This is a genomic window from Streptomyces sp. NPDC052496 (genome assembly GCF_040679095.1).
GTDB lineage: Bacteria > Actinomycetota > Actinomycetes > Streptomycetales > Streptomycetaceae > Streptomyces.
In genome coordinates, this window is record NZ_JBFAUH010000010.1 from 57,672 (window position 1) to 173,014 (window position 115,343).

Sequence of the window (115,343 nt, forward strand, 5' to 3'; positions counted from 1 at the left end):
CGACCTCGGCGGCGACAGCATCATCGCCCTCCAGCTCGTCAGCCGGGCCCGGCGGGCCGGACTCGCCCTGACCCCGCGCGACGTCTTCCGCCACCGCACCGTCGAAGCTCTCGCCGCGCGGGCAGGCTCGCTCGCGGTGGAAGCGGCACCTGCCGCGTCCACCGGACATGACAGCGGGCCGCTGCCCCTCACCCCCGTCATGCACGCCCTGCGGGAGGCCGGAGGGCCGGTGGCCGGTTGCCACCAGGCCGTCCTCCTCCAGGTGCCGCCCCGGCTCGGCATCCGGCATCTGACCACCGCGCTCCGTGCGGTGACCGCTCACCATGACGCGCTGCGGCTGCGCCTGACCCGGGTGGGCGGGTCGGCCTGGGCACTGGATGTCGCCCCGCCAGGGACGGGCGACGACACGGCCCCGGGCCCGGACTGCGTGCACCGGGTGGACGTGGCAGGCCGTGACGACACCGCGCTCGACGACGCCGTACGCCGCCACAAGGACGCCGCCCGGGACCGGCTCGACCCGGAATCGGGCCGGACCGCGGGCCTGGTCCAGGCCGTCTGGTTCGACGCCGGTCCCGACAGGCCAGGACGGCTGCTGCTGACGATCCACCACCTCGCCGTGGACGGCGTCTCCTGGCGCGTACTGCTGCCCGACCTGCGAGCGGCCTGGGAAGCCGCCGCGGCAGGCCGTACGCCCGGCCTCGAACCGGTCGGCACCTCCCTGCGTGCCTGGTCCCAGCGGCTCGCCGACCTCGCCCAGCAGCGCGACCGCATCGCCGAACTCCCCCTGTGGACCGGCATCACCGGCACCGCCGAACCGCCCCTGTCCCGCCTCCCGTACGACCCGTCCCGCGACCTGACGAGCACGGTACGGCGGCTGACCCTGACCCTGCCGCCGGAGCGCACGGCCCCGCTGCTCGGCCCGGCGCCCGCCGCCCTGCACGGCAGGACCGACGACCTCCTGCTCACCGCCCTCGGCCTGGCCGTCGCCGACTGGCGCCGCCGCCGGACCGGCTGCCCGGACACCGCCGTACTGGTCGATGTCGAACGGCACGGCCGCGAGGACGGGCACGACGGCCCGGAGACGGACAGCAGTACGGCGCAGGGCACGGCCGCAGACGCCGGTCTGGCGCGGACCGTCGGCTGGCTCACCAGCGTCCACCCCGTACGCCTCGACCCGGGCAGCGCCGACGCCGCCCGGCTCCGGTCCGGCGGTCCCGCACTGGACCGGGCCTTCCGGCGCGTCAAGGGACAGCTGCGGGCCGTCCCCGGCAACGGCCTCGGCTACGGCCTGCTCCGCCACCTCAACCCGCAGACGGCCCCCGTCCTCGCCGCCGGTGCCCGCCCACTGGTCAGCTACAACAACCTCGGCCGCCTCACCCGGACCACCGGGGACGGCGACTGGGCGCCGGTCCCCGGCTCGGGCGGCATCACCGGCGGAGCCGACCCCGCCCAGCCCGTCACCCACCTCGTCACGCTGGACACGCTGGTCGAGGACCGGACCGGCGGCCCGGTCCTGACGGCGGCCTGGTCCTGGCCGGGCGCCCTGTTCACCGAGGACGAGGTACGCGACCTCGCGCACACCTGGTCGGCGCTGCTCACCGCCCTCACGGACCGGGCCGGGACACCGGACGCGGACGGCCGCACGCCCGCCGACTTCCCCCTCGTCGCCCTCACCGAGGAGGAGACCGCACGGCTGACGCGCGACTGCCCCGGCCTGGCCGACGTCTGGCCCCTCACCCCGCTCCAGGAAGGGCTGCTCTTCCACGCCCTGTACGACGAACAGGCCCCGGACGTCTACACCAGCCAGCTCGCCGTCGACCTGCACGGCCCTCTCGACACGGGCGCGCTGCGCGCGGCAGGACAGGCCGTACTGGCACGGCACCCCGCCCTGCGCGCCGCCTTCCGGCACGACGGTCTGCGCACACCCGTCCAGGTGGTGCAGCACCCACGGTCCGTCACCCTGCCGTGGGCCGAGCACGACCTCGCGGACCTGACCGACGGGGCCGGACAGGCCGCCCGCGCGGACCGCATGGCGTCCGCCGCCCGCGCCACCCGCTTCGACCTGGCCCACGGCCCGCTGCTGCGGTTCACCCTGCTGCGCCTCGGACCCACCCGGCACCGCCTGCTGCTGACGGTCCAGCACCTGATCCTGGACGGCTGGTCCGGGCCGCTGGTGCTGCGGGACCTGCTCGCCGTGTACGCGGCGGGGGGCGACGCCACGGCCCTGCCCGCCCCGGCGCCGTACCGGGAACACCTGCGCCGGCTCACGGCACAGGACCGTACGGCAGCCGAAGCGGCCTGGCAGGAGGCCCTGTCCGGCCTGGACGGACCGACCCTCGTGGCGCCCGGACGCACCGCCGGCGCGAGCGCGGAGCAGGGCCGGGAGAGGGCGGAGGGCAGGAGGGGGGAGCAGCAGGGCAGCGCCGGAGAACGCGGCGGCGTGGCGGAGCACGGCAGCGTCGGTGCCACGCTGTCCGCCGGGCTGACCACGGCCCTCCGCGCGCTGGCCCGCCGCCACGGCCTGACCCTGAACACCGTGTTCCAGGGCGCCTGGGCCGTGGTCCTGCGCGGCCTGACCGGACAGGACGACATCTGCTTCGGCGCCACGGTCTCCGGCCGCCCCGCGGACGTACCGGGCGCCGAGGACATGGTCGGGATGTTCAACAACACCCTTCCGGTACGGGTACGGCTCGACGCCGGCCGGCCTTTCGCCCGCACCCTGGCCCGGCTCCAGGACGAACAGGCCGGACTGCTGCCCCACCAGCACATCGGCCTCTCCCGGCTGCACCGCCTCTGCGGGCACGATCAGCTCTTCGACACGCTCCTGGTCTTCGAGAATCTTCCCGCGAACGGCGCCGGCCCGACGGCGGGCACCGGCCCGCTGCGTGCGACGGCACCCCGGATCACCTCGGGCACGCACTACCCGCTGAGCCTCGCCGTCCTCCCCGGCGAACGGCTCGCCCTCAAACTGGGCCACCGCCGCGACCTGTTCGCCCCCCGCGCCGCGGCCGGCACCCTCCACCGCCTGATCCGCGTCCTGAAAGCGGTGGCGGACGACCCGGACCGGCCGGTCTGCGGCCTTCCCGTCCTCTCACCCGGGGAGCGCACCCGCGTCCTGCACACCTGGAGCACCGCCCCGGGCCCCGCTCCCGCACCGCGCACCTGGCCCGCCCTCTTCGAGGCACAGGCAGCACGGACGCCCCGGGCCACGGCGGTACGGGCCGCCGACGCCACGCTCACCTACGCCGAACTCGACGCGGCGGCCGGCCGGCTGGCGCGGCTGATCGTGCCGTACGGCGCGGGCCCCGAGCGGTCGGTGGCGCTCGCCCTGCCACGCTCCGCCCGTCTGATCGTCGCGGTCCTCGCCGTCCTGAAGGCCGGCGCCGCCTACGTACCCCTGGACCCGGCCCACCCGGCCGAGCGCGTCACGTCCCTGCTGCACGACACCCGGCCCGTACTGCTGCTCACCGACAGCGCCACCGCCGGCTCCCTGCCGCCGGGCCCCGAACCCCGCCTCACCCTGGACGCCCCCGCCACCGGAGCCCTGCTCGACACCCTCCCGGCCACCCCGGTCCAGGACGCCGAACGCACCACGCCGCTGCTGCCCCGGCACCCCGCCTACGTCATCCACACCTCCGGCTCGACCGGCGGACCCCAGGGCGTACAGGTCACGCACGAGGGCATCGCCGCACTCGCCGCGGCACAGACCGCGCACTTCGGCACCGGCCCCGGCAGCGTCGTCCTGCTCTTCGCCTCCCTGAGCTTCGACGCCTCCGTGTCCGACCTGTGCACCGCGCTCCTCTCCGGAGCCACCCTGGCCGTCGCCCCCGCCGGCACCCTCCTCGCCGGCCGGGAACTGGCCGACACCGTCACACGGTTCGGCGTGACCCACCTGAAGCTGCCGCCGAGCGTGCTGGCCGGCGTGCCGTCCGGCGCGCTGCCGCCGGGCATCGTGCTCGCGGTGGCCGGTGAGCCGTGCCCGGCGGAGCTGGCGGAGCGGTGGGGCTCCACGCATCGCCTGGTGAACGTGTACGGGCCGACCGAGACGACGGTCTGCGCGACGATGTCCCGGGCGTTGCCGGACGGCTGCCCGCCGCCGATCGGGCAGCCGGTCACCGGCACCCGGGCGTACGTGCTGGACGCGGCGCTGCGGCCGGTGGCGCCCGGTGTGGTGGGGGAGCTGTACCTGGCGGGGGCCGGGCTGGCGCGGGGGTATGTGAACCGGCCGGGGCGGACGGCGGGGCGGTTCGTGGCGTGTCCGTTCGGGGTGGCGGGGGAGCGGATGTACCGGACGGGTGATGTGGTGCGGTGGCGGGCCGACGGCCAGTTGGAGTTCGTCGGCCGGGTCGATGACCAGGTGAAGGTGCGGGGCTTTCGTATCGAGCCGGGGGAGGTCGAGGCGGCGCTCACCGCCCACCCCGCCGTCGCCCGCGCGGCAGTCGTCGTGCGCGAGGACCGCCCTGGCGACCGGAGGCTGGTCGCGTACGCGGTCCCGGCGGAGCCTCAGGTGCCGGTCCCCGGCGAGCTGCGGCGGTACCTGGGGAAGCGACTGCCCGCGTACCTGGTGCCCTCGGCGGTCGTCCTGCTGGACGCGCTGCCGCTCACCCCCAACGGCAAGCTGGACCAGCGGGCTCTCCCGGCACCTGGCGCGACCGCCACGGGCCGTGGCGGGACCGCTTCCGGGCGCTTCCCGCGCGACGCCCGCGAAGAGATCCTGTGCGGGCTGTTCGCGGACGTGCTCGGGCTGCCGGAGGTGGGAGCCGAGGACGACTTCTTCGACCTGGGCGGCCACTCCCTCCTCGCGACCCGGCTCGTCGGCCTGGCCCGCGCCGCGCTCGGCCGCGAGCTGAACGTCCGTGCCCTGTTCGAGGCGCGCACCCCGGCCGGGCTGGCGCGGCGCCTGGACGGAGCGGCGGCGGCCCGGCCCGCCGTCGTACGTACCGAGCGGCCCGCCCGGGTGCCGCTGTCGTCCGGGCAGCGGCGCCTGTGGTTCCTTCACCGGCTGGCGGGGCCGGACGCGACGTACAACGTGCCGCTGGTGCTGCGGTTGCGGGGCGGGGTGGACGTAGGGGCGCTGGATGCGGCGTTGGGGGATGTGGTGGGGCGGCACGAGGTGTTGCGTACGGTGTTCGCGGAGGGGGCGGACGGCGAGCCGTACCAGGTGGTGCGTGATCATGATGCGCACCGGTCGTACCTGACGGTGACGCCGGGCGGGCAGGCGGCCGAGGTGGCGCGGGCGGCGCGGTACGTCTTCGACCTGACGCGCGAACTGCCCTTCCGCGCAGAGCTGTTCCAGGGATCCGGCGACGAGTCGACGCTGGTGCTCCTCGTCCATCACATCGCGGCGGACGGCTGGTCGCTGGCGCCGTTGTGGCGGGACGTGGCGACGGCGTACGAGGCGCGGACCGGTGGCAGGGCGCCGGAGTGGGACGCACTGCCCGTGCAGTACGCGGATTTCGCGCTGTGGCAGCGGGACGTGCTGGCGCCCGGCAGTGACCTGGTGAAGCGGCAGATCGCGTTCTGGCAGCAGGAACTGGCCGGGCTCCCGGGCGAGGTGGCGTTGCCGTACGACCGTCCGCGTCCGGCTGCCGGTGGTCACCGGGGCGCGGTCGTTCCGTTCCGGTGGGACGCGGAGGTGCACGGGCGGGTGGTGGAGCTGGCCCGGGCGCGCGGGGCGAGCGTGTTCATGGTGGTGCAGGCCGCGTTGGCGGCGCTGCTGACCCGGCTGGGTGCGGGGACGGACATTCCGCTCGGGACGCCGGTCGCGGGCCGTGGTGATGCCGTGCTGGACGATGTGGTCGGGTTCTTCGTCAATACGCTGGTGCTGCGTACGGACACCTCCGGTGATCCGTCGTTCCGTGTGCTGCTGGACCGGGTGCGGGAGACGGACCTGCGGGCCTACGCCCACCAGGACGTGCCGTTCGAGCGGCTGGTCGAGGCGCTGAATCCGGACCGTACGGCCGGCCGCAACCCGCTCTTCCACGTCGCCCTCGCGATGAACAGCACGGACCGTGCCGGACACGGCCTCCCGGGGGTCGAGGCCGAGGAGGTCCACCTCTCCACCGGCGCCGCGAAGATGGACCTCACCATCGCCGTACGGGAGCGCCGGGACGCCGGGCGGGCTCCGGCCGGGATCGAGGGGGAGGCGGAGTTCCGTACGGACCTGTTCGACCCGGCCACCGTCGAAGGACTGCTCGCGCGCCTGCGCAGGCTGCTGGAGGCGGCCCTCGCGGACCCGGACCGGACCATCGGCAGCCTGGACATCCTGACCGCCGCCGAGCGGCACACGCTGCTGGAGACCGCGAACGCCACCGCCCGGGCCCTGCCCGCCGCCACGCTGCCCGAGCTGTTCGAGGCCCAGGCGGCCCGCACCCCCGACGCGCCGGCGGTCATCGCACCCGGCACCCGGCTCACCTACGCGGAACTGGACGCCCGCGCCAACCGCCTGGCCCGGCTGCTGGCCACTCGGGGAGCGGGCCCGGAAGGCGTGGTGGCGCTGGCGCTGCCGCGCTCCGCCGGCCAGGTCACGGTCGTGCTCGCCATCCTGAAGACCGGCGCCGCCCACCTCCCCGTCGACCCCGCCCACCCGCACGCCCGCATCGCCTTCCTGCTCCGGGACACGACGCCCGCCCTCCTCGTCACCGACCGCGCGACCGGCGCCGCGCTCCCCGGCACGGACGTACCCCGCCTCCTCCTCGACGCGGACGACACGGCACACGCCCTCGCGGCCCTGCCGGACACCGGCCTCACCGATGCCGACCGGGCGGCCCCCGCCCTCCCCGCCGGCGTCGCCTACGTGATCCACACCTCCGGCTCGTCCGGAACACCGAAGGGTGTCCTGGTCTCCCACCGCGGCATCGCCTCCCTCGTCGCGACGCAACGGGAGCGTCTCGACGCGGGACCGGGCAGCCGGGTGCTGGCGTTCGCCTCGACCGGTTTCGACGCGTCGTTCTGGGAACTGTGCATGGCCCTCCTGACCGGCGGCTGCCTCGTCACCGCCCCTGCGGACCACCTGCTGCCGGGCGCGCCCCTGGCCGGGACCGTGACCGCGTACGGCGTGACCCACCTGACGCTGCCGCCCTCGTCCCTGGCGGCGCTCGACCCCGGCGAGCTGCCCGCGGGACTCACGCTCGTGGTGGCGGGCGAGGCGTGCCCCGCCGGACTGGCGGCACGCTGGGCGCCGGGCCGCACGATGGCCGACGCGTACGGGCCGACCGAGACGACGGTCTGCGCCACCTTGTCCGCTCCGCTCACGGGCGACGGGCCGCCGCCGATCGGGACACCGGTGGTCAACACCCGGGTGTACGTGCTGGACGCGGGGCTGCGGCCGGTGGTGCCCGGTGTGGTGGGGGAGTTGTACGTGGCGGGGGCCGGGCTGGCGCGGGGGTATGTGAATCGGCCGGGGCTGACCGCGGAGCGGTTCGTGGCGTGTCCGTTCGGGGTGGCGGGGGAGCGGATGTACCGGACGGGTGACTTGGTGCGGTGGCGGGCCGACGGGCAGCTGGAGTTCGTCGGACGGGCCGATGACCAGGTGAAGGTGCGGGGCTTCCGTATCGAGCCGGGGGAGGTCGAGGCGGCCCTCACCGCCCACCCCGCCGTCGCCCGTGCCGCGGTCGTCGTGCGCGAGGACCGCCCGGGCGACCGGAGGCTGGTGGCGTACGTGGTGCCCGCCGGAGCGTCCCCGAGGCGGCCGCACGGTGACGGGCCGGACCATCCAGGCCTTCCGGAGCCCTCGATCGTCCCGGACGGCCCGGAGCACCCCGGCCTCCCGGACCTCCCCGCCTTCCTCAGCACCCGGCTGCCCGCCCACCTGCTCCCGGCCGCCACCGTGTTCCTGGACGCCCTTCCCCTGACGCCCGGCGGCAAGCTGGACCGCCGCGCCCTGCCCGCGCCGCACGCCGGCGGCCACCGTGCCGGCCGCGCTTCCCGCGCCCCCCGCACGTCCGAAGAGGTGGTGCTGTGCGGGCTGTTCGCGGAGGTGCTGGGCGTGTCCGAGGCCGGCGCGGACGACGGGTTCTTCGCACTCGGCGGCCACTCCCTGCTCGCCACCCGGCTGGTCAACCGGGTCCGCGCCGTCCTGGGTGCGGAACTCGGGCTCCGCGCCGTCTTCGAGACGCCCACCCCCGCCGCCCTGGCCACCCGCCTCGGCACCCCGGCCCGCCCGCGCCCGGCGCTCCGCCCGCGGCCCCGGCCCGCCCGGGTGCCGCTGTCGTCCGGGCAGCGGCGCCTCTGGACGCTGCACCGCATGGCGGGGCCGAGCGCCACGTACAACGTGCCGCTGGTGCTGCGGCTGCGGGGCGGGGTGGACGCGGCGGCGCTGGATGCGGCGTTGGGGGATGTGGTGGGGCGGCACGAGGTGCTGCGTACGGTGTTCGCGGAGGGGGCGGACGGCGAGCCGTACCAGGTGGTGCGTGATCATGATGCGCACCGGTCGTACCTGACGGTGCGGCGCGCCGGGCAGACGGCGGCCGACCGTTCCGAGGTGGTGCGGGCCACACGGTACGCCTTCGACCTGGCGGCCGAACCCCCTTTCCGCGCCGAGCTGTTCCCGTCCGACCACGACGAGTCGACGCTGGTGCTCCTCGTCCATCACATCGCGGCGGACGGCTGGTCCTTGGCGCCGTTGTGGCGGGACGTGGCGACGGCGTACGAGGCGCGGACCGGTGGCAGGGCGCCGGAGTGGGACGCGCTGCCGGTGCAGTACGCGGATTTCGCGCTCTGGCAGCGGGAGGTGCTGGACGACGAGGCGGAGACGGAGCGGCACCTCGCTTTCTGGCGCGAGGAACTCGCCGATGTGCCGAGTGGGTTGACGCTCCCATGCGACCGCGGGCGGTCGACGGCAACCGGTCACCGGGGCGCGGTCGTTCCGTTCCGGTGGGATGCGGAGGTGCACGGGCGGGTGGTGGAGCTGGCCCGGCAGCATGGGGCGAGCGTGTTCATGGTGGTGCAGGCCGCGTTGGCGGCGTTGCTGACCCGGCTGGGTGCGGGGACGGACATCCCGCTGGGAGCGCCGGTCGCGGGCCGTGGTGATGCCGTGCTGGACGATGTGGTCGGGTTCTTCGTCAATACGCTGGTGCTGCGTACGGACACCTCCGGCGACCCGTCGTTCCACGAGCTGGTACGACGGGTCCGGGAGCGCGACCTGCGGGCCTACGCCCACCAGGACGTGCCGTTCGAGCGGCTGGTCGAGGCGCTGAATCCGGACCGTACGGCCGGCCGCAACCCGCTCTTCCAGGTCGCCCTGACCGTGGACACCGCGCCCGGCGCCCCGCTGACCCTCCCCGGGGTGACGGTCGAGCAGGAGGAGACACACACCGGTACCGCCAAGTTCGACCTCTCCTTCCGCCTCACTGAACGGCGGACCCCCGGCGGGCAGCCTGCCGGTATCGACGGTTCGGTGGAGTACGCCACCGCCCTGTTCGACCGCGGTACCGCCGAGACTCTGGCCGTACGGCTGCGACGCCTCGTGACGGCGGTCGTCGCCCGGCCCGGCCGGCCCGTCGGCGAAGCGGACATCCTCTCCGCGGGGGAACGCCGGCTGTTGCTGCACCGGTGGAGCGGTCCGGCGCGCGTCCTGCCGGTGGGGCTCCTGCCCGCACTGTTCGAGGAACAGGCCGCCAGGGAACCCGACGCGCCCGCCGTCATCGAGGGGGACCGGACGGCGACGTACGCCGGGACGAACGCCGCGGCCAACCGCCTCGCCCACCTCCTGACCAGCCGCGGCGCGGGCCCGGAGCGCATCGTCGCCCTCTGCCTGCCACGGTCCGCCACCGCCGTGCGGGCCGCTCTCGCCGTGGCCAAGACGGGCGCCGCCCACCTCCCCGTGGACCCCGCGCTGCCGCACGAGCGGATCGCGTACCTGCTGCGGGACGCCGCCCCCGTCCTCGTCGTGACCACCGCCGACGCCGCCCGCGGGCTGCCGGCGGACGGCCCGCCGCGCCTCGTCCTGGACGCCGGCGACACGCCGCACACCCTCGCCGGGCAGCCGGACCACGACCTGACCGACGCCGACCGGCTCGCGCCGCTGCTGCCCGCGCACCCCGCCTACGTCATCCACACGTCCGGCTCCACCGGCGCGCCCAAGGGCGTCGCGGTGCCCCACACGGGCCTGCACGCCCTCGCCGCCGCCCAGGTGGCCCGGTTCGGCCTGCGCCCCGGCAGCCGGGTGCTCCAGCTCGCCTCGCCCAGCTTCGACGCGTCGGTGATGGAGACGCTGATGGCGTTCGCGTCGGGCGCCGCCCTGGTCGTGCCGCCGGCCGGACCGCTCGGCGGCGACGCGCTCGCGGACTTCCTGGCCCGGCAGCGCGTCACCCACTGCCTCGTCCCCCCGACGGTGCTGGCCGGCGTCCCGTACGCCCCGCTGCCCGGCCTGGAGACCCTGGTCATCGGCGGGGAGGCGGGCAGCGCCGAACTGGTGGCCCGCTGGTCGCCCGGCCGCCGCATGATCAACGCGTACGGGCCGACCGAGGCGACGGTCTGCGCCACCCTCAGCGAACCCCTGCACGGCACCGGCACCCCGCCGATCGGCGCACCCGTCACCCACAGCCGGGCCTACGTGCTGGACGCGGCACTCAGGCTCCTACCGCCGGGCGTGGTGGGGGAGCTGTACCTGGCGGGGGCCGGGCTGGCGCGGGGGTATGTGAACCGGCCTGGGCTGACCGCCGAGCGGTTCGTGGCGTGTCCGTTCGGGGAGGCGGGGGCGCGGATGTACCGGACGGGTGACTTGGTGCGGTGGCGGGCCGACGGGCAGTTGGAGTTCGTCGGCCGGGCCGACGCCCAGGTGAAGGTGCGGGGCTTCCGTATCGAGCCGGGGGAAGTCGAGGCGGCGCTCACCGCCCACCCCGCCGTCGCCCGCGCCGCCGTCACCGTCCGTACGGACGCTGCGGGCACCGCGCGGCTGATCGGCTACGTGGTCGCCGCACCCGCAGGCCCGGCCCCCGAACCGGGCGCCGTACGGGAATTCCTGCGCGCCCGGCTGCCCGACTACCTGGTCCCGGCCGCCGTCGTCCCGCTGGACGCGCTTCCGCTGACGGCCGGCGGCAAGCTCGACCGCAACGCCCTTCCCGACCCCGGCTTCGCCCCGGCACCGCACGGGCGCACGCCGCGCACGCCCGAGGAAGAGGTGCTGTGCGGCCTGTTCGCCGAGGTGCTGCGGCTGCCCGCGGTCGGCGTGGACGACAACTTCTTCGACCTCGGCGGCGACTCACTGCTGGCCACCCGGCTGGCCGGACGCATCCGTGCCGTGCTCGGCACCGAACTCGACCTCCGGATCCTCTTCTCCGCACCGACCGTCGCCGGTACGGCCGGGCGGCTGCGCACCGCCCGGCGGCCCCGGCCCGCGCTGCGCCCCGCCGCCCGCCCGCACGCCGTACCGCTGTCCCACGCCCAGCGCCGCCTGTGGTTCCTGCACCGCATGGAGGGCCCGAGCGCCACGTACAACATCCCGCTCGCCATGCGGCTCACCGGCACGCTGGACGCCGCCGCGCTGCGCACGGCGCTGGTGGACGTGATGGAACGGCACGAGGTGCTGCGCACGGTACTGCCCGAGACCGACGGCGTCCCCCGGCAGACGGTGCTCGGCCGGGACGCCGCGCTCGCCGCCGTGACCGTCACGGACGCGACGGGCCGGGACGAGACCGAACTGACGGAGCGGATCCGCGCGGCCGCCCGCCGCCCCGTCGACCTGACCCGCGAACTCCCGCTCCGCGCCGACCTGCTCGTCCTCGGCCCCGCGGACCACGTGCTGGTCCTCGTCGTGCACCACATCGCCGCCGACGGCTGGTCCCTCGGCCCCCTGTGGCGCGACCTGGCCCGCGCCTACGCCGCCCGCCGCGCGGGCCGCCGGCCGGACCTGCCGCCCCTGCCCGTCCAGTACGCCGATTACACGCTCTGGCAGCACGAACTGCTCGGCGACGCCGACGACCCGGACAGCCTCCTCGCCGAACAGCTCGCCTACTGGACCGGGCACCTGCGCGGCCTGCCGGACCAGCTGGCCCTGCCCACCGACCGGCCGCGCCCGGCCGTCCCGGGGGGACACGGCGACGTCCTGTCCTTCTCCTGGGACGCCGCCGCACACCAGCGGCTCGCCGCGCTGGCCCGGGACTGCGGGGCGAGCGTCTTCATGGTCGTGCAGGCCGCGGTGGCGGCGCTGCTGACCCGGCTGGGGGCCGGTACCGACATCCCCCTCGGCACCCCGGCCGCCGGACGGACCGACGAGGCACTCGACGACGTCGTGGGCTTCTTCGTCAACACCCTCGTACTGCGGACCGACACCTCCGGCGATCCCACCTTCCGCGCGCTGATCGGCCGCGTACGGGACGTGAACCTCGCCGCGTACGCCCACCAGGACCTCCCCTTCGAACTCCTCGTGGAAGCCCTCAACCCGCCCCGCGACGCCGCCCGCCACCCGCTCTTCCAGACCCTGCTGACCTGGCAGTCCGCCGCCGGCCGTGACCTGGAACTGCCCGGCGTCACCAGTACGCCGCTGCCCGCCGGAACCGGGACCGCCCGGCTCGACATGGAGCTCAACGCCACCGAGCACCGCACACCGGACGGCACCCCCGCCGGTGTCGAGGCGATGGTCGAATACAGCACCGACCTCTTCGACCGGCCCACCGTCGAAGCCTTCGTGGCGCGGCTGCGCCGCATCACCGACGCCGCGACGGCCGACCCCGGCCGGCGGATCAGCCAGGCGGACCTCCTCACCGCCCGCGAACGGCGCACCCTGCGCGCCCTGAACGACACCGCGCACGGCGTCCCCGACCTGGTCCTGCCGCGCCTCTTCGAGGACCAGGCAGCCGCCACACCCGACGCGCCCGCCCTGATCTCCGACGGCCGCACCCTCACCTACGCGCAACTGAACGCCTCGGCGAACCGCCTGGCCCGCCTCCTCGTCACCCGCGGAGCCGGGCCGGAGGACGTCGTCGCGGTGGCGCTGCCCCGCACCCCTGCCATGGTCACCGCCGTCCTCGCCGTCCTCAAGGCAGGAGCCGCGTACCTCTTCCTGGACCCCGAATACCCCGCCGAACGGCTCGCCTTCATGCTCGGCGACACCCGGCCCGTCCTGCTGGTCACGGACCGCGCCGGCGCGGTGGCGCTGCCCGCCGCCGACGTTCCGCGCCTCCTCCTGGACGGGGCGGGGCACGGCCGGGGCGGTGGGGTGGCGGGGGAGGGTGGGTTCACCGGGGCCGCTGGTGCTGGTGTCGGTGCTGGTGCTGCTGCCGGTTCGAGAGCCGGTTCCGGTGCCGGTTCCGGTTCCGGTGACGCCGATCTCACCGACGCCGACCGGCGGGCCCCGCTCACCCCGCTCCACCCCGCCTACGTCATCTACACCTCCGGCTCCACCGGCACCCCCAAGGGCGTCGTCGGCGTGCACCGGAACTGTGTCAACCGCCTGCTGTGGTGCGGCCGTACCTACCCCTGGCACGCCGGACAGCCGGTGCTCGCCAAGACCACCCTCAGCTTCATCGACGGCACCACCGAACTGCTCGGCGCCCTGCTGCACGGCGCGCCGGTCGTCCTCGCGGACTCCCTGACCGCCCGCAGCCCGGCGGACCTGGCCGCCCTCGTCGCCCGGCACGGTGCCACCCGCATCACCGTCGTGCCCAGTCTGCTGGCCGCCCTCCTGGACGGCGACACCGGGCTGCTGGCGACCTGCCGCCTGTGGGTGACCAGTGGCGAGGCCCTGCCGCCCGCCCTCTCGCAGCGGTTCGCCGATGCCCTCCCGGGTGCCCGGCTGGTCAACTTCTACGGCGCGTCCGAAGCCGGCGGCGACAGCCTGCACGCCGTCGCGCACGGCCCCGACGTCGCCGCCGGACGGCCCGTCTGGAACACCCATGTGCACATCCTGGACGCCACCCTGCGCCCGGTGCCCCCGGGCGTGCCGGGCGAGATCCACCTGACCGGCACCGGCCTGGCCCGCGGCTATCTGCACCGCCCCGCGCTCACCGCCGAACGCTTCGTCGCCGACCCGTACGGCGCGCCCGGCGAACGCATGTACCGCACCGGTGACCTGGGGCGGCACCGCCCGGACGGCGTGGTGGAGTACCTCGGCCGGCTGGACGACCAGGTGCAGGTCAACGGCGTACGGATCGAGCTGGGCGAGGTGCAGGCCGCGGTGCTCGCCCACCCGGACGTGGACCGCGCCGCCGTGGCCGTCCGCGAGGACGTCCCGGGCCGCAGACAACTCGTCGCGTACGCCGTGCCCGTTCCCGGTACGGAGCCGGACGCCGTGCGCGTACGGCGGTTCCTGCGGGAACGGCTGCCCCGCTTCATGGTCCCGGCCGCCGTCGTCCTCCTGGACGTACTGCCGCTGACCGCCAACGGCAAGATCGACCGGGGCGCCCTGCCCGCACCCGTCTTCACCGCGACGGAAGGCGGCCGGGCGCCCGGCACCCCGCCCGAGGAGATGATGAGCGCGCTCTTCGCCGAAGTGCTCGGCCTGCCCGCCGTGGGCCCCGAGGACGGATTCTTCGACCTGGGCGGCGATTCACTGCTGGCCGCCCGCCTCACCAGCCGCGTCCGCGCGGTCTTCGGCGCCGACCCGGGCATCCGCGCCCTGTTCGAGGCCCAGACGCCCGCCGGGCTCGTACGGGCCCTGGAGACCGTGGCCGACGAAGCCACCGCGACCGTGGACGCCCTGCGCGTCCTGCTGCCGCTGCGCCCGCGCGGCAGCCGCCCGCCGCTGTTCTGCGTCCACCCCGCCTCGGGCATCAGCTGGCCGTACGCCGGGCTCATGCGCCACCTCGACGACCGCCCCGTGTACGGGCTCCAGGCACGCGGCCTGACCGAGCCCGGCGCGCGCCCGGCGACCGTCGCGGACATGGCCGCCGATTACCTGGAGCAGCTGCGCACCGTCCAGCCCACCGGCCCGTACCACCTGCTCGGCTGGTCCTTCGGCGGCGCCGTCGCGCACGCGATGGCCACGCGCCTCCAGGAGCAGGGCGAAACCGTCGCCTTCCTGGCCCTGCTGGACTCGCCGCCCCTCCAGATCGGCCCCGAACGCGTACTTCCGCGCCACACCGCGCAGGACGTGGCCGCACTGTTCGTCGACTCGGTCGGCCACGCCGTCCCTGACACCGGCACCGGTACCGGCACCGGCCTCGATCCCACCCGAGCGGCGGACATCCTGCGCGAGGAGGGCAGCGCGCTGGCCGCCCTCCTGGAAGAACCCCTCGTGACAGCCCTGGCGGAGACCCTGACCGACAACACCCGCCTGCGCTGGTACACCTTCCGGCCCGCCGTCTTCGAGGGCGACCTGCTGCTGTTCAAGGCGGAGCCCGAACGCGGCGAACCGCACTGGCCGGCGGAGGCGTGGCAGCCGTACGTCTCCGGCGCCGTCCACACCCACGACGCGTGCTGCGAGCACGGGCACATGATGCGGCCGCACGTCCTCGACCGGATCGGGCCCGTGATCGCCGCCGCGCTGGAGTCAGGCGGTCCGACGCCCGACGCGTCCCGCGCCCCGAAGAGCGGACGGCCAGCGAAGAGCGAACGGCCATCGAAGAAGGACCGGCCCCCGAAGAACGACTAGCCCCTCACCCCCGACCACCCCCACAAGGAGCCGCACGCCATGACCAATCCGTTCGAGAACCCGGACGCCGCCTACCTCGTCCTCGTCAACGACGAGAACCAGTTCTCCCTGTGGCCCGCCGCGGCCGAGCTGCCCGGCGGCTGGACCGTCGTGCACGGCGAGGACACGCGGCAGGGCTGTCTGGACCACGTCACGGAACACTGGACGGACATGCGCCCGAAATCCCTCGCCGAGAAGATGGACGCGCCTCCGGCCGCGGACTGAGTGCCTTCCGGCTGCGGGACGGGACGGCCCCGCTCCCGTCACGGGACGGCCTCACCCCCGTCACCGGACGGACCGGACGGCCTCACTCCCGCCGCTCCGACGGATCGTGGTCCTCCCGGGGGTCGAGCCCCAGGGCGTCGATCAGCATCGCCAGATCCGCCGCGCTCTCGGCGCGCCCCGCCAGCACCAGGCGTGCCTGCCGGCGCTCCCGGTCGTGCGTACGGTCGTACGTACGGCGGGCCGCGTCCGATGCCGGGCCGGTGGTGTGGGTGTGGGTGTCCTCGTCCATGCGGGCCATGATCGGCGATCGGGCCCCGGCGGCGCGCGTCGGACGGGCCACTTTGGCCAGGTCTCTTCTGCGGTCCATGTCCGTCGTCACCTCTCCTTCCGCGGCCCCCCGGCCGCATTCCCCCGGCCACTGTGAGACACGACTCGGCGCGGACGCTGGCCAGGACCCGCACCCGGTTGTTAGGCAGGGAACATGAGTACGGAGAACGAGAACACGACGGGAACCGGCATACCGACGACGACCACCGACGTACCGCCCACCCTGACCGTGACGGCCGTGAGCACCATCGAGCCGACCACCCCCGACGACCGCGGCTCCGACGCGTGGATGGTCATCGAGACCGCCGAACAGGGCCAGCTCCTGCTGAACCTGCCCGGTCCGCTGTCCCAGGCCGTCAAGCAGGCCACGTACCTCCCGTCGCACCTCGCGGGCGACGGCCGGCTGCCGCTCAGCCAGGAGGACAGCGCCGCCTACCGTGCGCGCATCGCCGCCCTGGTGTCGTCGGACTGAGCGGGACGCCCGCTCCCGGCGCCGCTACGGCAGATAGCGTTCGATCGCCGCCGCCCCCTTCTCCTCGATGAGCTTGCGGGCCTCCTCGACCCGCTCCGGCGTCGGATCCAGGCCCCTGGCCATGACCAGGTCCTCCGGGTCGAACGGGCGCTCACCGCCCGTGTAGAACTCCCGCTGCCGCGCGGCGCGGGCCCCGTCGGAACCCGCACTGCTGTCCTTGCCCATGGCGCCTCCCGAAAGATCGCTCGGGTCCGGAGAGTCCCGCCGGGCCGGCAGTGCCTCCGCTGGTTCCATCATGGGGCCGGTGCGGCACCGCCGCACGACGTGCGGGTACCACCGGCCCGGGACCGCGGACGCGGAGGGGCGCCCGGCGGGCAGGGCACGCCGTACCGCCGTACCCGCGCTCGCCGGTGGGCCGCCGGCCCGCACTGTCCGCACCCCCGTGAACGGGCGCCCCGCTGCGCTCCGCGTTCCCGGGTTCCCTGACGACACTGCCGACCCGGTGCCCGCGCCGTCCACCGATGGGCTGTCCGGGCTTGTCCAGGACAGGTCCCGGGCTGTTCCGGACGCCGGCCCCACTGCTGCCGCTCGCACCGGCCGCCGCTTTCGGCAGGCGGCGGTCTTTTCCCGTGGCGCGTGGTGTGCTTGGCTGGCCTGCCCGGGCCGGCATGAAGTGCACCTGACATGAGCTGCCGGCCGTACGCGACCAGGGGCGGCCCGATGACCCAGCGCTGGGTGGTACCGCTGCTCGGCGTGGTGGCCCTGGCCCTGGTCGGCGCCCTCGGCTGGAGCGTCGTCTTCGCCTCCGACCCGACGGACACGCCCACGGGCCCACGCCCGGCCGCGACCGCCCCGGCAGCCGGCGGCAGAACCTCCGCACCGCCACCGGACGCCTCCGCCGGGAGCGCGACGCCCAGGCCGCCTGCCCGTGCCGTGCCCGCCCTCTACCTCGGTGACTCGCTGGCCATGGAGAGCCAGCAGGTGCTCACCGAACGGCTCGGCGCGACCGGACGCGTGAAGCTGCACAGCGCGCCGCACTCCGGCACCACGCTGTGCGACTACCTGACGGCCTGGCGCGGGAAGTCGCTGGTTCCGGCCCAGGACAAGGCGGCCGCACTGGTACGGACGGTGCGCCCGCGCGTCGTGATCCTCTAGTTCTGGGGCAACGCCTGGGGCTACACGCCCTGCATGGCGGGCGACACGTACGGCACGGCGGGCTACTACGCCCGGTACGCCGCGGACGCGCGGGCGCTGACCGAGGAGATCGCCGCGGCGGCCCGGGCCGCCGGTCTGGCCCGCCCGAAGATCGTATGGGCCTCGCAGGCCCCCGACGCCTTCCACCCGGACCGGATCCGCCGGGTGAACGCCGTCTACGCGGCCCAGGCCGCCGCGTCCGGCGACCTGTACGCGGACGCGGGCCGCACGCTCAGCCCCGCAGCGGAACGCTACCGGTGGACCCGCCGGCTGCCCTGCGACGCCTACGAGCGCGCGCACCCCGCGTACTGCACCCACCCGGCCCCCGGCGGCGGCACCACCGACCTGCACCGCACCGACGACGCCCTGCACTTCTGCCTGGCCCCGACGACCACCACGCCCCGCCCGTGTCCCGTACGGTCACCGGGCATCGACCGCTTCGCCCGCGCCGTGACGGCGACGGTCGACGAGTGGCTGCGGAGCGCGGCCGGCTGACGGGGCCGGGGCGTCGCACCGGTGGTCCTTGGGGGCAGCGGCCGACGGGCCTCCCGTAACCGGCACAATCCAGGGGTGTCCACATTCCACGCGCGCCGGCGAACGGCGATCGACCCCTCCGCCCCCTGCCCCTGTGGCTCGCAGGCCTCCTACGCGGAGTGCTGCGCCCCCTTCCACCAAGGACGGACGGCGGCACCCACGGCCGAGCGGCTGATGCGCTCGCGCTACAGCGCCTTCCCGGCCGGCGACGCGGCGTACCTGCTGCGCACCTGGCACCCCGCGACCCGCCCGGCGGTCCTGGACTTCGAGCCGAAGCAGCGGTGGACGCGCCTGGAGATCGTCACCACGACGGGCGGCAGCGCCTTCCACAGCGAGGGCACCGTCCAGTTCCGGGCGCACTACACGCTCGACGGCGAGCCCGGCGTCCAGGAGGAGAACAGCCGCTTCGTGCGGGACGAAGGCGTCTGGGTGTACCTGAGCGAACTGTGAGCGCGCGGGGCGTTTCCGTACGGCGGCACATACCGTTCGTAGGCCCGTACGCCCGCCCGTACGGGAACGCCCCGCGTCGCCTCAGCGGCCGCCGCGCAGCTGCTCCAGTTCGCGCCGGTCGCGCTTGGTGGGGCGCCCGGCGCCGCGGTCGCGGTGGCCGACCGCGGCGATCTCCTCGCGGGGCGGCGGCGGGGGACTGTTGTCGACGAAGCACTCCGCGGCGACCGCGGCGCCGACCCGCTTGCGGACCAGGCGCGAGACCACCACGATCCGCTCCCGCCCGCCCTGCCGCAGCCGGACCTCGTCGCCCTCGCGCACCGCGTGGGCGGCCTTCACCCGCTCACCGTTGACCCGTACGTGCCCACCGCGGCAGGCCGTCGCGGCCATCGAACGCGTCTTGGTCAGCCGGACGGACCAGATCCAGCTGTCGACGCGCACCGTTCCCTCGTCTGAAGCCATGCACCGACTCTAAGGCCGCCGGGCACCGCCGCGGGCCCCGCCCGGGCGCGTACGGCTTCCGTGTCAGGCCGACGCCCGCTTGCCGCTCTTCTTCGCCGTGGACTTGGCCGCGGACTTCGCGGCCGTCTTCTTCGCCGTGGCCTTCTTGCCGCCCGAGCCGGTGCCGGCCGCCGTCTTCTTCGTACCGGAACTTCCCGACGCCTTGCCCGAGGCGGGCTTCTTGGCCGCGGACCCGGACGTCTTACGGGCCGCCGTCTTCTTGGTGCCGCTGCCGGACGCGGTCTTCGCCGCGGCCTTCTTCGCCGTCGCCTTGCGGCCCCTGATCGGCGTGACCGACGCCGACTCCTCGTCCTGCCCCTCGTCCTGCTCGGCCTCCGCGGCGCCGCCCTCGCCGGTGCCCCCGCCGCCCTCCCCGCGCGACTCGCGCGCCGCGCGGACGCTGTTCTCCAGCGCGGCCATGAGGTCGATGACCTTGCCGCCGGTGCCGGACGCGGCGCGGGGCGCGGCCGGCTCGCCGCCCTCCAGCTTCGCGGCGACCAGCTCCTCGACGGCCTCGCGGTAATCGTCGTGCAGCTCGGCCTCGTCCAGGTCGCCGAGCGAGTCCATCAGCGTCTCGGCGAGGGTCAGCTCGTTCTGCCGGATCTCCACATCGTCGCGCGGGGCGACGGTGCGCGCCGAACGGACCTGGTCCGGCCAGAGCAGGGTGTGCATGGCGATCGCCCCGTCGTGCGACCGGAGCATGGCCAGCGTCTCCCGCCCGTGCATGGCCACCTTGCCGATCGCGACCTTCTCCTGGTGCTCCAGCGCGTCCCGCAGCAGGGCGTACGGCTTGGCGGCGGCGACGCCGTTGGGCCCCAGGAAGTAGGACTTGTCCAGCTGGAGCGGGTCGATCTCGTCCGCGCCGACGAAGGCCAGGATGGTCAGGGTCTTGGTCGTCGGCAGCGGCAGCTTGGCCAGGTCCTCGTCGGTGATCGGCACGATCGTGTCGTCCGCGGCCTGATAGCCCTTGCCGACCTCCTCGTTGGGGACCTCCTCGCCGTCCAGCTCACAGACCTTGCGGTAGTGGATGCGGCCGCCGTCCTTCTCGTGGATGCGGACGAACGAGACCGAGGAGGTGCGCTCGGTCGCGCTGTAGGTCTTCACGGGGATGCTGACCAGCCCGAAGGAGATAGACCCGTTCCAAACAGATCGCATGTCTCATCCCTGCTGTGGCTTTTTTATGGGATTGTCATGGTATGTCGCCAATCACCGTCGTGGAGGGGCGGCGGCTGTCGCTCACCAACCTGGACAAGGTCCTGTATCCGCGGACCGGCACCACCAAGGGCGAGCTGCTGCACTACTACGCCACCACCGCCGGCGCCCTCCTCGCGCACGTCCACGACCGGCCCGTCTCCTTCCTGCGGTATCCCGACGGGCCCGACGGCCAGCAGTTCTTCACCAAGAACGTGCCGCCGGGGACGCCCGCATGGGTGAAGACCACCGACGTGCCCGGCAGCACGGCGAAATCCCGCCGGCAGGTGCTGGTCCGCGACGTGCCGACCCTGATGTGGGCCGCGAACCTCGTCGTGGAGCTGCACACCCCGCAGTGGACCGCCGCCGCGCCGCGCATCGCCGACCGCCTCGTCCTCGACCTCGACCCGGGGGCGCCGGCCACGATCGTGGAGTGCTGCGGGGTGGCCCGGTGGCTGCGCGAGCGCCTGATGGCCGACGGCCTCAACGTGTACGCCAAGACCAGCGGCTCCAAGGGCCTGCACATCCTCGTACCGATCGAGCCGACTCCCTCGGACGACGTCACCGCGTACGCCAAGGCCGTCGCCGTCGAGGCGGAGCGGACGCTGCCCGGCCATGTCGTGCACCGGATGACCAAGGCCCTGCGGCCCGGGAAGGTCTTCATCGACTTCTCGCAGAACTCCGCCTCGAAGACCACCGCCGCCCCCTACACGGTGCGCGCCCGCGAGCTGCCGACCGTCTCCGCCCCGGTGACCTGGGACGAGATCGAGGCCTGTACGGACCCGGAGCAGCTCACCTTCCTCTTCGACGCGGTCGCCGAGCGCCGTGAGCGCCACGGTGACCTGCTCGCGCCCCTGCTCAACCTCAACCGGGCGCACCCGCTGCCCGGCTGACGCCCTGGCCGGTTCCCGGCCCGCCCGTACCGCATCGGCCGCGTCCGTACCGCACCGGACGCGCCCGTTCCCCTGTGCGTCGGCGTCCGCGCCGACGTCCGCACCTGCGTCGACCGCATGCGGAATACGTCATTCGACGGATGCGGTGATGACACGGGCACGTGCCACATTCCCTTGCCGACGGTGTGAACGGTGCCCTGACCACCTCATGAACCGCGTGTGACAAGGGGGTCGCGGCTGCCTGGACGGGCGGACGGGTGGGGCGATGTCACCGCACTATCACCAAAAGCTGTCATCCGCAGCGGACCTTGATTCCTTCACAATCCCGGTACCAAATCCCTCCCACGGATGACGAGGTTCCCCCATGAGACCCACCCGTACGGTTCTCACCGCCGTGCTCGGCCTCGGTCTGGCCGCCTCCCTCGGTACCGTCCCCGCGACCGCCGCCTCCGCCCCGGCCGCCCCCGCGAATGTCTCTTCCCCGGCCTCCATGGCCAAGTACGCCGGCTCCGCCGAGGAAGCCGCGGCCAACAAGGCGTTCTTCCAGGCCGTCATGAAGTCGGCCGCCGCCAAGCGCGCGGCCACGCCCGGCGTCCAGGCGGTCACCGTCACGTACAACGCGAGCAGCGCCCCCACCTTCCGCAGCCAGATAGCCCGCAGCACGCAGATCTGGAACAGCTCCGTGCGCAACGTGAAGCTCCAGGAAGGCTCCAACGCCGACTTCCGGTACTACGAGGGCAACGACTCCCGCGGCTCCTACGCGAGCACCGACGGCCACGGGCGGGGCTACATCTTCCTCGACTACCGGCAGAACCAGCAGTACAACTCCACCCGGGTGACGGCCCACGAGACCGGCCACGTCCTCGGCCTGCCCGACCACTACTCGGGCCCCTGCAGCGAGCTGATGTCGGGCGGCGGCCCCGGCCCCTCCTGCCAGAACACCAACCCGAACGCGCAGGAGCGCGCCCGGGTGGACGCCCTGTGGCGCAACGGCCTGGCGGCCCAGCTCGCCCCGGCGTCCTGATCTCCTGATCCGGTGACCGCCTGACCTTCCGACGACTGCCGCGCAGCGGGGGCCGGTGCCCTCACTGCGCGGCTTTCGTGCGTCCGGCGGACGGTTCCGCCGCGGGCGGGCGGCCTTCCTGCCCCGGCGGGGAGGGTGCGGTCGTCGGGAGCGATATGCATCACATCGATCCGGTTTGGCGGATGCGCCCGCAGTGGTTTATCGTTCAATTGATCACGGGTTGAGTGGACCCTCATCGGCGGATGAGCGACGTCCCGGCCCGTACCCGGACCGCCCCGGCCAGCTCCCCCCGTCTGGCCGGGGCATTCTCCGTTCCGGGGCGGACGCGCCCGGCCCGATGCGCCGCCTCTCCCGCTGCCGCGGCGCGTGTCACCCGTGGAAGGCCGGGTGTCCGGCGTTGTAATGACCGTGGCCGGTGGAACCCGGCCGGGCGGGCACACGGAGACGTGGCGCGCCCGTCGGCGCGGTGCCCGGCGCTACGGGAGGGAGGCGGCGTGTACGACACGGAGGTGGCCGTCGTGGGCGGCGGCGCCGCGGGACTCTCCCTCGCCCACCGGCTCTGCGGCCCGCCGGCCGGCGCCCGCTGCCCCGAGGTGACCGTCCTGGACGCACCTCCGGGTCCGCTGCGGCCCCCGGAACGCACCTGGTGCTACTGGGAGGGGCCGGACGGCGAGTACGACGACGTGCTGGCGGCCTCCTGGGACCGGCTGCGCGTCCACGGGGCCGACGGGGCCGCACTGACCGGGCGCCCGGCACCGCTGCGCTACAAGATGATGCGCTCCGCCGCTTTCGAGAAGCTGGTCGGCGAACGGCTCGCGGCCACCCCGACCGCGCACCGGCTGGCGGCCGTCGTCGACGACGTGCGGACGCTGCCGGGCGGCGGGGCCGAGGTCCGCGGTACGACGGCGGCGGGCGCCCCCGTACGGATCCGCGCCCGCTGGGTCTTCGACTCCCGGCCACTGCCCGCCCTGCCGCCCGCGCGCACCACCCTGCTCCAGCACTTCCACGGCTGGTTCGTCCGCACCGAGCGGCCCGAGTTCGACCCCGCGACCGCCGACCTGATGGACTTCCGCACCCCGCAGCCGGACCACGGGCTCTCCTTCGGCTACGTGCTTCCGCTCGGCCCCCGCGAAGCGCTGGTCGAGTACACCGAGTTCTCCGCCGCCCCGCTCGACGAGGCCGCCTACCACCGCGCGCTGCGCCACTACCTCACCGAGGTCCGTCCGCTGGGCCCGTACCGGATCACCGCCTCCGAGCAGGGCGTCATTCCGATGACCGACGCGCGCTTCCCCCGCCGCGCCGGGCCCGGCGTCTTCCGGATCGGCGCGGCGGGCGGCGCCACCCGCCCGTCGACCGGCTACACCTTCGCCGCCGTCCAGCGCCAGACCCGCGCCGTCGCCGCCGCCCTCCACCAGGGCCGCACCCCGGCCCCGCCGCCCCCGCACTCCGCGCGCTCGCGGCTGATGGACGCCGTCCTGCTGCGCGCTCTGGACACCGGACGCGTCGACGGCGCCGGCTTCTTCACCGGGCTGTTCCGCGGCGTACCGATGGAACGGCTGCTGCGCTTCCTGGACGGCGGCACCCGGCTGCGCGAAGACCTGTCGATCGGCCTGCGCACGCCCGTACTGCCCATGCTGCGCACCGTGGCCGAACTGCCGGGCCTGCGCCGCCGTCCGCCCGTACGACCGGCCCGTACGGCAGCCACCGCGCGAGAGCCCGTACCGCCCACCGCCCCGGCCCCGCACAGGAACGGACCGTCCGATGACGACCCTCCCGAGTGACGCCGAACCCCCGGCCACCGCCCGGCGCACCGCCACCGCGCCACGCCGGGGCCGTGACCGGCGCGCCCGCATCGTGCCGCCGGCGCCGGGCCGGGCGAGGATCACCGGGGAGGCACCGCACGTCGCGGTGGTCGGCGGCGGCATCGCCGGGCTGGCGGCGGCCACCGGACTCGCCGAACGGGGCGTCCGGGTCACGCTCTACGAACGCGAGCCGGGGCTCGGCGGCCGGCTCGCCGGGCAGCGGATCCGGCTCGCCGACGGCTCCCGGGCGACCATGACCCGCGGCTTCCACGCCTTCTTCCGCCAGTACTACAACCTGCGGGGGCTCCTGCGGCGGGCCGACCCGGCGCTGACCGCGCTCACCGGACTGCCCGACTACCCGCTGCGCCACAGCAGCGGCCTCCAGGACAGCTTCGCCCGCGTCCCGCGCACCCCGCCGTGGAGCGCCCTCGGATTCGCCGCGCTCAGTCCGACCTTCACCCTGCGCGAGATGGCCCGGATGAACCCGCGAGCCGCCCTGCCGCTGCTCGACGTACGGACACCGGACGTGTACGACCGCCTGGACGGCGTCAGCGCGCGCCGGCTGCTGGAGCGCATCCGCTTCCCCGAGGCCGCGCACCACCTGGCGTTCGAGGTGTTCTCCCGCAGTTTCTTCGCCGACCCGGAGGAACTGTCGGCCGCCGAGATGGCGTTGATGTTCCACATCTACTTCCTCGGCTCCAGTGAGGGGCTGCTGTTCGACGTCCCCGGCGAACCGTTCCCGCAGGCACTGTGGGAACCGCTCGGCCGCTACCTGACCGGCCACGGCGTCACCCTGCGGACCGGCTGCGCGGTGGAGACCGTGGAGTCCGGGACGTCCGCACCGGATGGCGGCGCGGGCGTGACCGTACGGGGCGGCCACGGCGCGGCACGCCACGACGCGGTGGTGCTCGCCCTCGACGTGGCCGGGCTGCGCCACCTGGTCGCCGCCTCACCCGGGCTGGGCACGCCCGGCTGGCGCGCGCGGATGCTGCGGCTGCGGACCGCGCCGCCGTTCCTCGTCTCCCGGCTCTGGCTCGACCGGCCGGTGGCCCCGGACCGGCCGGGCTTCCTCGGCACCAGCGGCTTCGGCCCGCTCGACAACGTCAGCGTGCTGGACCGCTGGGAGGGGGAGGCCGCGCGGTGGGCCGCCCGCAGCGGCGGCTCGGTGGTCGAACTGCACGCCTACGCGCTCGGTACGGACACCGCCCGGCAGGCGCAGCAGGACCGGCTGATCGGCCAGCTGCCGCGCGTCTATCCCGAGACGCGCCGGGCGAAGGTCGTCGACGCCCGGCACGAGTGGCGCGCGGACTGCCCCCTGTTCCCGGTGGGCGGCCACCACGACCGCCCCACCGTACGCACCCCCGACCCGGCCGTCACGGTCGCCGGCGACCTCGTCCGCACCGGCCTGCCGGTGGCCCTGATGGAACGCGCGGCCACCACCGGCTTCCTCGCCGCGAACGCCCTGCTGGAACGGTGGGGCGTACGCGGCCAGACCCTGTGGACGGTCCCGGACCGCGGCCGCTCGGCGGTGCTGCGGGGACTGGCGCGGGTGCTGGGCACCTGAGGCGCGGCGCCCGCGGGCCGGCTGGGGTGGTGCGCCCACAGGCCCCTGGCCCGCGCGGGCGTTCAGGAGTCGGTCTTGATCTTCTCCATGGTCAGGTGCGACTCCACCCGCAGAATGCCGGGCAGACCGGTGAGCTTGGAGGTGAGGAAGGCGCTGTAGGCGTCGTGATCGGCGACGGCGACGCGCAGGAAGTAGTCCGGGCGGCCGAACATCCGGCGGAACTCGACGACCTCCTCGTAGGAGGACAGCGTCTTCTCCAGTATCTCGATGGTCGCCAGGTCGTTGGCGGAGACCTCGACGTCGACCATCACCTCCAGCCCGCGGCCGACGGCCTCGGGATCGATGACGGCGCGGTAGCCGGTGATCACGCCGGCCTCCTCCAGCCGCTTGAGGCGGCGCAGGCACGGCGGCGGGGTCAGGCCGACCCGTTTGGCCAGCTCGACATTGGTCAGCCGCCCGTCCTGGCTCAGGTGAAACAAGATTTCCCGGTCTACGGCATCCAGGGGAGTTTCATTGCCCATACAGCCATCGTAAAGGAACTATCTGTAACCAAATAAGGCGGAAATCTTCCTAAGATTTCTCCATGTACGTACCTCCGGTCGCTACGAGCGACCCGCCGCGCCCTGCGCCCGCACCGCCCTCGACCCCGCCCTCGCCCCGACGGCGAGCCGATCTTCTCGCGGCCCTGAAGGACTCCACCTCCGTCGGGCTGGGCCTGCTGCCGCTCGGTCTCGCCCTCGGTGTGGTCATCGCCCAGGCCGGCCTGCCCCGGTGGTGCGCGCCGCTGTTCGCCGCCGTCGTGTACGCCGGCTCGTTCGAGTTCCTGCTCGTGGGCCTGACCGTCGCGGCCGCGCCGCTGGCGACGATCGCGCTGACCGGCTTCATGGTCAACGCCCGGCACGTCTTCTACGCGCTCTCCTTCCCCCTGGACCGCGTGCGCGGGCGCCTCGGCAAGGCCTACAGCACCTTCGCCCTGACCGACGAGGCTTACGCCATGACCACTGGCGGGCAGGCCCGGTCATGGTCCGGCGCGCGCGTCCTGTCCCTCCAGGCGATCTTCCAGGTCTACTGGGTCGGCGGTGCCACCGCCGGCGCGCTGCTCGGCTCACTGATACCCGACCGTGTCAGCGGCCTGGACTTCGCCATGACCGCCCTGTTCGCCGTGCTGGCCCTGGACGCCGTCACCGAACGCCGCGGCGACCTGCCCACTCCCGTCCTCGCGCTGCTCAGCGCGCTGGCCGCCCGGCTCGTCTTCCCCGGACAGCTGCTGCCCGTGGCCTTCGCCCTGTTCACCGCCGCGCTGCTCGCCCGGCACCTGACCACCCGCAACAGGCCGTCCCATGCCTGACACCCGTTACCTGCTTCTGGCCGCCGCGGTCTCGGCCGCCGTCAACTGGGCCCTGCGCGCCGCGCCCTTCGCCGTCCTGTCCTTCCTGCGGACCAACAGGACCGTCCAGTACCTCAGCACCACCATGCCGGCCGGCGTGATGGTGATCCTGCTCGTCTACTGCCTGCGTGACCTGCCCCTGTCCCAGGCGCGCGCCGCCGCGCCCCTGGCGGCGCTCGCCGTCACCGTCGGACTGCACCTGTGGCGCCGCAACGCCCTGCTGAGCATCGTCGGCGGCACCGCCGTGCACGTCGTCCTGGCCGGCACCCTCTTCGCGAGCTGAGAGCCGGGGCCGCTGCCACCGCGGCTGTTCCGCGCCTTCCGCGTCCTGATGCCACCACTGCCGAGTCGGGCCGCCGGACCGGCGTCCGCGTCCGGCGGATCGGCCGCGTCACCGATCGCCGCTCAGCAGCGCGTACATGAACATGTCCCGCCGCTCGGACCCCACCTGCTGCCACCCCCGCAGCAGTCCCTCGCGCCGGAACCCCGCGCGCTCGGCGGTGCGTACGGAAGCGGTGTTCCACGGCTCGATGTACAGCTCCAGGCGGGGAATCCGCAGCTCGCCCAAGGCCCAGCCGGCGACTGTGCGCAGCGCGCGGACGGCGGTGCCCCGGCCCCGTGCCGACTCGACGACCCAGTAGCCCAGCGACGCACGGCCCTGGTCCAGGTCCTTGAGCCACAGCCCCACCATGCCGACCGGCCGCCCGCCAGGGGTGACGACGACGAACGGGTAACCGGCGCCCGTCGTCGCCCGGCCCCACTGCCGCTCGACGAACGCGACGGCCGCCGGCTCGGAGCACGCGGCGGGCACCGTCGTGATCAGCGGGATGTACGCGTCCTCCGACGCCTCCCGGACGAGGGGCAGGTCGGCGAGGCGCCAGGGGCGCAGCGCCAGGCCGTCGTCGGCGATGAGTTCCGGCACGTCAAGGGCTTGCTTCAGCCGCTCAGCCTGCCGTCTCCCGCTACCGGCCGCACGCGGATTCCGAGCGGGGGACAACCGGGCCGACCACGGCTCAGCCATCGAGTACGGCCCGGCCGGTCCGACCGCGCGGCTCACCCGGGGAACCGGCCCGTGCTGCGCAACTCCCACCGCCGCTCCGCGTACGCCATGTCGTCGCGCCACAGCCGCCCCGCCGTGGCCCGCATCAGCGGGCGCAGCAGGGGAGCGGCCGCGCGGGCCACCGCGAACCCCGGGCGGGCCGAGGCGGCGACGACCGCTTCCACGACGGCGGTGCGCGGGCGGCCGGCGCCGTCGGTGCCCAGTGGGGTGGCGTGCGTCTCCACGACGGATCCCACGCCCTCGCCCTCGGTGATCCGCATGACCACGGTGCGTGGCCCGGGCGCGCTGAACTCCGCGCGGACCGGGACGACCAGCCGCCCGGCGACCTTGAAGGAGACGTCCACCGTCAGCGCGTCCTCCGGGCCCGCCGGCCCGTCCGTGACGCTCAGATCGACGAAGGAGTACGGGTGGAACCAGGCGCCGTGCCACGGGTCGAGCCGGTTGGCGACCACGTCGTCCGGCTCGCAGCGCCCGACGCCGGTGTACACGGCCGCGACGGCGTCGGCCGCCGCCGGACGCCCCGGGACGCGCGGCCGGTCCAGCGGCTCCTCGCCGCCCGCCCGGTCCAGGCGTACCCAGACCAGCACCCCGTCGTCGTACACCGGATACGGCTCCCACCCGGCGAACGGGCCGCCGTCCAGGGCGAGACCGTGCCAGTGGCAGACGAGGGTGCCGCACCGTACGGGGCTGTCCTTCAGGGGCGCGCCCAGATGCGGGCAGGCCCCGGGGCCGCCGTGCAGCTGCCCGTCGGCGGCGCGCCACAGGACGATTTCCGTTCCGGCGACGGTCCGGCCCAGGGGGCGGTCCCGGCCGACGTCGCGCGAGGCGCCCACGGCGTACCAGTTGCCGGACGGCCGCGCCTTGGCCCGTTCCAGCGCCCCCGCGATCACGGCGGGCGCGGCGTCCCGCCAGGTGGGCCGCTGGCGTTCCCACGCGACGGGCCGCCGGCGCAGGCGCAGCGGGTACCGGCCGCGTCCGGCGGGGCGGCGGGGAGCTTCCACGGTGCTTCCTCCGGGGCGTACGGCGGTGGCATGGTGCGCGGGCCCGGACGGCACCGGGAGGCGGGCGGGGGCCGGTCCGGACCGGCTGCGGGCCGCGGTGACCCGTACCAGGCCGTCCAGGGCCACGGTCGCGCGCACCGGACGGGACACGACGGCGCGACGGTGCAGGACCGCGTAGCCGTCGGCTTCCACCGCGTCCAGGATGCCGCGGTAGAGGATGGAGGCGGTACGGATGCACGGCCGGGACAGCGGGTCCAGCATGGCGACCCCGGGCGCGGCGCGGTGGTAGACGCCGCGGGTGAGGTCGGCGGCGGCCCGCAGCGCGGCGGTGATCCGGGCGTCCTCGGCGCCCGTCAGCCGGCTCCACTCCAGCAGCTCCCGGTCCACACCGTGCGCGCCCAGCAGGTCGGCGGGCAGGTAGACCCGCCCCCGGTCCAGGTCCTCGCCCACGTCCCGCAGGAAGTTGGTGAGCTGGAAGGCCGCTCCGAGCGCGGCGGCGTGCGGCGCGGCCTCCTCGCGCGGCGTGACCGTGCCGAGGACCGGCAGCATCTGCAGGCCGATCACCTCGGCCGAGCCGTACATGTACCGGCGCAGGTCGTCGTAGGTCGGGTAGTCCGTCACCTCCAGGTCGGCGCGCATGGAGGCCATGAAGGCGGTGAAGTACGCCGGGTCGATGCCGTACACGGCGCTGGTGTGCGCCAGCGCCCGTACCACCGGCTCGTCACCGCTCCCCTGGGCGAGGCCCGCGTCCAGCTGCGCCTCCAGTGCGCTCAGCGCCGTGGCACGCTCCTGAGGAGTGGCGTCGTCGTCGAGGCTGTCGACGATGTCGTCCGCCCAGCGGGCGAACCCGTACAGGGCGTGCACGGCGGGCCGGCGGGCGACCGGCAGCAGCCGGGTGGCCAGGAAATACGTGGTGCCGTGCCGGGCGTTGAGCCGGCGGCAGTGGGTGTAGGCGGCGCGCAGCGCGGGCTCGGTGATGCCCGCGGCGTCGAGTTCCCGGGCGGTCACGGCGTGCCCTCCGGCGTACGGGCGGGCCGGCGGCGCGCGCCGGGGCGGGGCGCTCGCGCGGACTTCGTGGAGCCGCCGCCGGTCACCCGCGCGGCCGCCAGCTTTCCCGAGACCAGCACGGTCGGCACCCCGACGCCCGGCGTCGTACCGCACCCGGCCAGTACGGCGTTCTCGGTGCCGCGTACGAGGTTGCGCGGGCGGAACGGCCCGGTCTGCGCGAAGGTGTGGGCGGCGGAGAACGGCGTGCCGGCGCCGTGCCCCTGGCGGCTCCAGTCCGCCGGGGTGACCAGGCACTCCGCCTCGGCCGCCGCGTCCAGGCCGGTGAAACCGCGCCGTCCCAGCTCGCCGAGGAGCGTGTCGCGGTAGCGGGGGCCCAGGTCACGCCAGGCGTGCACACCGGGCCCGATGTCGGTGTTGGGGCAGGGCGCCAGGACGTAGTGCAGGTGACGGCCCGGCGGGGCCAGCGACGGGTCGGTGGCGGTCGGCCGGGTCAGCAGCAGCGAGGGGTCGCTCATCAGGGCGCCGGTGCGGGTGAGTTCGTGGAACGTACGGTGCCAGGCGGCGCCGAAGGAGAGGGTGTGGTGGCCCGGTTCCGGCCAGGTCGCGGGGGTGCCCGCGTGCAGGACCACGGCCGAGGGGGAGCGGCGCAGCGGCAGCGGGCGGCGCGGGCCGCGGCCCAGCAGGCGGTACGCCTCGGGCAGGTCGGCGGTGAGCACCACCGCGTCGCACGGGACGCGCCCGGCGTCGGTGACGACGGCGGTGACCCGGTCACCGGAACGTTCCAGCGCGCGCACCGCGTGCCCGTACCGGAACTCCGCTCCCGCCTCGGCCGCGGCGTCCGCCATGGCGCGGGGCAGCGCGTGCATGCCGCCGCGCGGGAAGTACACGCCGGCCACCGTGTCCATGTAGGCGATGACGGCGTACGCGGCGAGGGCACGCGCCGGCGGCACGCCCGCGTACAGGGACTGGAACGAGAAGACCCGGCGCACCCGCTCGTCCTTCAGGAACCGGCCGATCCGGGCGTCGAGCCGGCCGAAGCCGCCGAGCGCCGCGAGACGGGCGAGGTCGGGGTGGAGCAGCTGCAGCGGCGAGTCGAAGTTGGCGTCGATGAAGCGCCGCATCTGGACCGCGTACAGGCGGCTCAGCCAGGAGCGCAGCCGCCGGTAACCCGCGGCCTCCCGGGCTCCCGCGAACCGTTCGATCTCGGCGGCCATCGCCTCCGCGCCGGTGTGCACGTCCAGCGCGCTGCCGTCGGCGAACCGGGCGCGGTAGGCGGGGTGCAGGGGCACCAGGTCCAGCCGCTCCGCCATCGAGGCGCCGACCGCCGCGAACGCCTCCTCGGCGAGGTCCGGCATGGTCAGCACGGTCGGTCCGGTGTCGATCAGATAGCCGTCGCGTTCGAGGCGGCCGCACCGGCCGCCGGGCTGGAGCGCGCGCTCGACCACCGTCACCCGCCGCCCGGCACCGAGCAGGTGCAGCGCGGCGGACAGCCCGGACAGGCCGGCGCCGATGACGACGACGTGGTCGGTACGGCCGGGTACGGACTTCACCGTTCACCTCCGTGGGCCGCGGCGGGCACCACCACGGGAGCACCGCGCGGGCGGCAGCCGGCCGTGGCCCGCAGCAGCTCGTGCAGGTGGCGCAGGGCGGCCGGGTCGGCGGTGCGCATGTCGGCCAGGTGCGCCACGCTCCGGTCGGCGAGCAGCGCGGCCTTGTCCTCCAGCGCGGCGCGGGCCCCGGTCGAGACGAACACGTCCCGTACGCGGTCCACCGCCGCGGGGGAGAGGTCCGGGTCACCCAGGCTCGCGTCGAGGACGCCGAGGGCCCCGTCGTCGCCGGCGGCTCTCGCGCGGGCGCGGGCGACGGCGCTCAGGTAGGTCGGCTTGCCCTCCCGGATGTCGTCACCGGACGGTTTTCCGGTCTCCCTCGGGTCACCGAACACCCCCAGCAGATCGTCGCGGAGCTGGAAGGCGAGCCCGGCGCAGCGGCCCGCCGAACGCAGCGCACCGGCGGCCCGGTCGTCGGCGCCGGCCAGGGCGGCGCCCAGCAGCAGCGGCCGTTCGACCGAATAGCGGGCGCTCTTGAGGCGGGCGGTGCGGACCGCGCGGGCGGGGGACCGGGACGCGGTGACCTGCCCGTACAGGTCCAGGTACTGGCCGGCGACCAGCTCGGTCCGCAGGGTCCGCCACAGGGCGTGCACCGCGGACCGCGCGTGGGCGGGGAAGCGGGTGTCCAGCACGGTGTCGTCGGCCCAGGCGAGCGCGAGGTCACCGGCCAGGATCGCCGCGGACCGGCCGAACGTCTCCGCCGAGGGGGCGGGCCGGCCGGCCCCGGCGTGGCGGCCGTACTGTCTCCGCACCTCGGCGTGCAGCGCGGGCCGCCCCCTGCGCAGCTCGGACCCGTCCATCACGTCGTCGTGCACCAGTGCGCAGGTCTGCAGGAGTTCGAGGGCCGCCGCCAGGCGCAGCGCCGCGTCCGCGGCCTCGCCGCCGCCCCCGCAGACCCGCAGCCCCCACCACACGAACCGGCCGCGCAACCGCTTGCCGCCGCCCAGCGTGAAGCGGACGACGCGTTCGGCGATGTCGCGCGTGAACAGGGCGTCGGCCGCCGCGGCTTCGGCGAGCCGCGCGCCGAGCACGGCGTCCAGCATCCGGCCGATGGCGCCTGCGACGTCCGCGTCCACCGTTCGCGCGCTGTCCGCTTCCCGGCCGCCGGCCGTTCGGACCGCGTCCGCGCCCCGAGCGCCCGCCGCCCGGGCCCCGGCCGCTTCCCGGCCGTCCTCCGCACGGATCCGGCGCATCACCCGTCCTTCCGTCGAACCGGCCGGTGGACGCTGACTCACACGGAGCGCGGCCACCCCTCTGACGCGCCGCCGGACGGGCCGGGCGCGTGTCCCGTGCCGCCGGCGCCCGTGCCCGCAGTTCACCACGGGATCCGCGCGCCACCGGGGCGCCACGTCCGGGCCTGGTCCCTTCGGGGGACGCCCGGCCGGAGTCCGGACACCGGCGCTGAGCCACGTATCGCCAACGGACGCCCCTCCCTCGGGTACGACGTCCGGCAGCGGGTACCCACCGCCGACCCACGAAACCCGGTGGCGTCAATCGTTCGCACACCGGCTCGCACACCGGCTCGCGGGTCGGCTCGCGAGCCGGTGGACCTTGAGACCGGGGGCACGGTCCCGTGATGTTGTCCGGATATCGGCCACAGGCCGGGCGGAAACCGGCCAACATGGGCGCGCCGCCCCGGGCGCGCCCCGGGCCGCGGGCCCGTCAGCCGCTGTTCTGCGCCAGCTGGAGCCGTACGAGATGGGCGAGCGTCGGAGCCGGGTGCTTGGCCCGTATACGGCGCAGGTAGGTACTGACCGTATGGACGCTGATGCCCAGTCGCCTGGCCGTCTGGTCGTACGTCAGACCGTCGGCGATGTGCGACAGTACCTCCCGCTCCCGCGGGGACAGCATCGGCGACAGGGTGGACGCACTGGGGTCCGACATCTCTTCTCCAAGGGGGTGACGGAGGAGTGGGGGAGGTCCGGCGGCCCGCGGCGTCAGGACGGTCGGTCCGACGGCGCGGACGGAGCGGGGCGAGGCCGTGGTACGGCCGCCGCGCTGTGCGGCGCTCGCGGGCTCATCGGCTCGGCGCCGAAAGGACGGCCCGTACGGGACCGGACATGGTGCGCCCTCCCGCGGGTACGGAGCAGAACTGCCGGCGGTGCCGCAGGGGCAGCACATCCCCTGTGACATGCGGCTTGATCTAACCACGGACACGGCAAAACGCAAGAAGGCCGCGGCCGTTGCCGTGCTGCCTCTACACGCGTGGCAAAGCGGAGGTCAAGTCACCGGATGTGGCGTCTCCAGGCGCCCCGCGAACCGGGTGACGGTAAGTGGGCCGCCGCCGTCCACGCGGTGGGTCACGCCGGCACGGGGTACTGAGGGGGATCACGAGGGTGGGGCACTTCCGGCTGCTCGTCGTCGGCAACGCCGTCTCCGCGTACGGCAGTTACCTGAACATGGTGGCGCTGAACGTCTTCGTCTACCAGGTGACGGGCAGCGCACTGACCGCGGGCCTGTTCATGGCCGTACGCCTGATCACCAGCGTACTGTCCGGCTTCGTCAGCGGCCGGCTGGTCTCGCGGTACGACCGCAAGCGCCTGATGGTGTGCGCGGACCTGACCCAGGCGGCCGCCCTGGTGGTGCTCCTCCTCGCGCCGGACGGCGCCCGCGTCGCCCTGCTCTTCGCGCTCGCCGTGGGTACCGGTGCCTGCTCGACGCTCTCCCAGGTGGCGCTGCGCAGCAGCGTCCCGGAGATCGTCGGCGCCGACCTGCGGACGCGGGCCAACGGACTGCTGGTCACCGGCCGTTCCCTCGCCATGATCGCGGGCTTCGCCTCGGCGGGTGTGGTCGTCGCGGAGTTCGGTTACACCACCGCCTTCGCCCTGGACGCCGCCACCTTCGCGGTCTCCGCGACGGTCCTCTTCCTGCTGCCCATCCGTACCCGGGCCGACGCCGGTGCGGGCCCGGCCGACGGCACCGCGGCGGACGCGGCGGCCGGCACCGGCCGCTGGGCCTCGTTCGCGCTCCTGAAGGCGGCACCACTGCTGGCCGTCATGGTCGCGGTGCGCGCCGCCGACGGCCTCGGCTCCTCGTCGCACAACGTCGCCCTGCCCATCTACTCCAGCGCCCTGGACCCGTCCCACCCGGCCACCTTCGTCAGCCAGTTCTGGGCGACCTGGGCGATCGGCAACATCGTGGCGCAGCAGGTGTGCTCCCGCCGTACCCGCAAGACCGGGTGGTCACCGGGGGAGCGCGCCTTCGCGGTCGGCTCCTGCGTGATGTCGGCGGCGTTCATCGTGGTCTTCAGCGGCCTGCCGGCCGTCCCCGCCGCCGTCGCCGCGCTCGTCGCCGGCATGGCCGACGGGTTCACCGAGATCGCGTACGTCTCCCGCCTCCAGGCCGCCCCCGACCACCAGCGCGGACGCCTCTTCGGCCTCTCCGCCTCGGCCGAGAACAGCGGCTTCGGCCTCGGCATGATCGTCAGCGCCGCGCTGCTGGAGAGCTACTCGCCCCTCCAGGTGGTCGGCGCGTTCCAGGGCCTGGCCATCGTCCTGTGCGTCGCCCTGCTCGTCGTGCTGTCCAGGGGACGCTCCCTGTTCCCGCACGAACCACCGGCCCGGGAGAGCGGCGGCCCGGCGCCCGGCCGGGAGGTCTCCGCCGCGGAGGGCGGCACCTCATGAACCCACCGGCCGACTCGCGCGTCGCGGTCATCGGCACGGCCTTCCGCTTCCCCGGAGCGGCCACCCCCGAGGAGTTCTGGCAGGTCATCAGGGACGGCCGGGACTGCGTACGGCGCTTCACCGAGGAGGAACTGGCCGCGGCCGGCGTCCCCGCCGAGAAGTACCGGGCGGACGACTTCGTCGGCGCCAGCGGCATCCTGGACGACATCGACGGGTTCGACGCCGCCTTCTTCGGCATGAGCGTCCGCGAGGCGAAGCTCACCGACCCGCAGCACCGGATGTTCCTGGAATGCGCCTACCAGGCCCTGGAGGACGCCGGACACCCCCGCGAACGCGACGGACAGCGCACCGGTGTCTTCGCCAGCACCGGCTACCACCTCTACACCATGGAGAACTACCTCCTGAACAACGTCCTGAAGGGCCCCGTCGGCGACGACTGGCTCTCCAGGATGCAGGTCATGGTCGGCAACTACACCGACTTCACCGCCACCCGGGCGGCCTTCCGCCTGAACCTGACCGGCCCGGCCCTCAGCGTCCAGACCGGCTGCTCCAGCTCCCTGGTCGCCCTCCAGCTCGCCGCGCAGTCGGTGCTGGCCGGTGACAGCGACATCGCGCTGGCCGGCGCCACGGCCGTACACGTACCGCAGGTACTGGGCTACCAGTACGTCAAGGGCTCCATCCTCTCCAAGACCGGCCACCTGCGCGCCTTCGACGCCGGGGCGGACGGCACGGTGGGCGGCACCGGCGTCGCCGCCGTCGTCCTCAAACGCCTGGACCGGGCGCTCGCCGACGGCGACACCGTCCACGGCGTCATCCGCGGCTGGGGCGTCAACAACGACGGCGCGGACAAGCAGGCGTACACCGCGCCCAGCGCGGCCGGCCAGCGCGGCGCCATCCGCCGCGCGCTGGACCACGCGGGCATCAGCGCGGACACCGTGGGCTACCTGGAGACTCACGGCACGGGCACGCTGAAAGGCGATCCGATCGAGTTCGACGGCGCCGTGTCCGCGTACCGCGCCGACACCGACCGGACCGGTTACTGCGCGCTCGGCTCGACCAAGGCCAACATCGGCCACCTGGACGTGGCCTCGGGACTGGCCAGTTTCATCAAGGCGCTGCTCGTCCTGAAGCACGGCGTCATCCCGCCGATGGCCAACTTCCGTGAGCCCAACCCCGCCCTCGACCTCGACCGCAGCCCCTTCTACATCCCCGGGACCGCCCGCCCGTGGCCCCAGGGGGACACGCCGCGCCGCGCGGGCGTCTCGTCACTGGGCGTCGGCGGCACCAACGTCCACATCATCGTGGAGCAGGCACCCGAGCCCCCGCCCCGCACCGCCACCGTGCCCCCACCGGACGTACTGGTCCTCTCTGGCCGGTCCGCAGCCGCCCTGACGGCCAACGCCCACGCCGTACGCGACCACCTGACCCGGCACCCGGAGACGGACCTCGCCGACCTGGTCACCACCGCGGCGGGCCGCGGCCACCACCCGTACCGCCTGGCGGCCCGCGGCACGAACCCGGCGGACCTCGCCGCGGCCCTGGACGGCTGGCTCGCCGGCACCGGCGGCCCCGCCGCTGCCGCCGCCGTGACGACCGGCGAGGCGCCCCGCGACGGACGCCCGGGCATCGCCTTCCAGTTCACCGGGCAGGGCAGCGCGTACCCCGGCATGGCGCGCCCCTTGTACGAACGCTTCGCCGTCGTACGCGACCTGCTCCACACCTGCGAACGCCACCACCAGGAGCTGTACGGCAGCTCCCTGCTCGACGTACTGCTCGACCCGGACGCGGACCGTGCCCGCACGGAGGACACCCGGATCGCCCAGCCGGCCCTCTTCGCGCTGCAATACGCCCTCGCCGGGCTGTGGCACCACGCCGGCCTCGTACCGGACACCGTCGCCGGGCACAGCGTCGGCGAGTACGCCGCCCTGTGCGCGGCGGGCGCCCTGTCGGCCGAGGACGGCCTGCGCATCACCGCGGAGCGCGGCCGCCTGATGCAGGACCACTGCCCGCCTGGCGCCATGGCCGCCGTCCTGGCCGACCCGGACACTGTCCAGAACCTGACCGCCGAGATCTCCGGTCTCGAACTCGCCGTCGTCAACGGAGCACACCGGCACGTGCTCGCCGGGCCCGTCACAGCCGTGGACCGGCTGCTGACCCTGTCGGCGGAACGCGGCACCACCGCGGAACGGCTGCCGGTGACGCGCGCCTTCCACACCGCGCTGATGGACCCGGTCCTGGACAAGTTCCGCGAACTGCTCGACGGCGTCACCTTCCGGCCGGTCACGACACGCTTCGTCAGCTGCCTCGACGGACGCCGGTACGAGCCGGGCTGGGTGCCGGACGCCGATTACTTCGTACGGCAGACCCGCGAGCCGGTCCGCTACGACGCCGTCCTCCCCACGCTCGGCGGCACCGACCCCGCCGCGCTGGTCGAGATCGGTCCGCACACCACGCTCAGCGGGCTCGCCCGCGCCGCCCTCCCCGGCGTACGGGCGCTGCCGACGCTGCGCCGCGGCACCGGACCCGCCGCCTTCTGGGGCGCGGTGGCCCAGCTCCACTGCGCAGGGGCCGACCTCGACTGGCCGGCGCTGACCGCCGGCAGCGGAGGCCGCAGGATCTGGCTGCCCGGCTACCGCTTCCAGCACCAGAGCTTCTGGACGGGGCCGGAACCGACCGCCGTCCGGGCCGTCCGGGCCGGCGAACCAGCGACAGAACCAGCGAGAGAAGAGGAAGACGTGGCACAGGACGAGGCAGTGTTCGCGAGGGTGCTCGGGCACGTCATCGAGTTGGTCGCCAAGCACCTCGGGCACGACGCGGACGCGATCACCGGCGGCACATCCTTCTTCGACCTCGGTGCGGACTCGCTGCAGATGATCAGCGTGCTGCGCGAGCTGGAGCAGGACCACCAGGTCAAGGTGGCGATGCGGGAACTGTTCGAGGAGGCGAGCACTCCGGGGCAGCTGGCGGAGCTGATCGTGGGGCGGATGGGGGATGGGGCCGACAGGCCCGGGGGCGGTGCTGTCGGTGGTGCCGTGGGCGGTGCCGGGAAGGGGAAGGGTGTCGCGCCCGGTGGCGGCGAGCCCGCGTGTGCGCCGGAGCCCGTGCGTGAGCCTGCGCCCGTGCGTGCGCCGGAGCCCGACCGTACTGAGCCCCCTCGCGCGCCTGTGTCCCTTCGCGCGGTGGAGTCCAGCCGCACGCCGGAGCCCGTCCGTGCGTCCGAGCCCGTGTCCGGCGAGCCGGCCGGCGCGTCGCAGCCCGTGACGCGCGCGGAACTGACCGACCTCGTCCGCCAGGTGAACCAGCTGACGCAGATCCAGCTCCAGATGATGTCCCAGATCCACCAGCTCTCCCAGCTGCTGACCGCGCAGGCGACGAGCGCACTGACCGGCGGCGACGTGGTGGCCAACGGGAAGGCGGGCGGGAAATGACCGGGCTCGGGCTGAGGGCCGCCGCCGCTGCGGTGGACCAGGACCTGGCCGCCATGGCCGACCTCTCGCGGCGGATCGCGGAGCGGATCGAGGCTGCGGGCGGGGGCGCGGCGAAGAGTGAGGCCGCGGCTGGGGGCGCGGAGCGGCCGGTGGAGGGGGAGGCGGAGGCCGGTCAGGGGCCGTCCGACGGGCGGCAGGCACCCGCCGCGAACGGTCCGGACCCGTCCGCCGACCGTCGGCAGCGCGTGCACGGCCCCCGGGTGACCGTCTCCCGCGCCTCCGGCATGGTCGGCGGCTCCGCCTCCGCGTCCCAGCAGGCGCACCTCGACGACCTGGTACGCCGGTACACGGCCAGGACGGCCACGTCCAAGGAGATCGCCCAGCGGTACCGCCGGGTGCTGGCCGACAGCCGGGCCGTCGTCGGGTTCCGCAGCAAGACCAAGGAGATGCTGTACCCGATCGCCGGACGCCGGGCGCGCGGTTCCTGGCTGGAGGACGTCGACGGCAATCGCTATGTCGACATCACCATGGGCTTCGGCGTCCTCCTCTTCGGCCACGAACCGGACTTCGTGAGCGAGGCCGTCCGCGAGCACCTCTCCCGGGGCATCCAGCTCGGCCCGCGCAACGTCGAGACCGGCGAGGCCGCCGAACTGCTGGCGGAACTGACCGGCATGGAACGCGTGGCGTTCGCCAACTCCGGTACGGAGGCGAACTCCGCCGCGATCCGGCTCGCCCGCGCCGCCACCGGCCGCCGCCGTATCGTCACCTTCCACGGCGCCTACCACGGCCACGCCGACAACGTCCTGGGCCGCTCCACCGGCACCGGCGCCGACCGGGTCACCGTCCCCGTCTCCACCGGCATCCCGGCCGCCAGCGTCGCCGACCTGCTGGTCCTGGACTACGGCAGCGACGCGAGCCTGGAGGCCATCGCCGCGCACGCGGACGACATCGCCGCGGTCATCATCGAGCCCGTACAGAGCCGCCACCCGTCGCTGCGGCCCGTCGAGTTCGTACGGCGGCTGCGCGAGCTGACCCGGCGCCACGGCATCGTGCTGATGTTCGACGAGATGCTGACGGGCTTCCGCCCGGCGCCGCGCGGCGCCCAGGAGCTGTACGGCGTCACCCCCGACCTCGCGACGTACGGCAAACTGCTCGGCGGCGGGTTCCCGATCGGCGCCATCGCGGGCCGCACGGACATCATGGACGGGGTGGACGGTGGCTTCTGGCAGTACGGGGATGCCAGTTACCCGCCCGCCGACACCACCTTCTTCGGCGGGACGTACATCCAGCACCCGGTCTCGATGGTCGCGGCACGCGCGGTGCTGACCCACCTCAAGGAGCACAGTCCGCGGCTCCAGGAGCGGCTGAACGCCCGCACCGGCGAACTGGTGGACTCGCTGAACCGTTTCCTCGAAGACGAGGACTTCCCGCTGCGGGTGAGCCACTTCGGCTCCCAGTTCCGCTTCGAGCACCGCGCGGACATGGAGCTGCTGTACCACCACCTCATGCTGCGCGGGGTGCACGTCTGGGAATGGCGCAACTTCTTCCTGTCGACCGCCCACTCGGACGGGGACATCGAGTTCATCGCCGACGCGGTCCGCGGCTCCATGCGGGAGCTGCGCGCGGCGGGCTTCTTCCCCGGCGGAGGCGGACCGAAGCCGCGGCCGACGGCGGTCCCGGCTGCCGCGCCGAGCGCCGCACCGGCGCCCGCGACCAGCACGCCGAAGCCCGTCGCCGAGCCCCGCACGGCGCCATCGGCCACCGCCGTGGCCGCGCGCCGCGCCCCCGACTTCAGCATCTACTTCTTCGGTGACTACCCCCAGGACACGGCCGACGGCGCTGCCCCGGCCGTCGCGCAGGGCAGGTACGACCACATCCTGGAGACCGCGCGCTTCGCCGACCAGCACGGATTCCACGCCCTCTGGATGCCGGAACGGCACTTCCACTCCTTCGGCGGCCTCTTCCCCAACCCCGTCGTACTCGCCGCCGCCCTCGCCCGCGAGACCCGGCACGTCCGCCTCAACGCGGGCTCCGTCGTCCTGCCCCTGCACGACCCGGTGCGGGTCGCGGAGGAGTGGTCGATGGCCGACAACCTCTCCGGCGGCCGGGTCGGCATCGGCTGCGCCGGCGGCTGGCACGCCAACGACTTCATCTTCTTCCCCGAGCGCTTCGGCCGCCACAAGGAGATGATGTACGAGCAGGTGGAGCAGGTCCGCCGGCTCTGGCGCGGCGAGGCCGTACGGCGCACCGGCGGTGACGGCGAGACCGAGGTACGCCTGTTCCCGCGCCCCGTCCAGGAAGTGCCGCCCATGTACACGGCGGTGGTCGGCAACCCCGCCTCGTACGCGGCCGCCGCCCGCAACGACGTCGGCGTGGTCACCAACCTGATGACCCAGAGCGTCGAGCAGCTCGCCGAGAACGTCGCGCTGTACCGCCGCACCCGCGCCGAGCACGGCCTCGACCCGGACGCCGGGCGGGTGGCCGTCCTGCTGCACACCTACCTCGCGGCCGACCACCGCACGGCGCGCACCGAGGCGTACGAGCCCCTGGCGCGCTACATGCGCGCCTCGCTCTCCCTGTTCGGCAACGTCGCCAACAGCCTCGGCCACAACGTCGACCTGTCCGCGCTCAGCGAGGACGACCTCGACGTGCTCTTCCGCCGCGCCTACGACCGGTACTGCGACCAGCGGGCGCTCATCGGCACGCCCGACACCGTCGCCCCCGTGGTGGACGCGGTGCGCGCGGCGGGCGCCGACGAGATCGTCTCGCTCGTCGACTTCGGCGTCGAACCGGAGGCGCTGCGCACCGGCCTCACCCACATCGACGCGCTGCGCCGCCGTTACCATGCGCCGGGTTCGGGTACGGGCGCGTCCCCGTCCCCGTCCCCGTCCCCATCCCCGTCCCTGGAGAGCCGGGAGCCCGTACGCGATTGCGCGCCCGAGCCCGAGCACGAGAGCGTCGCCCCGCTGTCGCCGGGCCAGCAGCGCATCTGGTTCCTCGAACGGATGCTGCCGGGCCGTACCGCCTACAACGAGACCAAGGCCATCCGCCTCGACGGCCCGCTCGACGTCCCCGCGCTGCGCACGGCGCTGCGTGAGCTGGTGGCGCGGCACGAGGGGCTGCGGACCGTCTTCCGCGAGATCGACGACGAGCCCTGCCAGCTCGTCCGGCCGCCGTCCGAACCGGACTTCGAGGTGCTCGTCCGTACGGACGCGGGCGCGGCCGGCGAGGACGCCGCGATCCGCGCCGTCCTGGCGGAGGAGAGCGCGCGGCGCTTCGATCTCGTCAACGGTCCGCTGTTCGTCACCCGGCTGGTAGAGCTGGGGGAGGAGCGGCACGTCCTGGTCTTCTCCCTGCACCACATCGTCGTGGACGCCGCCTCCGCCACCGTACTGGCCCGCGACCTGTCCGCTCTCTACCGGGCGGCCCACGACGGCTCCGACCCCGGGCTGCCCACGCTGACCGGCACGTACGCCGATCACGCCCGCACCCAGCTCCGTACGCTGGACGCTCCGGCGAGCGCCGCGGACCTGACGTACTGGCTCGGCACGCTCGGCGGCGAACTCCCGGTGCTGGAGCTGCCCTGCGACCGCCCCCGGCCCGCGGCCATGACCTCCAACGGACGGGCCGTCTTCCACCGGCTCGGCCCCGAGCTGTCCGCACGGCTGCGGGAGCTGAGCCGGCAGCGGCGCGGCACCCTCTTCATGACGCTGCTCGCCGGCTTCACCGCGATGCTCCACCGCGTCACGGGGCAGCGAGACCTCGTCGTCGGCACCCCGATGTCGGACCGCCCCCAGGGCACCGAGGACCTGCTCGGCTTCTTCGTCAACACCCTCGCGCTCCGCTTCGACCTGTCCGGCGACCCGGAGTTCACCACGTTGCTCGACCGGGTTCGAGGCGTCGCCCTGGACGCGTACGACCATGCGAACGTGCCCTTCGAAGCGGTGGTGCGGGAGCTGGCGCCGGCGCGTAGCACCGACCGCACGCCGGTGTTCCAGGTGCTGGCGGAGTTCGAGAGCAGCGACCCGTTCCGCTTCGACCTGCCCGGCGTCCGGGCCACCGTGCTCGACGCGGGCCCCGACAAGGCCCTCACGGACCTCGCCGTGTACTTCACCGACCAGCCCGAAGGCATCCGCTGCCACCTGGAGTACAACACCGACCTGTTCGACGCGGACACCGTGGACGGCTTCTTCCGTACCTTCCGCGACCTGCTCGAAGCGGCCGTAGAGGAGCCGGGGACGCCGCTGTCCCGCCTCGGCACCCCGCAGGCGCAGCCGGCGGAAGCGGACCTCGCCGCGTCGCCCGCGCCGGAGCGGACGGCGGCCGCGGCACGGCGTACAGCGGCCGCGGTACGGCAGCCCGGCATGGCCGCCGTCGCACCGGTGGAGCCGGCCGCTGAGCCGGTGCCCGCCGCGTGGCAGCAGGGCCCGGTCCGTCCGGTGACGCGGGCCACCGTCCACGAACTCGTCGCCCGGCGCGCCGCGATCGCCCCGTACCGGACCGCCGTCCACCACGGCGACGACCGCCTCAGCTACCGCGAGCTGGACACCCGGGCCGAACAGCTGGCCGCCGTCATCCGCGAGCGGTCCGGGACGAGGACTGGGACCGGGGCCACGGGGCCCTCGACCGCGGACAGCCCGGACGACGTGGTGGCCCTGTGGCTGCCCCGCTCCGCCGACCTCATCGTCGCGATGCTCGCCGTGCTCAAGTCCGGCCGGGCGTACGTCCCCCTGGGCCCGTCGCTGGGCCGGGCCCGCGCCGCCACGGTGATCGCGGAGTGCGGCGCCCGCCTCCTGCTGAGCACCGGTTCCCAGGCCGATGCGCTCGACCTGCCCGACGGCCTGAGCGTCATCAACGTCTCCGCCGGTGCGAACCGCACCACCAGCCGTACACAGAGGAAGGCGTCGTCGGGCGCCGCCGGGCCCGAATCCCTGTGCTACGTCATCTACACCTCCGGCAGCACCGGCACGCCCAAGGGCGTCGCGGTGCCCCACCGCGCGGTCGTCGACCTCTGCCAGTGGCACCACAAGCGCTTCGCGTTCACCTCGGCCGACCGCAGCGCGCTGGTGTGCAGCCAGAGCTTCGACGCATCGGTCCTGGAGATCTGGCCCGCCCTGACCGTGGGAGCGTCCGTCGTCATCGCCGACGACACGGTCCGAGCGGACACCTCGGCGCTGGCCCGCTGGTACGCGCAGCAGCACGTGACCTTCTCGATCCTGCCCACCGCCCTGGGCGAGGCACTGCTCACCCTGCCGCCCTCCGAGCAACCGCCGCTGCGCCACCTGCTGCTGGGGGGTGACGTGCTGCGTACCCGGCCGCATCCGGACGTGTCGTACGAGACGGTCAACGTGTACGGGCCGACCGAGACGACCGTGCTGTGCACCACCGAGACCGTCGGCCCGAACACGCCCGAGGCCACCGGCTCACGGCCGATCCCGATCGGCCGTCCCGTCGACAACGTCAGCGTGCGGGTCCTCGACACGTCCGGTGCGCCGGTAGCGCTCGGCGTGGTGGGGGAGCTGTACGTCGGCGGGCCGGGCGTGGCCCGGGGCTACTTGGGCACGCCGTCGTCGTCGTCGGCGTCGTCGGCGGACGAACGGTTCGGACCGGATCCGCTCGGTGCCGGTGCCGGTGCCGGTGCCGGGGCCGGGGCGGATGCCGGTGTGCCGGCGCTGCCCGACACGTCCACCTCCGTCTTCTACCGCACCGGTGACCTGGTGCGGTGGACCGAGGACGGGGCGCTGGAGTTCCGCGGGCGCGTCGACGACCAGGTGAAGGTACGCGGATACCGCGTCGAGCCGGAGGAGACGGCCCGCGCGCTCAACGGCCTGGACGCCGTGCGCGAGGCCGCCGTGGTGGCCCGCCGCGACAAGCGGGGCGAGGCCTACCTGGCCGCCTACGTGGTACCGGCGGACCAGGAGGCGGAGCACACCGACACCGCGGCCGGTCGCCGCACGTACGCCGACCGGCTGGCCCGCGACCTCGCGTCCCGGCTGCCGGAGTACCTCGTACCGCGCTCCTGGTCCGTCCTCACCGCACTGCCGCTCGCGGGCCACGGGAAGCTGGACCGTGCCGCGCTCCCGGACCCGGAAATCGTCACGGCCGCGCCCGCCGCGCCCGTTTCGGGCCAGCCCGACACGGCAACACGGCAGGTGACACCCGCAGCCCCGGCCGACGGGCCCGACGCCACCCCCGGCCTCCGGGACCGGCTCGAACACCGCCTCCGGGAGCTCTGGGCCGACACCTTCGACCTCACGGCGGACACCATCGGCCCCGACACCTCCTTCTTCGACCTCGGCGGTCATTCGATCGCCGCGATCCGGCTGGTCAACCGCGCCCGGGAAGTGTTCGGCCAGGAGTACCCGATGGCGCGCTTCTACCAGGAGCCGACGGTACGGGCCATGGCGGCATACCTGGCCGGCGACGGCGACGGCGACGGGGCCGCCGACGTGGTCGACCGCGCCCCGGCCACGTACCAGCAGCGGGCTTTCATCAACGGGCACCACCGCCACACCCTGCCGCAGGTCTACAACGTCGCCCTGCGCATCACCTTCACCGGCGACCTGGACCTCCCGGCTCTGCGTACCGCGCTGACGCAGCTCACCGCCCGCCACGAGTCGCTGCGCACCCGGTTCGTCGAAGAGGGCGAGCAGTGGTGGCAGGAGATCCTCCGGCCACGACCGGTCGACCTCCAGGAGGAAGACCTTTCCACCCGCGAAAACACCACCAGGAAGGCGAATGGCGACGCGGGCGGGGACGCGAACGGCGATGCGTACAGCGACACGAACAGCGACACGGACAGCGACGAGATCGAGCGGATCAGCGCCCAGGTGGCCGCCACCCGGTTCGACCTCACCGAAGGCGTGGCCCCCAGGTTCCGCCTCGTGCGCACCGGCCCGTCGGCCTGGGTGCTGTTCCTCCTGCTGCACCACTCCACCTGCGACGGCTGGGCCGTCAGCGTCCTGCTGAGCGACTTCGCCGCCCTCTACAGCGCCGCGGTGACCGGAAAGCCCCACACCCTGGGCAGGACGGTGCCGCAGCCGACCGAGTACGCGCGCTGGCAGCAGGAGACCGCCACGGCCGGTACCGACCAGCGCATCCTGAAGTACTGGGCCAGGGAGCTCGAAGGGGCGCCCTTCCAGCACGCGCTGCCCCTGGACCGGCCGCGCCCGGAAACCCTGAGCGGACAGGGCCGCGTCGCGCTCTTTTCCGTGGACGCCGACGTACGCGCCGACGTCGAACGGCTGGCCAGGAAGTGCGGCACGACGCCGTACGCGGTCACCGTCGCCGCACTGGGCCGGCTCGTCGGCAAACTGTCCGGGCGGTCCGAAGTCGTCGTCAACGTCTCCTACGCCAACCGTGAGCGCCGCGCCTTCGAGTCCCTGGTGGCCTGCACGGCCGTGGGGCTCCCGCTGCGCATCCGGCTCGACGAGGCCGGGAGCTTCACCAGCCTGGTCCGCCAGGTCGCGCACACCTCGACCGAGGGCATCGACCACATCATGCCGCTGCGCAGGCTCGTCGAGCCGCTGCGTACGGAGATGGGGGTCGAGGTGCCGGACCACGTGCCGTTCGGGTTCCAGTACCAGAACTCGCTGCGGACGGACATCGAGCTGCCCGGCGTGGCCGTCGCGGTCGAGGACCTGGCCGTCCCGGCCTCCCGTACGGACTTCAATTTCGGGCTGGTCCCGGCGGGCGACACGCTGACCGGGTACGTCGAGTACTCCACCGACCTGTGGGAACACGCCACGATCGAGGGCTGGACCGGTGACTACGTGGACCTGCTCACCGAGGAGGTGCGGGCCGCCCTGGCCGACTGACCCGTCACGCCGCTACGGCACCGTTCCGTCGGGGCGGTGCTGTAGCGACGGGCCGGTACGTGCCGACGAGCCAATGCCGTGTCGACGGTCCCGCACCGTAGCGACGGGCCGGTACCGTGCCGACCGTGCCGGTGCCGCCCCGCCGGCCGCCCGCGTACGCCGGTGCCACGCGGGGGCGGGTACCGGGCTGGACGTTCCGCCGCCGCTCGGCAATAGTATGGGCGGGACATCCACCGAATCGTCTCCGCCTTCGGCGATAACCTCTGCCGGTGCAGCCGGCGGGAACGGCACGCCGTCGGGTCGACGGCGACAGGGTGCGGAATTTGCGGGCAGTTGTGGAATTGGGGTCTGGGGCACAGTGATGGTTTCTGGCAAGGTCATTCGGTTCGACGAGGTACGCGGCTACGGATTCGTCGTCCCGGACGACGGCGGAGAAGACGTCTTCGTGCACGTGAACGATCTGGAATTCGACAAGGGGCTGATGGCCCCCGGCGTCAAGGTCGAATTCCTGGTGGACGAGGGCGACCGCGGCCCCAAGGCGTCCGAAGTGCGTTTCCTGGAAGGCGCCCCCGGCCGCTCCGGCGGCGCGCACCGCGCGCAGAGCGCGGCGCACGACGGCAATTTCGAGGACGGTGTCCTGTGCGACACCCTCTCCGCCCAGGAGTTCCTCGACGAGGTGACCGAACTGCTGGTGACCGGCGTGCCGAGCATGACCGGCGAGCAGATCCTCCAGGCCCGCCAGCGCCTTCTGAAGCAGGCCCAGTCCCACGAATGGGTCGACGCGTAGGACTTTCCCGGCGCCGACCCGGGGCCGCCGAACTCCGCGCATTGCGGTGGCCGGAATGCCGGCCACCCGTTCAGCGGCCGCGGCGGCGCATGACCTCAGGGCGCCACGCGCAGCACCAGCTTTCCGCGGGTGCGGCCCTCCTCGCCCCGGCGGTGCGCCTCGGCGGCCTCGGCCAGCGGCAGTACGTCCTCGACCTCCACCGACACCGCCCCCTCGTCGATGAGGCCGCCGATACGGGTGAGCGCCGCGCCGTCCGGTTCCACCAGGAACCCGCTCGCCCGCACTCCCTGCGCACGGGCGGCCTCCATCAGCTCGGGCGAGGCCCCGGAGGGCACCGCGATCAGCGTGCCGCCGGACCGCAGCGTACGCAGGGAACGGGTGCTGGTCGCGTCCTGCTCGTCCCCCACCAGGTCGATGACGACGTCCACGTCGCGTACGACTTCCTCGAAGCGCTCCCGCGTGTAGTCGACCAGCTCGTCCGCCCCGAGTGAGCGCAGCCAGTCGTGCTTGGCCGCCCGCGCCGTACCGATGACGTGCGCGCCCAGGTGCTTGGCGAACTGCACCGCGAAGTGGCCGACGCCGCCCGCCGCCGCGTGGATGAGCACCCGTTGGCCGGCCTCGACGTGCGCCGCGTCCACCAGGCACTGCCACGCGGTCAGCGCGGCCAGTGGCACGGCGGCCGCGTGGTCGTGGTCGAGCGTGGCCGGCTTGCGGGCGAAGTGCCGCGAGGGCGCGGTCACGTACTCGCCGTACGCGCCGGCCTGCCGTGGGAACCAGGGCATCCCGTACACCTCGTCGCCCACCTGGAGCGTGTGCACGCCGAATCCGACCTCCTCCACGACGCCGCTGACGTCCCAGCCCACCGAGAACGGCGGGTCACCGAGGACCCCGGCCATTCCGCCGCCCTGCCGGGTCTTCCAGTCGATCGGGTTCACTCCGGCGGACTGCACCCGTACGAGCACCTCGGTGGGCAGCGGCGCCGGCCGGGGCGCCCGGGTCAGGTACAGCACCTCGGGACCGCCGGTGGCGTCCTGGGTGATCGTGCGCATGGTCGGTTCGCTGCTCATGCCGTGTCTCCTGGAAGGGCCGGCCGTGCGGGCACGACCGGGTTGGTTGATCATCGCCGTACGGAAGGTACCGGAGTAGCCGCGAACGGGCGGTGACACCCCTCCGCGCCCGCCACCTCCGCGCCCGCCACCTCCAAGTCCTTCGCCTCCAAGTCCTTCGCCTCCAGGCCCGTCACCGTCGTGTCTCCCGGCCCGTCACTGTCGGATCTCCATGGCTGGTGCCTTCTTGCCTTCCTGTCCGTCACGTCCGGCTGCTGCCGGGCGTGATCCGGACGGCTCTGTACAGTGATGAGCCGGCACGACATGGCTGGTTCAGCCGATTCAGCCGATCAGGCGGATCCAGCCGACACCGGGGAGTGGCATGGCGGACACCGGGCCGTCCCGGGCCGTGAACGGCGCAGGGCGCCCGGACCGCACGCTGGGGAGCCGGCAGCTGGCCGCGCTGCTGCCCGACCCGTCCGGAGCCAGACCCGCCTACCGCCACCTGGCGCAGGCGATCGGTGAGCTGATCCTGGACGGCCGCATCGCCCTGCACGTCAGACTCCCCGCCGAACGCGAACTCGCCGCCGCTCTCGACATCAGCCGGCCCACCGTCACCGCCGTCTACGACCTGCTGCGCGAGAGCGGTTACGCGCACAGCCGCCAGGGCGCCGGCACGTGGACGGCCCTGCCCGAAGGCCGTACTCCCCGCGGCGTCACACGGCTCCTCGGCGCCCGTGACCCCGTGATCGACCTGGCCAGAGCCGCCCCAGCCCTGCCGCACCGCGCTCTCGCCGATGCTCTCGCCCGGGTGTCACCGCAGTTGGCCGAGCACGTCGACACGCCCGGCTACCACCCGTACGGCCTGCCGCAACTGCGCGCCGCCATCGCCGGACGTTTCACCCGTCGAGGCCTGGCCACCGTGCCCGAACAGGTCCTCGTCACCTCCGGGGCCCAGCACGCCCTCACGCTCGTGCTCGGCCTGCTGTGCGGCCCCGGCGACCGGGTCCTGGTCGAGAACCCGTCCTACCCGAACGCCCTGGAGGCCCTGCGGCGTGCCCGGCTGCGTGCCGTGCCGGTGCCCGTGACCGACGCCGGCTGGGACACCGGGACCGCCGAATCGTCCCTGCGCCAGTCCGCGCCCCGGCTGGCCTACCTGATCCCCGACTTCCACAACCCGACCGGCTGCCTCATGCCCGCGGAGGCGCGCGCCCGTATCCTGCGCGCCGCCCAGCGCTCCGGTACCTGGCTGGTCGTCGACGAGACCCTGACCGACCTGGCCCTCGACGTCCCCGCCCCGCCGCCGTTCGCCGCCCACGCCGCACCGGGCGGGGCCGGCCAGGTCATCACCACCGGTTCGATGAGCAAGACCCACTGGGCGGGCCTGCGCATCGGCTGGCTGCGCGCCCCCGCCCGGCTGGTCACCGAACTCGCCGCGCAGCGGGCCGCCACCGACATGGGCGGCTCGGTCCTGGACCAGCTTCTGGCCCTCGACCTGCTGGAACGGTCCGAGGAACTGCTGCCGGCGCGCCTGGCGCAACTGCGTACCCAACGTGCCGCCCTCACCGCCGCTCTGACCGAACACCTCCCGCACTGGACCTGGCAACTGCCGCCCGGTGGCCTCTCCCTCTGGGCCGATCTGGGCGCACCCGTCGCGGCGGCGCTGGCCGACCGGGCACGGGACCACGGTGTACGGATCGAGGGCGGCGCCTGCTTCGCCACCGACCCCGGCGTTTTCGAGCACCGTCTCCGGATCCCCTACACCGCGCCTCCGGACACTCTCCGCGAGGCCGTGCACCGCATGGCCGCCGCCCTCGCGGACGGCCTCACCCCTTCGTCCGGCACGCGCCGACCGCACTGGATCGCCTGAGCTCCGCTCGCTCTCTCGGGCGGACGGGACTGATGGGCATCCCGTCGGTCACTCCCGTGCCGTCGTCGGACGCGCCCTGAGCTGCTGGGTCACCTTTTGGTTCCCCAGGCACCGAAAAGTGCGTTCTTCCAGGTCAGCGGCCACTCTCCTAACGTTCCTGAGTAACCGCGAGAGACCGAGGGCGCTTCGGTCCGGCGGACGCGAGCCCACGGGCTCTTTCGCTGAGGAGACAGACAGCATGGCCATCACCCTGGTGAACCCCGACGGACTGCCGAAGATCGACGTCTACCGGCAGGTCTCGATAGCGACCGGGTCGAAGCTGGTCTTCGTGGCCGGGCAGGTGGCCTGGGACGCCGAGGGGACCACCGTCGGCGAAGGTGACCTCGCCGCCCAGGTCGAGCAGTGCTACGTCAACGTCGGCGCCGCCCTGGCCGCGGCGGGCGGTTCCTTCGACGACGTGGCGAAACTGACCGTCCACGTCGTCGACTGGACCCCCGACAAGATGCCCCGGCTCCTGGAAGGCATCGCGCGGGCGGCCGCGAAGCTGGGGACCACCCCGGCGGCGCCCGCCACGCTGCTCGGCGTCGCGGCGCTGGACGTGCCCGAGCACCTGGTCGAGATCGAGGCCACCGCGGTCATCGACTGACGGGGCCGCGGCGCGGGTGCTGCTCCCTCGCCGGGTTCGCCTTCCCGTTTCGACTTGCCAGGCAGGAAAGTCTGCGCTAACTTTCCTAGTGGGAAAGCTGGCGGCCGGGGCTCCGGCCGCCGGAGATTCGGCGCGTCAAGGTCTGAGGGGGGCGATGTGCGTGAGCACACCGGTGGACGCCGAGAAGGCATGGGCGGATCTGCAGAGAATCCGCGTACCGCAGGAGCGGGTCTACGACGAGTTGGAGCGCTGCTCCGTGACGGGGCGGCGGGCATACCTGCCGATCGCGGCGGTGATGTGGGGCTATCTGGCCGTCAGCGGGCTCGATCTCCCCAAGTGGTGCCTCTGGGTGATCCTGGCGGCGTACGTGGGCGTGCTGGCCGCCATGGGAGTGCGCGCGAGCCGCAAGTCGCGGGTGCGGCTGCACCGTTCGCGCTACACCTGGCGCGTGTACGCGGTGTTCGTCGCGGGTGCCGCCCTGGGCGGGGGGAGCATAGGCCTCAGTTCCTGGCTGGTCGAGTGGGCCGGACTGCCGTACGGCAGCCTGATAGAGGCCACCCTGTGCGCGGGCCTCTTCCTGCTCGTCACCGCGCCCGCCAACCGATGGGCCTTCGCCCCGATGCGCAGCTACGACGGGAGCCGCCGATGAGCACCCCCAGCGGATTCGACGAACTGATCCACCCTTCCACCCGGCTCTCGGTGGTCGCCCTGCTCGCCGCCACCGAATGGGCGGACTTCCCCTTCATCCGGGACAGCCTCTCGCTCAGCGACTCGGCACTCTCCAAACAACTGCACACGCTGGAGGAGGCCCAGTACCTGGAGATCCAGAAGGAGGGCGGCGGGCGCAAGCGCCGTACCAAGGTGCGGCTCACCGCCCGGGGCCGGACCGCGTTCGAAGGGCACGTGGCGGCGCTGCGCGCGATCGTCGAAGGGGCCGGGACGAGCCCGCCCACAGGCACCGTGACCTCCTCGCCCGCAGCCGAGCCGGCCAGCGCCGGCTCAGTGCGTGCGGACTCCGCCCGTGCGGACGCCGCGAGCACCCGGCCGATGCGGACGGAGGCCCGCCGATGACCATGCCCGAACCGGTCGTACGGGTCCGCGACCTGCGGATGTCCTACGGCTCCAGGGAAGTGCTGCAAGGCGTCGACCTGGACATCCAGCGCGGCGAGATCTTCGCCCTGCTCGGCCCGAACGGCGCCGGGAAGACCACCACCGTCGAGATACTCGAAGGCTTCCGCCGGCGCTCGCGCGGTGACGTCCACGTTCTCGGTACGGACCCGGTGCGCGGCGACGACGCCTGGCGCGGACGCCTCGGCCTCGTCCTCCAGTCCTGGCGCGACCACGCCAGATGGCGGGTGGGAGAGCTGCTGGGGCACTTCGCCGAGTACTACCCCGACCCGCGTGACCCGAGAGAGCTGCTCGGACTCGTCGGCCTGACCGCGCAGGCGAACCAGCAGGTGGGCAAGCTCTCCGGCGGCCAGCGTCGCCGGCTCGACGTCGCCCTCGGCATCGTCGGCCGCCCCGAGCTGCTCTTCCTCGACGAACCCACCACCGGCTTCGACCCGGAGGCGCGGTACGAGTTCCACGTCCTGGTCGAGAAGCTCGCCCGCGACGAGGGCGTGACGGTCCTGCTCACCACCCACGACCTCAGCGAGGCCGAGCGCCTCGCCGACCGTATCGCCGTGCTGGTCGACGGGCGTATACGCGTCTGCGGCACCCCCGCCGAACTGGCCCGGCAGGCCGCGGCGCGCGCCGAGGTGCGCTGGACGGCCCAGGACGGGACCTCGCGCAGCGAACGCACCGAGGACCCCTCCCAGCTGGTGTGGGAACTGCACCGTGACATCGGGGGACCGATAGCCGACCTGGAGGTGCGCCGCCCGACGCTGGAGGACACCTACCTACACATGGTGAACACCGAGTACCGACACCCGGCCGACTCCGGGGACCGAGAGGACAGTGCCGCATGAGGGGGACGGGAGCGCAGCGCATCCTGCGGGCGGGGGTCCGGCGCGGTGGCATCGAGCTGCGCCAGCTGCTGCGCAGCAAGAAGGAGCTGGGCGGCCATCTGGTGAACGTCGTGGTGGCCATCGTGCTGGCCGTGACCATCGACGATCCCGTGCGGGGCACGCAGCTGCCGATGGGCCACCTGATGATGGCCGGGTTCTCCGCCTACCTGCTCTTCCAGCTCGGTGTGGTGAACATCCCGCAGATGCTCGTCACCGAACGCGAAGAGGGCGCGCTGCTGCGGTTGCGGGCCACACCGGGCGGTATACCGGCGTACCTGGTGGCCAAGGCACTGCTGATCGTGGGCATGGCCGTGGGCAACCTCGTCCTCCTGCTCGTGGCCGGCGCGGTGCTGGCCGACGGCCCGTTGCCGGCGAGCCCCGCCCAGTGGCTCACCTTGTTCTGGGTCACCGGCCTCGGGCTGCTCGCGGTGGTTCCGCTCGGCGCTGCGATAGGCGCCGTCCTGCCCAACCCGCGGGAGGCACTCGCCCTGATCATGCTGCCCTCCATGGCGCTGCTGATCATTTCCGGGACGATGTTCCCGGTCACCCGGCTGCCTCAGGTCGTACAGCAGATAGCCGCGGTCTTCCCGCTCAAGTGGATGGCGCAGGGCCTGCGGTCGGCACTGCTGCCGGACAGCGCCCTCGCCGCCGAGGCGTCGGGGTCCTGGCAACTGCCCACGATCGCCCTGGTCCTCACCGCGTGGGCCGTCGTCGGCTTCCTCCTCGCCGTGCCCCTCCTGCGCAGGACCACCCGCCGCGAGTCCGGCTCCCGTCTGGCAGGCCGCCAGCACAAGGCAGCCATGAGCGGAGCGGGAGCACCGGCGCGGTAGCAGGAGGTCAGCAGTACCGAGCGGGGAGTCGGTCACGCCCTGCGCGCACAGCGCCCGGCCCGTACGTCCGTCGCCGGCCGCGACACCCGGCGGGATGATTGCGGGCGCCCCCCTTGTTGAGGAAGGGTCAGGACGGTCACGGCGGCCGGTGGGCCGCGGACGGGGCCGTACGACACGACGCCCGCACGGGCGGACGACGATACGACGATGGGACGGATGCCATGCCACTTGAGGGCGAGTACGAGCCGAGCCCGGAGAAGTGGGTACGGGACCAGGTCGAGCTGTACGAGAGCAGCGGCGGCACCAAGGGGACGACGATGCGGGGCCTGCCCGTCATCATCCTGACCACCAAGGGAGCCAAGTCGGGCAAGATCCGCAAGTCTCCGCTGATGCGGGTGGAGCACGAGGGCACCTACGCCGTCGTCGCTTCTCTGGGCGGTGCTCCCAAGCATCCGGTCTGGTACCACAACATCGTGGCGGATCCTCGGGTGGAGCTGCAGGACGGTCCCGTACGCATGGACCTGGTGGCCCGTGAGGTCAAGGGCGAGGAGAAGGCGCTGTGGTGGGGGCGCGCGGTCGAGGCGTACCCCGACTACGCCGACTATCAGCAGAAGACCACCCGCGAGATCCCCGTCTTCGTCCTGGAGGCACCGGACCGGAGCCACAGCTGATGACCCCGCGGCGGTGTCCCGGCTGACACCGCCGCGGCCGGCACCGGCGCACCGCAGAGCGGCTCCCGCCGGAAGATTCCGGCGGGAGCCGCTCTGTCTGCGTTCCGTCATCCGCCACGGAGTGCCGGAACCGTGGGGCAGGCTTGTGGCGTGGCAGCGACCGCCGTCGCGATGCCCGGCGCAGGGCATGCGAACGCGTGCGTGAAGGGGAGGCGGCGGCCGGTGCCACAGAGCCGTCGGCGTGCGCCCGACGGTGCCCACGCGCCCCCGCGCCGCGGGAACGGGCGCGGGGCGCGGCCGGCGGCGGGCCGACGCGACGTGCGGGTCAGCGCCAGACGGCCTTGAAGTAACGGCCGTAGTCGAATTCGCCACTCGCCTTGCTGTGGGCGTACGCCGCGCCGGTGGAGGTGACGCCCGTGGGGCCGCCGACGTTGTAGTGACGGTACCCGCCGAGCGTGTTCTCCGACGAGTAGCCGCCGGAGCCGTACGCGCCGCCCGCGACGGCGCCGCCGCCCGAGTCGGCGGCAGCGGGCCCGGCGGCCAGGAAACCGGCCGCCGTGACACCGGCGAGGGTGATCGCGACGTTACGAAGCATGTGTTTCTCCTGAGGGTGAGGTGGGTGGACCTGACGAGATGACCTTGACCCAGCCCTCGCCGGTCCGCACGCCGGGACGGGCGAACGGGGTGACGGCACCCCCGCGACCCGCTCTCCACGGCCTTTCTCACCGGTCGTCAGCAGGCGGACGCCGCCCCAGGACGCGACCGCTGCGGTGCCGCGCGAGCCGTTGATGAAGGCGCCGTGCGCGCTCCAGCTCCTGACGGAGCACCAGCAGCCTGGTGCCGATGCCGGTGCCGATGCCGATGCCGTCGTCCAAGTGCCTGAGGCCGGCGCCAGGGGCCGACGCCCTATGGTGTACGCCATGTCCGCCCCTGAACTGATCCGCATCGTCTCGCGTTCCTCTCCCATGGCCCTCGCCCAGGTGGAGCGCGTACGAGCCGAGCTGGCCGCTCTGCACCCCGGAATCCGTACGGAGGTCGTGCCGGTCACGACGTCCGGAGACCGCTGGACGGGTGATCTGTCCGCACTCGGCGGGAAGGGCGCCTTCACCAAGGAGGTGGACGCCGCGCTGCTGGCCGGGGAGGCGGACCTCGCCGTGCACTGCGTCAAGGACGTACCGGCGGACCGCCCGCTGCCCGCCGGTACCACCTTCGCGGCCTTTCTCGAACGGGACGACATCCGCGACGCCCTCGTCCACCCCGGCGGGCTCACCCTCGGCCAGCTGCCCGCCGGCACACGGATCGGCACGTCCTCCGTACGCCGTGTCGCCCAGCTCGCCGCCTCGTACCCGCACCTGAGGTGCGTGCCGATGCGCGGCAACGCCAACCGCCGCCTGGAGAAGCTCCACGCGGGGGACGCCGACGCCCTGCTGCTGGCCGTGTCCGGGCTGGACCGCATCGGCCGCCGCGACGTGATCACCGAGATCCTGCCGGCCGAGACGATGTGTCCGCCCATCGGCGCCGGGATCCTGGCCCTCCAGTGCCGCGAGGACGACACCGGCACCATTGACGCGGTCAGCGCGCTCGGCGACCGCGACACCTTCCGGGAGGCGACCGCCGAACGGATGTTCCTGCACGTCCTCCAGGGGCACTGCAATGCGCCGATCGCCGGGTACGCGAGGACCGAGCGCAACGGCGAACTGTCGTTGCAGGCCTGCGTCTTCACCCCGGACGGCAAGACCGTGCTCAACGCCCACGAGTGGGCCGGGCCGCTCGACCCGGCCACCCTGGGCACGTCCGTGGCGGTCACACTGCTGCGCCAGGGCGCGCGCGACCTCATCGACTCCATCGCCCACTGACCGGCCGCCGACGTACCGCGGGCAGGCCCGTCCGTAACTCCAATGGGTCTGCTTTCGGCGGATCGGGTCATGTATGGGACCGGCCGTCCCTACGGTGCCGTTGTACGCACACGGCACGGGAGGAACGGCATGACCCACTCCATCGACCTGGAAGAACTGGCCTTCGTCGCGTCCGTCATGGAACGGGCGCACCGGCTGCTCGACGCCGAGGAGAAAAAGCTCCCGCCGCGCACGGCGGACGGCCTCGAAGGGCCCGGCAGCCCTCATCAGACGCTCCTGGGCGCAGGCGAGCTGACACATGGGGCCGACGACGCGGTGCGGCGGATCGCCCTGGCGATCGGTTACGCGTGCGCCGGTCTGCACAGCCACGCCCTGCGGGCGGCGCACCACGCGCACCTGCCCCCGCGCAGCGTGCCGGGCGGTACGGACCGGATGGCCAGGCCTCTCAGCTCGGGCACCATCGAGGCGCTGAAGCTGGTACGGCAGGTGTCCGACTTCTTCGGGGAGGGGCTGCGGGAGCACATCGACCGGTCGCTCGCGGCCCCCGAGGCGACCTGGCCGCCCGCGGACTGGAAGCAGTACGACGAGGAACGCATGAAATCGGCCGCCGCCGTCGCCTCCGCACGGGCCGGCGCCGCCCGCCCTGTCTCCTCCCGCACACCCCCGGCCGCCGCCCCGGCCTCCGCGTCACCCTCGGCCCCTCCCACCTCATGACGACCGCCACCGCGGACACGCCGACGCCGCCCCCGTACAAGCGGGAGCGGTGTCGGCGTGTCTGCGGTTACGCGAAGGCGCTGAGCCCGGTGATGGACTTGCCGACGATGAGGGTGTTCATCTCGCGGGAGCCCTCGAAGGAGTAGACCGCCTCCGCGTCGGCGAAGAACTTCGCGATCTCGTAATCGAGGACGATGCCGTTGCCGCCGAACAGCTCGCGCGCCCAGGCGACGCACTCGCGCATCCGGGTCGTGGTGAAGGCCTTGGCCAGTGCGGCCTGTTCCGCGCCGGCCTGCCCGGCGGCGGTGAGCTGGTTCAGGCGTACGACCATGCCGAACATGGCGGTGATGTTGCCGAGCATCTTGACCAGCAGGTCCTGGATCATCTGGAAGGCGCCGATGGGCTTGCCGAACTGCACACGGTCGACGGCGTACTGGCGGGCGAGTTCGTAGGCGCGTACGGCCACGCCCAGCGCCTGCCAGGCCACTCCGCCGCGGGTGCGCGCCAGGACGGCGGCGGTGTCGCGGAAACTGTTGATCCGCTGGAGCCGGTTCGCCTCGGGGACGCGGACCTCGTCCAGCGTGATGTCCGCGTTCTGCACGGTCCGCAGCGCGATCTTGCCCTCGATCTTCGTGGCGGTGAAGCCGGGGGTGCCCTTCTCCACCACGAATCCCTTGACGTTGCCGTCGGCGGTGTCGCGCGCCCAGACCACGACCACGTCGGCGAAGGTGCCGTTGCCGATCCACCGCTTGGCGCCGTTGAGGACCCATGTGTCGCCCTCGCGCCGGGCCGTGGTGCGCATCCCGCCGGCGACGTCCGAGCCACCCTCCGGCTCGGTCAGGGCGAAGGCGCCGATGCTCCGCATCGCGGCCATGTCCGGCAGCCAGCGGTCACGCTGCTCCTGGTCGCCGCCGCCGTGGATGGAGCCCATCGCCAGGCCGTTGTGCACCCCGGCGAACACCGCCAGGGACGGGTCGACGCGGTTGAGTTCCAGGTTGAGGAAGCCGGCGAACAGCTCACTGCGCGGGCGGCCGTCACCGTACTCGGGGTAGTGGTATCCGGCCAGCCCCAGCTTGGCGATCTTGTCGACCGCCTCGAAGGGGAACTCCGCCCGGTCCCAGGCGTCGTTGGCCAGCGGCTTGATCTCGGCCTCCAGATAGGCGCGGATCGCGGCGAGCTCGGCGCGCTCGCCGTCGTCGAGGAGGTCGGCGAAACCGAAGAAGTCGGGGGTGGGATTGGCGGGCTTGGGCATGGGGTGCTCCTGGATGTGCTCGTTGTCGCTGTGTTTCGTGTGTGGGGCCGGTACCGGCTGCCTGCTTCAGGCGCGCTCGGCCCGGCCGAGTACGTCGTTGAGGGCGAGCTGCTTGCGGTCGCGCAGCGCGGCGCGCTCCCGGTAGGCGTCGGGGCCCTGCCCGTACGCGGCTTCGGTCTGCGCGACGACCGTGGCAGTGGCGGCGGCATCCAGTTCCGGGTGGCCGAGACGCTGCCAGCCCTCCACGAGACCGGGGCCGAGGTGGTCCAGCATGTGCCGGATGCCGCCGGGGCCACCGCCGAGGTGGAAGCTCTCGAACGGCCCGACGGTGGCGTACCGGCCGCCCAGCGACGCCTTCATCACGGTGTCCACCTCACCGGCGTCGAGCACACCGGTGAGCACGAGGTGCATCGCCTCCTGGAGGATGGCACCCTGCAGCCGGTTGGCCGCGAACCCGGGCAGCTCCTTGTGCAGCCGTACCGGCGTCTTGCCCAGCGCCCGGTAGAAGGCGGTGACGGCGTCGACGGCCTCCTCGGAGGTGCGTTCACCGGGCACGATCTCCACCAGCGGGACGAGATGCGGCGGGTTGAAGGGGTGCGCGACCAGCAGCCGGGCGGCGGTCCCGTCGGGCAGCGGCGCGGCGATGGCGGTGGCGACGATGCCGGAGCTGGACGTGGCCAGCAGGGCCCCGGCGGGGGCGTGCCGCGCGATGTCGGCGAACAGTCGCTGCTTGAACTCCAGGTTCTCCGGGCCGTTCTCCTGCACGAGGTCCGCGTCGGCGACGGCTTCGGCGAGGTCGTGCGTCGTACGGATACGGCCGCGCAGCTCCTCGGCATCGGAGCCGGGCAGCCCTTCCGCAAGCATCGGCAGCGCCTCGGCCACGGCTTCGTCCAGGTCAGGGCGTGGATCGGTGACGGTCACGCGCAGGCCGTGCGCGGCGAACAGGGCGGCCCAGGACAGACCGATGGTGCCCGCTCCGACGATGGCCACGGTGCTGACGGGGGAGGCGGTGTCGCGGTGGGTGGGGGACATGACGGTGCTCCTCAGGCGTGGGTCAGGTAGTCGTGGACGGGTACGGCGCCGGCCAGCGTCAGGTCGGTGACGATGTGGCTGGCCGAGACGACCTCCCGTACGGGCAGGTCGGCCAGCGGGGCCAGGACGTGCTCGAACAGCTGCAGCCGGGCGGGGCCGGTGTACGCCTCCTTGACCACCAGGTCGGTGATCTCGGTGCGTACCAGTTCGCAGACGCGCGGAGCGCCGTCGTAGCCCGGCACGATCTTCAGCATGTAGGTGGGCACGGTGATCTGCGCGCGGGCCGCTTCGAGGTCCAGCGGACGGTGTTTGTAGCCCATCGTCGCGGTGGCCACCCGCACGCTCCCGTAGTCCAGCGTCCCCACCAGCGCCGCGTGGTCGGCGTACAGCGCGGGTGAGCCCATCACCTTCGGGTAGGCGCTGACCTCGCGGCCCGCCGCGGTGGCGGGGAAGTTGTCGAGGTACATCGCGTGCAGGTATTCGCCGCGCTCGTCCCCGTGGCGGACGGGGATGGCCTGACCGGCCTCGACGTACGGGCCGTAGGCGGTCACGTCGCCCATCTTCATGACCTCGAACCGCACCAGCGGCTCGTCGACACGCAGCGGCTCCGGGACCACTGCGCGCAGCGCCTCGGCGTCGGTGCGGTACACGATGTTGAGGTACTCGCGGTCGGTGAAGCGGGCGGCGGCGGGGGCGTAGGCCGGGGCGGTGAGCGGCGTGTTCAGGCTGCCGAGGATCTGTTCGCGGTTCATCGCGCGCTCCAGCGGGGCGCCCGCTTCTCGCCGAAGGCCCGTACCCCTTCGGCGAAGTCCTCCGACCGGATCAGCCTGCCGATCGCCGCCGCCTGCGCGGCGAAGGCGTCGGGCTCCGGGACGCCGTCCGCCTGGCGGACGACCTCCTTCACGGCGGCCAGCGCCAGCGGCGCGTTCCGCGCGACGTCCGCGGCCAGTTCCAGCGCGGTGGCCAGGGCCCGGCCGTCGTCGGTGACCTGGTTGACGATGCCGAGCGCGTGGGCGCGTTCGGCGGTGACGGTACGGCCGGTCAGCAGCAGCTCCATCGCGAGGTGGTACGGGATGCGCCGGGGCAGCCGCAGCACGCCGCCGCCTCCGGCGATCAGGCCGCGCTTGACCTCGGGGAGCGCGAACCGCGCGCCGTCCGCCGCGACCACCAGGTCGCAGGCGAGGGCCAGCTCGAAGCCGCCGCCCATGGCGAAGCCCTCGACCGCCGCGATCAGCGGCTTGGTGGTACGGGCTTCGACGAGCCCGGCGAATCCCTTGCCGGGAATGTTCACGCGCTCGCCGCGGGCCGCCGCCTTGAGATCCATCCCGGCGCTGAACGTGCCGCCCGCACCGGTGAGGACACCCACCCGGAGGGCGGGGTCGGACTCCAGGGTGTCCACGGCGGCCGCGATGCCCTCGGCGACCGCCGCGTCCACGGCGTTACGGGCCCGGGGCCGGTTGACGGTGACGACGAGTGCGCTGCCGGCGTCTTCGTCGCCCGTGCCCAGCGGCTCGTACCGTACCTGGACCGGCTCGTCGCCCGCTGCGGAGTCCGGGGAGACCGGGGTGCTCATCGCTGTTCCTCCTTCTCGGTGTCGTCGGACCGCGCGGACCGGGGCGCCGTCGTGGTGGTGGGGTTCGCGGCGCGGGCCAGTTCGGCGAGGACTTCCTCCGTGTGCTGGCCGGGCAGCGGCGCGTGCCGGCGTACGGAGGCGGGCGTGGCGGAGAAGGCCAGCGGCACGCCGACCACGCGGTAGGCGCCCTCGCTGGGGTGCTCGGCCACATCCATCAGGTGGCCCTCGCGGACGTACGGGTCGTCGGGCGCCTCGTCGAGCCGCAGCACCGGTCCGACGGGGATGCTGTGCTTGGTGCACACCTCCATCCACTCGGCCGTGGTCAGCTCCGGCGTCACCGTCTCCAGCAGTTCGGCCAGCGCCTCGCCGTCGCGTACGGAGTCGATGAACTCACCGTTGACGCGCGGGTCCGCGGCGAGGTCGGCCCGGCCGGCGGCCGCGAACAGGTCACGGAAGTTCTGCGGGCCGTACGGAATGATCATCGCGAGGCCGTCCTTGGTGGGCCGCGCCCGGTGCCCCTTGTTCATGGACAGCGGGAAGCCGGTCGGTCCCATCGGCGGCTCGTAGATGGCCCCTTGCAGGTGCTCGACCAGGTTGAACGCCAGCAGTGTGTCCACCATCGGCACCTCGACGTGCTGCCCCTGGCCGGTCGCCCGCTGGTGCACGAGGGCGGCCAGCGTCGCGTACACGATCGACAGCGCGGCGACCTTGTCGGCGAAGATGCTCGGCAGCACCACCGGAGCGCCCACGTCACCCGCGCGCTGCGCCAGGTCCAGCAGTCCGGAGGCCGCCTGGACCGTCTCGTCGTACGCGGCCAGCTGCGCCCGGTCGGAGTCCGGCCGGAAGCCCTGGGCGTGCGCGTAGACGAGGTGCGGGTGGGCGGCGGCGAGACTGTCGTAGTCCATGCCCAGCCGGCGCAGCGCGCCGATGCGCATGTTGGTGATGAGGATGTCGGCCGTGCCGATCAGCTCCAGGGCGTGGCCGCGGTCGGTGTCGTCCTTGAGGTTGAGCGTGACGCTGCGCTTGTTGCGGTTGACGTTGAGGTTCAGCGGCGTCATGCCGGGCGTACGGTGCAGGGTGCCGACGCGCACGGTGTCGTTCGGGGACTCGATCTTGATGACGTCGGCGCCGAGGTCGCCGAGGATCTGGGCGGCGTACGGGCCCATCACGACGGTGGCCATGTCGATGACGCGGACCCCGGCGAGCGGCCCGGCGGGCCGGCCCGCGGTGCCGTTGGCGCTGCCGTCCTCGTCGGCGCCGGGGCGCGCCGCGGTTTCTTCCGTGGGTGTTACGGGTGCCATCACCACTCCAGGTCGAAAAGCTCCGGGACAGGAAAAGGGGCGGGGATTGCGGTGTGTGCCGCGTTCCTTCGTCCACCGAAAACGCTAGTCCTGTGGGGAGGGTGTGCTCAATCGATGGGTGACACCGATACGCGAAGAACGGCGTGACCACAGTGGTCACGCCGTTCTTCGCGTCATTTATCCGAGGATTGGGAATTCCCTTTGCGGGGCCGCTGCCGCCTCGGCGGCCCGCTCAGTCCGTATCCGCCGCGTCCGGCAGCGCACACCGCGCTTCGCGCACCAGAACATGCAGGTCACCGTCCGGCTCGCCCCGGTCGCGCCGCCAGATCAGACCGGTCGCCAGCGACGGGGAGAAATCCGCGAACGGCAGCACCACATTCGCGTTGTTTCCGTACGTGTTCGCGTTGTTCTCGCGCTCCAGCAAGGTGATGCCGAAAGTCGAGCCGTTCGCCACCATTTCCGCGACACTCGCGTAATCGCCGATATTGAGGGTGATCTCCTTGTGAATGCCCGCGGCTTTCAGGCGTACTCTGATCTGCTCGAAATAGGTCGGCAGGGTGCCGGGGGCGGAACACACGTACGTGTAATCGGTCAGCTCGCTCAGGGCCACCGAGGTACGCCCGTGGAAATCGGCGGCCGGCAGCACCGCGCCCAGCGGCTCGTGCAGCAGCTCCACCACCTCGATGCCCTCGGCGTGCACGGGCAGGTGGACCAGGGCCATGGCGAGGTCGCCGCGCTGCACCGCGTTCAGGAGGTTGCCGCTGTTGCCGGGCCAGCGCTTGACGTCGAATTCCTCGGCGCAGCGTTCCTCCAGCCGCGTCAGACGCTCCCGCATCCGCGGATGCAGCGCGGGCGGCACTCCCACGTAGACGGCGCGTCGCTCGGGCCCTATCTCGCGCCGCAGCCGCCAGGGGATGTCGTCGAACCGGCCCAGTACGTCCTTCGCGATCGGCAGCAGCGTCCGTCCGGCGGGGGAGAGGGCCACATGATGGGAGTCGCGGTCGAAGAGCTTCTGGCCGAGTTCGCGTTCGAGATCCCGCACCCGCTGGCTCAGGGGCGAGGTCGCCATGTGCAGGTGGCGGGCGGCCTGGGAGAAGCTCAGGTGCTCGGCGACCGCCACGAAGTAGCGCAGGTGGAAGATCTCCATCGCACGGAGCCTACTCGCCGGGGTACGGCGGCTCCGGCACCCGGGTACGGGCGGCGCCCCGCCGGACGCCGGCGCGCCCCGGGCCCCCGTACCTCCCCGGGCCGGCTTCCCGCACCGCACTCCCGCCCCACTCCGGTCCGCCGGCCTCCCGCGCGTGAGCGGACGGCCGGAGCCGTCCGGTCAGCGCGAGGAAGGTGACGAAGGCGGCCATGACGAGCCAGCCGGGCCAGCCGGTCAGCCCCATGTGCACAGGATCCAGGGCAGCGTCCGGTGCGGCGAACACCTTCACCATGCCCACGCCGGCCGTGCTCACGAAGGTGTGCCCGAGGACCGCGGGCACCACCGACCCGGAGCGCAGCCGCAGCCAGGTGAAGACCGGCAGGACGAGCGTGCAGCTGATCACCATGGCGGGTACGGACACGTACCAGGGCCGGCCGGGATACTGCCCGCCCATCAGCAGCGTGGGCAGGTGCCACAGCGCGAAGGCGGTGCCGGTGCCCACGTACGCCCAAACCAGGCGCGGTCCCTTGCCGTCCCGGGCCAGGCGGGGGAAGAGGTAGCCCTGCCAGCCGATCTCCTCGCCGAAGAACAGCGGCAGGGAGATGAGCATCTGGAGCAGCATGGCGGTCGCCCAGGACCCGAGCCCGTCCCAGCGCACCCCGAAGGGATAGCGGCCGGCCACCGCACCGACGCCGAGCGCGACGGCGGTCAGCGCCGCCGGGACGGCGAGGGCCAGCAGGCAGGAGCGGGCGGTGCGGCCGTACGGCCGGGGCCACCGCAGGGCGAGGACGTCCCGGACCCGGCCGGCGCGCTCCACGTACCGCACCACGAGGAACGCGGCCAGCGCCGGCGCGAACATCGCGGCCGAGATGCAGACCTCCTCCAGCGCACCGGTCACCGACCGTGCGCTCTCCCGCCGGAAACCCGTGACCAGGAGGGGCGTCATGGCCGCCCACATACCCAGGTACGCCACGGCGAGGAAGACCAGGAGCCCGCGGCGGCGCGGAGCCGGAGGCGGGAGGGGAAGCGCCGGTAAGGAGTTGGTCATGGGCAAGGAGGCTAGAACTGCGCCGCGGTGCACAGAATGCGGCCGTCCCCCGGGTCCGGCCTGGGGGCAGCCCCACTACGGGAGGACGCTGGAGGGGCAGGGAGCTTCGTCCCGGTACGGTCCTGGAGAACGGCAAGGAAAAGGGCCCGCCCGCGGCCGGATGCCGTGGGCGGGCCCGCTCCATGCGTCAGACCTTGAAGCCGTAGTCCAGCAGCTTCTTCGCGTCGGTGGTGCGGTTGGCCGCCGAGGAGGAGGCGAGGACCGTACCGATGACCGTCTTGCCGTTCCGGGTGGCGGCGAAGACCAGGCAGTACTTGGCCTCCGGGCCCGAGCCCGTCTTGACGCCGATGGTGCCGGCGTAGCTGCCGAGCAGGTTGTTGGTGTTGGTCCACGACATGTAGCGGTAGCCGCCGCTCTTCGTCGTGACCTTCTGCTGGGTGGACTTCGTGCCCACCACCGTGCGGAACGTGGCGTTCTTCATCGCGCTGGAGGCCAGCTTCGTCAGATCACGCGGTGTCGAGTAGTTCGCACCGTTGCCGATGCCGTCGAACGAGTCGAAGTGCGTGTTCTTCAGGCCGAGGTTCTTGGCCGCGGTGTTCATCTGGCCGATGAACGACTTCACCCGCGCCGCCCGCGTCGACCCGCTGCCGAACTTGTCGGCCAGCGCGTACGCCGCGTCGCAGCCGGACGGGAGCATCAGCCCGTACAGCAGCTGGCGGACGGTGACCTTGTCCCCGACGATGAGCCGGGCCGACGAAGCGGTCTTGGCGACGATGTAGTCGCTGTACGCCTTGTCGACCGTGACCTTGGTGTCCAGGTTGAGATTCTTCTGGGACAGCACCACCTGAGCCGTCATGATCTTGGTGGTGGAGCCCATGGAACGGCGGCTGTCCGCCGCCTTGGCGAAGGCGGTCCTGCCGTTGCCGTTGTTCATCACGAAACCGCCTGCCGCGGTGATCGTGGGAGTGCTGGGCGCTCCGGCCTTCACCACGGTCTGCGCCTGCGCCTGGGCCTGTGCCGCGGCCTGCGCCGGGGTGGCCGGGGACGCCGCCACAGCCTGGGCCGGGGCGGCGAACGCCCCGGTCAGCAGGACGGCCCCCGCGGCGGTGACGGCCGTCGCGGACAGGCGACGCGCGCCCTTGATGCCAGTTTTCAACGTTTTTTCTCCAAATGCCGCTGAAGTACGGCCACATGAGAAGGTGGCTTTCTCGTGAGACGCACAAGTCCCGCCGAAGGATGCATGCGGCGGCGATTTTCCACCGATATTTCGGGAGTGGGCGACCGGGCGTCTCCCGTGAACCGTGCTTCCCGGTGACATCAACGACCCGCTACGAGCCCATGTCACGGGCCCTGGGTGTGCCCGCGTCAGCCGGGCCTCCGCCCCTCCCGGCGTACCCGGCGCGGACCGCACGGCGTCACCCGCCGTCGCCCGCCACCCCGTCGAATCGCCCTGCCGTACGCATCTGACGGACGATTGCTCGATTTCTGTTATCGGCTCCGTCCCCGCAGCATCTCCTGTGTGTGGGACGGAACAAGCCCGAACCGAAAGAGAGTGGACAGAGCGTGAGCAGCGAACTCGACCCTGCGGTGATTGCGGCCGCGCAGGCGGGCGACGGGCAGGCCAGGGACCAGCTCGTCGCCGCGTCCATGCCCCTGGTGTACAACATCGTGGGGCGCGCGCTGCACGGCCACGCGGACGTGGACGACGTGGCGCAGGAGACGATGCTCCGGGCCCTCGGCAGCCTCGGCGACCTCCGTGACCCCGGCAGCTACCGGTCCTGGCTGGTGGCCATCACGATGAACCAGATACGGGCGCACTGGCGGCAGGACCAGGCCGCACCCGTCAACGGCGGCCTGGACGACGCGTACGACGTCCCCGACCCCCGTGCCGACTTCGTCGGACTGACCATCGTCCGCCTCGGCCTGTCCGGGCAGCGCCGGGAGGTCGCCGAAGCCACCCGCTGGCTCGACGAGGGCGACCGCGCGCTGCTGTCCCTGTGGTGGCTGGAGGCGGCCGGCGAGCTGACCCGGGCGGAGGTCGCCGCCGCGATGGAGCTGACACCCCAGCACACGGCCGTACGGGTACAGCGGATGAAGTCCCAGCTCGAAGCCTCCCGCGTGGTGGTGCGCGCGCTGTCCGCCACGCCGCGGTGCGTCCTGTTGGACACGGTCGTCGAACAGTGGGACGGAGTGCCCTCCGCACTGTGGCGCAAGCGCATCGCGCGGCACGCCCGCGAGTGCACCGTCTGCTCCTCCTTCTCGTCCGGACTGGTGCCCGCCGACCGGCTGCTCGTCGGCCTGGCGCTGGTGCCGCTCGCCGCCGCCCTCGCACCGGACACCATGGAGAACCCGGTCCTCGCGGCCGCCACCACCCAGCAGCCCGCCGTGCCCGCGATGGCAGGCGGCACGGCTTCCTCTCCGGCCGCCGGCGGACGCGCCCAGCTCCGTGACGCGCTGCGCGAGAGCCGCCGGGTCCGCCGCCGCCGTGCCGTCACCGCGGCGGCCGTGGCCGCCGCCGCTCTCGCCACGGTCGGCGGCGCGCTGCCGCTGATCATCTCCGGTCCGGACGACGAACCCGGCACCGCACGGGCCGCCACGGAACCCCAGTCGGCACCCCTGGCCACGCCCCCGGCGACGAAACCCGCCCCTTCGCCCTCCAAGACCGCCGCCCACAGCCCGAGCCCCACCCCGTCGTCCCCATCCCCTTCCAAGGAGCCGCACACCCCGCGCAAGAAGCACACTCCCTCCGAGCCGGCCACCCCCGCGCCGCGCCCGTCCTCCGCCGCCCCCGTCCCGGCGTCCGGTGCCGCGGGCAGCGGGTCGGGCTTCGCCCAGCAGGTCACCTCCCTGGTCAACGCCGAGCGCGCCAAACAGGGCTGTGCACCCGTCCGCGCCAATGAACAGCTCGCCACCGCGGCCCGGCGCCATTCCCAGGACATGAACGCGCGGAACTATTTCGACCACACCAGCCCGGACGGCAAGGACCCCGGTGACCGCATCACCGCCGCCGGTTACCGGTGGAGCACCTACGGCGAGAACATCGCCAGGGGGCAGCGGTCCGCCGACGAGGTGATGAAGAGCTGGATGAACAGTCCCGGCCACCGGGCGAACATCCTCAACTGCGACTTCAAGGAAATAGGCATAGGCACCCACGACACGTCCGGCGGTCCGACGTGGACGCAGGTGTTCGGCGCGCGGAGCTGAGCAGCAGAAGAAACCGTACGGGTGAGGAGGCCGGCCCGGGCCCCTCACCCCGTACGGCCACCACGTAAGAATTTCAGGGCATTTCCTCACGGACAAGTAGCCGGAAATTGTCCGGAAGAAGGGCCGTCCCCCGCTCTGAGCAGGCCGGACAAGTGCTGGACAAGTCCTGGACAAAAGCCCCCTTCCCCGCTCCGGCGCGCCGCCTCAGCATCAGCAGCACGACGGCGCCTTCGAGCCACGGACGCCCGGCACGGGAAACCGGCCGTGTTCCGGCCGGGCCGGAGATGCCGTACGACCACGGCCACCCGGAACGACCCGGCTGTGGCGGCGCGGCGGCGGACCGGCGGCTTGGGGACGGGCCGCCGGGGCACCGGTCCGCCGCGCCGAGCGGGCGCCGGAACGGGAGTGCGCACGCAACGGGAAAGCACACGCCACGGAAAAGCACACGCAACGGGAAAACGCACGCAACGGGAAAGTGCTGCGTCGGCCCGGAACCGTGCTCGCTCTCCGCCCTTGCGCCGCCCGCGGCAGCAAGGGCAGAAACGGTACGGCACCGCCGGCCGCGAACGCGGACCGAGGAGGGGCACGTGGAACCCGGACAGTCACAGGTCGACCTGCACACGGTCGTCGACGTCGAGACAAGTTCCTTGTCGGTCAGCGATTCGCCGAGGATTTCGGGGGAGAACCAGGAACACATCGACCTGTTGGCGGTCGCCGACGCACCGCTGCCACCCATCGTCGTCCACCGCGACACGCTCCGGGTCATCGACGGCGTACACCGGTTGCGCGCGGCCGAGCGGCGCGGCCGGCACACCATCCCCGTACGCTTCTTCGACGGCGACGACGCGGACGCCTTCGTGCTCGCCGTCGAGTCCAACACCTCCCACGGGCTGCCCCTGACCAAGGCGGACCGGAAGCGCGCGGCCGAGCGCATCATCGCCTCGCACCCCGTCTGGTCGAACCGGATGATCGCCTCGATCACCGGCGTGGCCCCGGCGACGGTGGCCAAGGTCCGCCGGCGGATGCCGGCCGACGCGGCGGCCGAACGCCGCGTCGGGCAGGACGGCCGCTTCCGCCCGCTCGACGGCGCCGAAGGCCGCAGGCTGGCCGGCGAACTCATCGCCGACAACCCGGACCTCTCGCTCCGGCAGATCGCACAGCGGACCGGAATCTCACCGGAGACCGCGCGGGACGTACGCAACCGGATCCGCCGGGGGGAGAAACCCCTGCCGGCCGCGTACGGTGCACGCGGCAGGAGCGGTGGGCAACAGGGACAGGACATCAGCAGCCCTGCCAGCCCTGCCAGCCCTGACAGCCCTGTCAGTCCCGTCAGCCTCGTCGGCAAACGCTCGAAGGACGGCGGCGCGCCCGCCCGCCCCCGGATGCCCGTGGCGGACCGGCGCCGCGTGGTGAACCGCCTCAAGGGCGACCCGGCCCTGCGCTACAGCAACACCGGCCGCACCCTGCTGCGCCTGCTCGGCATCCACACCGTCAGCCCGCAGAAGTGGGAGGAGATCACGGCCGGCCTGCCGCTGAACCACCGGCAGACCGTCGCCCAACTGGCCCGCGCGTACGCGGACAACTGGGCAGAACTGGCCCAGCGCGCGGCCGAACGCGATGCGTCGGGAGCCACGCGCTGATCACCGGCGCGTACGGCGGCCGATCCAGACCGTGATCCAGACTCTGGTGCTCGTGGTCCTCGCGCTCGCCGTGGCGGCCCCCGTGACGGGCTTTCTGGCGACGCGGGTGTTCCGGGCTTGCCGGAAGGCGGGGGAGGGCGAGTGAGCCGGTTCCGTCGGGCGGTCGTCCTTGGGGTACGCGACCGCCCGGCGGACCGTTTGCCGTACGGGGTGAGCGCGCCCGTCGCGGCGCCCCCGTACACGGGGCGCGCGGCCCGGCTCGTACGCGAGGCGCGCGCTCCGGCCCGTCATGCGGTCGCTGTGTGAGCGCCGTGTGACGGGGATTCCCGCGGTATGTGAGCGGCGGATGACAAGCGGCCGCACCGCCCGGGCACCGTGTTTGTCTCGAAGCATGCACAGCAAGCACATGAAGCAGACCTCGTCCCCCGCGCAGCGCGTCACCACGCCCACCGCGTCCCCCACCCCCGCGCGCCGCTCCGGAAGGCGCAAGATCCCGGGCACGGCCGCCGCGGCCCTGATCGTCGCGGGGGCGTCCCTCCTGGCCCTCACCGGCTGCGGCAGCTCGACGTCCGGCAGCGCTGATGGAGCCGCCGCGTCGTCCGCGGGTGACAAGGACGGGAAGCACCTGTCGAAACTGCTGTGGATGGGCGACTCCATCGCCGGGGCGGAGGCCCCGGCGCTGGGCGCCGCCCTGAAGGCCGGCGGAGTGGAGTTCACGTCCATCGCTTCCGCGGGCGGCGGCACGGTGGTCAAGGGCGACGGCCCCACCGCCGAGTTCGCCGACGGCACCTTCAAGGACCTGTCCAAGGCGGTCGGGTCCTTCCACCCGGATGTCATCGCCTACCAGGTCACCACCTACGACTGGGGGACGCCCGCCCAGCAGAGCAGCTCCTACGAGCGCCTCGCGAAGGTCGCCAAGGACGCGGGCGCCGAACTCGTCATCGTCTCCGCCCCGCCGTTCAAGGTCGACGCGTTCTACAAGGGCCACGAGGCCGCCATCACCTCGGCGCCGAAGGCGGCCCAGGAGGCGGTGAAGAAGAGTGCGGGCCAGGCCCGCTTCCTCGACGCTTCCGCCCTCTGGGGCACCGACAGCGCCGCGGCCGAGGCTCAGCGGAGCAAGGACGGCATCCACTCCTGCCAGCAGGGTTCGGCGGCCTTCGCCAACTGGTTCGGGCAGCAACTCAGCAAGCACTACGCCTTCACACCCGCCCCGGCGGACCGGTGGGCGAAGGGCCCGTGGACCGGAGACAAGGTCTACGGCCAGCTGAAGTGCGGGTGAGCCCGTACTCCTTCGGCCGCCTCCCGGCTCGGGTGGCGGCCGCCCGTCCCACCCTCCTCACCGCCCTCGTCAGGACCCGTACATGCCGACGTCTGCGACCGCCCTGCCTTCCCGACGGCCTCCCGCACGGCTTCCCCGACGCCCCTCCCGCCGCCACGGCCGCCCCCGCGCGGCCACCTCGCACATCGCCCCCCTGGACGGCCTGCGCGGTCTCGCCGTCCTGGGTGTGCTGTTCTTCCACGCCGGTCACTTCAGCGGCGGCTTCCTCGGCGTGGACCTCTTCTTCGTCCTGTCCGGCTTCCTCATCACCGGCCTGCTGCTCAAGGAGGCCGCGAACCGGAACGGTACGGTCGCCCTCACTGCCTTCTGGGAACGCCGGGCTCGCCGCCTGCTGCCCGCGCTGACCGTACTGCTCGCCGGCGTGCTGCTCCTCGTCTGGACGGCCGGGCCGCCGTACCTGCTGAGCTTCGCCCTGGAGGACGGCCCGTGGGCCGCGCTCCAGGCGACGAACTGGCACTTCATCAGCGAGCAGGTCGGTTACTGGAACGACGGTGACACCCGCGTCTTCAGTCACCTGTGGAGCATCGGGGTCGAGTGGCAGTTCTACGTCGTCTGGCCGGCGGTGGTCGCCCTTCTCGCCAGGAGGCGTGCCACGCGCCGCCTCGTGCCCGTGACCGCCGCGGCCGGTGCCGTCCTGTCCCTCGTGGCCATGGTGGTTCTGGCGTACGGTCCGGACACCACGCGTGTGTACGAGGGCACCGACACCCGCGCCTTCTCGCTGCTGCTGGGCGCCCTGATGGCGACCGACCCGGCCCGCCGTCTGCTGTCGAGGGTGCCCGGCCGACTGGCCGACGGGCTCTGCGCCGTCCTGGTGTGCACCCTCGGCGCGTACTGGTTCCTGACCGACGGGCCGAACGCACCTTTCCTCTTCCAAGGCGGCCTCTTCCTCCACGCCCTGGCCGCCGCCCTGCTCATCGCCCTGCTCGCACACGCCCCGGCCGGTCCCGTCGGCCGCGTCCTGGGGAGCGGGCCGCTACGGTCATTGGGCGCCGTCTCCTACAGCTTCTACCTCTGGCACTGGCCGGTCTATCTGCTCCTCTCCGAGGAGGTCCTCGGATTCGGCGGCTGGTCCCGTACGGCGGTCCTCCTCGCGGTGTCCCTGGCCGCCGGGTGGCTGTCCAAGGTGCTGGTGGAGGATCCCGTACGGTTCAAGGCCCGCTGGGCCAGGGGCCGTACGGGCGCGGCCTGCCTGGCCGCCGCGCTCGCGGCCGTAGCCGGTGTCTGTCTCCTCGTCCCCGCACCGAACCCCGGTGCCGACGCGGTCGACCTCACCCAACTCACCGCGGGTTCCGGCTGACCACCGCGGCCCGGGGCATCCCCGGTCGGCCTCCCCTCCTTGTTTCCTTGCTCCGCGTCCGCTGATTGACGCCCTGCGTACCGATCGGTACCCTTCTGAAGGTCAGCGCGTACCGATCGGTACGCACCATGGCGTCGACCGCGAACCGGAGACCCGATGACAGAGGAACAACAGCGGCACTCGCCGGCCGGTCAGCGCGTTTGGGAGACCGCGTGCGACCTTTTCTACCGGGAAGGAATCCGTTCGGCGGGGGTGGCCGAGATCGCGGAACGCTCGGGCGTCGGAAAGCCGAGCATCTACCGCAACTTCGAGTCCAAGGACGGCCTCGCACTGGCTTATGTGAAAGCCAAGGCGGTGCCCCCTCGCGTCTGGCTGGAGACGGCACGCGCAGCCTGCCCGGACGACCCGCTGGCGCAACTGCGGCACGTCATCGCCGATATCGCCGACCAGATACGGGAGCCCGGGTACCGCGGCTGCGCTCTGGTGAACGCCTCCGTCGAATTCCCCGACCGTACCCACCCGGTACGCGTCGCCGTCGACGAGCTGAAGGCCGCGTACCTGGAGCTGCTGACGGACCTCGTCTCGCAACTCCCCGTACGCGACCACCGAACCCTGGGGTACATGCTCCAGATGCTGGTGGAGGGCGCCAGCGTCACCACCCAGATCTATGAGGCCGAGAAATCCGCCGACGCGCTGACAGAAGCTGCCGACCGCCTCATCAACTCCTTCCTCGATCCGGAGAAGCCGTGAGTACCGCCACCCGTTCGCCGGGCCATTCGCCCGGCCACGCCGAACAGCTGATACGCGCCCGCAGGGCGACCCGCGCATTCACCCGCGAACCGGTGCCCGAAGACACCATGCGCGCCGTCTTCGCCCTCGCGGGCGCGGCCCCCTCCAACTCCAACACGCAGCCCTGGCACGTCGAAGTGGTCAGCGGCGCGGCCAGGGACCGGCTGGGCGCGGACCTGATCGCCGCGCACACCGACAGGCGCATGTCACTGGACTTCCCGTACCGCGACGACCTGTACACCGGCACGTACGCGCAGCGGCGCCACGAGGCGGGCGCGGCGATGTACGGCGCTCTCGGTATCGGTCGCGACGACCATGAACAGCGCGAGGCTTTCCACGCCGAAAGTCTGAATTTCTACGGTGCTCCGCATGTGGCGTTGCTGTTCCTGCCGCCCAACGCCGAAGAGCGCATGGCCGCCGATCTGGGCATGTACGGGCAGACGCTGCTGCTGGCCATGACGGCGTACGGCATCGCCAGTTGCCCGCAAGGACTCCTGAGCTTCTACGCCGACACCGTCCGCGAGTCATTGGGTATGAACGGCACCGGTGGCACCGGTGGCACCGGTGGCACCGGTGGCACCGGTGGCACCGGTGGCACCGGTGGCGCCGGTCCCAACAAGCTGCTGTTCGGCATTTCCTTCGGCTACGCGGACCCCTCCGCCCCCATCAACAACATCACCGTCCCCCGCGCCGAACTGCAGGAGACCACCCGCTTCCACTCCTAGCCACAGGACGCACGCGCCGTACGTATCGCGTGTACCGCACGTATCACGTGAGCGTGGCCACCACATATCCGGCAGCCCGGGCAAGAAGGCTCTGGTCGTATGCGGCGTCCTTCGTCGGTTTGCTGGACATGACCGAGATGACGAGCGGCGGCACGGATTTCGGCGGCCACACGACGGCGATGTCGTTGAGCGTGCCGTAATCGCCCGTCCCGGTCTTGTCGGCCACGGCCCATCCCCGCGGCACGCCGGCCCGAATACGCTGCGCGCCGGTAGCGTTCCGTACCAGCAGATCGCGGAGGAAAGCGCGCTTGGCGGCCGGGAGTACGTTCCCCAGCACGATCTTTCGGTAATCGGTGCCGAATGCGCGCGGAGAGGTGGTGTCGCGCGGGTCACCCGGGGTGGCTTCCGTGATCGCCGGTTCGGTCCGGTCCATCCGGGTGACCGTGTCGCCGAGGCCGCGGGCGAACTCCGTCAGTTTTCCCGGTCCGCCGAGGTCGCGGAGCAGCAGATTTCCGGCTGTTCCGTCGCTGTGGCGGACCGCCGCATCGCACAGCCGGCGCATCGTCAGTCCCGTCGAAACGTGCTTCCGGGTGATGGGGGAGTGCTTCATCAGGTCGTCTTCGGTGTACGGGACGACCGTGTCCAGATGCGACAGCGGGTTGCCCCGCAGCACCGCCGCGGCCGCCAGCCCTTTGAACGTGGAGCAGAAGGCGAACCGTTCATCCGCCCGGTGCGCCACGGTACGACCCGTACCGGTGGCAAGCGCGTACACACCCAGCCGCGCACCGTACTCCCGCTCCAACTCGGCCAGGAAACGGTGTTGTCGTGCCCCCGTGGCCCCGGAAGGAGAGCCGGTGGCGGGTGCGGGAGTGGCGCTCCCGCCGCTCGCGCACCCGGCCAGCGGCACCAGCGCCGCCGCGCCTAGGAGAGCACGGCGGGAAAGGGGCGATCGCGATGGTGGCACAGGCTTCCTCCGTCGGTGCGCTGGGGGCTTATGGTGAGGGTAAGGCGGGGCGGCGCGGAGATCTTCTGTGCGGTCCGCCGTCCCGATGGGTATCGGTCACCATCTGCCGACTTGGGGCGTGGCATATGCCGAGGCGCGGCAGGGCCGGCCTCGTGGTGATCTGATCCCGCAGCTGATTAAGGGCATTCGCCTCGCACATCGGCACTCTTCCCGTTGACGCCCTCGTCGCTTCCGGTGCATGGCGAACGCGAAACGATTCTTCTGATTTTCGTACGTGAGTACATTCAGGTGTTATATGCACATGCCCCGCGGAGTCATTCCGGCCCCGCTATGCTCACTGCCGCGCAGCGAGTTGAGACGGCTACGGCACGTCGCCGACGGCTGTCGGATGTCGCCGCCGCGCGAAGGGGCCGGGCGTCCTGGAACCCGGCTTCGCGCGTGGCACGTCAGCCTGGCGTGTACTGCGGCAATTGATCGGTGTGTGCGGACCAACGGCCGCCCCTCGCGCATTCGCTGCCTTTTGGCGTCCATGCATTTCCGTATGACGTCTTGTCCCTCCCCTTAGTGCTCTGAGGATGCCGATGGTTCGTGCTGATGCGTCACCCGGAAGGCCGGGGCCGGCCTCCACCGCGATGTGGGTGCCCCCCGTGCTCCTGGCCATATGCGTGGCCGTGGCGGTGCCGTTGCTGCCGTCGACGGCCCGCGCCCACGCCGTCTGGATCGGTGTCCTCGCGACCGCGGCGGTGACCGTCACGGCCGGGAATGCGGCGCGCCGGGGCCGCGCGATCGATGAGCTGCGCAGGCAGTACGCCGCGCGAGAGGCCGCGCTACAACGGCAGTTGGCCGAGCAGGAGACCGAGACGGTACGGATGGCCAAGGAGATCCTGCCCGCGGCCATGGCCCGGCTCCAGCAGGGCATGCCGGTCGAGGACGTACTGCGCAGCACCGGCCGTACGTCCCGTGTGAGCCCCCGGTTCGAAACCGCGCACCACGCGGTGCTGCGCTACGTCCTGCAGGCCGTGGAGGCCGAGGAGGACCTGCGTGACTCCGCCCAGCGGGCCTTCGTCAACATCGCCCGGCGGGTCCAGGCCATCGTGCACCAACAGGCCCTGGAACTCCGCGAGATGGAGGACCGGCACGGCCAGGACCCGCAGGTCTTCGGCGATCTGCTCCACCTCGACCACCGGACCGCGCTGATCGGCCGGCTGGCGGACAGCATCGCCGTCCTCGGCGGCGCCCGGCCGGGGCGCCAGTGGCAGAAGGACATCCCGCTGTTCAACGTGTTGCGCGGGGCGATGTCCCGGATCACCGATTACCAGCGCGTCGACCTGCACTCGGTCGCCGACGTCGGAATCCTCGGCCGCGCCGCCGAACCCCTGATCCACGCCATGGCCGAGCTCCTGGACAACGCCACCCGCTATTCACCGCCGCAGACCCGCGTCCACCTGACCGCGACCGAGGTCCAGTCCGGGGTGGCCGTCGAGATCGAGGACGCCGGACTCGGCCTGACCGACGAGGCCCGGGTCCGCGCCGAGCGGGCCCTGGCCCAGAACGCGGCCGGCGGACTGGACCTCGACGACCTGGGCGAGTCGCCGCGACTCGGCCTGGCGGTGGTCGGCCGGCTGTCCCACACGAACCACTTCAAGGTCTCCCTGCGCGTGTCCGCGTACGGCGGCGTGCGCGTCGTCCTGGTCGTACCGCCCGAGCTGGTCACCGTGACCCCGGTGCCCGGCGGCGCTCTGGCCAAGGCTCCCAGCCTGCCGCCGCCCCGCCGCCCCAGCGGCCCCAAGCACCGGGCCGAAGCGACCGCCGAGGAACCGGCTTCCGCCGACGCCCCGCGCACCGCCAACGGGCTCCCGCAGCGCAGGCGGCGCCGCGCCGTGGTTCCCTCCGCGCGGTCGCAGCAGGCGGCCCGCTCCGCCACCGACCCGCGCCCGTCGGCGCCGGCGAACCAGTCCCCGCCGGCCGGACTGTGGATGTCCGCCTTCCTCGACGGTGCCTCCGGAGCCTCCTCGGCCGGCTCGTCGGCGCCCCGTCCCGACGGCCCGGGCGATGCGGAGGCCGAGCAGTGACTGAGCCAGCAAGTAGCGAGCCAGCGAGTAAGGATGAGTGAGCAAGTGGCGACAAAGCAGCGGCTCAACATGGACTGGATGCTGGAGGAACTGTCGTCCAGCGTTCCGCAGACCCGTAACGTCGTGGTGCTGTCCTCGGACGGCCTGTGCATGGCGCAGTACGGCGCGGACAACGACACCGCCGACCGCCTCGCCGCCGCCTGCGCCGGTCTGCAGAGCCTGTCGGCGGCCATCGCCGGGGAGTTCCCGCAGGGCGACGGCCGGATGAAACTGGTCGTCGTCGAGGTCGACGGCGGCTTCTTCTACCTGATGGCGGCCGGCGCGGGAGCCTATCTCGCGGTGCTGGCCGACGACGACGTGGACGCCGGCCTCATGGGGCAGCGGATGCGCGACCTGGTCGCCCGGATCGGTCAGCACCTGACCACCCCGCCGCGGGCCGACCGGCAGGTCCCATGAGCGGTCCGGAGCAGGAAGAGCAGCGGTCCTGGGAAGAGGGCGGCCCCGAGCGGCTCTACGTCATCACGTCCGGCCGGAACCTGCCAGACCGGCGCTCGGCCCTGGACATGGTCACGCTGATCGTCAGCCGCGGCGAGGCCGGCCCCGGCACGCAGCCCGAACTCGCCGCCATCATCCGCATATGCGACTACCCGCTGTCCGTCGCCGAGATCTCCGCGTACCTCCACCTGCCGGTCTCCGTGATCACTCTGCTGCTCACCGACCTCTTGGCGAGCGGCCATGTCGAAGCCCGGGCATCGGTCCTGACCCAGTCGCTGCCCGACGTAGAACTTTTGGAGGCGGTGATGCATGGACTACAGAATCTCTGAACCCGTCGTCGGCCCGCGGAGCGAGGACATCCTGCCGGCCTCGGTCACCACAGCCGTCAAGGTGGTGATCGTCGGCGGCTTCGGGGTCGGGAAGACCACCCTGGTCGGCTCGGTCAGCGAGATCAAGCCGCTCACGACCGAGGAGATCATGACCCAGGCCGGGGCCGGGGTGGACGACATCGCCGGTGTCGAGCGCAAGAACGAGACCACCGTGGCGATGGACTTCGGCCGGATCACCCTCAGCGACGAGCTGGTGCTCTATGTCTTCGGCACCCCGGGTCAGCAGCGGTTCTGGTTCCTGTGGAACGGGCTCTTCGAAGGAGCGCTGGGCGCCGTGGTCCTGATCGACACCCGGCGGCTGGAGGACAGCTTCGACGTGATGGGCCGGCTCGAAGAGCGCGGCGTGCCCTTCATCGTCGCCATCAACGCCTTCCCGGACGCCCCCTCCTACCCGGCGTCCGAGCTGCGGGAGGCGCTGGACATCCCCGACGGGGTGCCGGTGATCGATTGCGACGCCCGCGAACGCGTCTCCAGCCGCGACGGCCTGCTGACCCTCATGCGCTACCTGCACGCCCTCACCACCACGACCCCGGAGCGACGGTGACCTCCTCCTTCCCCGAACAGCCCCGCACCGCGTGGGCATCCACCCCGCCTCCGGAGTGCCCGGCACACGCCCGGTTCGGCACCACGGACGGACTGGCACGGCTCTTCGGCCCCGAGGCGGCCGAGGACCCCATGGGCCTGTACGAGCGCCTGCGCGCCCGGCACGGGTCGGTCGCGCCCGTACTGCTGGACGGCGACCTCCCGGCCTGGCTCGTCCTCGGATACCGCGAGATCCTGGAGGTCGCCGGGACGCCCGCCCGGTTCAGCCGCGACTCCCGCATCTGGCGCTGGTTCCAGGAGGGGCGGGTGCCGCCGGACTCCCCGCTGCTGCCGATGATCGCCTGGCAACCGGTCTGCCTGTTCCTGGACGGTGAGGAGCGCGCCCGGCTGCGCCAGGCGGTCACCGACAGTCTGGAGCGCTTCAACCGCCGCGGCATCCGACGGCACATCACCCGCTTCACGCACCAGCTGATCGACGGCTTCGCCGAGCGGGGCGAAGCGGACCTGGCCGAGGAGTTCTGCGAACACCTGCCCATGCTCGTCCTGACGCAACTGCTGGGCATGCCCGACGAGTACGGGCCGCGGCTCGTCACCGCCAGCAGGGACATGGTGGCGGGCACCGGAACCTCGGTGGCCAGCAACGCGTTCATCGTGGAGACCCTCACGGATCTCGTACGACGCAAGCGCGGAAGCCGCGGCCATGACATCACCTCCTGGCTCATCGAACATTCCTCGGGGCTGACCGACGAGGAGGTCTGGAACCACCTGCGGGTCATCCTCATCGCCGCGAACGAGACCACGGTCAACCTCCTCAAGAGCACCCTGCGGATGGTGCTGACCGACCCCCGGTGCCACGCGTCGCTGGCCGGCGGGCAGATGACCTTGCCCGACGTGGTGGAACAGGTGCTGTGGAGCGAACCGCCCCTGATGACCATCCCGGGCCGCTGGGCCGCCGTGGACACGGAGGTCGGCGGCCAGAAGATCGAGGCGGGGGACATGCTGCTGCTCGGCCTGGCCGCCGGCAACCACGACCCGGCCGTCCGGCCGGACCCCTCGGTCCCCCTGCACGGCAACCGCTCGCACCTCGCCTTCAGCAGCGGCCCCCAGGAGTGCCCCGGCCAGAACATCGGCCGCGCCATCGCCGACACCGGCATCGACGCCCTGCTGGCGAGGCTGCCCGACGTACGGCTGAGCGTTCCCGAGGACCAGCTGGGCTGGACCTCGGGCTGGATGACACGGCACCTGACCAGTCTCCCGGTGACGTTCACCCCGCCACGGGCCCCGAGTTCCGCCGCGGCCGCAGGCCCGGCCCGTGCTCCGGTCCCCGGCCCGGCTCACGCCGCCGCTCACGCCCCTGCTCACGCCCCGGCGAAGACCGTGCGCCCGCTGCGGAACGCCACGGACACCGGGTCGAGGACCGCTGCCGAGCCCGTCGTTCCGTTCCCGACGGTGGTGCCGCCGCCGGTCCCCGCCCGAAGGAGGCGTACGTCCTGGTGGGGCTCGTTGAAAGCCTGGCTACGAGGCTGATGCCCGGGTAGGGCACGGGCGCCCTACCGTTGCGCCCCGGTGGCCTGGAATGCGGCCGGGCCACCGGCGACGAGTTCTTCCACGGCCTGCGCGATGCGATCCAGCGCCTCTGCCATGACCGCCCGGGAAGTGGCGTAACTGATCCGGATGTTGCCCTCGGCGGCCGGTCCGAACCACTCCGGCGTACCGGCCACCACCGCCACCCGCGCCCGGGACAGCAAGTACGCGCCCATGGCCCGGCTGCTGAGCCCGGTGGAGGACACATCGGGGAACAGGACGTACGTGCCGTCCGGGCGGCCGCACGACATTCCCGGGATCGCGTTCAACCGGTCCACGCAGTAGTCCCGTATCTCCTGCAAATGCTCCAGGAAGGCGTCCCGCCAGGGCCAGCCGTGCCGCAGGGCGGCCAGGGCGCCGGCCTGGGTGAACGGGGTCATGCTGTACGTGGCGCCGAGACGCTGGAAGGTGAGCCGTAGAGCGGCCGCTTCCCGCACGGTCGGTGCGATCACGAATCCCATCCGCAGCCCGGGTAGCGCGAAGGTCTTGGAAAGGCCGGTCACCGTGTAGACGCGCCGACCGTATTCCGTGTCCAGGCTCGCCATGCTGAGGTGTTTTCCGGGCGGGTACACGATCTCGTTCCACACCTCGTCGGAAAGGACCGGGATACGGTGCCTGCCCGCGATCTCCGCCACCGCGCGGAGCGTCGTCTCACCGAAGACCGTGCCCAGCGGATTGTGGGGATTGCACATGCAGATCAGCGCGGTGCGCGAAGTGATGAGAGAGGCGAGCCGGTCCGGGTCCAGCCGCCCGGTGCTCTTGTCCACCGGACAGTAGACCTTTCGGGCCCCCGCGGCATCGATGGCCTGGCCGAACAACAGGTCGACCGGGTCCAGCAATACGCACTCGTCACCCTCTCCGCACAGGAGACGCACCACGCCCCAGATCGCGGCCGCGGTACCCGGCGCCGGCACCACCCGACCGGGATGAGCTGCGATCCCGTAACGGGCTTCGGCCACGTCGGAGAATGCCTCCCGGAGCGCACCGCATTCCGCGGGTGCCGCGTAGGGGAAGTATCCGTCGGCGACAGCCGCGAGCACGGCGTCCGTGACCACCGGAGGCCCGGGGAAATCGGGCTCGGCCGCCGTCAACGGGATGACGCCGGGCGGGTGAGCGCCCCACCGGAGCGGCGAGCGCTGCCGCAGCAGGTCGGGCCGGACCTGCGCGTCGTCGAACAGCGGCCGGAGCGCGTCGTGCGGCGACATGGCGTTCATCCTCGCTGGTAGCGGGCGGGCGGATACCGGTCGTAGAGCTCCGGGGACCAGTACGTGGTCAAGCGGGGCCGGCCGCGCTGCACCCGAGCCGATGCGTACGTGTGGATGCCGCGGCCGGCGGAGAGCGGCCGGCGGGCCATCTGCTCCAGCAGCGACTGATAGGCGCCGACGGGAAGGCCCATACCGGCCATGACCGAGCTGATGCGGTCCCGTACGGTCCGGTCGCTCGCCGTGTGCAGCCACAGCGGGACGTACAGCGTCGCGGACACCGGAAGGTGCCCGCCGGCGGCCGTGAACGTCAGATTGCTGACGAGCGGCTGGGCGCGTACCGCGCTGTCGCTGCCGGTCAGCCGGCGGCAGAATTCCCCCAGGAATCCGGCCTCGTGCTGCAGCGATATCTCCATGCGGGTGTCGAGTTCCGCGGGAGAGACGTCGTAGTGGCGGAAGTACACCTTCACGCGTGACTCGGGGCCGTCGAGCAGGTCGAGACCGAAATAGACGATCCTGTCGAGGTCGAAACCCCGGCCGGCGTATTCCCTGACCGCTTTCCACGCCTTTCCGAATCCCAGGCGGTGCAGTGCCTCGCGCGTCCGCGCGATGCCGGTCATGTCCTCGTTGGCGTGCGGATTGAGGTAGACCTTGAACTCGGGGCCGCCGGCCGGCGAGAGGGCGGCGGCGTGCATCATGGCGAAACCGGTCGGGTCCTCGTCCGGCAGGAACAGGTCCGTCACCGCCGCCAGCCGTTCGTCGGCAGCACCGAAGGCCTGGGTCAGCCCACGGGTGAGGTCGAGCGCCGCTTTCTGTGCGGACGAGGTGTTCAGCCGGTCCGGAAGGGCCTCGACCAGCACCCGGACCTGTAACCCCTCCTGCGAGAAGGCGGCTGAGAACTCGATCGGTGAACCGTCGGCGCACACATCGGAGTGCCAACCGGGACGCGTCCCGATCTTCCGTGCCCCCCACGGGGACAGCATCCTGCGCAGTACCCGCGTCCCCTGTTCGACATCCGCGCCCGCACTGCCGAGAAGACGGGCGGCGGTGGAGACCGCGTACTCCGTGAACGTCGCACTCGCAGAAACCCGTGGAACCGACCGCAGAGACGACATGGAATTCCTCCCCTACCTCTTGACGGGTCTCGCCGTACCGCACGCTTGCTCCGCAGGCCGATCGGCCAGTACCAATAGGGTGAGAAGCTCCTGACTACCGTGTCATCGGGGATCAGCGGTGCGATCGGCCTTCCCCGTACTCCCGCAGTGGTTTCCGCCCCGGCCCGGCCACCCGGATACCGCCCAATGCCTCTGTGGACTGCGGCCGTTTCCCCGGACCCGGGGTACTTTCACAATTAACTATGCTTCCTCCGGCCGCCACCGGCGCACAAGGGGCGTGCGCGGCGTTCGTCAGATGATGGCGTGCGCTCCCGATGGACGGATGCGCACGCCGGCGCTCAGGAACCCGAGTGGCCGGGGCATCCGAGGGCCGGCAAGACGCGGGGCTCGACCCGTGACACGCACCCTCTATAGGCGGCCCGACCGGCGATGGCCGCACATCGGGCTGATCGTCACTCTTTCGTAGGAAACGATGACCTCGCACGAGGGACGGAGCGCCCCAACACCGGCCCCGCCCGGCTCCGATCGGTTCACTGAGAGCTCCCCCGCAGGAATTCACCCGCACAGGAGCCCGGACATGTCAGAACAGGGACAACCAAGCGACACCGCACCCACCGCGACCACCGGATGGCACCCCGCGGCCGGTCTGGAACAGGTCCTCCTGCTCGCCGCCGGCGCCGCCGACCTCGTGCTCGACCAGGTACGCCAGGCCGCCGACCGGGGGCAAGGGCTGCTGCGCCGCTCCGACCTGCGGGACCTGCTCGCCGACGGAGTCAACGAGCTGCGCGCCCGCGGTGAGCTGGCCTCCCGGCGCGTCACCCCGGAGACCGAGAACTACCTTGAGCTGATGGCCCGCCGGGCCGTGCGGCGGGCCGGAGCGTCGCATGGATGACGCCGGGCAGCTCAAGCGGAGAATCGACACCTGCCTGCGCCGGCTGGTCGACGAAGAAGAAGCCGAACTGCTCCGCGTATCCGGCGAACTGGCGCCGCTGTGCGCGCAGTTGCGGATATCGCTGACCCGCGGCAAGCGGTTGCGCGCCGCCTTCCTGTACTGGGGCTGGCGAGCGGCCGGCCAGCCCGACTGCGAGAGCGTGGTCAAGGCCGCGGCCGCCATGGAACTGGTGCACGCGGCCGCCTGCACCCACGACGACATCATCGATGACAGCCGCCTGCGGCACGGCGTACCGACGGCCCATGCCGCGTTCGCGGAGGGCCGCGCCGGCGGCGCCTGTGACACCGCGGCCGGAGCGCCCCACGGGGAGCGCCAGGAACGGTCCGCCGCGCTGGCCATGCTGCTCGGCGACCTGCTGATGGGGTACGCGGGCCAGGTCTTCGCCACCTGCGGTCTGCCCGGGGCGTACGTGGCGCGGACGGCGTCGCTGTGGTCGTCGCTGCTGCGCGAGACCGTCGCGGGCGAATTCCTGGAGGTCCTGCGGACCGGAGGCGTCGTGCCCAAGGTCGCCGAATCACTGGAGGTGGCCCGGTACAAAACGGCCAAGTACACGGTGGAGAGGCCGCTGCACATGGGAGCGACGCTCGGCGGTGCCTCCCCGAGGGGCCTCGATGCCTTCACCGGGTACGGGATGCCGCTGGGCGAGGCGTTCCAGCTCCGCGACGACCTGCTGGGCGTCTTCGGCGACCCGGCCGAGACCGGCAAGTCGAACCTCGACGACCTGCGGGACAAGAAGCCCACCGCACTGCTCGCCGTGACCGCCTCGCTGCTGCCCGCCGGTCCGGCACGCCAACTGCACGAGGTGTTGGGCAAACCCGCGCTGGACGAGAGCGACGCGGCGCTCGTACGGGAGCTGATGGAGGACAGCGGTGCCCGGCAGCGCATCGAGGACATGATCCAGGAGCGGATCGCGCAGGCCCGCGCGGCCCTGGACTCCGTAGCCCTGCCGTCGGAGGCCCGCTCGGCGCTCAGGGCGCTGGCCGGCTCGGCAACCGACCGTTCCCTGTGACAGCACGGAAGCACAGCACGGAATCGAGGAACACATGACCACCGAGACCACTGAGCGCACCGAGCCCGCCGCGCGGTACACCGACCCGGTGCTGGACGAGCTGCGCACCCAAGGCGACCCGCTCGCCGACGCCACCGTCGCGGCGATGTTCGAACGCGGCGAGGTACGCGACTTCAACACCCTCATGCGCTTCTTCACCACCGCGGGCAACAAGCTGCCGCAGGGCCTGCCGTCCTCCGCTGCCTCCTACCTGGAGGCGACCGGCATGCCGCCCAAGTGGGTCGACTGGGACATCATGGAGCGCGCGCGGCTGTTCTTCATGGACAACGCCGCCCACATCAACACGGGCCTGTCCTTCGCGGCCATGCCGGCCACCTACGCCGTACCACGCGTGGCGAAACTGCTCGCCTCGACGCACTCCATGGACTACCCCTCGCGCCGGATGGCGAACACCGGCCAGTTCGTCACCTACCTGATGCAGACCAACGCCTTCGAAGAAGGCAGCAAGTTCATCCCGGCCGCCCAGAAGGTCCGCCTGCTGCACGCCGCGGTACGCCGCCACCTGACGAAGTCGGGACGCTGGGACACGGAACGCGACGGCGTACCGCTGTGCCAGGAGGACATGATCGGCGGCCAGATCTGCTTCTCGATCTTGGTGCTGGACGCGATGCACCGCCTCGGCATCCACATGAGCGAGGAAGGAGCGGAGGCGTACTACTACGCCTGGCGGGTCGTCGGCTCCATGCTGGGCTGCGACATGGAGGCGGCCCCGAAGGACCTCACCGGGGCCCGCGCGTACGCCGACAGCTACCTCACCCGCAACCTGGGGCCGTCCGAGGACGGGGTACGCCTGAACAACCAGCTCATGCGGATGTACGAGGACGTCGTCCCCGGCACCCTCTTCGACCCGATCGTCCCGGCCACCATCCGGTTCCTGGTCGGCCCGACCATCGCCGACTGGCTCCAGGTCCCCCGCAGCCCCTGGGACACGGCAGCCAAGGCCGTACCGGTCGTCCTCGGCCTGCTGGAGACCATCGAGGACAGCAGCCCGTTGGGGGAGTGGGCCCTGGACAAGGCGGGCAATCTGCTGACCACCTTCGAACTCGGCTCCCTGACCCGGGGCCGGGTCATGCAGTACGCCATCCCGGAAGAACTGAAGTCCGGCTACGGCATCCGCTCCCAGCAACGCCGCAACCAGCGCTGGGTACCACCGGCCCCGACGACGACAGAAATGGACTGACAGCACAGCCAAGTGGTGCCCACGGCGGTCAGCGGCCGGAGCGGTCAACTGTCCGGCCGGTCAGGAGAAGCGACGGACGAAGACGTCGGACTTGCCGTTGGTGTCGTCGGGCACGATGCCGTCGGCCGTCGACTGGAAGACCACGTCGCGCCCACCGGCGCTGACCGCGTCGGTGCCGGCCGAGGCGGGCTGGTTCGAGACGGTCTCGTCGGTGCCTTTCCGCAGGTCGCGCAGTGTCAGCGACGGGCCGTTCGTGTCGTGCGGGGCGTACAGCAGATAGCGGCCGGTGGGGTCGATGGCCACGCCCCGTACGTTCGGCACCAGTTGGGCGGTGCCTGAGCGCACGTCGTGGACGAAGGTGTCGGATCCCGAGAGGTAGACGGCCTTGTTGCCGTCGTCGCTGAGCTGGACGAGCGCCGCTCCCTTGGCCGGGCCCTCGATCGGGCCGGAGGTGGTGCCGCTGTTCCGGTCCCACACGAAGACGTCCTCCGCCTTGCCGTCCTGATAGGCGACGTAACGGCCGTCTCCGCTGATGGACGGCCGGGACGGTTGGGTGTGGTCGAGAGCGGCGACGGTCGTGTCGGCGCCGGTGGTCCCGTCCTGCACCTCGATGCGCTGGCCGAACGAGGGCTGCCGGGAGGAGAGGAGGACATGGGCGACGTAGCGGCCGTCCACGTTCAGCGACGGCTGGTTGCAGCTGTAGGCCGAGCAGTTGAGGGAGGCCGTGTTTCCCGTGCTCACCTGGTACTGGCGAATTCGTACGTCGTTGAACCACTGCACCGGATAGGCGACGTACGCCCCGTCACCGCTGATCACCGGGGCTTGGAGCGGGCGCAGCTGCCCCATCCGCCTGGTCTGCCTGGTCCGCTGGTCGCGGACGTACACCTGGTCGCCTTCCGTCGCGTCGTCGGGCGTGAGGTTCTTCGCCGACGACGAGAAGGCGATGCTGCGGCCGTCGGGCGTGATCGAGGCGCCGGCGGAGTTGTCGTCGGCCTGCGTGCCGTCGGCCGCGACACTGATCCTCTCGACACCGGCTCCGCCGTCGCCCGCGCCCGCTACCACGGCCGAGGGCGCGGCCGAGGCGGTGCCGGGTAACACCACTGTGACCGCGACCGCCGCGCTCAGAGCGGTGCGCACGCGTCTGGTAGTGCTCCGGTTCGCCTGTCTTCTCATTTTCCCCCAGCTCGGGCACGGTCTCTCCTCCGGTTCCCCGCTGGAGGATCACCAGCATGCAACCGTGTCGGCCCTGTGCGGTCAATGCGTCATATGACGTATCGTGAGGCGCCATTCTGGTCATGTGAGCACAGTCCGCTTCGTGACGATGCGCAGAGCCCTACTGTGCAGACCGGCCGATCTCCTCCACGAAGGCTGATGGCGAAACGTTCGCCTTGGGAAACCTGGTGAGCAGAACGGTCACCCCACCCAGAGGCCCGATACTGTCAGCGCGCCGAGACCCAGCCCCAGGCCGGTGCTCATGACCACGATGTCGAGGACCATGTGCGCCCAGGACGATCCGTCCTCAGTGTGCCCACCCATAGAGCGATGCCGGTTCCGATCAGCAGCAGGCAGACGGCCATCAGCGGCTGCTAAGCCGCCGGCGACATCAGACGTCCGGCGATCTGCGAGCTGATGATCACGATGAAGCCCACGGGTCGGGACGCCAGAACTCTGACGCTGGTGTCGAGGGCAAGCCGAGGAGTACGCCGGGCTCTGCTCCCGGGTGGGAACGGCCGCCGGCGGGGAGCCGTTATTCCCTGGCGGCCAGCCCCTCGTCCGCCCGAGAATCGGCGCATGACTCCGCCCCTCACTCCGCCGCCCGGCCTGACCGTGCGGCCGGCGACGCTCGACGACGCGGCGGCGGTGTGTGCGCTGCTCAACGAGATCGACCTGCTGGAGGTCGGCCGTGCCGACACCGACCTGAGCGAGGTGCAGGCGGACCTCAAGCATCCCGAAGCTGACCTCGAACACGACTCCTGGCTGATGTACGAAGCCGGGCGGCTGATCGCGTACGGGCTGCTGTGGGACGAGTCCGGCGGCGAACGCATCGACATGGACCACTACGTACTGCCCGGCAGACTGCCAGGCGCCCTGCACCTGTACGACCTGATGGAGGCGCGGGCCGTGGCACGGGCAGCCGCCAACGGGGTGACGCGCGCGGTGATCCACCTGCACCTGAACACCGCGCCCACCATGGATCTCGACGCGCTCCGCCGGCGGGGCTGGCGTACGGTGCGCCGCTACAACGTACTCAGCCGGGCCCTGTCCACCGCCACCGACCGGCTGCCGTCCCCGCCGCCCGGCGTGACCTTGCGCCCCTGCCGTACCGAGGCCGACCGCCGACGCGCCCACGCGCTGCTCCAGGAGACGTTCGCCGGTCACTTCGACTTCCAGCCCCGGACGTACGAACAATGGCTGGACGACATCGACGCCGAGCGCGCGGACTGGTCACTGATATGGCTCGCGCGGCTGGCCGGCCTCGGCGACGCCGCCGTGCTGCGCACCCACGACGCCCGCGCCTCGATGGCTTGGATCGCGCACCTGGGCGTCCGGGAAGAGGCCCGCGGCCGCGGCCTCGGCAGCCACCTCCTGCGCCATGCCTTCGGCCACTACGCGGCACGGGGCCGCGACCGCATCGGCCTCGGCGTCGACACCGACAACAGCAGCGGCGCGCTCGCCCTTTACGAACGGCACGGCATGAGCCTCGACTTCGCGGTCGACACCTGGGAGCTGATGCGCCCCGTGTGAGCGCGGCTCGGGGAGGACGTGCGCCGGGAACCGAGATCATGCGCGCGGCGTCGCCGTCAGCATGAAGAGACGTGTGGACCCGGCAGGAGCTGGTTGCCTGGTGGCCTTCGTGGGGGCCTGTGTGGGGTTCGGGGGGTGGCTGTACGGCGCCCGCGGCGGCCTCGGGGGAGGGTTCGAGGGCGAGCGGGAGTGGAGCCTGCTGTACGTCGAACTGCCGGTGATGCTGCTCGGCGTTCCCGCGCTCACACTGGCCGGGTGGGCGTGCGCCCGGGGCGGTTGCCGGGGTGGTGGGGGTGAGCGGGCTGGGCGCTGGGTGAGGAAGGTGGTTCCGGCGGTGGTTGCGGTGGTCGGGCTTGTCGTGCTGGGGCTGGCTTGCGTGGTGTGGTGGGCAGTGCGTGATGCGGGCAGGACGCCGATCTGACCGGGGAGAGCAGGGGCAGGTCTGGGGCAGGGGTGTGAGCGAGCTGCGGCGTGACCGCTGGGGCTTGCCTCCCGAGCATGAGGCTCATTGCTGCACGGGCCCGCGCACGTTCACTCCCCGCACATGTCCCCGCCCGCTGCCTGTAGACCGGAGTGCACCCGGTGCCGTGATCTTCACCAATGGTAGAGGTCATCTCCGTACGGATCCCCGTACGCCCCGTATGGCGCCCCCTGCGCGCCCCGTACTCCCACGCCCACGGAGCCGCACATGGACCGCAGGTCCCTTCTCGCCGCCGGCGGAGGCGCGCTGGCTGTTGCCGCCGGTGTTTCGCAGGCCCACGCCGCACCGGCCGGTGCCCTCGGCCGGTGGCACGACCGGGACACCGTACGGTTCAACGTCATCAGCGACATCCAAGGAGACCTGCGCGACTTCGGCCGGGCTCTGGACGACATGGCGGCCGTCAATCCGCACAGCGCCGGCCTGGCCGTCGCGGGCGACATCACACCGCGCGGCTACGACGCCGAGTACGCGCAGGTCAGCGCCGAACTGGCCGGTCATTCACACCCGCGCGAGGTGGCCTGGGCGATCGGCAACCACGAGTTCTACGTACCGAAATGGCGCGACCCCGACACGCTGTCCCAGGACACCTGGCCCAACGGCACCACCGAAGACTCCCTCTTCCGCAGCTTCTACCGCTTCGCCCGGCGCGGCACGGTGCACGCGGAGACCTCCTTCGGCGGCATCCCGATCCTGACCCTCGGCACCGAGCGGTACGCGCACTACCACGACCCCGAGCTCTGGGACCAGGTCTGGATCAGCGACGCCCAGTTCACGTGGCTGGAGGACCGCCTGTGGCACTGGTCGCGCCGCCGCCGGCCGGTCATGGTGATCACCCACCACCCGTTGCCCGACACGGTCTCCGGCACCCGCAACACGCTCTACGCGAGCGACTACCTCCAGGCCGACCGCCTCCTCGGTCTGCTCGGCCGTCACCCGGACGTCTTCCTCTTCAGTGGCCACACCCACTGGGACCTGGAGCTCTCCGACTGGGTGGTGCGCCGTGTCGTGCCCGGCACCGCGAACCTGAGCGGGTTCACGGTGGTCAACACCGGTGCCGTCCAGACCGGTTACCGGGACGACGGCAAGGGCGGCGAAGTCTCCGTCGGCGGAACGTTCAATCAGGGCCTCCAGGTGGAGGTGCGCCGTGACGCGGTCGTCATCAAGGCCCGTGACTTCGCCCGACGGGTGTGGCTGAAGGAGATCACGGTCCCGCTGGCGCGCTGAGGTCCCGTCAGGGCGGGCCGAAACCGAACTGTCTCCGGGGCTTCCGTCCCTCACTTCACACCGGGCTTACAGCCGAGCTGTTAGCTTGCCTGTAAGTTCCCGTCGAGGAGGGTCAGTCATGACATCCGAACGCCGCGACCTCGAAATCGCCATCCTGGTGTGCCCCGGCTACATGCCGGTCGACATCATCGGCTTCCACACCGCCTTCGGCTTCCAGCCGGGCGTGAATCTGCACCTCGTCTGGAAGAACCGGGACGAGATCATCGGCATGCCGCACTTCCCCACCCGCGCGACGACCACCTTCGAGGACTGCCCGGCCGACCTCGACGTCCTGTACGCCGGTGCCGTGCCGGCGGAGGTCTTCGAGGACGAGGAGGTGCTCGCCTTCCTCGCCGACCGGGGCAGCCGGGCGGGCTGGGTGGCCGGGGTGTGCGCGGGGTCGCTGCTGCTGGGCGCGGCGGGGCTGCTGCTCGGCCACCGCGCGACGACCAACTTCCAGCTGCACGGACAGCTCGCGCACTACGGCGCCGTACCGACGCGCGGCAACGTCGTGGAGGACCGCAACCGGATCACCGCCGGCCCGGCGACCGGGAGCTTCGAGATCGGGCTGCGGCTCCTCCAGGCCTTCTTCGGCGACGAGGTCGCGCGGAACGCGGAACTGATGATGGAGTACGCGCCCCGGCCCCTGTTCGGCGTCGGAACCCCGGAACTCGCCGGCCCCGAACGCACCGAACAGCTCCTCGCCACGACCGCCGACATGAGCGCTGTCTACGCGAAGGTCGCGGAGCGGGCGGCCCAGCGGCTCGGCGTCCGCGTCGACCCGGCCTGACGCTCCGCGCCGGGGAACGCGGTCCGCGCGCGGGCCGGCCCGTTTCGCTGCATCCGGAGTGCCCGGTGCGGCAGGGTCGTACCACCGCCTCCGCCGTACGGCCGGGCGGGCCGGGATGGGCGAGTGAAGGAGCGCGCGGTGGAAGAGAGCTGGACGGATGACGAGTACGGGGCGTCGCACGAGGGGACGGTGAAGGTCCTCCTGGACGACGGCAGCACCGCCGAGCCCGTGTACTTCGACGTGGGTTCCGGGGGCTACGTACCGAGCAGCAGCCACTGGAGCATCTACGACGGCCGGAGTCCGAACACCCCGCGCGCGTCCGCGTTCCGTGCCACGTGCGCGTGCGGGTGGGTGGGTGCCCGCCATGCCCTCGACTGGGGCAAGGTCGGCGACCAGCCGCTGCACACGGCCGCCGCCGCGGACGCGGACCGGTGCCTGACGGACTGGGACCGGCACATCGTCGAGGTGGGCGAGACGACCGTCCCGGTGCCCGAGGGGATCGCCGGGCTGCTGGACAAGCTGGAGGCGGAGATCGAGCGGTACGCCGAGGAGTCCCCGGTGGGAGCCGTCAAACTGGCTCGCCGTATGGAGATCTCCGCGGCCAATGTGGGCTACTGGGCGGCGCGCAAGGCCCGTGGCGCACTGTCCACGGAGGACGTGGCCGCGGGCCTCGGCCTGAGCGCCGGCCAGGCGGCGAGCCTGCTGGCCCGCTTCGGCCGGTGGAGTCCGTACTCCTGATCGTGCGGGCGTGCTCAAGGGGGTGGGGCAGGGAGCAATCCCGCCCTACCCCTTTTGACATAGGTATGACCTCATACCTAAAGTGACCGTATGCCCGCCCCCCGTGCGTCCGACCAGGACACCCGCCGCATCGCCTCCGAGCTTGCGGCTGTCCTGCCCGCACTGAACCGGGCTCTCGACCGGCGGATCATCCAGGACCTCCCGTTCCCGAGGCTTCCCGACAGTCAGCTCGCGCTGCTGCGGTACGTCGCCGAACACGACGGCGTCACCGTGCGCGCGGCAGCCGACGCGCTGCTCGTCAAGCCCAACAACGTGAGCGCCCTGGTCACCCAGCTGGCCGCCCAAGGGCTGCTGGAGCGCAGGCAGGACGCGGCCGACAAGCGGGTCGCGCACCTGCATCTGACGGCCAAGGCCCGGCGCCAGGTCGCCGAGGTCGGCGCTCTGGTGGACGGCTACCTCGTCGAGGCGCTCCACACCCTCACCGACGGGGACCTGGACGCCATCGGGTCCGCCCTGGGCGCACTCCAGGGAGTGGCGCAGCGGATTCACGCCGCCACGGACTGACACCCGTCGCGGACTGACACCCGTCGCGGACTGAGACCTGCCGCCGACTGTCACCCGCCGCGGGCGGTATTTCGTCGGTGGGCGGCAGCAGCGCCGCCACCTTTCCGGTTCCGCGCCCCGCCGTACTCCATCGGCACGCGCATTTCCCCTCTCAGACAAGAAGCAAGGCACCTCCATGTCCTCCTCCGTCATGGGCCACTCACCCATGCCCACCCACACCCCGCCCGCGCCGGAACCGGCCCCGGGCCGGCGTGGCCACCCCTGGCTGACGCTCATCGCGGTCGCCTTCGGCCTGTTCATGGTCGGCCTGGACGGCTCGGTCGTCTCCATCGCGAACCCGGAGATCGGCCGGGACCTGAACGCCTCCACCGCCGATCTGCAGTGGGTCACCAACGCCTATCTGCTGGCCCTGGCCGCCACTTTGATCCTCGGCGGAAAGCTCGGTGACCGGTTCGGCCGGCGCACCTACTACCTGATCGGCGTGGCCGGCTTCGCCCTGGCCTCCGTCGCCATCGGCCTGGCCGGCTCGATCGAGGGCGTCATCGCCTTCCGTGCGGTGCAGGGCTTCTTCGGCGCCCTGCTCATGCCCAACACCCTGGGCCTGCTGCGTGCGGCCTTCCCGCCGAGGAAGTTCGGTATGGCCGTGGGCATCTGGGCGATGGTGTCGTCCGTGTCCACGGCGCTCGGCCCGATCGTCGGCGGCCTGCTCGTCGAGCACGTCAACTGGGAGTCGGTGTTCTACATCAACGCCCCCATCGGCGTCGTGGCCCTGGTGTTCAGCGCACTCGTCCTGCCGCAGAGCAAGAGCACGGCAGGCCGGCACCGCTTCGACATCCCGGGCGTGATCCTTCTGGCGCTCGGCCTGCTGCTGGTCGTCTTCGGCGTCGTCAAGGGCGAGTCGTGGGGGTGGAGCGCCGGTTCGACGCTCGGCGTGCTCGCGGCGGGCGTCGTCGTCCTGCTGATCTTCGGCTGGTACGAGACGCGCCTTGGACGCCCCGCGCCGAGCTCCCTGGCCGGAGCATCCGGAGCATCCGGAGCATCCGGCTCGACCGGCTCGGTCGACTCCTCCGACTCGACCGACTCGACCGACTCGACCGGCACGCCCGGGGCGACCGGGGCGACCGTGGGACACCCCCTCCTGCCGATGCGGCTCTTCCGCAGTCCCGCCCTGACCATCGGTACGGTCATCACCGCCGTCAACTTCTTCGTCCTGCTCGGCGTGATCTTCTTCGTCATGCTCTACCTGCAGAACGTACGGGGCTTCACGCCCGTCGAAGCCGGCGTACGCACCCTGCCGCTGAGCCTGGCCTCCGTCGTCGCCTCCCCTCTGGGGGCGAAGCTCACCGAGCGGTTCGGTGCCCGGCTGTCCATGCCGCTGGGCATGGTGCTCCAAGCGGGCGCCTCCTTCGGCGTCCTGGGCTGGGGAGTGCACTCCTCGTACGCCGCGATGTGGCCGCCGTTCATCGCGCTCGGCCTCGGTGTGGGCATGGTGATGGCCGCCTCCTCCGACGCGATCGTCGGCAACGCGCCCGTCAGTGACGCCGGCGTGGCCGGAGGCTTGCAGGCCACCGCGCTGCAGGTCGGCGGCGCGCTCGGCACTTCCGTCCTGATGTCCCTGATCAGCAGCAGGGTCGGCACCACCCTGACGAACGAGCTGACTTCGGCGGGGGTTCCCGCGCCCGTGGCCGGTCACCTGCACGAGGCCAAGGACGCGGTCGCGATGGGCGTGTCGCCCGTCGGCAACGACATGCCGCAGCAGCTGAAGGCCGCCGTCGTCGAGGGCAGTGGTCAGGCCTTCATCAACGGCGTACACACCGCGGCCCTCGTCACCGGCGTGCTGTGCGTGATCGGCGCGGTGCTCGCAGCGGCCGGCGTCCGCCGCAACCCGGAGGCTCCCGCGGAGCACTGAGAACGGGGGACCGGAAGCTGAGCCGGGGTCCGACGCCCGGGGCCGGGAGCCGACACCCGGAGGTCGGGAGCCGGCCCGGTGGGGGCGTGCGCCTGCGATGCGCGCCCCCACCGGCCCGTCTAGCTGCCCGGAAGGTCCCTGACGAACGCGATCCCGTCGTATCCGGCCAGATGCGCCGGGTCGAGTGGGGCGTAACCGAAGTAGGGGGAGATCCGCAGGGCGGGCCGGGCGTCACCGAGGTCGGCGGTCAGCCGGCGGGGGTCGACGATGCAGCGGTCCTCCGGAAGCGCGTACAGGAGGCCTTCGAGGGTGTCCGCCGGCGGGTCGGCCACGCCGTGGTGCCGTAGCGTGCCGACGGCCGTGGCCAGGAAGGCGTACTCCTCGCCCAGGCGGGCGCTCACGATCGAGCCGGCGCTCCACCATTCCAGCGGCAGCTCACCCATCCGCAGCGAGCTCTTGTCCCGTTGCAGATGACCGTTGTGTGCGTGGATCAGGGCCGGGCCCCGTTCGGCGAGGGCGAGGAGGTTGTCGGCCATCATCTGGTCCCGTATGCCCAGCAGCTGCGTCAACCGGCCAGGTGAGGTGTCGGCCATCCAGAAGTGGTAGCGCAGCAGCCCGGTGGCGGTACGTCCGTACAGGCACGCCCGGTCCCAGTCCTCCCGCGAGGTCTCCGCGATGAGGTGGGGCGTGTGCGCGTGCAGCAGCGCCAGCAGGTCGTCGGCGTGCAGGCGCAGTTCCCTGGCCTCGGCCGACCGGCCCATGGACCGGGACGGGTCCAGCATCGCGGCCGGTTCCGTCCACCGGTCGTCGCTACCGAGCAGCCGGTCGAGTGTTTCCGCGGTGCAGGGCAGCAGGTCCGGATCCACCTGGGCGGCGAGGTAGCCGTGGAGAGCGGTGAGGGCCTGCCGGGGGGCTGCCGCGCCGGTGACCTCCAGCGGACCGTCGAAGCCGGCGAAGCGGACCTGCTCGGCCGCGGGCCGGCCGTCGTTGAAGTCGCGCATCCAGCGTACGAGCGCACGGTTGGCCGCCGATGCGCCGAACCCGTGGCTGAAGCCGCGCTCCATGACCTCGTCGAGCGTGCCGGCGCCGGAAGTGACGTGGGCGTCCACGACCAGCCCCGCCATGCAGTCGCTCTCGATCGCGATCGTGCGGTAGCCCTCCTGCTCGACGAGCTGCCGGAAGAGATCGTTGCGCAGTTCGAGCAGCGTGTCCTCCCCATGGGTGGGCTCGCCCAGAGCGAGCAGGCGGGGGCGGGCCGGGAGCAGCTCCATGACGGCGGCGGCTTCGACGGCGTGCATGGTGTTCGTGCTGTCGATTTCCATACCTTCGACGGTATCGTTGAACCTTCGGTTGAAACTTTTTGAGACTGTTCGGCGATACAGGGGGGTGTTGTGGGGCGCAACCTTCAAAACGGGGAGCGGCTCAGGCCGGTCGACCTGGCGCGCGGGCACGGTCTGTCCACTCAGGCCGTCAGGAATTACGAGGAGGCCGGCATCCTCCCGGCCGCCGACCGCACGCCCCACGGATACCGCACGTACACCCCGCTGCACGCGCAGGCCCTCCGCGCATTCCTCGCCCTGATGCCTGGCCACGGCCACCAGGTGGCGGCCTCGATCCTGCGGGCGGTGAACCAGGGCGAGACCGAGGAAGCGTTCCGCCTCATCGACGAGAGCCACGCCCAGCTCCGCGAAGACCGGGGCACCCTCCAGGCCGTCGAAAGCGCCATCCGTGATCTGGCCCTCGCCCCGGCACCCGAGGCTGACGCGGGGCCCGTACCCGGTACGGCCGCGGAAACCGGCTCCCTGTTCATCGGTCCGCTGGCGGCGAAGCTGGGCATCCGGCCCGCGACGCTACGGAAATGGGAGCGCGCCGGACTGGTACGTCCGCGCCGCGACCAGCTGACCGGATACCGCGTGTACGACGCGGCCGACGTACGCGACGCCCGCCTGGTGCACCAGCTCCGGCGCGGCGGCTACCTGCTGGAACAGATCGCCCCGGTGATCACCCGGATTCGGTCGGCCGGCGGCCTGGAGCCGCTGGAGGCCGCCCTGCGCGACTGGCACGGGCGCCTGGCCGCCCGGGGACGCGCCATGCTGACCGGCGCGGCCGAACTGGAGACGTATCTCCGCGCAGGGGAAGGGAACCGCTGACCCGGCGTCCGCCGGCTCAGGGACCATTGGGGTGAGCGTATTTCGCGCCGACCGGCCGTTCAGTTCCCGGTGGATTCCGGTGTACCGGCGCCGTCGGTACCGCCGGAGACGGTGCGCAGGTCGATGTCCCATTCCAACTGGGACATCAGGGTGTCTTCGCCGGGGCGCTGCGGCGCCGGTGCCGAACCGGTGCGCGACGGGGTGTGGGTACCGCGGGAGATCTGTCCGCTGACAGTGATGTTGTGTTCCACGCGCGGCCGGCGGAATTCCTCGTAGAGGGAGAGCGCGCTTTCCGTGTCGGGCGCGTCCCGCAGGGACTTGGCGAGGATGACGGCGTCCTCCAGGGCCATGGATGCGCCTTGGCCCGTCGCCGGCGAGGCCGCGTGTGCGGCGTCGCCGATGATCAGTGTCCGTCCGGAGCGCCAGGGGGTGCCGGGCGGCAATTCGGTGGCGTTCGTGGCCATGATGCCGTCCGTGGCGGCCGCGACGATGCCGGCGGCGGGCGTGGCGTCCGCGCGCAGCATCTCGACGAGTTGGTCACGCCGGTGAGAAGTCTCGGGGTTCGCGAGTTCTGTACCGGAAAGGGCTTCAGCGGCGACACGGGCGAACCAATATGCCTCCCTGTCCGGTGAAACCGCGTAACCGAAGGATGCCTTGCTGCCTCGTACCATCGTGATGTGGCCGGTGCCGTCCGCCACTTGGGCGCTGCGGGTGTAACCGTAGAAGACGCGCTGTCCCGCGTAGACGGGTTCCGCGCCGGGGGCGATGGAGCGGCGAACGGCCGAATTCAGGCCGTCCGCGCCGATGAGCAGCTCGCCGGTGGCGACGCTGCCGTCCGCGAAGCGCGCGGTCACCTGATCCGGGCCGTTCTCGAAGGACACCAGTCGCGTTCCGTGCGTAATCCTGATGCCCCGGCGGACGGCCTCGCCCTGCAGCGCAGCGTTCAATTCGCCGCGGCGCAGACACCGGTACCGCAGGAGTACGTCGTCGGCCTCTCCCATCGGCGCGTGCGCCACTTCGCCGCCCTGGGCGTCGAGCAGGCACAGGGAACGCAGCGGAAAGCCGATGGCGGTGACCGCGTCCGAAGCGCCGAGCTGAGCCAGGGCGCGCATACCGTTGCTGGCCAACGTCAGGAACGCCCCGATGTCCTCGGCCGTGTCGGGGTGCGCCTCGTGCACGCTGACGTCGAATCCCGCTTTGTGCAGGCCCAGCGCGGTCGCTGTGCCGGCGATCCCGCCACCGATGATCAGTATGCGTTCCACGTTCCACTCCGCTCCGCTGCGCGGGTCCTTTCCCGCGCGCCCCTTCGACACACTCGCGCTCCGCCACCTTACGAGGCGGGGGAGTGGTTGTTCCGTACAGCCCTCCGGCACTGCGGCAGACGGAGGGCTGTACGTTCACACGGCGGCGAACCGGCGGCGAACCGGCGGCGAACCGGCGGCGAACCGGCGGCGAACCGGCGGCGAACCGGCGGCGAATCCGCGCCGAACCCGTCAGTTGGTACGGCGCCGACGCGTGACCAGCACGGCCGCGCCGCCCGCGACAACGGCAGCTCCGCCGATCAGCGCCACGGTGGGCAGGGCGTCGGAGGAGCCGGTCTGCGCGAGGTTGCCGCTCGCCTGGGACGTGGTCCGGGCCGACGTCTGTACGACGTTCGACGCGGTGCCGGCGTGCGAGGCGGACGGCGTGGCCGACGTCTTCGGGGAGCCGGTGGGCCGGGTGGCGGTCGGCGCGGGCACCGGCTTCGCGGGCGTGGGCTTCGTGCCCCCGCCCGCAGCCGGCCCCGGCTTCGTCGTGCCCGGAGTGGGCTTGCCCGCCGGGTCCACGATCTTGATCATGTTCTGCCCGGTGGGGCCGGCCGTGCAAGGCACCACGCTGCCGTCGGGGAAGCGGTACTGCTCCACGAAAGAAGTGTAGACGCTGACATCGCCCCAGGTCATGTGCTTGGGCAGGTCCGCGGTGGCGCGCAGGCGCAGCTGGTAGGTCACCGACTTGCCGGCCTTCAGGACGCCGTTGGTCACGAAGCCGCCCGGCGAGCTGGTGTCCACCGGGGTCCACTTACCGGTCTGGCCGGTCCGGTACTCGAACCGTATGAACTTGCCGAGAACCGGATTCTCGTCTTCCACCTGCCGCCACGCCTGGACGTCGACGCTGAGCGTCGAGACGTCCTTGGCGCTGATGTTGGTCACCGTCGCCCGGAACGTCCGCCAGCCCCCGCCCCGCACGACCGGGCCGTCGGCGTCGGTCTGCACGAGACTGAGGGTCTCCTGCTCGTAAGCGCCGTTCGAGACGTCGTTGCAGCTGTACAGCTTCTCCCCGGTGCTCTCGGTGGCGTACGCGGCGGGGGCCGCGAGCAGGACCGCCGGTACGACAGCGGCCACGGTGGCGGCCGCGGCCACAGTTCGGCGAAGCTTCATCAGAGTCCTCTTCCGTAGAGGCGCGTGATCGCGCCGAGTTACGTTCATGAGACGTCTGAGCTGCACGAAGGGTTGTGTTCCTCAGGCAACTGTTCGGGCGGGTGAGCCGGCCCGGGGGGGCGGCCCGACGCCCCCGGCGGCCTGGTGGTCCGAGCCTGCGTGGGCGGGCCTCCACCAGCCCGGCACCCGTTCCGTTTCCCCGCCAAGGTCCGTACGTGCAACGGAAGTTGATCGGTGCCGCATGTTGACCATGCATGGTCATGCCACATAGCATCACGCAGAGTTTGTCGGCTGAAAGGAGTAAAGATGACACCGAGTCACGCTTCAGCAACCGGCACCATCGCTGAACCGGCCTCCTACGAATCGCTGGTCGAGGACGCTCTGCGGGAACTTTCCGCGGCCGAATCGGAAGAGGTCCTCGAACCGGTCGGGAGCGGCAACGAAGGCCCCCTCATGGCGTGGTTCATAGCCACCTGATTGTTCCGGTAAGGCCCTTGGGAGTTCCAGCCGCACCAGTATGTCGCGGCTGGAACTCTCATTGACGCGACCAAGGCCAGGGGGAGCAAGTCTTGACCGTTGTGCAGACCACTCTCAGCCGCGAACTACGGGATGGAGTCGACGCACTCCTCGACCGGTACGTCGGCATTTCCGACCGCGACCACTGCGTCGTCACCTTTTCCCCGGACAGCCGGGAGGCGGCCGCCTGGCTGGTGGCCGGCCTGAAACAGCGAAAACTCAGCACGCAGATCGTGGGAATGCGGCCGCTCGTGGATTACGAGTTCGCCGGGCGTCTGAACTCCGCCATGCCGGACGCCGGCTCCTTCACCGGCCGGCTGGTCATCTTCACGCTTGAACGAGACACCATGTCGCACTTCTCGCCCCTCCTCGAAGTGCTGCAACGGTTCGGCGGCGACCGGTGCATGGTGGTACGCATCATCAGCGCGTCGCGAGAGTTCTTCGAGAAGGCCCTCAACCTGGGCCCGGACGAACTCAGCGCCCGCAATGCCGCACTGCTGACGCGACTGACCGAGGCGCGCAGCGTCAGGGTCCGCAGCCGTGGTGGCACCGATCTCCGCATTCACCTCGACAACGACCGGTTCGACTGGATCAGCAATCGCGGCGTGTGGCGGCCGGGCGGCTTCACCATTCTCCCGGCGGGGGAGATCGCGACGTATCCCGCCAGGATCGACGGCCGCCTGGTGGCGGACGGGGCGCTCAATTGCAACGTCATCACGCGGATCGACACCCGGCTGACGGCTCACCCGCTGACGGTCGACATCGAGGACGGTCGGGCCACCGGTTTCTCCGGAGCCGATGACGATGTCCGCGAGCTGGTGGAACTGTGCTTCAAGCAGCCGCACGGCACTCGGGTGGGTGAGCTGGGATTCGGTACGAATTCAGGCATCGACCAATTCATCCCGGCCAACTCGCACATCAACGAACGGCGAGTGGGCGTGCACATCGGATTCGGGCAGCACAATCAGGACCGTGCCGTGGTGGGCTACGAGGAGAAAGTACACCTCGACCTCATCACCGACGGCGCGGAACTCTTCCTCGACGAAGAATCCGAACCCATCGACCTGGGCAATCTTCAGCTGACCGGTGACGAGCATCCCCCCTTGGTCAGGGACGAGGACATCACGGGCGACTGCTGCGGGTACGGTTACGGGCAGTTGACAGATCCTGAGTCCGCGACAAGACCCGGGTCCGGGTCAGCGTCCGCGGCGCCGATCGGCTGAACATGCCCGACCGTGGAACATGGCTCACCGGGCGGCTGGCCGACAGCGCCATGGGACTGCGCGACTTCCGCTTCCTGTGGGCAGGGCAAGCGGTCAGCGCCGTGGGAGACCAGCTCTTCACCATTGCCGTCTCGCTCCGGGTGATCGAGGTCGGCGGTGACGCGGGCGATGTCGGGCTGGTGATCGGCGGCCGGATGCTCGCCATGGTCCTGTTCGCGCTCCTCGGCGGCGTCTGGGCGGACCGCGTGCCCCGGCGCCGGGCGATGATGCTCGCCGACGGATTCCGGCTGGCCGCCCTCACCGTGGTCGTACTGGGCGCGTTCGACACGGCGACACTGTCGCTCGCCGTGATGACGTTCCTGGTGGGCAGCGGTGAGGCGTTCTTCCGCCCCGCGTACGGAGGGCTGGTGCCCTCCCTCGTCCCCGAAGAGCGGCTGCTCAGCGCCAACGTGTGGCGGAGCGGTATGGAGAGCGCGGCAGCCGTGGTGGGGCCGGCGCTCGGCGGACTGCTGGTGGCCACCGCCGGCACCCGGACGGCTTTCGTCATCAACGCGGTCTCGTTCGCGGTCAGCCTGGTGTGTGTTCTCGCGGTCACCGAACCACCGAGGGAACGGCCGGCCACCCGCTCCTCCGTCATTCAGGAAACGCGCGAAGGGCTTTCCGCGGTACGCCGCGTCCGCTGGGTGTCGGCCATTCTCGCCATGACCGCGCTGCAGACCATGTTCGTCGTCGCGCCTCATATGGTCCTCCTGCCGGTCATCACGCAGGAGAAGTTCTCGGGGCCGTCCGCCTACGGCCTGGTGCTCGCCATGTTCAGTCTCAGCGGCCTCGTCGGCACGATCGTCGTCGGGCGCGTCAAGCTGAGGCGCCCCGGAACCAGTGCGATGATTTTCAACGCGCTCTTCACCACCGTCCCACTCGTACTGCTCACGCCTTTCTCGCTGGGGTGGGTGGTGGGCGGATATGTCATCGCGGGGCTCGCGATGATGCCTTTCAACGCCCTCCTGCACACCGCACTGCAACGCCAGTTCTCCCCGTCGATCCTCGGCCGGGTCAGCTCGGTCGACTGGCTGTGCAGCCTCGCTCTGCTGCCGCTCGGCCTCGCGTGTGCCGGGCCGCTGGCAGACGCGCTGGGCCGTACGACCGTTCTCGTCGTCGCCGCGGTCGTACAGCTCGCCGCCTCGCTGCTGGTGCTGACGGTGCCAGGGGTGCGCGATTTCCATCAGGAGGAACAGCCGGATGCCGAACAAGCGGAGGTCTTAGATGGCGGTGGAAAAGCTCCTCGATGATCCGTCCAAGCTGGTTTCCCTTCGGGACAAGGAACCGTACGTCAGCCGGGACATGGGCGAGCTGGACGACGTGTTCTCGATGGACCTCGCACAGCAGCTCCTTTTCGACCGCGGACTGCGTACCCCTTACATCAGGATGTGGCGCAGTGGCGAGGACATCGGAGTCCGGAGCACGGCCAAGGGCGAAGGGGAACCCAGCGAGCGCCGGGTGCTTTCCGGGCTCGTCGATCCGCGCTACGTCGTGTCCCAGATGCGGGCCGGCGCAACCCTCGTCTTCCAGGCGATGTCCACGTACTGCCCCGAGGTCGAATCGTTCTGCTCGGAACTGGCCGAAGACCTCGGCTGCCCGGTCGCCGCGAATGCCTTCCTGACACCCCCGCACGCACGTGGTGCCGAGGTGCACTACGACCTGTCCAGCATCTTCATACGGCAGCTGGCCGGCTCCAAGACGTGGCGGCTGTACGAGCCGCCGAAGCAGTGGCCCGTCAAGCGGTCGAAGCCGGGCGCCACGCCGCAGACCCCGCAGTGCCTCGAAGTCACTCTCAACGCCGGCGACTGCCTCTACCTGCCACGTGGCTTCTACCACGAGGGGACCACGGGCGAACTCGGCTCCGTACACATCGCGTTCTCCGACGGGCTGGAGGACACCTGGACCCAGATATTGCACGACGTGCTGGACCTGGCAGCCGAGCGCAGCGAATCCCTGCGGGGCCGTCTGCCGGGCAAGGCCGAGGCGTTGAACGGCCAGTCGAAGGACATCTGGGAAGCGGTCCGGAAGGACGTGTTCCACACGCTGGAGAACCTCGGCGACGAGATGATATCCGCCTTGATCGTGCGGCGCCTCCAGGCCCGTGAGGATCAGCTCACCAAAGCCGAAGCGGACGCGGGCACGCTCGCCGGAATTCTGCAGACCGACGCTCCGTCCGGTGCCGCCTGATGGGCACCGGGCGGGACGAAGCACGACGGGTCGGCATCACCACGGCCGGCACCATGAGCTTGGTCCGCAGTTACCGACGGGACATCTTCCAGCGCCTCGCGCCGCACTTCCCGGAGGGCCGGACGCCCCCCTGCCTGCACCCCGGTCTGGTCTGGGAGGCAGCCCGGCCCACCATGCTCGATCCCGTACGTGTCGCAGACCTGGCCCGCAGCCTGGCCACGGCCGGATTCATGCCGCCCCTTGAGCATGTGACGCTCGACGAGTCGGCGCTCCCCGACTGGTGCCGATGGGGCGCGGACCAGTTGCTGGCGGATGTTCAGCGGACGAGCGGCACGGGCGACGCCGATTTCAGCACGCCGGACATGACTGAGGGAATCGCGCACCTGGAATCCGCCCGGGAGATCCTGCGCAGAGTATGGCCCGAAGCCGCCCTGGAAACGGATCTGCTGATCCGCGTCATCGTGTATGTGCAGGGCGGCGCCTTCCGTTCGGCCACCCTTCGCCCGACCTTCGGGGCCCTCTACCTCGGCACCACGAGCGTCGAAAGTCCTGCCGCCGCTTTCGAGGCGCTCCTGCACGAAACCGGCCACCACGCCCTCTATCTGCGCAACCACTTCGAGCCGTACGTGACGAACGGCGACGTCATGGTGAGCCACCCGCTGCGCCCCGACCCGCGCCCCGTCGCCGGCGCCGTGCACGCCGCACACGTACTGGCCCGCATGGCGTACGGCCTCACCCGCTGGGCCGCGGAGCCGACAGCACCGTCCGAAGCCGCCGAGCGGCGCGACGGCGCCCTGCACCGGCTCAGGGGAACCATCGAGGCACTGGAGCCGGTGGCCGCATGGACGGACGGCGGCCGCCAGTATTTCGACGACCTCCTCAAGTGGGAGAAGGAATTGACGGCCGGGCACCCTGGCTGACGCGGGTCCGGCCCAACGGCGGGAGATGGGAGATGTGCCGCTCAAGCGGCCGCGGCGAAGATGCCGAGGAAGAAGACGATGTAGAACAGCAGAGCCGCACCCACCACGGCAGCCACGAGGAGGATGGCCTTCATCACTTTCTCCGCCGCCTGGTGGTCGCGACGGGTGATGACCTGAGGACCTTCGTTGTGTTCTGTCACGGTGCCAGCATGCTGATCGCGATCCCCGTGGACCATCCGTACGCGTACTCATGTGGCCCAGGGGGAAACTGCGGAGTTCGCCGCTGTTTCCCCGCTGGGCCGCAGCCACGGGCCGCCGGCTCGGCTCACCGGCGCAGTGCGACCTCCCGCCCCATGTGCGACAGCTTCTCGGGGTTGCGTACGGCGTAGAGCCCGGTGATGAGCCCGCTGTCGACACGCGCCGTCACGACCGTGTCGATCTCGTCGCCGAGCCGGATGACCAGCGCCGGGCAGGCGTTGACCTGCGCCGGCCGCAGCGACACCGACGCGTTCTTGCGCAGACCGCCGACCAGGAGGCGGGCCACCTTGTCGGCCCCGACGACAGGCCGCAGGACGGCCTGCTTGACTCCGCCGCCGTCCCCCAGGAGGACGACGTCCGGCGCGAGGATGTCGACCAGGCCCTGCACATCGCCCGTCTCGACGGCCCGCTGGAACGCGTCGAGCGCGTCACGGGTCTCGCTCGGGGAAACGGTTCCGCGCGGCCGGCGCGAGGCGACGTGCGACCGTGCCCGGTGTGCGATCTGACGGACCGCGGCCGGACTCTTGTCGACGGCTTCGGCGATCTCCTCGTACCCGAAGTCGAACACCTCGCGCAGCACGAACACCGCCCGCTCGGTCGGCGTGAGGGTCTCCAGCACCAGCAGCATCGCCGTCGAGACGCTGTCCGCCAGCTCGACGTCCTCCGCCACATCCGGCGCGGTGAGCAGCGGCTCGGGCAGCCAGGAACCGACGTAGGACTCCTTGCGGCGGCCGAGCGTACGCAGCCGGCTCAGCGCCTGCCGAGTGGCGATCCGGACCAGGTACGCACGCTGGTCCCGCACCGTGCCGAGATCGACCCCCACCCACCGCAGCCAGGCCTCCTGGAGGACGTCCTCCGCGTCGGCGGCCGAACCGAGCATCTCGTAGGCGACGGTGAACAGCAGATTCCGGTGGGTGACGAACACCTCGGTGGCGGGATCCGCGTGTCCACCGCCGGCGAGCTGCTCTGTCGTGTCCGCTGCGCGCTCGCTGTACTCGCTGTTCACCGGGTGCTCCTGCCTCTTCGCTCTCGACGGCGCTACGCGCACAAGACGCCGGTCCGCGCCGCTCTGTGACAGCCGCGCGCGGTGGCGTACGTCACACCGTCGCCCTGTCACAGGGCGCCGGACGCAGGCGTCTTGTGTTCGTTCAGCGCACACCACGGGATCGGTGGACCCCACGGGATCAGTGGACACCACAAGATCCGCTGCGCACCACGAGATCCGCCGCACATCGCGGATCCGCTACACATCACGAGTGAGGACGACATCATGGACGCCCGCTTCAACCTGTTCGAGAACGAGTTCGGCTCCAAGTTCGCCAAGCGGTTCGCCAACGTCGGCCTGGTCCTCCAGCAGTCGTCGCTGCCGAAGGCCACGCAGGAACTGATGACGCTGCGCGCCAGCCAGATCAACGGCTGCGGCTGGTGCATCGACATGCACACCAAGGAAGCCGCGGCCTCCGGTGAGACCGCGCTCCGGCTCAACCTGGTCGCCGCCTGGCGCGAGTCCTCCGTGTTCACCGAGGCCGAACGGGCCGCGCTGGCGCTCGCGGAGGAAGGCACCCGGCTCGCCGACGCCCACCAGGGTGTCTCCGAGGAGACCTGGGCGCAGGTGCGCAAGCACTACGACGACGACCAGACGGCCGCCCTGGTCTGCGTGGTCGCCCTGATCAACGCGGCCAACCGGCTCGCGGTGATCACCCGTATGCCCGGAGGCTCGTACGAGCCCGGCATGCTGGCCACCGCGGTCAACTGATCGGCGTACCGACGCGACCGGGCCCGTCCCGTACGTACGGGGGTGCGTACGGGCCGGGCCGCGCGCCGTGGGAGCGACGCTGCCCGGGCGCCGGAGATCAGGGAGGAAAAACGATGGGCCCGGGCCCCTGCGGCTCCCAGCACAGCAGCTCACCGCACGAGCCCCGCCAGAACGTCCGGTGCGGACGCGGCCCGGCGGGGGCCGGGCGCTGGTCCGCCGAGGGCTGGTGCGCCGCCCTACGGGAGCACGCCGACGTGCCGGGACAGGGGGTCAGACGGGGCCCTACGCCGGTACGGACCAGAGCGTGCTCGACCGTCCGGCTGGCCACCGTCAGCTCCAGGCTGCCCTGGGCGGCGTGCACGGCGCCCCGTATGCCCAGAAGGGTGTAGAGGCTGGCGTTGTCGCACCAGGTGATGCCGGACAGGTCGAGCCGCAGCCGCCGCCGGCCGGACTTCAGGTGAGCGACGGTGACATCGCACAGCAGGCGCACCGTACGTACGTCCAGTTCGCCGACGAGCCCCAGTTCCGTGGCACCGCCGGCATCGCGACGGGTACGCACGGTCAGCCGGGGATCGGGCGGCTCGATCAGCGGGAGCCGGCGCAGCGGGGCCATGATGGGCGGGCTGCTGCGCATCGGGCCCTCCAGAAGGCCGTCGGACGGGCTGGCGGCAGCCCTTTGAACGCCGACCAGGCTTCCCGGCACACCCTGCCCCGCACCGGGCGCATTGCCGCCACCGTACCGGTCACGCCCCGGGTGCGGAAGCCGAGCTGCCGGATGCGCCCCGGGAGGCGCGGCGGCCGAAGCTCAGTGCGACTCGCGGGAGTTGGGTGGGGACAGGCCGCCGCCTTGTGGTCAGCGCCGTCTTATGGTCAGTCCACCGTCTTGTCGTCCTGCCGGCGCACCATTTCGGAAATCCAGACCGGCGCGAACGGAGACGTGCAGCCGGGCGACGTCGGGTAATCCCTGAGGACTCCCAGACGTTCACCGATGTCCATGGCGCGGGCGCGGTATTCGGCGTGCTCGATCCCGATCCGCGCCAGGCAGTGGTTCATCTCCCATTGCAGACGATCCGGGGCGTCCTTCATCTCCGCCTCGATGACGTCGAGCAGTCCTGCGAGGTCGAGGCCCCCGGGTTTCTTCGCGACCCGTTCGGCGGTCAGCGCCCAGCCCGCACTCGCGACCACGGGATCCGGGTCGGCGCACCAGGCCACACGCAGTTCTTCGGCGTGCGGGCTCTTCTTCACCACGTAATTCACGAGCCAGTCGTGCACCTTGGGCGTGCGGGCCGCGCGCAGCATGGCGTCCAGCTCGTCACGGCCGAAGGCTTTCGGGCGGCAGACCAGGGTCGCCAGCAATTTCGCCGTGGTGTCATCGGTCGCCCACAGGTGACGTGCGAGTTCCTGCTGCGTTTTCAGGCGCTTCGCGAGCGCGCGCAGCGAGCCGAGGCGCACACCGTGATCATCACCGTGTTTCTCGTTCACCTCGCGTGTCTTCGGGTCCGCGAGCTCGGTCAGCTCGGCCATCACCTCGGCCGCCACCGTCTCGGTCGGCAGCGTCTCGGTCGGCGTCGACTTGGCCACATCGGTCTCCTGTCCGTCACGTGCGGATGATCAGCCTATGACGGAGGCCGGCCGTCTCCTGCCGTTCGTGCCCCGCCGTTCGCTCCGGCTCCGCCGGACGGGTCTGCCCGGTGCGGCACCGGCGGGGCGGTGGCGGCGAACAGACCCCGGGTGCCGGTCAGCTCAAGGACCTGGTCGACGGCGCGGTTGCCGGTGCGGATGGTGACGGTCTTGTCCTGCTGCAGGGCCCGGGTACGGAGGCGCAGCAGGGTGCCCAGGCCGGCGCAGTCGCAGAAGCGCACGGCGTCGAGATGCAGGTCGAGGCCGTGGGTGGAGTGACTGAGAGCCGTGTGCAGGCCCGGTTCGACGTGCCGGCCGGTGTCCAGGTCGAGTTCCCCTCTGAGGGCGGCGTGTGTGCGGTCACCGTTCGGGGTGACTTCGAGGGCCAGTAGACACGGTTCGAGGGCCGAGGCGGCCGCCGTGGTGCGGCCTGTGGCGCGTTCGGTGTCGTGCCCGGTGCAGGGGGGTGCGCAGCGCGCAGGCTCCGGCATGACCTTCCTCTTCCTCGTCGGCTCACCTGCCTCGCACCCAGGCTGGCCCCTCGGCCCATACGCGTCAACCGATACATGAAGAATGGTACGTGCTTCTGGGTGCGTGAATTGCCGATCGGTAGATTCGGCACACGCATGTCCTGCCGCACGGCCTGCCGTCAGGCCCCGTCGGCCATCGGACGGGTGCGCCGGGCGTAGCTCTCCAGCGGCTCCGCCGAGGCCCACCAGGACCGGTGGTAGTCCCGGAAGGAGTTGACCGCCTCGGCCGTCTCCAGGCTGTGCCCGCTCATGAACGATCCGTCCGCGGTCAGCAGCACCAGCACGGCCGTGTCGTCGATGACCGCCATGGTGACGGCGTCGACACCACTGTCCGTGGTCACCACGCGGGCATGGTAGTTGGCCAGGTTCTGCATCTCCTCGTCGTGCTCGCGCAGCCATCGGCGCATGGCGCTGCGGCCGGGCTCCTGGGCCGGGACGCTGATGATGCGAGGGAACGAACCGCCGGGATTGCGCCGCGTCCGGTCCGCCGCGGCCCGGACGTACTGCCGCGCCGCCGGCGAACGGAAGCCGGGTGGGGGAGTGTCGCGTACGTAACTGGTGTAGATGTGGCGCTCCGCGGCGCGGACGAGGCGCGCGAAGGACTTCTGCCCGACCGTTTGCAGATGGACCACACGCCGCACCGGCACCACCCCATCGCGCCTGCGCCGTGCCGCTCGCCGGGCGGGCGGACGCGCGCTTCACCGCGGGATCTGCCCGTCGGGAAACGCAGCGACACGGCAGGCGGCGACCGGATGGCCGCCGCCCGCCGCCGGAACGTGGGGCGGCAGACCGTCTGCCGGTGGCGGGCGAACAAGGCCGAGATCCTGTACGAGGCGAGCGCCATCGACGCCCGGCAGGAATTCTCGGTGCCCCTGAGCGACGACTCGGCGAAACGCATCGCGGTCTATCTGGACGCGCTGGTGACCTTCCTCGCGGACTCCCACGCCGGGGCCGCGTATCGCGCACTCCTCGGAGAGGCCCAGCACGACACGGCCGTCGCGGCCCTGCTCTCCTTCGGGGACATCCTCGGCGAGAGCGCCGCGAGAGTCGTCGCACCGGCACTCGCCGCAGGCGACAGCGACCTGACGACGGACCAGGCGACGGCGCTCCTCATCGGTCCGCCTTCTTCCACATCCGGTCCGGGCGCAGCGCGAAAAGCATCGACACCGGCCGGCTGGCCGAGGAGTTCCTGCGGGTTCTCGGCGTCGGCCGGTGATGCGCTCCGTACGTCTCCGTCGTTCCGGAGGGTGGTGGGTGCGCGCTCCCGCATCCGCGGCTGCGCGGCCGGCGGCGCTGCGCGTCGTCCGGTCCGGAGGCGGCCGGTCACGGCGAGGGCGATGCCGCGATCCCGTTGGCCAGCGCCGCTTGGACGATGCGCAGGGCCTCGTCGGTGTCGATGCCGGCGCCGGCGATGACGGCGGCGTACTCGGCGGCGGCGCGGCGTGCCTGCTCGCGTCCCTTCTCGCCGGCTGCGGAGACGAACGAGCCGGCCGGCCCGCGGGTCTCGATCAGCCCTGCCTCCTCCAGTTCCCGGTAGGCCCGGCCGACGGTGTTGGCTGCCAGGCCGAGGTCCGCGGCCAGGCGGCGGATGGTCGGCAGCCGGGCGCCCACGGCCAGTGTGCGGTCCTGGATCTGCCGGGCGAGCTGGGCACGGAGCTGCTCGAACGGCGGGACGGGGGAGGCCGGGTCGATGACGATCATTGGTCTCACCGGGCGCTCATGGCGTGCTGTGCCACCGTGGAACTCCGTGCGGTCCGTGCTGTGATCAGGGCGAGCGCGATGACGCTCAGGGCCACGAAGGCGAGCCAGGCGGCGGTCCACCGGCCGAGCCCGGTGGCGAGCACCGACACGGCCGGCAGGCACCACACCACGGAGGGGGTGGCGACGTAACGGGCGTCCTCGACCCGCATGATGACGTCGGCGGTCAGCGAGACCTCGTCGTCGGCCACGACCGGGTGCGTCAGGATGTGGCGCAGCTGGACCACCATGCCGACCGCGATCCCGCACAGTCCGATGAGCAGGACGAGTGCCGCGTACTGCGCGGTGGAGTCCTGCTCGGCCAGGGCGCGGACCGCCAGTGCCGTCGCGCCCGCGAAGGTGGCAGCCGCGAACGCGGCATGCGGCGGGCCGAGCACGGTGCGCCAGCCGAGCCGGACCGGGTGGGCCGCCCGTCGTGGCAACGCCGCGGCGGCCTGCCGGTCGACCCGCCGTACCCACCGGTCCAGCAGCGCCTGAGCCAGCACCAGCCCGGCCACCACCGCCGTCAGCATCAGCAGTGAACCGAGCCGGTACGGCCCGGGCCCGCCCACCGCGGTGCTGTCCGGCCGGTTGACGGTGTGGATGAGGGCGACCGCGATGATGAACGCGGCCAGCAGGACGTCAGCGGCCAGGCGAGTGCCCCGCCGGGTCGCCAAACGTGTGGCCAGCAGCGGTGTCGGCCGGACATCGGCCAGGCCGTGGCAGGTCAGCCACGCGCCGGCCCGCGCCAGTTGCGGCGGGCGCACCGGCTGGTCAGCCATCGGGCACCGTTCCTTTCGGCACGTCGCCTCCTATGTCTCAAGTCTTGTCTCAACACGGTGCGTCAAGCCTTGCGACAAGTCAACGGGCCCCGCAGCGGCGCCGTGCCGTCGATGGCGCCATCGACCGCATGGCCAACGCCGTTGACGATGCCCCGGCGGGACCGCTTCTCGGGGTGCCCGCCGGTGCGGGCCCCGTCGGCCGGGCCGCCCCCGGCCGGGACATAATGAGCCGGATCACCACTGAAGGGCTGGACGGCTGAAGAGCGGAAGGCGGCGTGCGTCGCCCGGCGTGGCTGCGCGCGGCGCCGGGGCAGGAGTGTGCCGCTCCGGGAGAAGGGGACCGTATGAGCCGAACCGACCGAGCAGCACCGGAAGTCCGCACCGCCTGCGGCGTCGTCCGGGGCCGATGGCAGGACGGCGTGGCCGTCTTCCGGGGGATCCCGTACGCCCAACCGCCCGTCGGCGACCTGCACTTGGCCGCGCCGGTGCCCGCGCGGGCCTGGGACGGCGTACGGGACGCCGGTGTCTTCGGGCCGCCGCCGCCACAGTCCCTCGCGGTCGGGTACGGCACCGGGCGGCAGAGTGTGGCAGGGGCCGACGACTGGCTGACCGTCAATGTCCACAGCCCTGACCCCGGCGCGGCGGGGCTGGCCGTCATGGTCTGGATCTACGGCGGCATGTACGTGATGGGCTCGGCCGAGGGGCCCGGATACGACGGTACGGGCCTGGCGCGGCGGGACACCGTCGTGGTGACGTTCAACCACCGGGTGGGCGCCGAGGGATACGGGCAGTTCGAGGGCGCGCCCCCCAACCGGGGCCTGCTGGACCAGGTCGCCGCGCTGGAGTGGGTCCGGGACAACATCGCGGCCTTCGGCGGCGACCCGGGACGGGTGACCGTCTTCGGCGAGTCCGCGGGCGCGGGCGCGGTGGCGGCGCTGATGGCGATGCCCCGCGCGGCCGGCCTCTTCCACCGGGCCGTGGCGCAGAGCGTGCCGGGCACCTTCTTCAGCATGCCGCTGGCCGCGGACATCGGTTCCGCCGTCGCCGCCGAGCTGGGGGTGGCTCCCACGCGCGCCGCTCTCGCGCCGGTGACCCCCGACGCCCTGCGGGACGCCGCGGACTCCGTACTGAACGCGATGCCGGCCCACGAGACGCGGTGGGGCCGGGCGGCCCGGACCCGGATGCCGTTCGCGCCCGTGATCGACGCCGACGTACTGCCGCGCACCCCCTGGGAGGCACTGCGCGCGGGGCAGAGCGCCGGCATCGACCTCATCGTGGGGCACACCCGGGACGAGTGCCGTGGCTTCACCGCGCTCTCGGGGCGGCGCGGAAAGGTCACCGAGGAGGAAGCCGCCGCCGCCCTCGCGTGGTACGCGCCCGATGCCGCCGGAGCGCGCGCCTACCGGACGGGCCACCCCGACGCGGACCCCACCGACCTCCAGGACCTGGTGCTGTCCGACTGGCTGTTCCGTATGCCCAGCCTCCACCTGGCCGAGGCCCACACCGCCGGCGGCGGCACCGCGTACCTGTACGAACTGGCCTGGCCGAGCCCGGCGATGGACGGCGCACTCGGCGCCTGCCACGGGCTCGACGTGCCGCTGGTCTTCGGCGCTTTCGGAGGCGACATCGCGGAACTGCTCCTGGGGAAGGAACCTTCCGCCGAGGCCACAGCGGTCTCGGACGCGATGATGACGGCCTGGACCGCCTTCGCCGCAACCGGTGCGCCCGGCTGGGATCCGTACCGGCCCGGGGACCGGCTCACCCGGGTGTTCGCTGCGGCCTCCGCCACGGTGCCGTACCCGGAGGAGGTCTCGCGCCGGATCTGGGCGGACCAGGAGTTCGCCGCGCTGGAGCTCACGGACGGCACGTGACGACGACGGCTCCAGGAACGGCCCCGTCCTGCCGGACGCGGGCCGTTCGGGCTGATCACCCGGCCCTGGTCACCCGGTCCAACGCCCGCTGAGGAAGGTCAGGGCGAAGACGGTGCTCAGCGGCGCGACCGCGCACAGGTACGCGGTCCTGAACCGGGGGCTGCGCAGGCTCCAGCCGGCCAGGATGATCCACAGGGGCCACCACAGGAGGGCGGCGCGGGGGATGGAGACGTACCAGTACGAGGTGCCCAGAGCGCACAGGCTGAGGGCTACGTAGACCGCCTCGGGCCAGCGGCGCTCGCGTGCCAGCACGACGAACAGCGCCACGCCGACGAGCATGACGACGAGTTCGGCCTGGAACATGAAGGCGTAGCCGGTGCTCTGGGTCTGGCCGAAGGCGTTGTGCCAGGTGTTGGCCCAGGCCTCCCAGGGGGTGTGGAAGGTGCGGTACCAGCCGCGTTCCTGAGCGCTCTTCCAGGCCGTCCAGTCGCCGGTGTGCACCTGGAGGTACCAGCTGAACAGGGCGGGAGGCAGCGCGGGCAGAGCCAGCCAGGGCAGCGCGCGCCAGTCGCGTGTGGCGCGGAGGCTGAGGAGGAAGTGGGTGGCCAGGGCCGCGGCGAGGAAGAGGCCGCTGATGCGTACGGCGGTGGCGGCGGCGGTCAGCGCCATCGCCGCCGGCCAGTTGTGGCGTCGGGCCGCCAGCCAGGCGGGCAGGGCCAGCGCCAGGAAGAGCGCCTCCGTGTAGCCCACGGCCAGGAAGACGGCGCACGGGGAGACCAGGAAGAACAGGACGGTACGCCGTCCCGCCGCGGTGCCGTGCAGGTGCTCCCGGGTGATGCGGGCCAGAGCCAGTACGGCGACGGCTCCGGAGACGAAGGAGACCGACAGCCCGGCCAGGGCCCAGTCCGGCACGAGCACGTGGACGGCGCGCAGCACGAGGGGAAAGCCGGGGAAGAAGGCTTCCCGATTGTCCCAGTCGGGCAGCCACGGCCCGGCCTGGCCGGGGAAGTAGCCCTGCTGGGCGATGTGCAGGAAGTGGTCCCAGTCCCAGTGCTGGAACGGCGCGAGGGACGGGCCGGGGTCGTGGGTGGCGGAGTTGGCGGGGAACAGCCACCGGGCGCAGTACGCCGTGAGCCAGATACCTATTCGGGTCGACAGGTACAGCCACAGGATGTCCCGGTCCGCCGGGCCGAGGCGCCAGGCCGTACGGCCCGGCAGTCTCCAGCGCACCCGGCCGGTCCGGGCGGCGGGTTCCGGGGGGTGCGGGCTGTGCCGGGGTGCCGCAGGGACAGGGGGGTGCTCGCGCGCGGAGACGGGCGAAGCGGGCATGACGAGTTCCTTGGGTGTGGGGGCAGGCAGGGCGGATCACCCGGCGGCGGTCCGCCAGGTCAGGAAGCGGGAGCCGGCTCAGGGCGGTGAGGTGGCCGTGCCTTGAGTGGAGCGCGGCGGGAGCGAGGGGTCGGTGGTGTACTCCGGAGTGGGCGGGGCGGTGGAGCGGAGGGCGGTGGGCGTGGAGGTGGGGGAGGGCGGGGCGGTGGAACGGGGCGCGGTGGGCGTGGAGGTGGACGAGGGGGGAGCGGTGGAACCGGGCGCGGTGGGTGTGGGGGAGGGCCGCCGGTCCGGCGACGGCCGGTCGGGCGGGGGCGTGCCGGCCGGGCCCACGGGGGCCGGGGTACGGGAGAGCAGCGCGGCCGTGGTCGCGACGCCGCCTCCGAGGGCCAGGCAGGCCGCCGTCGCCAGCGCGGCGATGCGCCGCCGGCGCAGCCGCCGTCCGCGCGCGGAGATCTCGGCGGCCGGTGCGGCCGCGGCACCGTCGCGGCCGGCGTCGGCCGCTTGCTGGAACAGGGACCGCAGCGGGTCCTGGGGCTCAGACACCGGGCGCCTCCTCGATGCGCGGGTCGTGCAGTCGGTCGGCGAGCGCCTTGCGGCCACGGCTCAGGTGCGTCTTGACGGTGCTCGCCGACAGCCCCGTCTCGCCCGTGATCTGTTCGACGGTCAGGTCGCACAGGTAGTGCAGGGTGAGCGTGCGGCGCTGCTGTACGGGCAGCTCACGCAGCGCCTCGACCAGGGCGACCTGCCCCGGCTCCGGCCCCTCGACATGGGGCGGGACGCCGCTGCGCCGCCAGGCGTCGGCGCTGCGGCGCAGGCGCCGCCACCGGCTGACGGCCAGCCGCCAGGCGACCGTGCGGATCCATGCCTCCGGCCGGCCGCTCCGGTCGAGCTCCCGACGCCGGTTCCAGCCCCGTACGAACGCCTCCTGCACCACGTCCTGCGCCTCGTGCAGGTCGCCGAGCATCACGTACAGCTGTCCCGTGAGCCGCGCGACCGTCTGGGCGTAGAACTCTTCGAACTCCTCGACGGTCAACAGCCACTCCCGGATCTCTCGCTTCACCTGCCATACGCCCCCCATGTGGCGTTCGGTCGACATGCAGGACGAAAAATCATCGTGATGCCGGTCACCAGCAAATCGGTGCGGCGCGCCCGGCTGCCCACCGGGGTGGCGGTACGGCGCTGGTCTCCGTTTGGTCCAGACCATTGACATGCCCCTGCCCTCAGGAGGAGTTTCTTCCCGGCCCCGTGTCACACGGGGCGCACGGGTCACCCCCTCACCTGCTGGACGGAACAGACCATGAGACGCATCCCTTCCTTACGCACGGCCCTCACCGCCGCCGCGACCGCGTTCGCCGCACTCGGCCTCACCGTGACCGGAGCCGGCGGCGCGTCGGCCGCGACGCCCCTGCCGGCCCACGTCTTCGCCCCCTACTTCGAGTCGTGGACCGGCGAGAGCCCCGCCGCGAAGGCCGCCGAGTCGGGCGCCGGGCACCTGACGATGGCGTTCATCCAGACGGCCACGAAGGGCTCCTGCACGCCCCTGTGGAACGGCAGTACGAGCATGCCGATCTCCCCGGCCACCTTCGGCAGCGACATCAAGACCATCCAGGCCCGGGGCGGCGACGTCATCCCCTCGTTCGGCGGCTACACCGCGGACACCACCGGCACCGAGATCGCCGACAGCTGCACCGACGTCCAGCAGATCGCCGCCGCGTACGAGAAGGTCGTCACGACCTACGACATCAGCCGGCTCGACATGGACATCGAGGTCGACGCGCTGGACAACACCGCGGGCATCGACCGGCGCAACAAGGCGATCAAGCGCGTCCAGGACTGGGCGGCGGCCAACGGCCGCAAGCTCGACATCTCCTACACCCTGCCGACCACCACCCGCGGCCTCGCCGCCGACGCGGTCGCGCTGCTGAAGAACGCGGTGAGCAACGGCACCAAGGTCGACGTGGTCAACCTGATGACGTTCGATTACTACGACAACGCCGCCCACGACATGGCGAAGGACACCGAGACCGCCGCCCAGGGCCTGCACGACCAGCTCGCACGGCTCTACCCGGACAAGAACGACGCCCAGCTCTGGGGCATGATCGGCGTCACCGAGATGCCCGGGGTCGACGACTTCGGCCCCGCCGAGACCTTCACCCTGGCCCATGCCCGCCAGGTCTACGCCTGGGCCACCGCCAAGAAGATCAACACCCTGTCGTTCTGGGCGCTCCAGCGCGACAACGGAAGCTGCCCCGGCGGCCCGGCAGCGGACCACTGCTCCGGCATCGAGCAGCAGACCTGGGACTTCACCCGGATCTTCGCGCCCTTCACCAGCGGTTCCAGCACCCCGCAGAACGACTTCTCGGTGACGGCGGCACCCGCCGCCGGATCGGTGACCGCCGGCGGCACGGCCACCACCACGATACGGACCGCGGTGACCGCCGGCGCGCCCCAGAAGGTGGACCTGACCGTCAGCGGCGTCCCCGCGGGCGTCACCGCCTCGC

At 72.4% G+C, this 115,343-nt stretch carries 94 protein-coding genes and 2 pseudogenes (2 of these 96 cut by a window edge); 55 read left to right on the plus strand and 41 right to left on the minus strand.

Features of this window, described 5'->3' with window-relative positions; all coding sequences use genetic code 11:
* Together AB0L45_RS15650 and AB0L45_RS15655 are read left to right on the plus strand one after the other, a co-directional pair.
* Window positions 1-15,532, plus strand: the 3' portion of a protein-coding gene (locus tag AB0L45_RS15650; RefSeq protein WP_365840024.1) for a non-ribosomal peptide synthase/polyketide synthase. Its footprint begins 6,155 nt before the window's first position; only the last 15,532 of its 21,687 coding nucleotides appear in the window; its start codon lies off the left edge, out of view; its stop codon occupies window positions 15,530-15,532.
* Between the two features lie 39 nt (window positions 15,533-15,571).
* Window positions 15,572-15,796, plus strand: coding sequence for an MbtH family protein (locus tag AB0L45_RS15655; RefSeq protein WP_365840026.1), 225 nt, complete (start codon window positions 15,572-15,574; stop codon window positions 15,794-15,796).
* A gap of 82 nt (window positions 15,797-15,878) precedes the next feature.
* Here the strand turns inward: AB0L45_RS15655 and AB0L45_RS15660 are convergent, their stop codons facing one another.
* Entirely contained in the window at window positions 15,879-16,163 is a 285-nt protein-coding gene (locus AB0L45_RS15660) for a hypothetical protein (protein WP_365840028.1), read from the minus strand.
* A gap of 114 nt (window positions 16,164-16,277) precedes the next feature.
* On the opposite strand from AB0L45_RS15660, the gene AB0L45_RS15665 reads away from it, so the two are divergent.
* Window positions 16,278-16,595, plus strand: a complete 318-nt coding sequence (locus tag AB0L45_RS15665; RefSeq protein ID WP_365840030.1) for a hypothetical protein — start codon at window positions 16,278-16,280, stop codon at window positions 16,593-16,595.
* Window positions 16,596-16,619: 24 nt separating this feature from the next.
* Here AB0L45_RS15665 and AB0L45_RS15670 read toward each other — a convergent pair whose 3' ends face one another.
* A complete protein-coding gene (locus AB0L45_RS15670; RefSeq protein WP_365840032.1) occupies window positions 16,620-16,820 on the minus strand; it encodes a hypothetical protein in 201 nt (66 codons plus the stop codon).
* 495 nt (window positions 16,821-17,315) lie between these two features.
* Between AB0L45_RS15670 and AB0L45_RS15675 the strand changes: the two are divergent.
* Together AB0L45_RS15675 and AB0L45_RS15680 are read left to right on the plus strand one after the other, a co-directional pair.
* Window positions 17,316-18,284: pseudogene (locus AB0L45_RS15675) on the plus strand (SGNH/GDSL hydrolase family protein).
* 75 nt (window positions 18,285-18,359) lie between these two features.
* A complete protein-coding gene (locus AB0L45_RS15680; RefSeq protein ID WP_365840034.1) occupies window positions 18,360-18,773 on the plus strand; it encodes a YchJ family metal-binding protein in 414 nt (137 codons plus the stop codon).
* A gap of 81 nt (window positions 18,774-18,854) precedes the next feature.
* Here AB0L45_RS15680 and AB0L45_RS15685 read toward each other — a convergent pair whose 3' ends face one another.
* Window positions 18,855-19,232 (minus strand): RNA-binding S4 domain-containing protein, encoded by a 378-nt coding sequence (locus AB0L45_RS15685; RefSeq protein ID WP_365840036.1) that lies wholly within the window; start codon window positions 19,230-19,232, stop codon window positions 18,855-18,857.
* A gap of 63 nt (window positions 19,233-19,295) precedes the next feature.
* Window positions 19,296-20,426: a Ku protein gene (locus AB0L45_RS15690; protein ID WP_365840038.1), complete on the minus strand. Its 1,131-nt coding sequence runs from the start codon at window positions 20,424-20,426 to the stop codon at window positions 19,296-19,298.
* A 41-nt stretch (window positions 20,427-20,467) separates the two neighbouring features.
* Here AB0L45_RS15690 and ligD point away from each other — a divergent pair, with 41 nt between their 5' ends.
* The 4 genes from ligD to AB0L45_RS15710 all read left to right on the plus strand — a co-directional run bounded on the left by ligD (window position 20,468) and on the right by AB0L45_RS15710 (window position 25,745).
* Window positions 20,468-21,355: a non-homologous end-joining DNA ligase gene (ligD, locus tag AB0L45_RS15695; protein ID WP_365840040.1), complete on the plus strand. Its 888-nt coding sequence runs from the start codon at window positions 20,468-20,470 to the stop codon at window positions 21,353-21,355.
* A gap of 364 nt (window positions 21,356-21,719) precedes the next feature.
* Window positions 21,720-22,379: a snapalysin gene (gene snpA, locus AB0L45_RS15700; protein WP_365840042.1), complete on the plus strand. Its 660-nt coding sequence runs from the start codon at window positions 21,720-21,722 to the stop codon at window positions 22,377-22,379.
* A 494-nt stretch (window positions 22,380-22,873) separates the two neighbouring features.
* Window positions 22,874-24,160 carry a lycopene cyclase family protein gene (locus tag AB0L45_RS15705; RefSeq protein WP_365840044.1) on the plus strand — a complete coding sequence of 429 codons (1,287 nt, stop codon included), beginning with the start codon at window positions 22,874-22,876 and terminating at the stop codon, window positions 24,158-24,160.
* Window positions 24,141-25,745 (plus strand): FAD-dependent oxidoreductase, encoded by a 1,605-nt coding sequence (locus AB0L45_RS15710; RefSeq protein WP_365840046.1) that lies wholly within the window; start codon window positions 24,141-24,143, stop codon window positions 25,743-25,745. Before AB0L45_RS15705 ends, AB0L45_RS15710 begins: the two co-directional genes overlap by 20 nt.
* Before the next feature lie 62 nt (window positions 25,746-25,807).
* On the opposite strand, the gene AB0L45_RS15715 is transcribed toward AB0L45_RS15710, so the two are convergent.
* A complete protein-coding gene (locus tag AB0L45_RS15715; protein WP_365840048.1) occupies window positions 25,808-26,266 on the minus strand; it encodes an Lrp/AsnC family transcriptional regulator in 459 nt (152 codons plus the stop codon).
* Between the two features lie 62 nt (window positions 26,267-26,328).
* Here AB0L45_RS15715 and AB0L45_RS15720 point away from each other — a divergent pair, with 62 nt between their 5' ends.
* Window positions 26,329-27,093 (plus strand): AzlC family ABC transporter permease, encoded by a 765-nt coding sequence (locus AB0L45_RS15720; protein ID WP_365840050.1) that lies wholly within the window; start codon window positions 26,329-26,331, stop codon window positions 27,091-27,093.
* A complete protein-coding gene (locus tag AB0L45_RS15725; protein WP_365840052.1) occupies window positions 27,086-27,415 on the plus strand; it encodes an AzlD domain-containing protein in 330 nt (109 codons plus the stop codon). The genes AB0L45_RS15720 and AB0L45_RS15725 overlap by 8 nt, the downstream gene beginning before the upstream one ends.
* Window positions 27,416-27,523: 108 nt before the next feature.
* Here the strand turns inward: AB0L45_RS15725 and AB0L45_RS15730 are convergent, their stop codons facing one another.
* The 6 genes and pseudogenes from AB0L45_RS15730 to AB0L45_RS15755 all read right to left on the minus strand — a co-directional run bounded on the left by AB0L45_RS15730 (window position 27,524) and on the right by AB0L45_RS15755 (window position 33,692).
* Window positions 27,524-28,054 carry a GNAT family N-acetyltransferase gene (locus AB0L45_RS15730; protein WP_365840054.1) on the minus strand — a complete coding sequence of 177 codons (531 nt, stop codon included), beginning with the start codon at window positions 28,052-28,054 and terminating at the stop codon, window positions 27,524-27,526.
* Between the two features lie 131 nt (window positions 28,055-28,185).
* Complete coding sequence (locus AB0L45_RS15735) at window positions 28,186-29,193, minus strand: DUF5914 domain-containing protein (protein WP_365840300.1); 1,008 nt, start codon at window positions 29,191-29,193, stop codon at window positions 28,186-28,188.
* Between the two features lie 84 nt (window positions 29,194-29,277).
* A pseudogene (locus tag AB0L45_RS15740) lies at window positions 29,278-30,201 on the minus strand (phytoene/squalene synthase family protein); the annotation flags it as partial.
* Window positions 30,198-31,751, minus strand: coding sequence for a phytoene desaturase family protein (gene crtI, locus AB0L45_RS15745; RefSeq protein WP_365840056.1), 1,554 nt, complete (start codon window positions 31,749-31,751; stop codon window positions 30,198-30,200). The gene crtI and the pseudogene AB0L45_RS15740, both read right to left, overlap by 4 nt.
* A complete protein-coding gene (locus AB0L45_RS15750) occupies window positions 31,748-33,001 on the minus strand; it encodes a polyprenyl synthetase family protein (RefSeq protein ID WP_365840058.1) in 1,254 nt (417 codons plus the stop codon). Before AB0L45_RS15750 ends, crtI begins: the two co-directional genes overlap by 4 nt.
* A gap of 469 nt (window positions 33,002-33,470) precedes the next feature.
* Window positions 33,471-33,692, minus strand: a complete 222-nt coding sequence (locus AB0L45_RS15755) for a helix-turn-helix transcriptional regulator (protein ID WP_365840060.1) — start codon at window positions 33,690-33,692, stop codon at window positions 33,471-33,473.
* A gap of 452 nt (window positions 33,693-34,144) precedes the next feature.
* On the opposite strand from AB0L45_RS15755, the gene AB0L45_RS15760 reads away from it, so the two are divergent.
* The 4 genes from AB0L45_RS15760 (at window position 34,145) to AB0L45_RS15775 (ending at window position 47,463) form a co-directional block, all read left to right on the plus strand.
* Window positions 34,145-35,431: an MFS transporter gene (locus AB0L45_RS15760; RefSeq protein WP_365840062.1), complete on the plus strand. Its 1,287-nt coding sequence runs from the start codon at window positions 34,145-34,147 to the stop codon at window positions 35,429-35,431.
* Window positions 35,428-38,859, plus strand: a complete 3,432-nt coding sequence (locus tag AB0L45_RS15765; protein ID WP_365840064.1) for a beta-ketoacyl synthase N-terminal-like domain-containing protein — start codon at window positions 35,428-35,430, stop codon at window positions 38,857-38,859. The genes AB0L45_RS15760 and AB0L45_RS15765 overlap by 4 nt, the downstream gene beginning before the upstream one ends.
* On the plus strand, window positions 38,856-46,676 hold the full coding sequence (locus AB0L45_RS15770; RefSeq protein WP_365840066.1) for a MupA/Atu3671 family FMN-dependent luciferase-like monooxygenase: 7,821 nt from the start codon (window positions 38,856-38,858) through the stop codon (window positions 46,674-46,676). Before AB0L45_RS15765 ends, AB0L45_RS15770 begins: the two co-directional genes overlap by 4 nt.
* Before the next feature lie 361 nt (window positions 46,677-47,037).
* The gene (locus AB0L45_RS15775; protein WP_030021573.1) at window positions 47,038-47,463 is read left to right on the plus strand and encodes a cold-shock protein; all 426 of its coding nucleotides are present in this window, start codon (window positions 47,038-47,040) and stop codon (window positions 47,461-47,463) included.
* Window positions 47,464-47,558: 95 nt separating this feature from the next.
* Here AB0L45_RS15775 and AB0L45_RS15780 read toward each other — a convergent pair whose 3' ends face one another.
* Window positions 47,559-48,530, minus strand: coding sequence for an NADP-dependent oxidoreductase (locus AB0L45_RS15780; protein ID WP_365840069.1), 972 nt, complete (start codon window positions 48,528-48,530; stop codon window positions 47,559-47,561).
* A 361-nt stretch (window positions 48,531-48,891) separates the two neighbouring features.
* Here AB0L45_RS15780 and AB0L45_RS15785 point away from each other — a divergent pair, with 361 nt between their 5' ends.
* The 7 genes from AB0L45_RS15785 to AB0L45_RS15815 all read left to right on the plus strand — a co-directional run bounded on the left by AB0L45_RS15785 (window position 48,892) and on the right by AB0L45_RS15815 (window position 54,532).
* Window positions 48,892-50,379, plus strand: a complete 1,488-nt coding sequence (locus tag AB0L45_RS15785; RefSeq protein ID WP_365840071.1) for a PLP-dependent aminotransferase family protein — start codon at window positions 48,892-48,894, stop codon at window positions 50,377-50,379.
* Between the two features lie 238 nt (window positions 50,380-50,617).
* Complete coding sequence (locus tag AB0L45_RS15790) at window positions 50,618-51,025, plus strand: RidA family protein (RefSeq protein ID WP_365840073.1); 408 nt, start codon at window positions 50,618-50,620, stop codon at window positions 51,023-51,025.
* Between the two features lie 154 nt (window positions 51,026-51,179).
* Complete coding sequence (locus AB0L45_RS15795; protein WP_365840074.1) at window positions 51,180-51,674, plus strand: hypothetical protein; 495 nt, start codon at window positions 51,180-51,182, stop codon at window positions 51,672-51,674.
* The gene (locus AB0L45_RS15800; protein ID WP_365840075.1) at window positions 51,671-52,096 is read left to right on the plus strand and encodes a transcriptional regulator; all 426 of its coding nucleotides are present in this window, start codon (window positions 51,671-51,673) and stop codon (window positions 52,094-52,096) included. Before AB0L45_RS15795 ends, AB0L45_RS15800 begins: the two co-directional genes overlap by 4 nt.
* Window positions 52,093-52,992 carry an ABC transporter ATP-binding protein gene (locus AB0L45_RS15805; RefSeq protein WP_365840076.1) on the plus strand — a complete coding sequence of 300 codons (900 nt, stop codon included), beginning with the start codon at window positions 52,093-52,095 and terminating at the stop codon, window positions 52,990-52,992. Before AB0L45_RS15800 ends, AB0L45_RS15805 begins: the two co-directional genes overlap by 4 nt.
* Window positions 52,989-53,861: an ABC transporter permease gene (locus tag AB0L45_RS15810; RefSeq protein WP_365840078.1), complete on the plus strand. Its 873-nt coding sequence runs from the start codon at window positions 52,989-52,991 to the stop codon at window positions 53,859-53,861. Before AB0L45_RS15805 ends, AB0L45_RS15810 begins: the two co-directional genes overlap by 4 nt.
* A gap of 221 nt (window positions 53,862-54,082) precedes the next feature.
* Entirely contained in the window at window positions 54,083-54,532 is a 450-nt protein-coding gene (locus AB0L45_RS15815; RefSeq protein WP_365840080.1) for a nitroreductase family deazaflavin-dependent oxidoreductase, read from the plus strand.
* 325 nt (window positions 54,533-54,857) lie between these two features.
* Here the strand turns inward: AB0L45_RS15815 and AB0L45_RS15820 are convergent, their stop codons facing one another.
* A complete protein-coding gene (locus AB0L45_RS15820) occupies window positions 54,858-55,127 on the minus strand; it encodes a hypothetical protein (protein ID WP_365840082.1) in 270 nt (89 codons plus the stop codon).
* Window positions 55,128-55,254: 127 nt separating this feature from the next.
* Window positions 55,255-55,407 carry a hypothetical protein gene (locus AB0L45_RS15825; RefSeq protein ID WP_365840084.1) on the minus strand — a complete coding sequence of 51 codons (153 nt, stop codon included), beginning with the start codon at window positions 55,405-55,407 and terminating at the stop codon, window positions 55,255-55,257.
* 45 nt (window positions 55,408-55,452) lie between these two features.
* Between AB0L45_RS15825 and hemC the strand changes: the two genes are divergently transcribed.
* Both hemC and AB0L45_RS15835 read left to right on the plus strand, forming a co-directional pair.
* On the plus strand, window positions 55,453-56,388 hold the full coding sequence (hemC, locus tag AB0L45_RS15830; protein WP_365840086.1) for a hydroxymethylbilane synthase: 936 nt from the start codon (window positions 55,453-55,455) through the stop codon (window positions 56,386-56,388).
* Between the two features lie 129 nt (window positions 56,389-56,517).
* A complete protein-coding gene (locus tag AB0L45_RS15835; RefSeq protein WP_365840087.1) occupies window positions 56,518-57,102 on the plus strand; it encodes a hypothetical protein in 585 nt (194 codons plus the stop codon).
* A 67-nt stretch (window positions 57,103-57,169) separates the two neighbouring features.
* On the opposite strand, the gene AB0L45_RS15840 is transcribed toward AB0L45_RS15835, so the two are convergent.
* The 8 genes from AB0L45_RS15840 to AB0L45_RS15875 all read right to left on the minus strand — a co-directional run bounded on the left by AB0L45_RS15840 (window position 57,170) and on the right by AB0L45_RS15875 (window position 65,611).
* Window positions 57,170-58,354 (minus strand): acyl-CoA dehydrogenase family protein, encoded by a 1,185-nt coding sequence (locus tag AB0L45_RS15840; protein ID WP_365840089.1) that lies wholly within the window; start codon window positions 58,352-58,354, stop codon window positions 57,170-57,172.
* 66 nt (window positions 58,355-58,420) lie between these two features.
* The gene (locus AB0L45_RS15845; RefSeq protein WP_365840090.1) at window positions 58,421-59,386 is read right to left on the minus strand and encodes a 3-hydroxyacyl-CoA dehydrogenase NAD-binding domain-containing protein; all 966 of its coding nucleotides are present in this window, start codon (window positions 59,384-59,386) and stop codon (window positions 58,421-58,423) included.
* Window positions 59,387-59,397: 11 nt separating this feature from the next.
* Window positions 59,398-60,138, minus strand: a complete 741-nt coding sequence (locus AB0L45_RS15850) for an acetoacetate decarboxylase (protein WP_365840092.1) — start codon at window positions 60,136-60,138, stop codon at window positions 59,398-59,400.
* Window positions 60,135-60,959, minus strand: coding sequence for a crotonase/enoyl-CoA hydratase family protein (locus AB0L45_RS15855; protein ID WP_365840094.1), 825 nt, complete (start codon window positions 60,957-60,959; stop codon window positions 60,135-60,137). The genes AB0L45_RS15850 and AB0L45_RS15855 overlap by 4 nt, the downstream gene beginning before the upstream one ends.
* A complete protein-coding gene (locus AB0L45_RS15860) occupies window positions 60,956-62,260 on the minus strand; it encodes a CoA transferase (RefSeq protein WP_365840096.1) in 1,305 nt (434 codons plus the stop codon). The genes AB0L45_RS15855 and AB0L45_RS15860 overlap by 4 nt, the downstream gene beginning before the upstream one ends.
* 232 nt (window positions 62,261-62,492) lie before the next feature.
* A complete protein-coding gene (locus AB0L45_RS15865) occupies window positions 62,493-63,407 on the minus strand; it encodes a LysR family transcriptional regulator (protein WP_365840098.1) in 915 nt (304 codons plus the stop codon).
* Window positions 63,408-63,417: 10 nt separating this feature from the next.
* Window positions 63,418-64,455 carry a CPBP family intramembrane glutamic endopeptidase gene (locus AB0L45_RS15870; RefSeq protein ID WP_365840100.1) on the minus strand — a complete coding sequence of 346 codons (1,038 nt, stop codon included), beginning with the start codon at window positions 64,453-64,455 and terminating at the stop codon, window positions 63,418-63,420.
* 187 nt (window positions 64,456-64,642) lie between these two features.
* Window positions 64,643-65,611 (minus strand): D-alanyl-D-alanine carboxypeptidase, encoded by a 969-nt coding sequence (locus AB0L45_RS15875; RefSeq protein WP_365840102.1) that lies wholly within the window; start codon window positions 65,609-65,611, stop codon window positions 64,643-64,645.
* 407 nt (window positions 65,612-66,018) lie between these two features.
* Between AB0L45_RS15875 and AB0L45_RS15880 the strand changes: the two genes are divergently transcribed.
* From AB0L45_RS15880 to AB0L45_RS15905, 6 genes are all read left to right on the plus strand, one after another.
* A complete protein-coding gene (locus tag AB0L45_RS15880) occupies window positions 66,019-67,659 on the plus strand; it encodes a sigma-70 family RNA polymerase sigma factor (protein WP_365840104.1) in 1,641 nt (546 codons plus the stop codon).
* A 587-nt stretch (window positions 67,660-68,246) separates the two neighbouring features.
* On the plus strand, window positions 68,247-69,299 hold the full coding sequence (locus tag AB0L45_RS15885; RefSeq protein ID WP_365840106.1) for a ParB N-terminal domain-containing protein: 1,053 nt from the start codon (window positions 68,247-68,249) through the stop codon (window positions 69,297-69,299).
* 391 nt (window positions 69,300-69,690) lie between these two features.
* On the plus strand, window positions 69,691-70,578 hold the full coding sequence (locus AB0L45_RS15890; RefSeq protein WP_365840108.1) for an SGNH/GDSL hydrolase family protein: 888 nt from the start codon (window positions 69,691-69,693) through the stop codon (window positions 70,576-70,578).
* Between the two features lie 82 nt (window positions 70,579-70,660).
* Window positions 70,661-71,935 carry an acyltransferase gene (locus tag AB0L45_RS15895; RefSeq protein ID WP_365840110.1) on the plus strand — a complete coding sequence of 425 codons (1,275 nt, stop codon included), beginning with the start codon at window positions 70,661-70,663 and terminating at the stop codon, window positions 71,933-71,935.
* A gap of 156 nt (window positions 71,936-72,091) precedes the next feature.
* Window positions 72,092-72,685: a TetR/AcrR family transcriptional regulator gene (locus tag AB0L45_RS15900; RefSeq protein ID WP_365840112.1), complete on the plus strand. Its 594-nt coding sequence runs from the start codon at window positions 72,092-72,094 to the stop codon at window positions 72,683-72,685.
* Window positions 72,682-73,449, plus strand: a complete 768-nt coding sequence (locus tag AB0L45_RS15905; protein WP_365840114.1) for a nitroreductase — start codon at window positions 72,682-72,684, stop codon at window positions 73,447-73,449. The genes AB0L45_RS15900 and AB0L45_RS15905 overlap by 4 nt, the downstream gene beginning before the upstream one ends.
* Window positions 73,450-73,492: 43 nt before the next feature.
* Here the strand turns inward: AB0L45_RS15905 and bla are convergent, their stop codons facing one another.
* Complete coding sequence (bla, locus tag AB0L45_RS15910) at window positions 73,493-74,413, minus strand: class A beta-lactamase (RefSeq protein ID WP_365840116.1); 921 nt, start codon at window positions 74,411-74,413, stop codon at window positions 73,493-73,495.
* Window positions 74,414-75,045: 632 nt separating this feature from the next.
* Between bla and AB0L45_RS15915 the strand changes: the two genes are divergently transcribed.
* The 5 genes from AB0L45_RS15915 to AB0L45_RS15935 all read left to right on the plus strand — a co-directional run bounded on the left by AB0L45_RS15915 (window position 75,046) and on the right by AB0L45_RS15935 (window position 79,439).
* The gene (locus AB0L45_RS15915; RefSeq protein ID WP_365840118.1) at window positions 75,046-76,485 is read left to right on the plus strand and encodes an ATP-binding protein; all 1,440 of its coding nucleotides are present in this window, start codon (window positions 75,046-75,048) and stop codon (window positions 76,483-76,485) included.
* Window positions 76,486-76,554: 69 nt separating this feature from the next.
* Complete coding sequence (locus AB0L45_RS15920; protein ID WP_365840302.1) at window positions 76,555-76,941, plus strand: roadblock/LC7 domain-containing protein; 387 nt, start codon at window positions 76,555-76,557, stop codon at window positions 76,939-76,941.
* Entirely contained in the window at window positions 76,938-77,309 is a 372-nt protein-coding gene (locus tag AB0L45_RS15925) for a DUF742 domain-containing protein (protein WP_365840120.1), read from the plus strand. Before AB0L45_RS15920 ends, AB0L45_RS15925 begins: the two co-directional genes overlap by 4 nt.
* Window positions 77,290-77,913, plus strand: a complete 624-nt coding sequence (locus AB0L45_RS15930; RefSeq protein WP_365840122.1) for an ATP/GTP-binding protein — start codon at window positions 77,290-77,292, stop codon at window positions 77,911-77,913. The genes AB0L45_RS15925 and AB0L45_RS15930 overlap by 20 nt, the downstream gene beginning before the upstream one ends.
* Window positions 77,910-79,439 (plus strand): cytochrome P450, encoded by a 1,530-nt coding sequence (locus tag AB0L45_RS15935; RefSeq protein ID WP_365840124.1) that lies wholly within the window; start codon window positions 77,910-77,912, stop codon window positions 79,437-79,439. The genes AB0L45_RS15930 and AB0L45_RS15935 overlap by 4 nt, the downstream gene beginning before the upstream one ends.
* Before the next feature lie 23 nt (window positions 79,440-79,462).
* Here AB0L45_RS15935 and AB0L45_RS15940 read toward each other — a convergent pair whose 3' ends face one another.
* Both AB0L45_RS15940 and AB0L45_RS15945 read right to left on the minus strand, forming a co-directional pair.
* Window positions 79,463-80,701, minus strand: a complete 1,239-nt coding sequence (locus AB0L45_RS15940) for a pyridoxal phosphate-dependent aminotransferase (RefSeq protein WP_365840126.1) — start codon at window positions 80,699-80,701, stop codon at window positions 79,463-79,465.
* Window positions 80,702-80,706: 5 nt separating this feature from the next.
* A complete protein-coding gene (locus AB0L45_RS15945) occupies window positions 80,707-81,813 on the minus strand; it encodes a tryptophan dimethylallyltransferase family protein (protein ID WP_365840128.1) in 1,107 nt (368 codons plus the stop codon).
* Window positions 81,814-82,390: 577 nt separating this feature from the next.
* On the opposite strand from AB0L45_RS15945, the gene AB0L45_RS15950 reads away from it, so the two are divergent.
* The 3 genes from AB0L45_RS15950 to AB0L45_RS15960 are packed head-to-tail and all read left to right on the plus strand — an operon-like array spanning window position 82,391 to window position 85,014.
* Window positions 82,391-82,705: a polyprenyl synthetase gene (locus tag AB0L45_RS15950; RefSeq protein ID WP_365840130.1), complete on the plus strand. Its 315-nt coding sequence runs from the start codon at window positions 82,391-82,393 to the stop codon at window positions 82,703-82,705.
* The gene (locus AB0L45_RS15955) at window positions 82,698-83,774 is read left to right on the plus strand and encodes a polyprenyl synthetase family protein (RefSeq protein WP_365840132.1); all 1,077 of its coding nucleotides are present in this window, start codon (window positions 82,698-82,700) and stop codon (window positions 83,772-83,774) included. The genes AB0L45_RS15950 and AB0L45_RS15955 overlap by 8 nt, the downstream gene beginning before the upstream one ends.
* A 34-nt stretch (window positions 83,775-83,808) precedes the next feature.
* Entirely contained in the window at window positions 83,809-85,014 is a 1,206-nt protein-coding gene (locus AB0L45_RS15960) for an oxygenase MpaB family protein (protein ID WP_365840133.1), read from the plus strand.
* Between the two features lie 60 nt (window positions 85,015-85,074).
* On the opposite strand, the gene AB0L45_RS15965 is transcribed toward AB0L45_RS15960, so the two are convergent.
* On the minus strand, window positions 85,075-86,151 hold the full coding sequence (locus tag AB0L45_RS15965; protein WP_365840135.1) for a hypothetical protein: 1,077 nt from the start codon (window positions 86,149-86,151) through the stop codon (window positions 85,075-85,077).
* Between the two features lie 276 nt (window positions 86,152-86,427).
* A complete protein-coding gene (locus AB0L45_RS15970; RefSeq protein WP_365840137.1) occupies window positions 86,428-86,550 on the minus strand; it encodes a hypothetical protein in 123 nt (40 codons plus the stop codon).
* 255 nt (window positions 86,551-86,805) lie between these two features.
* Between AB0L45_RS15970 and AB0L45_RS15975 the strand changes: the two genes are divergently transcribed.
* The 7 genes from AB0L45_RS15975 to AB0L45_RS16005 all read left to right on the plus strand — a co-directional run bounded on the left by AB0L45_RS15975 (window position 86,806) and on the right by AB0L45_RS16005 (window position 93,504).
* Window positions 86,806-87,759: a GNAT family N-acetyltransferase gene (locus AB0L45_RS15975; RefSeq protein ID WP_365840139.1), complete on the plus strand. Its 954-nt coding sequence runs from the start codon at window positions 86,806-86,808 to the stop codon at window positions 87,757-87,759.
* A 100-nt stretch (window positions 87,760-87,859) separates the two neighbouring features.
* The gene (locus AB0L45_RS15980; protein ID WP_365840141.1) at window positions 87,860-88,180 is read left to right on the plus strand and encodes a hypothetical protein; all 321 of its coding nucleotides are present in this window, start codon (window positions 87,860-87,862) and stop codon (window positions 88,178-88,180) included.
* 267 nt (window positions 88,181-88,447) lie between these two features.
* On the plus strand, window positions 88,448-89,464 hold the full coding sequence (locus AB0L45_RS15985; RefSeq protein WP_365840143.1) for a DUF4073 domain-containing protein: 1,017 nt from the start codon (window positions 88,448-88,450) through the stop codon (window positions 89,462-89,464).
* A gap of 118 nt (window positions 89,465-89,582) precedes the next feature.
* Entirely contained in the window at window positions 89,583-90,293 is a 711-nt protein-coding gene (locus tag AB0L45_RS15990) for a DJ-1/PfpI family protein (RefSeq protein ID WP_365840145.1), read from the plus strand.
* A 138-nt stretch (window positions 90,294-90,431) separates the two neighbouring features.
* Window positions 90,432-91,031: a hypothetical protein gene (locus AB0L45_RS15995; RefSeq protein WP_365840147.1), complete on the plus strand. Its 600-nt coding sequence runs from the start codon at window positions 90,432-90,434 to the stop codon at window positions 91,029-91,031.
* Window positions 91,032-91,121: 90 nt separating this feature from the next.
* Window positions 91,122-91,595, plus strand: a complete 474-nt coding sequence (locus tag AB0L45_RS16000; RefSeq protein ID WP_365840149.1) for a MarR family transcriptional regulator — start codon at window positions 91,122-91,124, stop codon at window positions 91,593-91,595.
* A gap of 205 nt (window positions 91,596-91,800) precedes the next feature.
* Complete coding sequence (locus AB0L45_RS16005) at window positions 91,801-93,504, plus strand: MFS transporter (protein WP_365840304.1); 1,704 nt, start codon at window positions 91,801-91,803, stop codon at window positions 93,502-93,504.
* 119 nt (window positions 93,505-93,623) lie between these two features.
* Here the strand turns inward: AB0L45_RS16005 and AB0L45_RS16010 are convergent, their stop codons facing one another.
* On the minus strand, window positions 93,624-94,826 hold the full coding sequence (locus tag AB0L45_RS16010; protein WP_365840151.1) for an erythromycin esterase family protein: 1,203 nt from the start codon (window positions 94,824-94,826) through the stop codon (window positions 93,624-93,626).
* 69 nt (window positions 94,827-94,895) lie between these two features.
* On the opposite strand from AB0L45_RS16010, the gene AB0L45_RS16015 reads away from it, so the two are divergent.
* The gene (locus tag AB0L45_RS16015) at window positions 94,896-95,654 is read left to right on the plus strand and encodes a TioE family transcriptional regulator (protein WP_365840153.1); all 759 of its coding nucleotides are present in this window, start codon (window positions 94,896-94,898) and stop codon (window positions 95,652-95,654) included.
* 59 nt (window positions 95,655-95,713) lie between these two features.
* On the opposite strand, the gene AB0L45_RS16020 is transcribed toward AB0L45_RS16015, so the two are convergent.
* Window positions 95,714-96,916 carry an FAD-dependent oxidoreductase gene (locus AB0L45_RS16020; protein ID WP_365840155.1) on the minus strand — a complete coding sequence of 401 codons (1,203 nt, stop codon included), beginning with the start codon at window positions 96,914-96,916 and terminating at the stop codon, window positions 95,714-95,716.
* Between the two features lie 231 nt (window positions 96,917-97,147).
* Window positions 97,148-98,071: an LPXTG cell wall anchor domain-containing protein gene (locus tag AB0L45_RS16025; RefSeq protein WP_365840157.1), complete on the minus strand. Its 924-nt coding sequence runs from the start codon at window positions 98,069-98,071 to the stop codon at window positions 97,148-97,150.
* A 306-nt stretch (window positions 98,072-98,377) separates the two neighbouring features.
* Between AB0L45_RS16025 and AB0L45_RS16030 the strand changes: the two genes are divergently transcribed.
* The 5 genes from AB0L45_RS16030 (at window position 98,378) to AB0L45_RS16050 (ending at window position 102,956) form a co-directional block, all read left to right on the plus strand.
* The gene (locus AB0L45_RS16030) at window positions 98,378-98,548 is read left to right on the plus strand and encodes a hypothetical protein (protein ID WP_365840159.1); all 171 of its coding nucleotides are present in this window, start codon (window positions 98,378-98,380) and stop codon (window positions 98,546-98,548) included.
* Between the two features lie 92 nt (window positions 98,549-98,640).
* Window positions 98,641-99,810, plus strand: coding sequence for a hypothetical protein (locus AB0L45_RS16035; RefSeq protein WP_365840161.1), 1,170 nt, complete (start codon window positions 98,641-98,643; stop codon window positions 99,808-99,810).
* Window positions 99,811-99,812: 2 nt separating this feature from the next.
* On the plus strand, window positions 99,813-101,099 hold the full coding sequence (locus AB0L45_RS16040; RefSeq protein ID WP_365840163.1) for an MFS transporter: 1,287 nt from the start codon (window positions 99,813-99,815) through the stop codon (window positions 101,097-101,099).
* Window positions 101,074-102,036, plus strand: coding sequence for a cupin domain-containing protein (locus AB0L45_RS16045; RefSeq protein ID WP_365840165.1), 963 nt, complete (start codon window positions 101,074-101,076; stop codon window positions 102,034-102,036). Before AB0L45_RS16040 ends, AB0L45_RS16045 begins: the two co-directional genes overlap by 26 nt.
* A 53-nt stretch (window positions 102,037-102,089) precedes the next feature.
* On the plus strand, window positions 102,090-102,956 hold the full coding sequence (locus AB0L45_RS16050) for an HEXXH motif-containing putative peptide modification protein (protein ID WP_365840167.1): 867 nt from the start codon (window positions 102,090-102,092) through the stop codon (window positions 102,954-102,956).
* A 41-nt stretch (window positions 102,957-102,997) separates the two neighbouring features.
* Here AB0L45_RS16050 and AB0L45_RS16055 read toward each other — a convergent pair whose 3' ends face one another.
* Together AB0L45_RS16055 and AB0L45_RS16060 are read right to left on the minus strand one after the other, a co-directional pair.
* Window positions 102,998-103,156, minus strand: coding sequence for a hypothetical protein (locus AB0L45_RS16055; RefSeq protein WP_365840169.1), 159 nt, complete (start codon window positions 103,154-103,156; stop codon window positions 102,998-103,000).
* 125 nt (window positions 103,157-103,281) lie between these two features.
* Window positions 103,282-104,220 carry an RNA polymerase sigma-70 factor gene (locus AB0L45_RS16060; protein WP_365840171.1) on the minus strand — a complete coding sequence of 313 codons (939 nt, stop codon included), beginning with the start codon at window positions 104,218-104,220 and terminating at the stop codon, window positions 103,282-103,284.
* Between the two features lie 264 nt (window positions 104,221-104,484).
* Here AB0L45_RS16060 and AB0L45_RS16065 point away from each other — a divergent pair, with 264 nt between their 5' ends.
* Window positions 104,485-104,970, plus strand: coding sequence for a carboxymuconolactone decarboxylase family protein (locus AB0L45_RS16065; protein ID WP_365840173.1), 486 nt, complete (start codon window positions 104,485-104,487; stop codon window positions 104,968-104,970).
* Between the two features lie 97 nt (window positions 104,971-105,067).
* Here AB0L45_RS16065 and AB0L45_RS16070 read toward each other — a convergent pair whose 3' ends face one another.
* The 6 genes from AB0L45_RS16070 to AB0L45_RS16095 form a co-directional block, all read right to left on the minus strand.
* The gene (locus tag AB0L45_RS16070) at window positions 105,068-105,604 is read right to left on the minus strand and encodes an STAS domain-containing protein (RefSeq protein WP_365840175.1); all 537 of its coding nucleotides are present in this window, start codon (window positions 105,602-105,604) and stop codon (window positions 105,068-105,070) included.
* Window positions 105,605-105,840: 236 nt separating this feature from the next.
* Window positions 105,841-106,494 (minus strand): DNA alkylation repair protein, encoded by a 654-nt coding sequence (locus AB0L45_RS16075; RefSeq protein ID WP_365840306.1) that lies wholly within the window; start codon window positions 106,492-106,494, stop codon window positions 105,841-105,843.
* A gap of 92 nt (window positions 106,495-106,586) precedes the next feature.
* The gene (locus AB0L45_RS16080; RefSeq protein WP_365840176.1) at window positions 106,587-107,081 is read right to left on the minus strand and encodes an STAS domain-containing protein; all 495 of its coding nucleotides are present in this window, start codon (window positions 107,079-107,081) and stop codon (window positions 106,587-106,589) included.
* 158 nt (window positions 107,082-107,239) lie between these two features.
* Window positions 107,240-107,752 carry a hypothetical protein gene (locus AB0L45_RS16085; protein ID WP_365840178.1) on the minus strand — a complete coding sequence of 171 codons (513 nt, stop codon included), beginning with the start codon at window positions 107,750-107,752 and terminating at the stop codon, window positions 107,240-107,242.
* 691 nt (window positions 107,753-108,443) lie between these two features.
* Complete coding sequence (locus AB0L45_RS16090) at window positions 108,444-108,821, minus strand: GntR family transcriptional regulator (protein WP_365840308.1); 378 nt, start codon at window positions 108,819-108,821, stop codon at window positions 108,444-108,446.
* Window positions 108,822-108,826: 5 nt separating this feature from the next.
* On the minus strand, window positions 108,827-109,639 hold the full coding sequence (locus AB0L45_RS16095) for a hypothetical protein (protein ID WP_365840180.1): 813 nt from the start codon (window positions 109,637-109,639) through the stop codon (window positions 108,827-108,829).
* 128 nt (window positions 109,640-109,767) lie between these two features.
* Here AB0L45_RS16095 and AB0L45_RS16100 point away from each other — a divergent pair, with 128 nt between their 5' ends.
* Window positions 109,768-109,899 carry a hypothetical protein gene (locus AB0L45_RS16100; protein WP_365840182.1) on the plus strand — a complete coding sequence of 44 codons (132 nt, stop codon included), beginning with the start codon at window positions 109,768-109,770 and terminating at the stop codon, window positions 109,897-109,899.
* Window positions 109,900-109,983: 84 nt separating this feature from the next.
* Window positions 109,984-111,510 (plus strand): carboxylesterase family protein, encoded by a 1,527-nt coding sequence (locus AB0L45_RS16105; protein WP_365840184.1) that lies wholly within the window; start codon window positions 109,984-109,986, stop codon window positions 111,508-111,510.
* A gap of 69 nt (window positions 111,511-111,579) precedes the next feature.
* Here the strand turns inward: AB0L45_RS16105 and AB0L45_RS16110 are convergent, their stop codons facing one another.
* The 3 genes from AB0L45_RS16110 to AB0L45_RS16120 form a co-directional block, all read right to left on the minus strand.
* A complete protein-coding gene (locus AB0L45_RS16110) occupies window positions 111,580-112,740 on the minus strand; it encodes a mannosyltransferase family protein (RefSeq protein ID WP_365840310.1) in 1,161 nt (386 codons plus the stop codon).
* Window positions 112,741-112,917: 177 nt separating this feature from the next.
* Window positions 112,918-113,385 (minus strand): hypothetical protein, encoded by a 468-nt coding sequence (locus tag AB0L45_RS16115; protein WP_365840186.1) that lies wholly within the window; start codon window positions 113,383-113,385, stop codon window positions 112,918-112,920.
* Window positions 113,378-113,875, minus strand: a complete 498-nt coding sequence (locus AB0L45_RS16120) for a SigE family RNA polymerase sigma factor (protein ID WP_365840312.1) — start codon at window positions 113,873-113,875, stop codon at window positions 113,378-113,380. Before AB0L45_RS16120 ends, AB0L45_RS16115 begins: the two co-directional genes overlap by 8 nt.
* Window positions 113,876-114,139: 264 nt before the next feature.
* Here AB0L45_RS16120 and AB0L45_RS16125 point away from each other — a divergent pair, with 264 nt between their 5' ends.
* A protein-coding gene (locus tag AB0L45_RS16125; protein WP_365840188.1) for a chitinase crosses the window boundary here: on the plus strand, window positions 114,140-115,343 show its 5' portion. It continues 323 nt past the right edge of the window; the window shows 1,204 of its 1,527 coding nt (coding positions 1-1,204); it begins with the start codon at window positions 114,140-114,142; its stop codon lies off the right edge, out of view.

What these genes read in the sequence shown, in the direction of transcription:
- AB0L45_RS15655 (WP_365840026.1), top strand. Translation starts at nt 15,572, where the DNA reads ATGACCAATCCGTTCGAGAACCCGGACGCCGCCTACCTCGTCCTCGTC.
- AB0L45_RS15660 (WP_365840028.1), bottom strand. Translation starts at nt 16,163, where the DNA reads ATGGACCGCAGAAGAGACCTGGCCAAAGTGGCCCGTCCGACGCGCGCC.
- AB0L45_RS15665 (WP_365840030.1), top strand. Translation starts at nt 16,278, where the DNA reads ATGAGTACGGAGAACGAGAACACGACGGGAACCGGCATACCGACGACG.
- AB0L45_RS15670 (WP_365840032.1), bottom strand. Translation starts at nt 16,820, where the DNA reads ATGGGCAAGGACAGCAGTGCGGGTTCCGACGGGGCCCGCGCCGCGCGG.
- AB0L45_RS15685 (WP_365840036.1), bottom strand. Translation starts at nt 19,232, where the DNA reads ATGGCTTCAGACGAGGGAACGGTGCGCGTCGACAGCTGGATCTGGTCC.
- AB0L45_RS15690 (WP_365840038.1), bottom strand. Translation starts at nt 20,426, where the DNA reads ATGCGATCTGTTTGGAACGGGTCTATCTCCTTCGGGCTGGTCAGCATC.
- ligD (WP_365840040.1), top strand. Translation starts at nt 20,468, where the DNA reads ATGTCGCCAATCACCGTCGTGGAGGGGCGGCGGCTGTCGCTCACCAAC.
- snpA (WP_365840042.1), top strand. Translation starts at nt 21,720, where the DNA reads ATGAGACCCACCCGTACGGTTCTCACCGCCGTGCTCGGCCTCGGTCTG.
- AB0L45_RS15710 (WP_365840046.1), top strand. Translation starts at nt 24,141, where the DNA reads ATGACGACCCTCCCGAGTGACGCCGAACCCCCGGCCACCGCCCGGCGC.
- AB0L45_RS15715 (WP_365840048.1), bottom strand. Translation starts at nt 26,266, where the DNA reads ATGGGCAATGAAACTCCCCTGGATGCCGTAGACCGGGAAATCTTGTTT.
- AB0L45_RS15720 (WP_365840050.1), top strand. Translation starts at nt 26,329, where the DNA reads ATGTACGTACCTCCGGTCGCTACGAGCGACCCGCCGCGCCCTGCGCCC.
- AB0L45_RS15725 (WP_365840052.1), top strand. Translation starts at nt 27,086, where the DNA reads ATGCCTGACACCCGTTACCTGCTTCTGGCCGCCGCGGTCTCGGCCGCC.
- AB0L45_RS15750 (WP_365840058.1), bottom strand. Translation starts at nt 33,001, where the DNA reads ATGCGCCGGATCCGTGCGGAGGACGGCCGGGAAGCGGCCGGGGCCCGG.
- AB0L45_RS15755 (WP_365840060.1), bottom strand. Translation starts at nt 33,692, where the DNA reads ATGTCGGACCCCAGTGCGTCCACCCTGTCGCCGATGCTGTCCCCGCGG.
- AB0L45_RS15765 (WP_365840064.1), top strand. Translation starts at nt 35,428, where the DNA reads ATGAACCCACCGGCCGACTCGCGCGTCGCGGTCATCGGCACGGCCTTC.
- AB0L45_RS15770 (WP_365840066.1), top strand. Translation starts at nt 38,856, where the DNA reads ATGACCGGGCTCGGGCTGAGGGCCGCCGCCGCTGCGGTGGACCAGGAC.
- AB0L45_RS15775 (WP_030021573.1), top strand. Translation starts at nt 47,038, where the DNA reads ATGGTTTCTGGCAAGGTCATTCGGTTCGACGAGGTACGCGGCTACGGA.
- AB0L45_RS15780 (WP_365840069.1), bottom strand. Translation starts at nt 48,530, where the DNA reads ATGAGCAGCGAACCGACCATGCGCACGATCACCCAGGACGCCACCGGC.
- AB0L45_RS15785 (WP_365840071.1), top strand. Translation starts at nt 48,892, where the DNA reads ATGGCGGACACCGGGCCGTCCCGGGCCGTGAACGGCGCAGGGCGCCCG.
- AB0L45_RS15790 (WP_365840073.1), top strand. Translation starts at nt 50,618, where the DNA reads ATGGCCATCACCCTGGTGAACCCCGACGGACTGCCGAAGATCGACGTC.
- AB0L45_RS15795 (WP_365840074.1), top strand. Translation starts at nt 51,180, where the DNA reads ATGTGCGTGAGCACACCGGTGGACGCCGAGAAGGCATGGGCGGATCTG.
- AB0L45_RS15800 (WP_365840075.1), top strand. Translation starts at nt 51,671, where the DNA reads ATGAGCACCCCCAGCGGATTCGACGAACTGATCCACCCTTCCACCCGG.
- AB0L45_RS15805 (WP_365840076.1), top strand. Translation starts at nt 52,093, where the DNA reads ATGACCATGCCCGAACCGGTCGTACGGGTCCGCGACCTGCGGATGTCC.
- AB0L45_RS15810 (WP_365840078.1), top strand. Translation starts at nt 52,989, where the DNA reads ATGAGGGGGACGGGAGCGCAGCGCATCCTGCGGGCGGGGGTCCGGCGC.
- AB0L45_RS15815 (WP_365840080.1), top strand. Translation starts at nt 54,083, where the DNA reads ATGCCACTTGAGGGCGAGTACGAGCCGAGCCCGGAGAAGTGGGTACGG.
- AB0L45_RS15820 (WP_365840082.1), bottom strand. Translation starts at nt 55,127, where the DNA reads ATGCTTCGTAACGTCGCGATCACCCTCGCCGGTGTCACGGCGGCCGGT.
- hemC (WP_365840086.1), top strand. Translation starts at nt 55,453, where the DNA reads ATGTCCGCCCCTGAACTGATCCGCATCGTCTCGCGTTCCTCTCCCATG.
- AB0L45_RS15835 (WP_365840087.1), top strand. Translation starts at nt 56,518, where the DNA reads ATGACCCACTCCATCGACCTGGAAGAACTGGCCTTCGTCGCGTCCGTC.
- AB0L45_RS15840 (WP_365840089.1), bottom strand. Translation starts at nt 58,354, where the DNA reads ATGCCCAAGCCCGCCAATCCCACCCCCGACTTCTTCGGTTTCGCCGAC.
- AB0L45_RS15845 (WP_365840090.1), bottom strand. Translation starts at nt 59,386, where the DNA reads ATGTCCCCCACCCACCGCGACACCGCCTCCCCCGTCAGCACCGTGGCC.
- AB0L45_RS15850 (WP_365840092.1), bottom strand. Translation starts at nt 60,138, where the DNA reads ATGAACCGCGAACAGATCCTCGGCAGCCTGAACACGCCGCTCACCGCC.
- AB0L45_RS15855 (WP_365840094.1), bottom strand. Translation starts at nt 60,959, where the DNA reads ATGAGCACCCCGGTCTCCCCGGACTCCGCAGCGGGCGACGAGCCGGTC.
- AB0L45_RS15860 (WP_365840096.1), bottom strand. Translation starts at nt 62,260, where the DNA reads ATGGCACCCGTAACACCCACGGAAGAAACCGCGGCGCGCCCCGGCGCC.
- AB0L45_RS15865 (WP_365840098.1), bottom strand. Translation starts at nt 63,407, where the DNA reads ATGGAGATCTTCCACCTGCGCTACTTCGTGGCGGTCGCCGAGCACCTG.
- AB0L45_RS15870 (WP_365840100.1), bottom strand. Translation starts at nt 64,455, where the DNA reads ATGACCAACTCCTTACCGGCGCTTCCCCTCCCGCCTCCGGCTCCGCGC.
- AB0L45_RS15890 (WP_365840108.1), top strand. Translation starts at nt 69,691, where the DNA reads ATGCACAGCAAGCACATGAAGCAGACCTCGTCCCCCGCGCAGCGCGTC.
- AB0L45_RS15895 (WP_365840110.1), top strand. Translation starts at nt 70,661, where the DNA reads ATGCCGACGTCTGCGACCGCCCTGCCTTCCCGACGGCCTCCCGCACGG.
- AB0L45_RS15900 (WP_365840112.1), top strand. Translation starts at nt 72,092, where the DNA reads ATGACAGAGGAACAACAGCGGCACTCGCCGGCCGGTCAGCGCGTTTGG.
- AB0L45_RS15915 (WP_365840118.1), top strand. Translation starts at nt 75,046, where the DNA reads ATGTGGGTGCCCCCCGTGCTCCTGGCCATATGCGTGGCCGTGGCGGTG.
- AB0L45_RS15920 (WP_365840302.1), top strand. Translation starts at nt 76,555, where the DNA reads ATGGACTGGATGCTGGAGGAACTGTCGTCCAGCGTTCCGCAGACCCGT.
- AB0L45_RS15925 (WP_365840120.1), top strand. Translation starts at nt 76,938, where the DNA reads ATGAGCGGTCCGGAGCAGGAAGAGCAGCGGTCCTGGGAAGAGGGCGGC.
- AB0L45_RS15930 (WP_365840122.1), top strand. Translation starts at nt 77,290, where the DNA reads ATGGACTACAGAATCTCTGAACCCGTCGTCGGCCCGCGGAGCGAGGAC.
- AB0L45_RS15940 (WP_365840126.1), bottom strand. Translation starts at nt 80,701, where the DNA reads ATGTCGCCGCACGACGCGCTCCGGCCGCTGTTCGACGACGCGCAGGTC.
- AB0L45_RS15945 (WP_365840128.1), bottom strand. Translation starts at nt 81,813, where the DNA reads ATGTCGTCTCTGCGGTCGGTTCCACGGGTTTCTGCGAGTGCGACGTTC.
- AB0L45_RS15950 (WP_365840130.1), top strand. Translation starts at nt 82,391, where the DNA reads ATGTCAGAACAGGGACAACCAAGCGACACCGCACCCACCGCGACCACC.
- AB0L45_RS15955 (WP_365840132.1), top strand. Translation starts at nt 82,698, where the DNA reads ATGGATGACGCCGGGCAGCTCAAGCGGAGAATCGACACCTGCCTGCGC.
- AB0L45_RS15960 (WP_365840133.1), top strand. Translation starts at nt 83,809, where the DNA reads ATGACCACCGAGACCACTGAGCGCACCGAGCCCGCCGCGCGGTACACC.
- AB0L45_RS15970 (WP_365840137.1), bottom strand. Translation starts at nt 86,550, where the DNA reads ATGGGTGGGCACACTGAGGACGGATCGTCCTGGGCGCACATGGTCCTC.
- AB0L45_RS15975 (WP_365840139.1), top strand. Translation starts at nt 86,806, where the DNA reads ATGACTCCGCCCCTCACTCCGCCGCCCGGCCTGACCGTGCGGCCGGCG.
- AB0L45_RS15985 (WP_365840143.1), top strand. Translation starts at nt 88,448, where the DNA reads ATGGACCGCAGGTCCCTTCTCGCCGCCGGCGGAGGCGCGCTGGCTGTT.
- AB0L45_RS15990 (WP_365840145.1), top strand. Translation starts at nt 89,583, where the DNA reads ATGACATCCGAACGCCGCGACCTCGAAATCGCCATCCTGGTGTGCCCC.
- AB0L45_RS16000 (WP_365840149.1), top strand. Translation starts at nt 91,122, where the DNA reads ATGCCCGCCCCCCGTGCGTCCGACCAGGACACCCGCCGCATCGCCTCC.
- AB0L45_RS16005 (WP_365840304.1), top strand. Translation starts at nt 91,801, where the DNA reads ATGCCCACCCACACCCCGCCCGCGCCGGAACCGGCCCCGGGCCGGCGT.
- AB0L45_RS16010 (WP_365840151.1), bottom strand. Translation starts at nt 94,826, where the DNA reads ATGGAAATCGACAGCACGAACACCATGCACGCCGTCGAAGCCGCCGCC.
- AB0L45_RS16025 (WP_365840157.1), bottom strand. Translation starts at nt 98,071, where the DNA reads ATGAAGCTTCGCCGAACTGTGGCCGCGGCCGCCACCGTGGCCGCTGTC.
- AB0L45_RS16030 (WP_365840159.1), top strand. Translation starts at nt 98,378, where the DNA reads ATGACACCGAGTCACGCTTCAGCAACCGGCACCATCGCTGAACCGGCC.
- AB0L45_RS16040 (WP_365840163.1), top strand. Translation starts at nt 99,813, where the DNA reads ATGCCCGACCGTGGAACATGGCTCACCGGGCGGCTGGCCGACAGCGCC.
- AB0L45_RS16045 (WP_365840165.1), top strand. Translation starts at nt 101,074, where the DNA reads ATGGCGGTGGAAAAGCTCCTCGATGATCCGTCCAAGCTGGTTTCCCTT.
- AB0L45_RS16050 (WP_365840167.1), top strand. Translation starts at nt 102,090, where the DNA reads ATGAGCTTGGTCCGCAGTTACCGACGGGACATCTTCCAGCGCCTCGCG.
- AB0L45_RS16065 (WP_365840173.1), top strand. Translation starts at nt 104,485, where the DNA reads ATGGACGCCCGCTTCAACCTGTTCGAGAACGAGTTCGGCTCCAAGTTC.
- AB0L45_RS16070 (WP_365840175.1), bottom strand. Translation starts at nt 105,604, where the DNA reads ATGCGCAGCAGCCCGCCCATCATGGCCCCGCTGCGCCGGCTCCCGCTG.
- AB0L45_RS16075 (WP_365840306.1), bottom strand. Translation starts at nt 106,494, where the DNA reads ATGGCCGAGCTGACCGAGCTCGCGGACCCGAAGACACGCGAGGTGAAC.
- AB0L45_RS16080 (WP_365840176.1), bottom strand. Translation starts at nt 107,081, where the DNA reads ATGCCGGAGCCTGCGCGCTGCGCACCCCCCTGCACCGGGCACGACACC.
- AB0L45_RS16090 (WP_365840308.1), bottom strand. Translation starts at nt 108,821, where the DNA reads ATGATCGTCATCGACCCGGCCTCCCCCGTCCCGCCGTTCGAGCAGCTC.
- AB0L45_RS16095 (WP_365840180.1), bottom strand. Translation starts at nt 109,639, where the DNA reads ATGGCTGACCAGCCGGTGCGCCCGCCGCAACTGGCGCGGGCCGGCGCG.
- AB0L45_RS16100 (WP_365840182.1), top strand. Translation starts at nt 109,768, where the DNA reads ATGGCCAACGCCGTTGACGATGCCCCGGCGGGACCGCTTCTCGGGGTG.
- AB0L45_RS16105 (WP_365840184.1), top strand. Translation starts at nt 109,984, where the DNA reads ATGAGCCGAACCGACCGAGCAGCACCGGAAGTCCGCACCGCCTGCGGC.